Origin of the sequence: Amycolatopsis sp. DSM 110486 (assembly GCF_019468465.1) — a bacterium.
GTDB lineage: Bacteria > Actinomycetota > Actinomycetes > Mycobacteriales > Pseudonocardiaceae > Amycolatopsis.
On the sequence record NZ_CP080519.1, the window covers coordinates 7,805,338 to 7,916,605 of the forward strand.

Annotated in this window: 111 protein-coding genes (2 of these 111 running past the window's edge); 56 read left to right on the top strand and 55 right to left on the bottom strand. The window is 71.1% G+C overall.

What is annotated here, in order from left to right; genetic code table 11:
* From K1T34_RS37855 to K1T34_RS37880, 6 genes are all read right to left on the bottom strand, one after another.
* Nucleotides 1-14, bottom strand: partial view of a hypothetical protein gene (locus K1T34_RS37855; RefSeq protein WP_220239527.1) — the beginning only. The gene continues 1,717 nt to the left of window position 1, outside the view; 14 of the gene's 1,731 nt are visible here — the first part of the coding sequence; the start codon lies at nt 12-14; its stop codon lies beyond the left edge, outside the window.
* Nucleotides 15-73: 59 nt separating this feature from the next.
* The gene (locus K1T34_RS37860; RefSeq protein ID WP_220239528.1) at nt 74-1,864 is read right to left on the bottom strand and encodes a selenium-binding family protein; all 1,791 of its coding nucleotides are present in this window, start codon (nt 1,862-1,864) and stop codon (nt 74-76) included.
* Between the two features lie 360 nt (nt 1,865-2,224).
* Nucleotides 2,225-3,967 carry a thiamine pyrophosphate-dependent enzyme gene (locus tag K1T34_RS37865; RefSeq protein WP_220239529.1) on the bottom strand — a complete coding sequence of 581 codons (1,743 nt, stop codon included), beginning with the start codon at nt 3,965-3,967 and terminating at the stop codon, nt 2,225-2,227.
* A gap of 10 nt (nt 3,968-3,977) precedes the next feature.
* Entirely contained in the window at nt 3,978-4,691 is a 714-nt protein-coding gene (locus K1T34_RS37870; protein WP_220239530.1) for a flavodoxin family protein, read from the bottom strand.
* 128 nt (nt 4,692-4,819) lie between these two features.
* Entirely contained in the window at nt 4,820-5,086 is a 267-nt protein-coding gene (locus K1T34_RS37875) for a hypothetical protein (RefSeq protein ID WP_220239531.1), read from the bottom strand.
* A gap of 121 nt (nt 5,087-5,207) precedes the next feature.
* Nucleotides 5,208-6,425, bottom strand: a complete 1,218-nt coding sequence (locus K1T34_RS37880; protein ID WP_220239532.1) for a PP2C family protein-serine/threonine phosphatase — start codon at nt 6,423-6,425, stop codon at nt 5,208-5,210.
* A gap of 101 nt (nt 6,426-6,526) precedes the next feature.
* Between K1T34_RS37880 and K1T34_RS37885 the strand changes: the two genes are divergently transcribed.
* The 6 genes from K1T34_RS37885 to K1T34_RS37910 all read left to right on the top strand — a co-directional run bounded on the left by K1T34_RS37885 (nt 6,527) and on the right by K1T34_RS37910 (nt 11,158).
* Entirely contained in the window at nt 6,527-6,979 is a 453-nt protein-coding gene (locus K1T34_RS37885) for an SRPBCC domain-containing protein (protein WP_220239533.1), read from the top strand.
* Complete coding sequence (locus tag K1T34_RS37890; protein WP_255637839.1) at nt 6,976-7,326, top strand: helix-turn-helix transcriptional regulator; 351 nt, start codon at nt 6,976-6,978, stop codon at nt 7,324-7,326. Before K1T34_RS37885 ends, K1T34_RS37890 begins: the two co-directional genes overlap by 4 nt.
* On the top strand, nt 7,323-7,772 hold the full coding sequence (locus K1T34_RS37895; protein ID WP_220239534.1) for an SRPBCC domain-containing protein: 450 nt from the start codon (nt 7,323-7,325) through the stop codon (nt 7,770-7,772). The genes K1T34_RS37890 and K1T34_RS37895 overlap by 4 nt, the downstream gene beginning before the upstream one ends.
* Before the next feature lie 115 nt (nt 7,773-7,887).
* On the top strand, nt 7,888-9,390 hold the full coding sequence (locus K1T34_RS37900; protein ID WP_220239535.1) for a carboxylesterase/lipase family protein: 1,503 nt from the start codon (nt 7,888-7,890) through the stop codon (nt 9,388-9,390).
* A gap of 51 nt (nt 9,391-9,441) precedes the next feature.
* Nucleotides 9,442-10,803, top strand: a complete 1,362-nt coding sequence (locus K1T34_RS37905; RefSeq protein ID WP_220239536.1) for an MFS transporter — start codon at nt 9,442-9,444, stop codon at nt 10,801-10,803.
* A 13-nt stretch (nt 10,804-10,816) separates the two neighbouring features.
* On the top strand, nt 10,817-11,158 hold the full coding sequence (locus K1T34_RS37910) for a hypothetical protein (protein WP_220239537.1): 342 nt from the start codon (nt 10,817-10,819) through the stop codon (nt 11,156-11,158).
* Nucleotides 11,159-11,200: 42 nt separating this feature from the next.
* On the opposite strand, the gene K1T34_RS37915 is transcribed toward K1T34_RS37910, so the two are convergent.
* Nucleotides 11,201-12,043 carry an SDR family oxidoreductase gene (locus K1T34_RS37915; RefSeq protein ID WP_220239538.1) on the bottom strand — a complete coding sequence of 281 codons (843 nt, stop codon included), beginning with the start codon at nt 12,041-12,043 and terminating at the stop codon, nt 11,201-11,203.
* Between the two features lie 79 nt (nt 12,044-12,122).
* On the opposite strand from K1T34_RS37915, the gene K1T34_RS37920 reads away from it, so the two are divergent.
* The 3 genes from K1T34_RS37920 (at nt 12,123) to cynS (ending at nt 13,972) form a co-directional block, all read left to right on the top strand.
* Nucleotides 12,123-13,040: a LysR family transcriptional regulator gene (locus K1T34_RS37920; protein WP_220239539.1), complete on the top strand. Its 918-nt coding sequence runs from the start codon at nt 12,123-12,125 to the stop codon at nt 13,038-13,040.
* The gene (locus tag K1T34_RS37925; RefSeq protein ID WP_220239540.1) at nt 13,037-13,405 is read left to right on the top strand and encodes a hypothetical protein; all 369 of its coding nucleotides are present in this window, start codon (nt 13,037-13,039) and stop codon (nt 13,403-13,405) included. Before K1T34_RS37920 ends, K1T34_RS37925 begins: the two co-directional genes overlap by 4 nt.
* Before the next feature lie 120 nt (nt 13,406-13,525).
* Nucleotides 13,526-13,972 carry a cyanase gene (gene cynS, locus K1T34_RS37930; RefSeq protein WP_220239541.1) on the top strand — a complete coding sequence of 149 codons (447 nt, stop codon included), beginning with the start codon at nt 13,526-13,528 and terminating at the stop codon, nt 13,970-13,972.
* 65 nt (nt 13,973-14,037) lie between these two features.
* On the opposite strand, the gene K1T34_RS37935 is transcribed toward cynS, so the two are convergent.
* Nucleotides 14,038-14,400: a VOC family protein gene (locus tag K1T34_RS37935; RefSeq protein ID WP_255637840.1), complete on the bottom strand. Its 363-nt coding sequence runs from the start codon at nt 14,398-14,400 to the stop codon at nt 14,038-14,040.
* 64 nt (nt 14,401-14,464) lie between these two features.
* The gene (locus tag K1T34_RS37940) at nt 14,465-15,031 is read right to left on the bottom strand and encodes a dihydrofolate reductase family protein (protein ID WP_220239542.1); all 567 of its coding nucleotides are present in this window, start codon (nt 15,029-15,031) and stop codon (nt 14,465-14,467) included.
* A 130-nt stretch (nt 15,032-15,161) separates the two neighbouring features.
* Here K1T34_RS37940 and K1T34_RS37945 point away from each other — a divergent pair, with 130 nt between their 5' ends.
* On the top strand, nt 15,162-16,172 hold the full coding sequence (locus tag K1T34_RS37945; RefSeq protein ID WP_220239543.1) for a sigma-70 family RNA polymerase sigma factor: 1,011 nt from the start codon (nt 15,162-15,164) through the stop codon (nt 16,170-16,172).
* A gap of 339 nt (nt 16,173-16,511) precedes the next feature.
* On the opposite strand, the gene K1T34_RS37950 is transcribed toward K1T34_RS37945, so the two are convergent.
* The 6 genes from K1T34_RS37950 to K1T34_RS37975 all read right to left on the bottom strand — a co-directional run bounded on the left by K1T34_RS37950 (nt 16,512) and on the right by K1T34_RS37975 (nt 22,696).
* The gene (locus tag K1T34_RS37950) at nt 16,512-17,699 is read right to left on the bottom strand and encodes a hypothetical protein (RefSeq protein ID WP_220239544.1); all 1,188 of its coding nucleotides are present in this window, start codon (nt 17,697-17,699) and stop codon (nt 16,512-16,514) included.
* Nucleotides 17,700-17,881: 182 nt separating this feature from the next.
* Nucleotides 17,882-18,271: a hypothetical protein gene (locus K1T34_RS37955; protein WP_220239545.1), complete on the bottom strand. Its 390-nt coding sequence runs from the start codon at nt 18,269-18,271 to the stop codon at nt 17,882-17,884.
* Entirely contained in the window at nt 18,268-18,795 is a 528-nt protein-coding gene (locus tag K1T34_RS37960) for a SigE family RNA polymerase sigma factor (RefSeq protein ID WP_220239546.1), read from the bottom strand. Before K1T34_RS37960 ends, K1T34_RS37955 begins: the two co-directional genes overlap by 4 nt.
* Before the next feature lie 180 nt (nt 18,796-18,975).
* Nucleotides 18,976-20,829: a lectin gene (locus K1T34_RS37965; protein WP_220239547.1), complete on the bottom strand. Its 1,854-nt coding sequence runs from the start codon at nt 20,827-20,829 to the stop codon at nt 18,976-18,978.
* A gap of 220 nt (nt 20,830-21,049) precedes the next feature.
* Complete coding sequence (locus K1T34_RS37970) at nt 21,050-21,925, bottom strand: alpha/beta fold hydrolase (RefSeq protein WP_220239548.1); 876 nt, start codon at nt 21,923-21,925, stop codon at nt 21,050-21,052.
* A 306-nt stretch (nt 21,926-22,231) separates the two neighbouring features.
* Nucleotides 22,232-22,696, bottom strand: a complete 465-nt coding sequence (locus K1T34_RS37975; protein ID WP_220239549.1) for a MarR family winged helix-turn-helix transcriptional regulator — start codon at nt 22,694-22,696, stop codon at nt 22,232-22,234.
* A gap of 205 nt (nt 22,697-22,901) precedes the next feature.
* On the opposite strand from K1T34_RS37975, the gene K1T34_RS37980 reads away from it, so the two are divergent.
* The 3 genes from K1T34_RS37980 to K1T34_RS37990 all read left to right on the top strand — a co-directional run bounded on the left by K1T34_RS37980 (nt 22,902) and on the right by K1T34_RS37990 (nt 26,078).
* Nucleotides 22,902-24,284 carry an FAD-dependent oxidoreductase gene (locus K1T34_RS37980; protein WP_220239550.1) on the top strand — a complete coding sequence of 461 codons (1,383 nt, stop codon included), beginning with the start codon at nt 22,902-22,904 and terminating at the stop codon, nt 24,282-24,284.
* A gap of 147 nt (nt 24,285-24,431) precedes the next feature.
* Nucleotides 24,432-25,325, top strand: coding sequence for an SAM-dependent methyltransferase (locus K1T34_RS37985; protein ID WP_220239551.1), 894 nt, complete (start codon nt 24,432-24,434; stop codon nt 25,323-25,325).
* Nucleotides 25,326-25,355: 30 nt separating this feature from the next.
* On the top strand, nt 25,356-26,078 hold the full coding sequence (locus K1T34_RS37990) for a Crp/Fnr family transcriptional regulator (protein WP_220239552.1): 723 nt from the start codon (nt 25,356-25,358) through the stop codon (nt 26,076-26,078).
* A gap of 2 nt (nt 26,079-26,080) precedes the next feature.
* On the opposite strand, the gene K1T34_RS37995 is transcribed toward K1T34_RS37990, so the two are convergent.
* Nucleotides 26,081-26,650, bottom strand: a complete 570-nt coding sequence (locus tag K1T34_RS37995; RefSeq protein ID WP_220239553.1) for a flavin reductase family protein — start codon at nt 26,648-26,650, stop codon at nt 26,081-26,083.
* A 133-nt stretch (nt 26,651-26,783) separates the two neighbouring features.
* Between K1T34_RS37995 and K1T34_RS38000 the strand changes: the two genes are divergently transcribed.
* The 7 genes from K1T34_RS38000 to K1T34_RS38030 all read left to right on the top strand — a co-directional run bounded on the left by K1T34_RS38000 (nt 26,784) and on the right by K1T34_RS38030 (nt 32,618).
* Entirely contained in the window at nt 26,784-27,818 is a 1,035-nt protein-coding gene (locus K1T34_RS38000) for an ABC transporter substrate-binding protein (RefSeq protein ID WP_220239554.1), read from the top strand.
* Nucleotides 27,819-27,840: 22 nt separating this feature from the next.
* On the top strand, nt 27,841-28,659 hold the full coding sequence (locus K1T34_RS38005; protein ID WP_220239555.1) for an ABC transporter permease: 819 nt from the start codon (nt 27,841-27,843) through the stop codon (nt 28,657-28,659).
* Nucleotides 28,656-29,504 carry an ABC transporter permease gene (locus tag K1T34_RS38010; RefSeq protein ID WP_220239556.1) on the top strand — a complete coding sequence of 283 codons (849 nt, stop codon included), beginning with the start codon at nt 28,656-28,658 and terminating at the stop codon, nt 29,502-29,504. The genes K1T34_RS38005 and K1T34_RS38010 overlap by 4 nt, the downstream gene beginning before the upstream one ends.
* Nucleotides 29,505-29,532: 28 nt before the next feature.
* Nucleotides 29,533-30,369, top strand: a complete 837-nt coding sequence (locus K1T34_RS38015) for an ABC transporter ATP-binding protein (protein ID WP_255637842.1) — start codon at nt 29,533-29,535, stop codon at nt 30,367-30,369.
* Between the two features lie 81 nt (nt 30,370-30,450).
* Entirely contained in the window at nt 30,451-31,536 is a 1,086-nt protein-coding gene (locus tag K1T34_RS38020) for an LLM class flavin-dependent oxidoreductase (RefSeq protein WP_220239557.1), read from the top strand.
* The gene (locus K1T34_RS38025; RefSeq protein ID WP_220239558.1) at nt 31,533-32,087 is read left to right on the top strand and encodes a YceI family protein; all 555 of its coding nucleotides are present in this window, start codon (nt 31,533-31,535) and stop codon (nt 32,085-32,087) included. Before K1T34_RS38020 ends, K1T34_RS38025 begins: the two co-directional genes overlap by 4 nt.
* 21 nt (nt 32,088-32,108) lie before the next feature.
* The gene (locus tag K1T34_RS38030; protein ID WP_220239559.1) at nt 32,109-32,618 is read left to right on the top strand and encodes an ester cyclase; all 510 of its coding nucleotides are present in this window, start codon (nt 32,109-32,111) and stop codon (nt 32,616-32,618) included.
* 45 nt (nt 32,619-32,663) lie between these two features.
* On the opposite strand, the gene K1T34_RS38035 is transcribed toward K1T34_RS38030, so the two are convergent.
* Both K1T34_RS38035 and K1T34_RS38040 read right to left on the bottom strand, forming a co-directional pair.
* Entirely contained in the window at nt 32,664-33,842 is a 1,179-nt protein-coding gene (locus K1T34_RS38035; protein ID WP_220239560.1) for a S9 family peptidase, read from the bottom strand.
* A 147-nt stretch (nt 33,843-33,989) separates the two neighbouring features.
* Nucleotides 33,990-34,892: an AraC family transcriptional regulator gene (locus tag K1T34_RS38040; RefSeq protein WP_220239561.1), complete on the bottom strand. Its 903-nt coding sequence runs from the start codon at nt 34,890-34,892 to the stop codon at nt 33,990-33,992.
* Between the two features lie 679 nt (nt 34,893-35,571).
* Here K1T34_RS38040 and K1T34_RS38045 point away from each other — a divergent pair.
* The 3 genes from K1T34_RS38045 to K1T34_RS38055 are packed head-to-tail and all read left to right on the top strand — an operon-like array spanning nt 35,572 to nt 40,375.
* Entirely contained in the window at nt 35,572-38,334 is a 2,763-nt protein-coding gene (locus K1T34_RS38045) for a LuxR family transcriptional regulator (protein ID WP_220239562.1), read from the top strand.
* 39 nt (nt 38,335-38,373) lie between these two features.
* Nucleotides 38,374-38,829, top strand: a complete 456-nt coding sequence (locus K1T34_RS38050; protein ID WP_220239563.1) for an SRPBCC family protein — start codon at nt 38,374-38,376, stop codon at nt 38,827-38,829.
* 22 nt (nt 38,830-38,851) lie between these two features.
* On the top strand, nt 38,852-40,375 hold the full coding sequence (locus K1T34_RS38055; protein ID WP_220239564.1) for a hypothetical protein: 1,524 nt from the start codon (nt 38,852-38,854) through the stop codon (nt 40,373-40,375).
* On the opposite strand, the gene K1T34_RS38060 is transcribed toward K1T34_RS38055, so the two are convergent.
* Complete coding sequence (locus K1T34_RS38060; protein WP_220239565.1) at nt 40,366-40,569, bottom strand: hypothetical protein; 204 nt, start codon at nt 40,567-40,569, stop codon at nt 40,366-40,368. The two genes, K1T34_RS38055 and K1T34_RS38060, sit on opposite strands and share 10 nt — an antisense overlap.
* 484 nt (nt 40,570-41,053) lie before the next feature.
* Here K1T34_RS38060 and K1T34_RS38065 point away from each other — a divergent pair, with 484 nt between their 5' ends.
* From K1T34_RS38065 to K1T34_RS38100, 8 genes are read left to right on the top strand one after another with little or no spacing between them, the layout of a single operon-like run.
* Nucleotides 41,054-42,082, top strand: coding sequence for a hypothetical protein (locus K1T34_RS38065; RefSeq protein ID WP_255637843.1), 1,029 nt, complete (start codon nt 41,054-41,056; stop codon nt 42,080-42,082).
* A gap of 55 nt (nt 42,083-42,137) precedes the next feature.
* Nucleotides 42,138-42,764: an isochorismatase family protein gene (locus tag K1T34_RS38070; RefSeq protein ID WP_220239567.1), complete on the top strand. Its 627-nt coding sequence runs from the start codon at nt 42,138-42,140 to the stop codon at nt 42,762-42,764.
* Between the two features lie 26 nt (nt 42,765-42,790).
* The gene (locus tag K1T34_RS38075) at nt 42,791-43,723 is read left to right on the top strand and encodes a VOC family protein (RefSeq protein ID WP_220239568.1); all 933 of its coding nucleotides are present in this window, start codon (nt 42,791-42,793) and stop codon (nt 43,721-43,723) included.
* Nucleotides 43,724-43,760: 37 nt separating this feature from the next.
* On the top strand, nt 43,761-44,309 hold the full coding sequence (locus K1T34_RS38080; protein WP_220239569.1) for a YceI family protein: 549 nt from the start codon (nt 43,761-43,763) through the stop codon (nt 44,307-44,309).
* Nucleotides 44,309-45,436, top strand: coding sequence for an NAD(P)-dependent alcohol dehydrogenase (locus K1T34_RS38085; RefSeq protein WP_220239570.1), 1,128 nt, complete (start codon nt 44,309-44,311; stop codon nt 45,434-45,436). Before K1T34_RS38080 ends, K1T34_RS38085 begins: the two co-directional genes overlap by 1 nt.
* A complete protein-coding gene (locus K1T34_RS38090) occupies nt 45,433-46,332 on the top strand; it encodes an alpha/beta hydrolase fold domain-containing protein (RefSeq protein ID WP_220239571.1) in 900 nt (299 codons plus the stop codon). The genes K1T34_RS38085 and K1T34_RS38090 overlap by 4 nt, the downstream gene beginning before the upstream one ends.
* On the top strand, nt 46,329-47,237 hold the full coding sequence (locus K1T34_RS38095; RefSeq protein WP_220239572.1) for an LLM class flavin-dependent oxidoreductase: 909 nt from the start codon (nt 46,329-46,331) through the stop codon (nt 47,235-47,237). The genes K1T34_RS38090 and K1T34_RS38095 overlap by 4 nt, the downstream gene beginning before the upstream one ends.
* Nucleotides 47,238-47,265: 28 nt before the next feature.
* Nucleotides 47,266-47,877, top strand: a complete 612-nt coding sequence (locus K1T34_RS38100; protein WP_220239573.1) for a hypothetical protein — start codon at nt 47,266-47,268, stop codon at nt 47,875-47,877.
* Nucleotides 47,878-47,933: 56 nt separating this feature from the next.
* On the opposite strand, the gene K1T34_RS38105 is transcribed toward K1T34_RS38100, so the two are convergent.
* Nucleotides 47,934-49,190, bottom strand: coding sequence for an MFS transporter (locus K1T34_RS38105; protein ID WP_220239574.1), 1,257 nt, complete (start codon nt 49,188-49,190; stop codon nt 47,934-47,936).
* 188 nt (nt 49,191-49,378) lie between these two features.
* A complete protein-coding gene (locus K1T34_RS38110) occupies nt 49,379-50,284 on the bottom strand; it encodes an ABC transporter substrate-binding protein (protein ID WP_220239575.1) in 906 nt (301 codons plus the stop codon).
* 150 nt (nt 50,285-50,434) lie between these two features.
* On the opposite strand from K1T34_RS38110, the gene K1T34_RS38115 reads away from it, so the two are divergent.
* Genes K1T34_RS38115 through K1T34_RS38130 form a run of 4 tightly spaced genes read left to right on the top strand, consistent with a single transcriptional unit; the run spans nt 50,435 to nt 55,095 of the window.
* Nucleotides 50,435-51,382, top strand: a complete 948-nt coding sequence (locus K1T34_RS38115; protein ID WP_220239576.1) for an NAD(P)-dependent oxidoreductase — start codon at nt 50,435-50,437, stop codon at nt 51,380-51,382.
* Nucleotides 51,375-52,619 carry a Xaa-Pro peptidase family protein gene (locus K1T34_RS38120; protein ID WP_220239577.1) on the top strand — a complete coding sequence of 415 codons (1,245 nt, stop codon included), beginning with the start codon at nt 51,375-51,377 and terminating at the stop codon, nt 52,617-52,619. Before K1T34_RS38115 ends, K1T34_RS38120 begins: the two co-directional genes overlap by 8 nt.
* 9 nt (nt 52,620-52,628) lie before the next feature.
* On the top strand, nt 52,629-54,062 hold the full coding sequence (locus tag K1T34_RS38125) for an NAD-dependent succinate-semialdehyde dehydrogenase (protein WP_220239578.1): 1,434 nt from the start codon (nt 52,629-52,631) through the stop codon (nt 54,060-54,062).
* Between the two features lie 25 nt (nt 54,063-54,087).
* Nucleotides 54,088-55,095, top strand: a complete 1,008-nt coding sequence (locus tag K1T34_RS38130; RefSeq protein ID WP_220239579.1) for a LacI family DNA-binding transcriptional regulator — start codon at nt 54,088-54,090, stop codon at nt 55,093-55,095.
* A 60-nt stretch (nt 55,096-55,155) separates the two neighbouring features.
* Here the strand turns inward: K1T34_RS38130 and K1T34_RS38135 are convergent, their stop codons facing one another.
* On the bottom strand, nt 55,156-55,614 hold the full coding sequence (locus K1T34_RS38135; protein WP_220239580.1) for a GNAT family N-acetyltransferase: 459 nt from the start codon (nt 55,612-55,614) through the stop codon (nt 55,156-55,158).
* Between the two features lie 177 nt (nt 55,615-55,791).
* Nucleotides 55,792-57,156 carry an amidohydrolase family protein gene (locus K1T34_RS38140; RefSeq protein ID WP_220239581.1) on the bottom strand — a complete coding sequence of 455 codons (1,365 nt, stop codon included), beginning with the start codon at nt 57,154-57,156 and terminating at the stop codon, nt 55,792-55,794.
* 163 nt (nt 57,157-57,319) lie between these two features.
* Between K1T34_RS38140 and K1T34_RS38145 the strand changes: the two genes are divergently transcribed.
* The 3 genes from K1T34_RS38145 (at nt 57,320) to K1T34_RS38155 (ending at nt 62,339) form a co-directional block, all read left to right on the top strand.
* A complete protein-coding gene (locus tag K1T34_RS38145; RefSeq protein ID WP_220239582.1) occupies nt 57,320-58,843 on the top strand; it encodes an aldehyde dehydrogenase in 1,524 nt (507 codons plus the stop codon).
* A gap of 179 nt (nt 58,844-59,022) precedes the next feature.
* Nucleotides 59,023-59,922, top strand: coding sequence for an LLM class flavin-dependent oxidoreductase (locus K1T34_RS38150; protein ID WP_255637844.1), 900 nt, complete (start codon nt 59,023-59,025; stop codon nt 59,920-59,922).
* A gap of 137 nt (nt 59,923-60,059) precedes the next feature.
* On the top strand, nt 60,060-62,339 hold the full coding sequence (locus K1T34_RS38155) for a GH92 family glycosyl hydrolase (RefSeq protein WP_220239583.1): 2,280 nt from the start codon (nt 60,060-60,062) through the stop codon (nt 62,337-62,339).
* Between the two features lie 10 nt (nt 62,340-62,349).
* Here K1T34_RS38155 and K1T34_RS38160 read toward each other — a convergent pair whose 3' ends face one another.
* A complete protein-coding gene (locus K1T34_RS38160; RefSeq protein WP_220239584.1) occupies nt 62,350-63,570 on the bottom strand; it encodes a hypothetical protein in 1,221 nt (406 codons plus the stop codon).
* A 350-nt stretch (nt 63,571-63,920) separates the two neighbouring features.
* On the opposite strand from K1T34_RS38160, the gene K1T34_RS38165 reads away from it, so the two are divergent.
* The 4 genes from K1T34_RS38165 to K1T34_RS38180 all read left to right on the top strand — a co-directional run bounded on the left by K1T34_RS38165 (nt 63,921) and on the right by K1T34_RS38180 (nt 68,290).
* On the top strand, nt 63,921-64,241 hold the full coding sequence (locus K1T34_RS38165; protein ID WP_220239585.1) for a hypothetical protein: 321 nt from the start codon (nt 63,921-63,923) through the stop codon (nt 64,239-64,241).
* A 102-nt stretch (nt 64,242-64,343) separates the two neighbouring features.
* Nucleotides 64,344-65,321: a hypothetical protein gene (locus tag K1T34_RS38170; protein ID WP_220239586.1), complete on the top strand. Its 978-nt coding sequence runs from the start codon at nt 64,344-64,346 to the stop codon at nt 65,319-65,321.
* 367 nt (nt 65,322-65,688) lie between these two features.
* On the top strand, nt 65,689-66,603 hold the full coding sequence (locus K1T34_RS38175) for a universal stress protein (RefSeq protein WP_220239587.1): 915 nt from the start codon (nt 65,689-65,691) through the stop codon (nt 66,601-66,603).
* A 193-nt stretch (nt 66,604-66,796) separates the two neighbouring features.
* The gene (locus tag K1T34_RS38180; protein ID WP_255637845.1) at nt 66,797-68,290 is read left to right on the top strand and encodes a CoA transferase; all 1,494 of its coding nucleotides are present in this window, start codon (nt 66,797-66,799) and stop codon (nt 68,288-68,290) included.
* Nucleotides 68,291-68,379: 89 nt separating this feature from the next.
* Here the strand turns inward: K1T34_RS38180 and K1T34_RS38185 are convergent, their stop codons facing one another.
* Nucleotides 68,380-69,588: a GNAT family N-acetyltransferase gene (locus tag K1T34_RS38185; RefSeq protein WP_220239589.1), complete on the bottom strand. Its 1,209-nt coding sequence runs from the start codon at nt 69,586-69,588 to the stop codon at nt 68,380-68,382.
* Between the two features lie 368 nt (nt 69,589-69,956).
* Between K1T34_RS38185 and K1T34_RS38190 the strand changes: the two genes are divergently transcribed.
* Nucleotides 69,957-71,660 (top strand): phospholipid carrier-dependent glycosyltransferase, encoded by a 1,704-nt coding sequence (locus K1T34_RS38190; RefSeq protein ID WP_255637846.1) that lies wholly within the window; start codon nt 69,957-69,959, stop codon nt 71,658-71,660.
* A gap of 54 nt (nt 71,661-71,714) precedes the next feature.
* Here the strand turns inward: K1T34_RS38190 and mmsB are convergent, their stop codons facing one another.
* The 10 genes from mmsB to K1T34_RS38240 all read right to left on the bottom strand — a co-directional run bounded on the left by mmsB (nt 71,715) and on the right by K1T34_RS38240 (nt 82,863).
* Nucleotides 71,715-72,938 carry a multiple monosaccharide ABC transporter permease gene (gene mmsB, locus K1T34_RS38195; RefSeq protein ID WP_220239590.1) on the bottom strand — a complete coding sequence of 408 codons (1,224 nt, stop codon included), beginning with the start codon at nt 72,936-72,938 and terminating at the stop codon, nt 71,715-71,717.
* Nucleotides 72,935-74,455: a multiple monosaccharide ABC transporter ATP-binding protein gene (gene mmsA / locus K1T34_RS38200; protein ID WP_220239591.1), complete on the bottom strand. Its 1,521-nt coding sequence runs from the start codon at nt 74,453-74,455 to the stop codon at nt 72,935-72,937. The genes mmsB and mmsA overlap by 4 nt, the downstream gene beginning before the upstream one ends.
* Nucleotides 74,452-75,552, bottom strand: coding sequence for a multiple monosaccharide ABC transporter substrate-binding protein (gene chvE, locus K1T34_RS38205; RefSeq protein ID WP_220239592.1), 1,101 nt, complete (start codon nt 75,550-75,552; stop codon nt 74,452-74,454). Before chvE ends, mmsA begins: the two co-directional genes overlap by 4 nt.
* 14 nt (nt 75,553-75,566) lie before the next feature.
* Entirely contained in the window at nt 75,567-77,072 is a 1,506-nt protein-coding gene (gene araA / locus K1T34_RS38210) for an L-arabinose isomerase (RefSeq protein ID WP_220239593.1), read from the bottom strand.
* Nucleotides 77,073-77,102: 30 nt separating this feature from the next.
* Nucleotides 77,103-77,780 carry an L-ribulose-5-phosphate 4-epimerase gene (locus tag K1T34_RS38215; protein WP_220239594.1) on the bottom strand — a complete coding sequence of 226 codons (678 nt, stop codon included), beginning with the start codon at nt 77,778-77,780 and terminating at the stop codon, nt 77,103-77,105.
* A complete protein-coding gene (araB, locus tag K1T34_RS38220; RefSeq protein WP_370643472.1) occupies nt 77,771-79,441 on the bottom strand; it encodes a ribulokinase in 1,671 nt (556 codons plus the stop codon). Before araB ends, K1T34_RS38215 begins: the two co-directional genes overlap by 10 nt.
* A 75-nt stretch (nt 79,442-79,516) precedes the next feature.
* A complete protein-coding gene (locus tag K1T34_RS38225; protein WP_220239595.1) occupies nt 79,517-80,545 on the bottom strand; it encodes a LacI family DNA-binding transcriptional regulator in 1,029 nt (342 codons plus the stop codon).
* Nucleotides 80,546-80,638: 93 nt separating this feature from the next.
* Entirely contained in the window at nt 80,639-81,064 is a 426-nt protein-coding gene (locus tag K1T34_RS38230; protein WP_220239596.1) for an MmcQ/YjbR family DNA-binding protein, read from the bottom strand.
* Nucleotides 81,065-81,252: 188 nt separating this feature from the next.
* Entirely contained in the window at nt 81,253-81,798 is a 546-nt protein-coding gene (locus K1T34_RS38235; protein WP_220239597.1) for a hypothetical protein, read from the bottom strand.
* A 96-nt stretch (nt 81,799-81,894) separates the two neighbouring features.
* Nucleotides 81,895-82,863: a GNAT family N-acetyltransferase gene (locus K1T34_RS38240; protein WP_220239598.1), complete on the bottom strand. Its 969-nt coding sequence runs from the start codon at nt 82,861-82,863 to the stop codon at nt 81,895-81,897.
* Here K1T34_RS38240 and K1T34_RS38245 point away from each other — a divergent pair.
* Complete coding sequence (locus tag K1T34_RS38245; RefSeq protein ID WP_220239599.1) at nt 82,862-83,059, top strand: hypothetical protein; 198 nt, start codon at nt 82,862-82,864, stop codon at nt 83,057-83,059. The genes K1T34_RS38240 and K1T34_RS38245 overlap by 2 nt on opposite strands.
* Nucleotides 83,060-83,107: 48 nt before the next feature.
* On the opposite strand, the gene K1T34_RS38250 is transcribed toward K1T34_RS38245, so the two are convergent.
* Nucleotides 83,108-84,265 carry an LLM class flavin-dependent oxidoreductase gene (locus K1T34_RS38250; RefSeq protein WP_220239600.1) on the bottom strand — a complete coding sequence of 386 codons (1,158 nt, stop codon included), beginning with the start codon at nt 84,263-84,265 and terminating at the stop codon, nt 83,108-83,110.
* 182 nt (nt 84,266-84,447) lie between these two features.
* On the opposite strand from K1T34_RS38250, the gene K1T34_RS38255 reads away from it, so the two are divergent.
* Nucleotides 84,448-85,461, top strand: a complete 1,014-nt coding sequence (locus K1T34_RS38255) for a helix-turn-helix domain-containing protein (protein WP_220239601.1) — start codon at nt 84,448-84,450, stop codon at nt 85,459-85,461.
* A 3-nt stretch (nt 85,462-85,464) separates the two neighbouring features.
* Here the strand turns inward: K1T34_RS38255 and K1T34_RS38260 are convergent, their stop codons facing one another.
* Nucleotides 85,465-86,901, bottom strand: a complete 1,437-nt coding sequence (locus K1T34_RS38260) for an MFS transporter (RefSeq protein ID WP_255637849.1) — start codon at nt 86,899-86,901, stop codon at nt 85,465-85,467.
* Between the two features lie 52 nt (nt 86,902-86,953).
* Here K1T34_RS38260 and K1T34_RS38265 point away from each other — a divergent pair, with 52 nt between their 5' ends.
* Nucleotides 86,954-87,646, top strand: coding sequence for a TetR/AcrR family transcriptional regulator (locus tag K1T34_RS38265; protein WP_220239602.1), 693 nt, complete (start codon nt 86,954-86,956; stop codon nt 87,644-87,646).
* A gap of 52 nt (nt 87,647-87,698) precedes the next feature.
* Here the strand turns inward: K1T34_RS38265 and K1T34_RS38270 are convergent, their stop codons facing one another.
* The 5 genes from K1T34_RS38270 to K1T34_RS38290 all read right to left on the bottom strand — a co-directional run bounded on the left by K1T34_RS38270 (nt 87,699) and on the right by K1T34_RS38290 (nt 91,811).
* A complete protein-coding gene (locus K1T34_RS38270; protein WP_220239603.1) occupies nt 87,699-88,160 on the bottom strand; it encodes a cupin domain-containing protein in 462 nt (153 codons plus the stop codon).
* Nucleotides 88,157-89,068 (bottom strand): NADP-dependent oxidoreductase, encoded by a 912-nt coding sequence (locus K1T34_RS38275; RefSeq protein WP_220239604.1) that lies wholly within the window; start codon nt 89,066-89,068, stop codon nt 88,157-88,159. The genes K1T34_RS38270 and K1T34_RS38275 overlap by 4 nt, the downstream gene beginning before the upstream one ends.
* Nucleotides 89,069-89,092: 24 nt before the next feature.
* Nucleotides 89,093-90,307, bottom strand: a complete 1,215-nt coding sequence (locus K1T34_RS38280) for an MFS transporter (RefSeq protein ID WP_220239605.1) — start codon at nt 90,305-90,307, stop codon at nt 89,093-89,095.
* 13 nt (nt 90,308-90,320) lie between these two features.
* Nucleotides 90,321-90,959, bottom strand: a complete 639-nt coding sequence (locus K1T34_RS38285; RefSeq protein WP_220239606.1) for an HD domain-containing protein — start codon at nt 90,957-90,959, stop codon at nt 90,321-90,323.
* 117 nt (nt 90,960-91,076) lie between these two features.
* Entirely contained in the window at nt 91,077-91,811 is a 735-nt protein-coding gene (locus K1T34_RS38290; protein WP_255637850.1) for an alpha/beta fold hydrolase, read from the bottom strand.
* Nucleotides 91,812-92,039: 228 nt separating this feature from the next.
* On the opposite strand from K1T34_RS38290, the gene K1T34_RS38295 reads away from it, so the two are divergent.
* Entirely contained in the window at nt 92,040-92,993 is a 954-nt protein-coding gene (locus tag K1T34_RS38295; protein WP_220239607.1) for a GlxA family transcriptional regulator, read from the top strand.
* 218 nt (nt 92,994-93,211) lie between these two features.
* Entirely contained in the window at nt 93,212-95,359 is a 2,148-nt protein-coding gene (locus K1T34_RS38300; protein ID WP_220239608.1) for an alpha/beta fold hydrolase, read from the top strand.
* A 204-nt stretch (nt 95,360-95,563) separates the two neighbouring features.
* Here K1T34_RS38300 and K1T34_RS38305 read toward each other — a convergent pair whose 3' ends face one another.
* The 4 genes from K1T34_RS38305 to K1T34_RS38320 form a co-directional block, all read right to left on the bottom strand.
* Nucleotides 95,564-96,397 carry an alpha/beta fold hydrolase gene (locus K1T34_RS38305; protein ID WP_220239609.1) on the bottom strand — a complete coding sequence of 278 codons (834 nt, stop codon included), beginning with the start codon at nt 96,395-96,397 and terminating at the stop codon, nt 95,564-95,566.
* A 154-nt stretch (nt 96,398-96,551) separates the two neighbouring features.
* Complete coding sequence (locus K1T34_RS38310; protein WP_220239610.1) at nt 96,552-97,085, bottom strand: GNAT family N-acetyltransferase; 534 nt, start codon at nt 97,083-97,085, stop codon at nt 96,552-96,554.
* 10 nt (nt 97,086-97,095) lie between these two features.
* Complete coding sequence (locus K1T34_RS38315) at nt 97,096-98,112, bottom strand: nucleotide kinase domain-containing protein (protein ID WP_220239611.1); 1,017 nt, start codon at nt 98,110-98,112, stop codon at nt 97,096-97,098.
* Nucleotides 98,105-98,755 carry a TetR/AcrR family transcriptional regulator gene (locus tag K1T34_RS38320; RefSeq protein ID WP_220239612.1) on the bottom strand — a complete coding sequence of 217 codons (651 nt, stop codon included), beginning with the start codon at nt 98,753-98,755 and terminating at the stop codon, nt 98,105-98,107. The genes K1T34_RS38315 and K1T34_RS38320 overlap by 8 nt, the downstream gene beginning before the upstream one ends.
* A gap of 95 nt (nt 98,756-98,850) precedes the next feature.
* On the opposite strand from K1T34_RS38320, the gene K1T34_RS38325 reads away from it, so the two are divergent.
* Nucleotides 98,851-99,594, top strand: a complete 744-nt coding sequence (locus tag K1T34_RS38325) for an ABC transporter ATP-binding protein (protein WP_220239613.1) — start codon at nt 98,851-98,853, stop codon at nt 99,592-99,594.
* A gap of 1 nt (nt 99,595) precedes the next feature.
* Here the strand turns inward: K1T34_RS38325 and K1T34_RS38330 are convergent, their stop codons facing one another.
* Entirely contained in the window at nt 99,596-100,306 is a 711-nt protein-coding gene (locus K1T34_RS38330) for a class I SAM-dependent methyltransferase (protein WP_220247612.1), read from the bottom strand.
* A 41-nt stretch (nt 100,307-100,347) separates the two neighbouring features.
* Nucleotides 100,348-100,830, bottom strand: coding sequence for a MarR family winged helix-turn-helix transcriptional regulator (locus K1T34_RS38335; protein ID WP_220239614.1), 483 nt, complete (start codon nt 100,828-100,830; stop codon nt 100,348-100,350).
* Nucleotides 100,831-100,964: 134 nt separating this feature from the next.
* Here K1T34_RS38335 and K1T34_RS38340 point away from each other — a divergent pair, with 134 nt between their 5' ends.
* Nucleotides 100,965-101,822, top strand: coding sequence for an amidohydrolase family protein (locus K1T34_RS38340; RefSeq protein ID WP_304504296.1), 858 nt, complete (start codon nt 100,965-100,967; stop codon nt 101,820-101,822).
* A gap of 60 nt (nt 101,823-101,882) precedes the next feature.
* Here K1T34_RS38340 and K1T34_RS38345 read toward each other — a convergent pair whose 3' ends face one another.
* Together K1T34_RS38345 and K1T34_RS38350 are read right to left on the bottom strand one after the other, a co-directional pair.
* Nucleotides 101,883-102,134, bottom strand: a complete 252-nt coding sequence (locus tag K1T34_RS38345; protein WP_220239615.1) for a hypothetical protein — start codon at nt 102,132-102,134, stop codon at nt 101,883-101,885.
* A 175-nt stretch (nt 102,135-102,309) separates the two neighbouring features.
* Entirely contained in the window at nt 102,310-102,597 is a 288-nt protein-coding gene (locus K1T34_RS38350; RefSeq protein WP_220239616.1) for an amphi-Trp domain-containing protein, read from the bottom strand.
* Between the two features lie 211 nt (nt 102,598-102,808).
* Between K1T34_RS38350 and K1T34_RS38355 the strand changes: the two genes are divergently transcribed.
* Genes K1T34_RS38355 through ctaD form a run of 3 tightly spaced genes read left to right on the top strand, consistent with a single transcriptional unit; the run spans nt 102,809 to nt 105,323 of the window.
* Nucleotides 102,809-102,949, top strand: coding sequence for a hypothetical protein (locus K1T34_RS38355; protein WP_220239617.1), 141 nt, complete (start codon nt 102,809-102,811; stop codon nt 102,947-102,949).
* Nucleotides 102,946-103,611: a hydrogen peroxide-dependent heme synthase gene (gene hemQ / locus K1T34_RS38360; RefSeq protein ID WP_220239618.1), complete on the top strand. Its 666-nt coding sequence runs from the start codon at nt 102,946-102,948 to the stop codon at nt 103,609-103,611. The genes K1T34_RS38355 and hemQ overlap by 4 nt, the downstream gene beginning before the upstream one ends.
* Nucleotides 103,608-105,323, top strand: a complete 1,716-nt coding sequence (gene ctaD, locus K1T34_RS38365) for a cytochrome c oxidase subunit I (RefSeq protein WP_255637851.1) — start codon at nt 103,608-103,610, stop codon at nt 105,321-105,323. The genes hemQ and ctaD overlap by 4 nt, the downstream gene beginning before the upstream one ends.
* A 140-nt stretch (nt 105,324-105,463) precedes the next feature.
* Here ctaD and K1T34_RS38370 read toward each other — a convergent pair whose 3' ends face one another.
* Entirely contained in the window at nt 105,464-106,036 is a 573-nt protein-coding gene (locus K1T34_RS38370) for a TetR/AcrR family transcriptional regulator (protein WP_220239619.1), read from the bottom strand.
* 78 nt (nt 106,037-106,114) lie between these two features.
* Between K1T34_RS38370 and K1T34_RS53750 the strand changes: the two genes are divergently transcribed.
* Nucleotides 106,115-106,474, top strand: a complete 360-nt coding sequence (locus tag K1T34_RS53750) for a cytochrome P450 (RefSeq protein WP_255637853.1) — start codon at nt 106,115-106,117, stop codon at nt 106,472-106,474.
* Nucleotides 106,453-107,499 carry a cytochrome P450 gene (locus K1T34_RS38375; RefSeq protein WP_255637854.1) on the top strand — a complete coding sequence of 349 codons (1,047 nt, stop codon included), beginning with the start codon at nt 106,453-106,455 and terminating at the stop codon, nt 107,497-107,499. Before K1T34_RS53750 ends, K1T34_RS38375 begins: the two co-directional genes overlap by 22 nt.
* A 260-nt stretch (nt 107,500-107,759) precedes the next feature.
* Here the strand turns inward: K1T34_RS38375 and K1T34_RS38380 are convergent, their stop codons facing one another.
* A complete protein-coding gene (locus tag K1T34_RS38380; protein WP_220239620.1) occupies nt 107,760-108,152 on the bottom strand; it encodes a hypothetical protein in 393 nt (130 codons plus the stop codon).
* Between the two features lie 245 nt (nt 108,153-108,397).
* Between K1T34_RS38380 and K1T34_RS38385 the strand changes: the two genes are divergently transcribed.
* Nucleotides 108,398-109,468 carry a sodium:calcium antiporter gene (locus K1T34_RS38385; RefSeq protein ID WP_220239621.1) on the top strand — a complete coding sequence of 357 codons (1,071 nt, stop codon included), beginning with the start codon at nt 108,398-108,400 and terminating at the stop codon, nt 109,466-109,468.
* Between the two features lie 3 nt (nt 109,469-109,471).
* Here the strand turns inward: K1T34_RS38385 and pqqE are convergent, their stop codons facing one another.
* The 3 genes in view from pqqE to pqqC are tightly spaced (at most 5 nt apart) and all read right to left on the bottom strand, a layout consistent with a single transcriptional unit that may run on beyond the window.
* Nucleotides 109,472-110,566 (bottom strand): pyrroloquinoline quinone biosynthesis protein PqqE, encoded by a 1,095-nt coding sequence (gene pqqE, locus K1T34_RS38390; protein ID WP_220239622.1) that lies wholly within the window; start codon nt 110,564-110,566, stop codon nt 109,472-109,474.
* Nucleotides 110,559-110,852, bottom strand: a complete 294-nt coding sequence (gene pqqD / locus K1T34_RS38395; RefSeq protein WP_220239623.1) for a pyrroloquinoline quinone biosynthesis peptide chaperone PqqD — start codon at nt 110,850-110,852, stop codon at nt 110,559-110,561. Before pqqD ends, pqqE begins: the two co-directional genes overlap by 8 nt.
* Nucleotides 110,853-110,857: 5 nt before the next feature.
* Nucleotides 110,858-111,268, bottom strand: partial view of a pyrroloquinoline-quinone synthase PqqC gene (gene pqqC / locus K1T34_RS38400; protein WP_220239624.1) — the 3' portion only. It continues 294 nt past the right edge of the window; 411 of the gene's 705 nt are visible here — the last part of the coding sequence; the start codon falls outside the window, past its right edge — the gene reads right to left on this strand; it ends in the stop codon at nt 110,858-110,860.

Below are 111,268 nucleotides of genomic sequence, written 5' to 3' on the forward strand. Positions count from 1 at the left end.
TCGTGGTGATCCATCGTGGACCTTCCGGGGAGGTCCGGTGCCGGGCCGCCGAAGCGGCCCGGCACCGGAGGGGTCACTTGACGTCGGCGTCCGCGGCCACGAACAGCTCCGAGTGCGGCTTGGCGTTGCCGAAGTCGCCGTGGGGCCAGGACTTGCGGTTGAAGTTGATCCCGACCTGGCCGGTGAACTCGTCGCGGAAGTTCTGGTCCACGGAGATCTTCCCGTCCGGGCCGAGGTTCAGCAGGTTGACCTTGTGGTCACCGTCTAAACCGGACCGGGCGACGAAGTAGTTCGACACCGCGAGGTGCTGCGGCTGCGCCGTCTCGTGGTAGAACCCGTCGCTGCCGAGCGCGAGGTTGTCGTAGGCGCCCCAGTGCGGGCCGGCGCCCGGCGTGCCGGGGTTGATCGGCGCCGCGCCGACGACCGTCGGCAGGTCACCGCCGCCGCCCTGCTGCGCCTTGGCCTTGGTGTCTACACGGCCCTGGATGTCCTCGATCCGGTCGCCGGCGTTGACCAGCTTCCGGATGTCGAGCACGTAGACGCCGCCGGTGGTGCCGGGGTCGTCCGCGCCGAGCGTGCCCTTCTGCCGCCCGACGATCGCGCGGTAGAGGTACTTGTCGTCCGGGCTGGTCTGGATCCAGCCGCCGTTGGAACTGGCGCCGTTGGCGTCGTTGCCCGGGTAGATGGCCTTGTTGGCCGCCCCGTCGTCGAACACCTCGATCCAATGCGGATCCTTCGCCGTGATGTCCGGCGTGTAGAACACCGCTCCACCCTGCATGGTCTGGGCGAAGGCGCCCTTGTGGCCCGGCAGGTTCGTCACCGTGGTCTCCATGACCGCGCGGCTTTCCGAGTGCAGCGGGTCGGCCGGGTCGGCGCGCGGGCCGTCCGGCAGGTAGGAGACCGCCTTGAGCTTCGGGTGGTTGCGGTCGGAGATGTCCCACGTGCGCACGGTCGGGCGCCGCAGGTACGGCGACGGCTGCTTCACCGGGTCGAGGATGATGTTGCGCGGTTCGGCGTAGTCGCTGGTGACCAACGTGTTCAGATCCTCGCGGGCCTGCACGCCGTGCGGGTTGGCGCACGTCGGTTTCCCGAGCTGCGGGAGGTTGTCGCACAGCTTGGGGTTGTCGCCTTGCGGTGTCGCGGCCGGGTTCTGTGACAGGACCTGCGCGTTCTGGTCGAAGTGCACGACCTCGCCGGGGCTGCCGGCGAACCCGTTGCCGATCTGCGTGCTGCCGTCCTGGTAGGTGTACGGCCCGGGCACGACCGGCCCGCCCATGTAGGTGCCGTACGCCGTGCCGTCCTTGAGCACCCAGTACGCGTCGGGCACCGAACCGCCGAGCGTCTGTGTCGGCAGGCTGACGCCCTTGAGTTTCAGCTGTGGCAAGGAACTCACATCGAACGCATACGTCGCCGCGGCGAACAGTGCGCCCGCGTAGATCGTGTCGCCCTTGTGCCACACGTACTGCATGTGGTGCGGCTCGTTCTCGACGAGCGGGCCGACCGTCGCGGTGTTCACGACCTTGCCGTACGACGGCGAGCCCTGCGTCGCGTCGATCACAGCGAGGAAATCGGGACCGGGCAAGGCGTTCTTCACCTTGTTGAGCCCGCCGCCGAGGGTACCCGGCAGGTTCTTGACGTCCTTCACCGCGGTGTCGGCGATGTTCTCGTCACCGGCCCACACGAGCAGCCACTTCTTCGGCGTGCCCGACTTCGCGGTGAGATCCTTCGACACCAGGTGGTTCTGCACCCAGTACTGCTTGCCGTCGGCCGCGGTCTTGCTGTCGGTGAACACCTGCACATCCGCGTACGCACTCGTGCTCGCCCCGGTGTAGGTCACCGCCGCGATCGCCAACGCGGTGGCCATCGACCCCGTCACCACCTTCCGCCAACGCGGACTGGATCGCATGCACGTTCTCCTTGTTCGTCGTTCCCGCGCCCGTTTTCCGGGCAGGACAAAGACACCGTCGGTGCGGTGCTGGTTCTTCGAACCCGGGCGGCTTACTCGTTCCGAAACGCCACGGGTTCGGACATGCGCGAAATAGTTGCGCCATTCAGACCAACCGTCAATACGGTGATCAATCCCTGAGACGCCGCCGTATCGGGTGAATCCCCGGCACCGACGTCTGCCCAGCTGAGCAGGTCTGCATCACCCGACCGTGTGACTGGCACAAAACAGAAGAGGCCCGGCCGAGGAACGGCCGGGCCTCTTGGGCTGCGGAGGCGGTTACGCCTTTTCGTCGACGTCGTGCGCCGAGATCAGGGTCTCCTCGATCTTGGCGATGGCGAAGCCCCACGCCTGGCCGACAGTGGGCTTCGGCGGGATCACGATCTCTTCGGCATTGGTGACGACGTCGACCAGCACCGGGCCGGGGTGGGCCAGTGCGGCGCGGACACCGGCGTCGACCTGGTCGGGGTGCTCGACGCGAACGGCGTGGATGCCGCAGGCCCGGGCGACGCCGGCGAGGTCCGGGTTCTTGAGCACGGTGCCGAACTCGGGGATGCCGCCCTGTTCCTGCTCGAGCTTGACCATGCCGAGGCGGGAGTTGTCGAACACGAAGATCTTCACCGGCAGCTCGTAGGCCGCGACCGTGAGCAGTTCGCCCATGAGCATGGTGAGGCCGCCGTCACCGCAGAACGCGATGGTCTGGCGGGCCGGGTCGAGCTGGGCGGCACCGAGGGCGTGGGGCAGCGCGTTGGCCATGGAGCCCAGGTTGTACGACCCGAGCAGCTGCCGGTTTCCGTGCAGGGTCACGAAGCGGGCGAGCCACACCGTCGACATGCCGGTGTCGGAGGTGAACACCGCGTCGGCGTCGGCGTGGCGGTCGATAGCTGCCGCGAGCACCTCAGGGCGGATGGCGCGCTCGCGGTTGTCGAACTGCTTGCGTACGCGGCCGGTGACGGTGGAGTCGTAGCCGGGGTCGGCGAGGTGGCGCTGGCGGTCGCGCCAGCTCGTGTAGCGCTCGCGGGACGCCGTGAGGTGCGCGCGCGAGGGCTTCGCCTCGAGCAGCGGCAGCAGCGCGGCCAGCGTGGTGCGGGCGTCGCCGACGAGCGCGTGGTCCACGTGCACGCGGCGGCCGATGCGTTCACCCTCGTGGTCGATCTGCACCACGGTCTTGCCCTTCGGGTACCAGTCTCGGTACGGGAAGTCGGTGCCCACCATCAGCAGCACGTCGCCGTGGCTCAGCGCGTGCTGCGCCGCGGGGTTGCCGATCAGGCCGGTTTGCCCGACCTGGTAGTCGTTGTCCCGTTCGAGGGTTTCCTTGCCCTTGAGGGTCAGGACCATCGGCGCGGCAAGGGTTTCCGCCGTCGCCAGCACCTCGTCGCGGGCCGGGCGTGCGCCGGAGCCGACCAGCATGGTCACGGTGTCCGCGCCGTTGAGCACGGCCGCCACCTCGCCGAGCGCCCCGGCCTCCGGGGTCACCGGCGGGTGCTGGCTCACGAACCGCGGCTCCTGCGTGCCGTGCGGCAGCTCGCGTCCCGCGATGTCGCCCGGCAGGGTCAGCACGGCCACCCCGTTGCGTGCGTACGCCGCGTTCACCGCCAGCTCCAGCAGGTACGGGAACTGGGCCGGGTCGGTGATCGTGCGGGAGAACACCGACACGTCGCGGAACACGGCGTCGTTGTCCACTTCCTGGTGGTAGTCGCTGCCCATCTCGGCGCTGGGCACCTGGCCGCAGATCGCGAGCAGGGGGGTGTGGGACTTCTTCGCGTCGTAGAGGCCGTTGAGCAGGTGCAGCGAGCCCGGTCCGACGGTGCCCATGCACACGCCGATCCGGCCGGTGAGCTGCGACTGCGCGCCCGCGGCGAACGCGCCCGCCTCCTCGTGCCGGACTCCTATCCACCGGATGCGGGGCTCCTGGCGCAGCGCGTCGGTGATCGGGTTCAGCGCGTCGCCGACCACGCCCCACATCGCGGACACGCCGTGGTCGGCCAGGCTTTGCACGAGCATCTTCCCGACAGTGGTCATCGGTGTCCTCTCAGCGGTATTCGGGGTTGGGATGGGTGAAATCGAACCGCTCGCCCTCGTCCCAGGCCGCTCGCTGGTTGCCGTACGCGGGGATTCCGCCCGCGTCCTTCAGCATTTTCGCCAGGTGCATGAGGTTCCACGTCATGAACGTGGTGTTGCGGTTCGTGAAGTCGTTCTCCGGCCCGCCCGACCCCGGGTCCAGGTAGGACGGACCCGGGCCGATCGGCCCGAGCCAGCCGGCGTCGGCCTGCGGCGGGATCGTGTAACCGAGGTGCTGGAGGCTGTAGAGCACGTTCATCGCGCAGTGCTTCACCCCGTCCTCGTTGCCGGTGAGCAGGCAGCCACCGACGCGTCCGTAGTAAGCGTACTGGCCGGCGTCGTTGAGCAGGTGTGAACACGCATAGAGCCGTTCGATGACCTTCTTCATTTCGGACGAGTTGTCCCCGAGCCAGATCGGTCCACACAGGACCAGGATGTCGGCGGCCAGCACCTTCTCGTACAGCGCCGGCCATTCGTCGCTCGCCCAGCCGCGCTCGGTCATGTCGGGGTACACCCCGACGGCGATGTCGTGGTCGATCGTCCGGATCACCTCGACCTCGACGCCCTCGCGCCGCATGAGCTCCGCGCTCACCCGCAGGAGTCCTTCGGTGTTGCTCGGCTCCGGCGAGCGCTTCAGCGTGCTGTTGAAGAACACGGCGCGCAGGCCGTCGAATCGGGGACTCACAGACACTCCAGGGTTCGGTGGGCGGTGGACCTCACCCTAGGGAGCAGCACGCGGAGTCACCATTATCGGGACGTTACGGCGGTTCTTACGGAAGTGTTGTGGCCGGTTTCGCCGGCCGGTGCCGAGACTTACGGCCGGCGCTGTTCGATCGTGAAGCCGAGCTTCCCCAGCACCGCCACCGCGCCCGCTTTGCCGCCTTCGAAGTCGCCGGGGGCGAGGCGCTCGCCGGTGGCGAACTCGTACGCCGTACCGAGCAGGGCCTTGTGCGGGTACCGCTTGCCGTCCCACACCAGCTCGTAGGTGCGCGACGGGCCGAACCCGTGCGCCGCGAAGAACGCCTCCGCCCCGAGCCGGTCGTACTCCTGCGCGGCGCGCACCACGTCCGCCTCGCTCACGCGGCTCCACGACACCATCTCTGCCGGACCTCCCGGGCTGGGCGACACGTCGCAGCCCAGCGTGGGGCCGGCGCGGGGTGCTTCGCATCGGGGAATTCCCCGGTGGGCGCCCACCGGGCGATTAGGGACGCACCGGCCGTTTCGTCACCACCAGCAGCGCGACGTCGTCCTGGGCCGGGTTCGTGCCGACGAGCGCGGCCATCACTCGGGCGCACACGGCTTCCGGGTCGCCCGTGGTCATGGCGGTGGTCAGTTTGCGGAAGCCGTCGTCGAGGTCGGCGTCGCGGCGTTCGACGAGGCCGTCGGTGTAGAAGCCGAGCGTGCACTCCGGCGGCAGCGCGACCACGGTGTCGCGCCGGTCCGCGGGTGGCAGGCCCAGGCCCACGGGCAGGTCCGGCGGGACGTCCAGCAGGCGCGCGGGGGAGCCGGGCGTGGCCAGCACGGGCGGCGGGTGCCCGGCGAGGGACAGCACGAGGGTTTCGCGGTCCGGCGGCACGACGGCGTACGCGACGGTCGCCATGATGCCTTCCTCGAAGTGGTTCATCTTGCGGCTCAGCTTGCCCAGCGCCTCCGCGGGACTCGCGGCGTCGAGCGCGTACGCGCGCAGGGCACTGCGCAGCCGGCCCATCACCACGGCGGCGCCGAGGCCGTGGCCGGCGACGTCGCCCATGACGATGCCGAGGCGGTCGCCGGGGAGCGGGAACACGTCGTACCAGTCGCCCCCGACGGCGAAGTCCGCGCCGGGCACGTAGCGGGACGCGAAGTCCAGGCCCGGCACCGAGGCGATGCGCGCCGGCAGGAGACTTCGCTGCAGCGCCGTCGCGGCCGCGCGGTCTTCGCCCGCGGCCTCGGCCACCATCGTCAACGCGAGGCGGGCCGCGGCGATCCGCAGGAGCTCGATGTCGTCCGAGTCGAACGCACGCTCCACTGTGGACCCGATGTGCAGCACGCCCACGAGCTCGTCGCGGGCGAGCATCGGCACGCCGAGGAGCACTTTGAGACCGCGTTCCCACAGCAGCGCGTTGATCACGGTCGACTCGTCGACATGGTCGATCAGCACCGGTGCGCGCTGCGCCGCGACCCGCCCGGCGAACCCGGCTCCGACCGGCACCCGCACGCCTTGGAAGACCTCTTCCTCGATGCCCGCCGACGCGATCGCGGTGAGCCGTCCGGCGGCCTCGTCGTAGCGCAGCACGGTCGCGGTGTCGACGTCGAACAGCTCACGCACGCGCTCCAGCAGCGTGCGCAGCAGCGGCTCCAGTTCGAGCCGGCCGAGGGCGGTGTCGGTGATCGACTCCAGCCGGTGCAGCCGGTCGCGGGCGCCGGGTTCGACGGGCATTGGACCAGGCTACTGGGCCGCGGCACCTGCAACCGATGGTTGCGCGGCGAAGCGGCGTCCCCTAACCTGCAACCATCGGTTGCGAAAGGGGAAGGACGGCCATGGAGTACGGCACCATCGAGCGCGAGATCCGGGTGGCGGCGCCGCCCGAAGTCGTCTACGAGGTGATCACGCAGCCCGAGCACATCGCGGCGTGGTGGGGGTTCGACGCGGTGTTCGAGGGGACCGCGGGAACTCTGAACCGGCCGCGCCGGGACGGGAGCGGGACGGTCGTCGTGCCGGTGTCCGTCGTCGAGGCGCAGCCGCCGCGGCGGTTCGTGTTCCGCTGGGTGCAGCCGGAGGGGGAAACGGCGACGCCGGAGAACTCGTTCCTCGTCACGTTCGAGCTGGTGCCCGCGGACGGCGGCACGCTGCTGAAACTCACCGAGGCCGGCTTCCGCGAGATCGGGTGGGAGGCGGCGCGGCTCGAGGCGTACTACCTCGACCACACCGCGGGCTGGGACGAACACCTGCCCAACCTGGCGGCATACGCGGCCGGCCTGGTGCACTCGTGATCGACGACGACCTGTGGGCCGCCCTCGGCGACCCCACCCGGCGGCACCTGCTGGACCTGCTGCTGGCCGACGGGTTCGGCACGGCGACGGGACTGAGCGAGCACCTGCCGGTGACGCGTCAGGCGGTCGCCAAGCACCTCGCCGTGCTGGAGCGCGCGGAGCTGGTCGTGGCCCGCAAGGACGGGCGTGAGGTCCGGTACGTCGTCAACGAAGCGCAGTTCGCCCGCGCCGTCGCGCAGCTGACCTCCGTCGGCGCGGCGTGGGACGCCCGGCTGCGGCGGATCAAGACGATCGCCGAGTCGATCCAGGCTCTGCGTTCGGCCGAAGGAAAGGAACCCCCGTCATGACCCCGGACTACCAGAAGACCGTCTCGGTCAACGCGGCTCCCGACACCGTGTTCGACGCGCTCACGACTGTCGCCGGCCTCGGCGCGTGGTGGACCCGCGTCACGGGATCAGGCGACGCCGGCGGCGAGCTCCGGTTCTTCTTCTCCCATCCGGACCCGTGCGTGATGCGGGTCGACGAAGCCACGCGGCCGAGCGTGGTGCGCTGGACCGTGACCTCGTGCGACTTCCTCCCCGACTGGGTCGGCACGCGGCCGGCCTTCACCATCGTCCCGGTCGACGGCGCGACGGAGCTTCGCTTCCGCCACCACGGCCTGACCGCGGAGCTCGATTGCCTCGACATGTGCACCCGCGGCTGGAACCACTTCACCGAAAGCCTGCGCGCCTACGCGGAATCCGGCGTCGGCATGCCGAGCGGCAGCCCGGCCGACCTGGCCCGGCGCCGATGAGACGGCGCGCTCGCGGGTAACGGAACTTGACGAGGTCCCGCACGTCCGGTCCCCGTACGCTCGTCCACTTCGACGAGACCGCCGAGTGCCGGACCAGCCGCGGGAGGAAGCCGTGATGAACGCCCCCGAGATCCGCACGGAGGCCGGATCGGTGCGGGGCCGCGTCGAGGACGGGCCGGCCGTCTTCCGCGGCATCCCGTTCGCGCAGCCGCCGGTGGGGGAGCTGCGGTTCGCCGCGCCGCGGCCGGTGCGGGCGTGGGACGGCGTGCGCGAGGCACTCGCGTTCGGACCGCCGCCACCGCAGTCGCTGCTGCTCGGCCCGCCGTCGAACGCGGTGCCCGGCGAGGACTGGCTGACGCTCAACGTGTGGTCGCCGCGCCCCGAGGCGGGCGCTGCGTTGCCGGTGCTGGTCTGGATCCACGGCGGTGCGTTCCAGTTCGGGCACGCGGCCGATCCGGCGTACGACGGCGCGAACCTGGCTCGCGAAGCGGGCGTTGTCCTGGTGACGTTCAACTACCGCGTCGGCGTCGAAGGGTTCGGGCACCTGCGGGGCGCGCCGGACAACCGCGGCCTGCTCGATCAGATCGCCGCGCTGGAGTGGGTGCGGGCGAACATAGCCGCGTTCGGGGGTGATCCGGCGCGGCTCACGGTGTCCGGCCAGTCGGCGGGCGGTGGCTCGGTCGCGGCGTTGCTCGCGATGCCCGGCGCGGCCGGGTTGTTCCGGCGGGCCATCGTCCAAAGTGGATCCGGGACGTTCTTCACCCCGCCGCTGGCCGCCGACGTCATGACCGAGATCGCCGCCCGCACGGGGCGCGAGCCGACGGTCGATGATCTGCGCGGTGTGTCGCCGGCCGGGCTCGTCGCCGCTGCCGACTCGGTGAGCGGCGAGCTACGGACCTACGCCGGACGCTGGGGCGCCGCCGCGCACGCCGCGGTCCCGTTCTCGCCGGTCGTCGACGGCGAGGTGCTGCCCCGCACCCCATTCGAGGCGCTGGCCGCCGGCGCGGGGCGCGGGATCGAGCTGATCGCCGGCCACACCCGGGACGAGACCCGCCTGTCCCTCGTGCTCGAAGGCCGCCTCGGCACCGTCACCGACGAGGAGGCCGAGGCCGCGCTGCGGGCCCTCGCGCCGGACCCGGACCGCTACCGCCGGACCTACCCGGACGCGAGCGCCGAGCGCCTGTACGAGCTCGTCACCTCCGACTGGTTGTTCCGCATGCCGAGCCACCGCCTGGCCGAGGCGCAGGTGGCCGGCGGCGGCCGAGCCCACGCGTACGAGCTGGTCTGGCCGGCCCCCGGCCTGGACGGCGTGCTCGGCGCCTGCCACAGCCTCGACGTGCCGCTGGTGCTCGGAAACCGCCACGGGAGCCTGTCCGCCCTGCTCCTCGGTGCCGAACCGCCCGCCGAAACCGAAGTGGTCGCCCGGCACTTAGTCACTGCGTGGGCCGCCTTCGCCCACACCGGTGACCCGGGCTGGCCGGCCTACGACACCCGGCGCCGCGCGGTCGCGGTCTTCGACACCGACCTCACGACCACGTCGTACCCGGAGGAAGCGTCCCGCGCGCTGTGGGCCGGGCACGCCTTCGCGCCGCTGCCGCTGCCGGGACTTGACCGGTGATCCACTCGCCTGCGACTCTCGCGCTCTCGGGGGAGACACGGGAACGGTGGCATGACCGGCAGATGGGGCGGCCTCACGGCTCTGCTCGCGGGGTTCTTCGTGATCCTGCTCGACACGACCATCGTCGCGGTGGCGAGCCCGGCGATCCAGGCCGAGTTGAAGCCCGGCGTGGCCGGGTTGTTCTGGGTGACGGCCGGCTACTTGCTCGCGTTTTCGGTGCCGCTGCTGGTGTTCGGGCGGCTCGGTGACCGCTTCGACCCCAAGCGCGTGTACCTCTTCGGGATGGCGGGCTTCGGGGTCGCGTCGGCCTGGTGCTCACTGTCGCCTTCGGTCGGCTGGCTGATCGCGTTCCGGATCCTGCAAGGACTGGCCGCGGCGGCGATGGCGCCCCAGCCGCTCACGTTGATCCGGCGGCTCTTCGCCGAGGACGAACGCGGGCGCGCCCTCGGCGTGTGGGGTTCGGTCGCGGCGGCGGGTACGTTGCTCGGGCCCGGCGCGGGCGGGCTGCTGACCGCGACGCTCGACTGGCGCTGGATCTTCTGGGTCAACGTGCCGCTCTGCGGTGTCGCGCTGCTGCTCGGCCTGCGCCTGATCCCCGGCAGCCCGGGGCGCGCCACGCGGTTGGACGCCCTGGGCGCGGTGGCGAGCACGGCGGGGCTGAGCCTGCTCGTGTGGGCGCTGCTGTCGTGGACTTCGCTTTCCCTGCTCGCGCTGGCCTTGTCCGCCGTGCTGCTGGTCTTCTTCTCCCGCCGCGAACGTGGCCAAGGCGAGGAAGCCCTTGCGCCGCTGGAGCTTTACCGCTCGCCCGGGTATTCCGCAGCCAGCCTGGCGATGGCGGCGCTCGGCGCGACGGTGCTCGCGATGGCCCTGCCGACCATGCTCTACGTGCAGGACGTGCGCGGGTTCGGCCCCGTCGAGGGCGCCGCGGTCCTCGCGCCGGACGCCGTCGTGGCCATGGTCCTGTCTCCGTGGACGGGCCGCTGGGTCGATCGCATCGGTCCGCGCCGGCCGGCGGTGGCCGGGATGGTGCTGCTGACAGCGAGCCTGCTCATCGTGGGCCTGGTGGTCGCGCTGCACCTGAACCCGTGGTGGGTCGCGGCCGGAGCCGCGGTGCTGGGCGCCGCCAACGCCCTGGCCTGGGCGCCGCTGTCGGTCACCGCGATGGCGTCGGTCGCCCCGTCTGCGGCGGGCGCGGCTTCGGGGCTGTTCAACACGGTGCGGCAGGTGGGCGCGGTCGCGGGCGTCGCGGCGACGGGTGCGATCCTCGCCGGGCTGGCCGCCCGGCCCACGCTGGCGTTCGGCGTCGTGTTCGGCTTGATCACGCTCACCGCCGCCGCGGGCACCGTCGCGGCCCTGCGGCTGCCGAAGACCCTGTCCGTGGCCGAGGTGGCTACCGGAGAGCGGCTTTCGTGAGCGTGGTCGCGGTGTGGACGACGCTGCGCACGGCGTCGTCCGCGGCGAGGCCGTGGAGGTCGGTCAGGCCGGACAGCGCCTCGGCGCTGATCACGACGGCGAGGTCGCGTTTGAGCTGGGCCAGGGCCGCGGGGGAGAGGTCCTTCAGCTCTGCCGGCGGGGCGAGCGCGTGGTCGATGAGGCCGAAGCGCAGACCCGGGCGGGCGGTGGCGTCGGCCGGCGCGTGACGGTCGCCGCGATCATGGCGCGCACGGCGCCCTCGTGGGTCAGGACGTGGCGCAGGAGGTGCTCGGTCGCGGTGGCGATCCGGACGACGGGGTCGCCGGTGTCCGGGTTCAGCGTCCGCCTGCGGTAGCAAGTCCGCTCTCATGATGAGAGCGGACTTGCAGGAGCCGGCTCAGCGGCGCACGGGCACGGCGTCGGCCGTGGCCGCGTCGGCGCGCTGGGATTCGACGTCGGCCAGCCGCTGCCGCAGCGCGGTGGTCATGAGCTGCCAGGCGTCCGAACCCAGCACGAGGCGGCGCGGCGGATTCGCCGAAACCGCCGCGCGCACGACGGCGGCGATCGTGTTCTCCTGGCTGTTCGTCATCTCCGACACGGGGATCGGCTCCTGGTCGGCCGGCCCGCCGCGGTACGGGGCGCTGACCGGCACGCGGTCGGCGGCGTCGAAGAAGCCCGTGCGGACCATGCCCGGCTCGATCAGCGTGGTGTCGATGCCGAACGGTGCGACCTCCTCGGCCAGCGCCTCGAAGAAGCCTTCGATACCCCATTTCGTGGTGTGGTAGAGCGAAAACGCGGGGAACGCGAGGTGCCCGCCCATGCTCGACAGCTGCAGCAGCCGGCCGCCGCCCTGGGCGCGCAGGTGCGGCACGACCGCGCGGGCGAGCTGGATCGAGCCGGTGAGGTTGGTGGCGATCATGCGGTCGATCTGCGCGTCGGTGAGGTCCTCGGCGGCGGCGAACACGCCGTAGCCCGCGTTGGACACGACTACGTCGATGCGCCCGAGCGCGGCGAACGCTTCGTCGACGACGGCGCGCAGTCGCGCAGTGTCCGTGACGTCCAGCGCGCGTACCCACAGGCGTTCGCCGTGGCGGGCGGCGAGGTCGTCAAGCTGCTCCGGGCGGCGCAGGGTGGCCGCGACGCGGTCGCCGCGCGCCAGCACCTGCTCCACGAGCTCGCGGCCCATCCCGCGCGACGCTCCGGTCACGAACCAGGTCTTGCTGTTCGGTGTGGTGTCCATACTGGAGAGAACCCGTTGTGCGGAGCGAAAAATCCATACGGCAGATGAGAGTTCCGGATCGCCGCGATACGGTTCGTGCATGAGTGAGCTGACCGTGGCGGGATTGCGGGTCGTCCGGGAGATCGCGTTGAGCGGATCGTTCACCGCGGCCGCGCGGCTGTTGGGGTACTCGCAGCCGGCGATCTCGCGCCAGGTGGCCGCGATGGAGGCGGCGGCCGGGCAGGCGCTGTTCGTCCGCGAAGGGCGCGGCGTGCGGGTCAGCGCGGCCGGCGCCGTCGTGGTCGAGCACGCGGGGCGGATCCTGGCCGGGATGCGGGCGCTGGAACAGGACCTCGCGGGGCTGGACGACCGGCTCGCCGGCCGCGTCCGGCTGGGCGCGTACCCGTCGGCGACGGCCGTGCTCGTGCCCCGCGCCGTCGCGCGGCTGCGCACCGAGCACCCGGGCCTGGAGGTTGCGCTGACCGAAGCGGCGACGCCCACGCTGCTGCGACACCTGCGCGCCCGGCGGCTGGACGTGGCCGTGCTCGGCGTCGGCGCCGGGCTGCCGGACTACGATCTGGCCGGGCTCGACCAGGAGGTCGTGTCGGCCGGCGGCCTGTGTGTCGCGGTCCCTTCTGGCCATCGGCTGGCCGGCGTCGACGTGGTCCCCGTGGCCGAGCTCGCGGGCGAGGCCTGGATCGCCGGCCCGGGCAGCGGCGACGACCCGCAGTTCCGCGCCTGGCCGACGCTCACCGAGCCCGTGATCGGCCACGCCGTGCGCGGCTGGCCGGCGCGGCTCGGCCTGGTCGCCGCCGGGCTGGGCGTGTGCCTGATGCCCGAGGTTGCCGCTCTGTCCATCCCGGCCGGTGTGGTCACCGTCGGCGTCGACGACCCGAACTGGCCGGGCCGCCGGACGATCGCCGTGTTCCCGCCGACGCGCAGCGCGGAAGCCGGGGCCGTCGTCGCCGCCTTACGTCAGGTAGGCGACAACCTTGGCGCCGCCGGTGCGGATTCGTGAGAGAGGAGACGTTCACCCCGGACCTGTACGTCCGGTACTTCCGCGACCTGCGCGAGTTCGCCCCGCGGGCGGGACGGCCGGTGCCCGCCGACGAGACCGTCGAGATCATGGCGCGGTACCACACGGAACCCGCGACCACCCGCACCTCGCCACCGCGCTCGCCGGGCGGGGCGCGCGGGTTCTCGCCCCGGTCCTGCCCGGGTTCGACGGGACACCGCCGGCCGCAGCGCCCGATCAGTACGCCGGCGACCCGGCCATGCACGACCCCGAACTGCGCGCCCGGCTCGAATCCGTGCGCCTGCCGGTGGCCGCAGCTGGAGCAACCGGACCGCGTCGCCGACCTGGCGCTGGGCGACTCGGCCTGAGGAACGGTGAAATTCGGTTACGGGCTTGATACACCGGTCCTATGGGCTCATAGGAAAAGACAGTGAACACGAAACAAGAACTGATGGCTCCTGCGCGATCGGGCCCTTACGCTCGATCGCATGACCACCAAGAAGCAGGCCGCTGACACGGTGCTCGAGGCCAAGGTCCGGCTGGGGCTCACCTGGGCCGAAATCGCCGATACCCTCGACGCCCCCTTGGCGTGGACGACGTCGGCGCTGCTCGGGCAGCACCCGGTTCCCGCGGACAAAGCCGCGAAGGCCGTCGCGATCCTGGAGCTGGGCGACGACGTCGCGCAGGCGCTGCAGCTCCAGCCCACGCGCGGCGCGCTCGAGGAGGCCGTGCCGACCGACCCGACCATCTACCGCTTCTACGAGGTCCTGCAGGTGTACGGCCCCACCATCAAGGAACTGATCCACGAGCAGTTCGGCGACGGCATCATGAGCGCCATCAACTTCAAGATCGACGTCGGCCGCCGCGAGGACCCGGGTGGCGAGCGCGTGGTCGTGACGCTCGACGGGAAGTTCCTCAAGTACCAGTGGGGCTGAGCGTCGCGCGGGCATGACCGGACCGCCTTGCCCCGGCGAGGGCAAGGCGATCCGGCGCCGTGAAGCTACGAAGCCGACCACACGGCGAGCACGTTGCCTTCCGGGTCCCGGAAGTGGAACCGCCGCCCGCCCGGGAAGTCGTAGGCCGGTTCGACGATCGTGCCGCCCGCGGCGACGACGGATGTTTCGCTCGCACCGAGGTCGTCCGAGTACAGGATGCAGAGCGGCCCGCCCGGGGCGACCGCGTCGTCGACGCGGAAGCCGCCGACCTCCGGGTACGCCTCGGCCGGATCGGCCCGGATGCCGGCGTACCCGGGCCCGTAGGCGTTGAAGCCCCAGCCGAACGCGTCGCGGTAGAACGCCGTCGCGCGGTCGAGGTCGGTCACGGCGAATTCCGTGTAGTCCAGGCGGTGGTGCGTCGAAGCCATGACGATCCTCCCGGTCGGCTCAAGTGGCTTCGCCCATTCTGTTCGCCGCCGCCGACAAAAAGCGTCAGGCCGGCCGGTAGGTGAGGAGAACGAGGCTTTCGCCGACGGTCCTCGTGGCCACGAGCCGCATCGGTTTCACCCCGCTCGTCTCGCCGAAAAGCCGTTCGCCCGCGCCGACCACGACCGGGTAGGTCATCAGGCGCAGCTCGTCGACGAGGTCCTGCTCGGCCAGCCTGTGCGCCAGCCGGCCGCTGCCGTAGACGACGAGGTCACCGTCCACCTCCTGTTTGAGATTCGGGACTTCCTCGGCCTTCAGGACCGTGGAGTTGGTCCACTCCGGACCGTCGAGCGCGGAGGAGGAGACGACGTACTTCGGCAGCTCGCGCAACCGGTCCGCCCAGGCGCCGTCGCGGGACCCCCAGCCCCGCGCGACGAACCACGCGTAGGTGCGCCGCCCCATCAGCAGGGCCGCGGCGCTCACCGCCTCTTCGAACTCGACTTCCGCCCACGCTGCCCGGTCCGCGTCCCCGATGCACGTGAACCAGCTGCCCCGTCCGAGGCCGTCCTCGCCGGTCGGATCCTGGATGACTCCGTCGAGCGAGACGTTTTCACTGATGACGATCTTTCCCATGGCCGTTCTCCCTTGTTCTCGGCTGTCGGGGATACCGACGCCGCGGGATCCGCAAAAGTGGCGCACCGCCCCCTTCGCGCCCCGGCCGGCGTCGAGACAGGATGAGAACGCAGACCGGAGAGAGGTGGCCATGGAACGGGCGAGGATCGACCTGATCAGCCGGGCGCGGGGCGGCGACGGCGAGGCTTTCCGGGCGCTGACCGAACCGCACCGCCGCGAGCTGCAGGTGCACTGTTACCGGATGCTCGGCTCGTTCCAGGACGCCGAGGACGCACTGCAGGACACGCTTCTGTCCGCCTGGCGGGGCCTGAGCGGGTTCGACGGCCGCGCCTCGATCCGCACCTGGCTCTACCGGATCGCCACCAACCGGTGCCTCAGCGCCCTGCGCGCGGCCAAGCGCCGCCCGGCCAAGGAATGGGACATCCCCGGCGTCGAACCGCCGGAACCCACGCGCCTCGGCGAGGTCGTGTGGCTCGAGCCATACCCCGACGCCCTCCTCGAAGGCGCGATCGCCGTGCCGCTCGGCCCGGAAGCCCGTTACGAACAGACCGAGTCGATCTCCCTGGCCTTCGTGACCGCCCTGCAGGCATTGCCGCCGCGTCAGCTGGCCGTCCTGATCCTGCGCGACGTCCTCGGGTTCCCCGCCGCCGAGGTGGCGGGCATGCTGGACACGACCGTCGACTCGGTCAAGAGCGCCCTGAAACGAGCGCGCGCCGGCCTGCCGCGCCGGCGGCCGACCGTCACCGAACCCGCTCCCACCGCCGGCTCGCCCGCCGAGGACACGCTCGTGGCGAGGTTCGTCAGCGCGTACGAGGCCGCCGACATCGACGCGCTGGTGACACTGCTGACCGACGACGCGTTCATGTCGATGCCGCCGCTGCCTTTCGAGTACGAAGGCCGCGACGTCGTGGCCCACTTCTGCGCGAGCCTGTTCGGCGCGGGCCGCCGCTTCGACCTCGTGCCGACGCGCGCCAACGGCCAGCCCGCGTTCGGCGCGTACCTGCGCACCCCGGGCGGCGTCCGCCACGGCACCGGCCTCTACGTCCTCACCTTGACGGGCGACCGGATCTGTGCGATGAGCCGCTTCGAGAACAGCGTGTTCCCGGCGTTCGGGCTCCCGCGCTCGCTCCCGGGCCGGTAGGCGGGGCGGCCCTGAGCGGACGGTCACCGTCACCGGCACAGTCATCTGTCTGGCGCTGTGCCGGTCCCGGCCCGGCGACGATGGTCCCCGTCAACCAGGGCGGGCCCGGAAAGCCGGGCCGCCGAACGAACGGAGACCACCCATGCCGACGATCACCACCGACGACGGTGTCGAGATCTTCTAGCCGTTCGGTCCGCGCGGCGCAGTGGGCGGCTGGAGTCGGTGCCGGGGTGAACCGAGGTTAGGCCGCGTGAGCCATGCCCAGCCAATGCCTAAATCGCCGCCTGCCATGCCCCTTCGCGCATAGCGGGCGAATTCGTCTACTGTGGACTCCGCCGCTCAGATCGCGTAGTGCCAGCCGGTGAGGGCGTAGGCGCTGAACCAGCAGCCGACGAGGACCACGCCGGCGGTCGCCGCGACGGCGGTGCTCCTGCGGCGGCCGGACAGCCCCTGGGCGAGTGGCAGCAGCAGGACGAAGCCGGGCAACAGGAACCGCGCCTTCGCGAACGGGATGCCCGCGGTGCCGGCCACGAGCACCACCATGCCCGCGCCGAAGAGGATCAGCGGCCACCAGCTCGGCCGCTCGCGCAGCCTGAGCAGGAGCAGCGCGGCCGCGATGATCGCGAGGAACACCACGAAGACGTTCCCGACCTCCATCACCGACCGGCCTTGGACGAGCTGCTGGCCGACGAAGCCGAACGTCTCCGCGCCGGCGTCGAAGCGGGTGTTCCAGCCGTGCCACTCGAGGTCGAACCAGCCGAACAGGCTGCCCGTCTGGTTCGCGACCCACAGCCAGTAGCCGATCAGCCCCACCGGCGCCGCGGCCGCCGCGATCAGCGGCGCCGGCCGCGGTGCCCGGGCGAAGGCCACCACACCGGCGAAGACGACCACCGCCACCAGCACCACCGCCGTCGGCCGCGTCAGCCCGGCGGCGACACAGCAGAGCGCCGCGAGCGCCCACCGCCTCTCGACGAGCCCGACGAGCGCCCACGCCACGAACGTCGTGAACAGGGCTTCGGTGTAGACCATCGAGAGCGTGATCGACAGCGGCGCGCCAGCCCACAGCGCCACGAGCAGCAGCCCGGTCCGCTCCTTCCCCGCCCCGGCGGTTTTGCCGAGGCGGTAGACGCCCAGCGCCGCCACGATCCCCGCGATGAGGCTGATCAGCAGTCCGGCAGCGGTGCTGCCGAGCCCCGTGCCGGTCGCCAGCGCGTGCATGAGGAACGGGTACAACGGGAAGAACGCCAGCGGCGTGTGCGGGGCGAAGTTCCCGGCGGCGTCGACGAGCCCGTGGGTGATCCCGCCGTAGCCGTCGTCCGCGATCGCCAGGTACCACTGCCCGTCCCACGCGGTGAGCCGGTCGAGCAACGGCTGCCCGGTACTCGACGCGAACAACGCCAGCACCACCACTCCGACCACCCGCACCGCGAGATACACCCCGGCGGCGCGCAGATAACCGAGACGCGCCGAGGCCACGGCGCGAGTCGAGGCCGGGGCCGGCGTGGGGGTGGACAACAACGTGGTCATGGCGGGTTTCCGTTCACGGGCAGCGCGCGGTCGGCGCTGTTGGGCCGGCTCGGCGGTCATGGGGGAGCAAGCGGGAATGGCGGGCGAGTGGGAGGTCTTGGTGGAGGCCGACGTGCTCAGGCTGGAGGTGGCTGGTTTCGGCGGGCCGAGGCGTTCGGCGTGAGGTTCGGCCGGCGAGGCGGTCACGGGGTGCTGGTCGGCGACAGGCCGTCGTCGGTCGGCGAGAAGCCGGGGCTTGCGGGTGCGTGGGAGGTCGTCGAGACGGGCGCCGTGCCCGGTGGGGGCGGGGTGTGGGTGGTGCCCGTGACGGTGGGGGTCGTCGTGGAGGTGGCCGTGGGCAGGGGCGGCGCGGCGGGGCCCAGGTGCTCGGCGGGCTGCGCGCGCAGGAACAGGGGGACGAGTACGAGGGTCGCGGTGGCCAGGGCGCTGCCGGAGATGGCCAGGCCGCGGCGGACGGCGCGGTGGCGGCGGCCCCGGCGCAGCACCGTGGAGAGGGTGGCGTCGAAGTCGCCTGCGCCGGAACCGTCGGGGCCGGCCAGGTGGATGAGGGCGCGTGCCTGGTCTTCGTTCATCGCTCGCTCTCCTCGGGGAACGGGTCGCGGAAGCCCAGAGGGTCGAGCGCGCGTTTGAGCGCGGCGAGGCCGCGGGCGGACTGGCTTTTCACGGTGCCCTCGCTGCACCCGAGGGCGGTGGCCGTCTCGCCGACGCTGAGGTCGTTCCAGAAGCGCAGCACGAGCACGGCCCGTTGCCGCGGCGGCACCTGCGCCAGCGCCGTGCGCACGGCGAGTCGGCCGGCGTGGTCGGTTTCGGGCAGGGCGGTGGTGTCGGGCGGGGCGGCGGAGGTCAGTTCCAGCTGCCGCCACTTGCGCCGGTTCTCCCGCACGAACGTGCGCACGAGCACGGTGCGCGCGTAGGCGTCCAGGCCGCCCTGGCGCACCAGCCGGGGCCAGATCACGTAGAGCTTGACGAGAGTGGTCTGCACCAAGTCGTCGGCGCGGTGCCATTCGCCGCTGAGTACGTACGCGGTGGTCCGCAGCGCCGAGGCACGACTGTGCACGAAGGCGGTGTAATCCGCCTCCCAGTCCCGGTGACCCACTCGCTGCTCCTCGCTCGGACCGCCGTTCAGCAGCCCTCACTCCACAAAGGCCATGGGCGGGCCCTGCGGTTGCACGCGAATCGGGTGACGCACGTCACTGCCGCGAACACAGTAGAACGTCCGTGACCGGATCAGCCCGGTCACGGGCGTGGCGGACGAAAAGTCGTCCGGTGTCGACGGTTACGCCGGGACCGACCAGCGCTGGTTGGGGCCGCCGGAGCAGGTCCAGATCTGCAGCTTGGTGCCGTTGGCCGTCGAGCCGTCCTTCACGTCCAGGCACTTGCCGCTGCCCGCGTTGACCAGCGAGCCGTTCGCGCCGGTCGACCACTTCTGGTTGGCGGCGCCGAAGCAGTCCCAGAGCTGGACCGCGGCGCCGTCGGCGGTGCCGTTGCCGGTGACGTCGAGGCACTTGCCCAGGCCGCGGACGGTGCCGTCACTCGAGAGCGTCCAGTGCTGGTTCGGGCCCGACGTGCAGTCCCACAGCTGCGGCTGGTTGCCGTTGGCGGTCGAGCCGCCGGTGACGTCGAGGCACTTGCCGCCGAGGCCGGAGATCGGGCCGGTGCGGCCGGCAGGCGGGGGAGTGGTGGTGCCGCCGCCGCTGCCGGGCCAGGTGAACGTGGCCATCGAGCCACCGGGCAGCTGGTAGCCGAACGACTGGCCGCCGAAGGAGACCTGGAAGTTCTGCGTGCCACCGGTGTTGAGCGCGACGAGCACGATCGTGCCGTCCGGGTTGCGGAACGCGACGTTCTCGACACCGCCCTCGCCGTAACCCGTCGAGTCGATCCGCACGGCGCCGGGCTGCACGAACTTGCTCAGGTGGCCGAGCACGTAGTACTCGGCGTTGTAGGTCACGTTGCCACCGCCGACGGTCACGACACCGTTGCAGTTGCCGCAGCTGCCGATCACCGGGCCGTGGTTGTTGTCCAGCGCCATGTTCCACAGCGCGACGGTGCGCGCGTAGTTGCGCGTGGCGCCGATCGTGAGGTTCATGCCCTGCCACCGCAACGTGTCGGCGAAGCTGTTCGCGACGTTGTCGGAGTCGTGGCCGGAGCATTCGGTGAAGAAGATGTCCTTGTGCTGGTCGCCGTACACCTTGGACTGGGCCGACGGGTCACCGCCGTAGCAGTGCCACGCCGAGCCGGCCACGTTGTCGCCGGCCTGGTTGTTCACCTGCTCGGCGAAGTCCGTGACGTCCCAGTTGTGGTCGTAGCCCAGGATCTTCGCCGGCAGGCCCGCCGCGCGCAGCTTCGGCGCGAGGGTGTTGATGATGTTCGCCTGCTGGGCGGGCTCCATGTACATGCTGGGGTAGCCGGGTGCGGAGAACCGCGGCTCGTTCTGCACGCTCAGGTAGTCGATCGGCACCCCCGCCGCCCCGTAGGCCTGCGCGAACTTCACCAGGTAGTCGGCGAAAACCCCGTTCTGGTCGCTGCGCAGCGAGCCGCCGATGAGGCTGTTGTTGTCCTTCATCCACGCCGGCCCGCTCCACGGGGTGGCCATGACCGACAGCTTCGGGTTCAGGCTCTTGGCCTGCTTGACCAGCGGCAGGATGGAGGAGTTGTCGTGCGCCACGGAAAACCGCGAGAGACTCGGGTCCGCCGCGCCGTCGTCGTAGGTGTAGAAGCTGCGCGAAAAGTCCGACGCGCCGATGGGCTGGCGCAGGAAACTCAACCCGATTCCGCCGGACGTGGTGAACAGTGAGTTCATGATCTCGTCACGCCGCGGCGAGTTGGTGATGTTCCACGCAGCCGAGTCGGTGAACGACGCGCCGAAGCCCACCATCGACTGGTAGGTGGTGGTGGGGTTCACCGTGATCACCGGTCCGCTGCCGCCGGAGCCGAACGACACGTTTCCCTGCTGCTTCAACAGGTTCGTGCGGTCGGTGGTGGTGAGCCACACGCTCGCGGTGGTGGCCGCGTGCGCGACCGGCGCGGGCGCGGCGAGGTAGGCTCCGGCGCTCGCGGTGGCGACGACGGCCGCGGCCGTGATCCGCCAGCGCGCGCGAGCCGATCTCGGCCGGGTTGCTGTGCCTGACATTCCGCTCCTCGGTGGGATCAGGAGCACGCTCGCGGGGAGCGGCTCGTCTCCTGCCACAGTGGCGGCTGTCCGGCAGATTTCAGTGGCGCCTCGAGGCGAGGCGGGCGCCGGTCGGAGTTTCCCGGCCGGCAGCCCGGCAATGGTAAATTTCCATTACGAACGGTGTCAAGGCGCCGATCGACCGTTCCTCACGCGGCGGTGAGGAACGTCATCGGCCCGATCACGGAATTCCGCGGAAAGCGCCCGGAGAATCGGTGATGACGTCCGCGACCTGGTCGGGAGCGGACAGGAACGCCGAATGCGCCGTGGTGAGCCCGAAAACCCTGGTGGGATTGCCGGGGAACGCCGCGTCGGCCTGGCTGACGAACAGCGTCTGCAGCTCGACGGGAATGGTGCGGTCCTGCGTGCACAGGATGTACGTGCGGGGAACCGAACCCCAGCCCGACCCGGTGAGAGTGGTGCTTTCCACCACCATCGCCACGGGCGCGTCGCAGCTGAGCAGCGCGATCGCGGCCGCCGCTTTCCGTTCCTCGACGTCACCGTAGAACGCCTCGCGGATGGCCTTTTGGACCTCGGGGTCCGGATTGCCGGGGTCGATCCGCAACGCGCCCGTGCTCTCGGGATCGCCGACCAGCAGCGGCATGAACCGGTTGCTCCGCCCTTCCGGCAGCGACGGGTACACCAGGCACGGCGTGTCCGAGGCCGGCATGTACGCCGCGAGGTAGTACAGGTGCGCGAAGAGCCGGGGTTCGCGCTCCGCCGCCCTGGTCAGCACCGCGCCGCCCATGCTGTGGGCGACCACGGGAAGCCGCCCGCCACCGATCGCCTCGATCCGGCCGATCAGCAGGTCGGCCGCGGCGTCGAGGCCGATCCCGGCGACCGGCGACGGTTCGGTGGCGAATGCGTCGGCATCGAAGGGCCGGCGCGTGGCCGAGCCCGGTGCCACGGCGTGCAGTCCGTGCGCGGCCAGGTCCAGCGCCACGGCCGCGCGTCCCCGCGCGGCGAGCTCGGCGATCACTTCCGTCCAGGCCCACGAGCCGTGGTAGAAGCCGTTCACCAGAACGATCGGGGCGTCCGCCGCCGTGTTTTCCTCCACAACCGCACGATTGTGCACGGGACCGGCCGCCGAAACCACGCGTGATCGAGTCAGTTTCTGTCGCCGTCGGATCAGGTGTCGACGCTGGTGCCGGGCGGTACGAACGCCGGTGAAGCTGTTGTACAGTCATGCCTATTGACGACCATCCCGTGTGCGGCTGAACCAGAGCTCACTCTGGCTCGACCGAGTGGCCGCACACGCGCACGAAGACGCACACGCGGTTCACCGCCGAGCCGGCTCGGCCAGCCGATACCCGAAACCACAGTCTTCGACCACCTCGGGCTCGCCCACGGCGCCGTGAGCGGATCAGTCCGCGGAGACGGTGCGCCGCTGGTGCTCCGCGACGTCCATGAACACGCGCTTGAACGCCGCGTAGGACTCGCGGCCCACGCGGCGGGCGTGGCGGTCCTGCATGCTCGCCATGATGCGGTCGGCCGTGCGCATCTGGTCGAGGCCGCGTTCGGTCGGGCAGACGAGCTTGGCCCGGCGGTCGCCGGGGTCGGGCCGGCGGAACACGTAGCCCAGCGCCTCCAGTTCGTCCACGAGCAGGCCGATCGCCTGTTTGGCCTGGCCGGAGAGCCGCGCGAGCTCGGTCGCGCGCAGACCACCCGGATCGAGGTAGGCCAGTACCACCCCGTGCCGGGGGTGCAGATCGTCGAAACCCTGGGCGACGAGCTTCGCGAAGAGTTCGCGTTGAACGGCGAACAGGAGCCTCGCTGACAGCACCCCGAGGTCCGGATTCGTCGAGTTCCGCTCCGCCCGGGTAACCACTCACCGCCTCCTTCGGCCGCGCGGCCGCCGAACGCCGCCGCGGGATGGCCGATCATAAACGTTCGACCTGGACCGGCTCCGGGCGGCGCGCCGCTGGACGGTCGCCCGAGGACGGCGCCGAGCCGGGCCAGGTTGATCCGATCTCGGCGAAAATTGATCTTTTCATGCGTAGTCGAGCCTCTTCGGGAGGCGAATGCTGGACCGTATGGACGACATGCACTTCGATCTGGTGGTCATCGGCTTCGGCAAGGGCGGCAAGACGCTGGCCGCGGCGCTGGGGAAGCTCGGCAAGCGCGTCGCGATGATCGAGCAGTCCGCGGCGATGTACGGCGGCACCTGCATCAACATCGGCTGCGTGCCCACCAAGTCGCTCGTCCACCACGCCGAGCACCCCGGAGCGGGCACCCCGCCCGAGCGCCACCGCAGGGCGGTCGAGGCCACGCGCGCGCTCACCACGGCCATGCGGGGCAAGAACTTCGCCATGCTCGACACGATCGACACCGTCACCGTGATCACCGGCAAGGCGACGTTCCTCGACCCCAAGACCGTGCGGGTCGCCGCGGGGGAGGACGTCCTGCGCGTCACGGCCGAGACGATCGTGATCAACACCGGCGCCGTGCCGACGGTCCCGGCCATCCCGGGCCTGCGCGAGAGCACCCGGCTGCTGACCAGCACCGACCTGATCGACCTCGACCACCTGCCCCAGCGCCTCGCGATCCTCGGCGGCGGGTACGTCGGCGTGGAGTTCGCCTCGACGTACGCCCAGTTCGGCAGCGCGGTCACGGTGCTCGACGCCGCGCCGCGGATCATGCCCCGCGAGGACGAGGACATCGCCGCGGCGGCCACCGGCATCCTGCGCGGGGCCGGGGTCGAGTTCGTCTACGACGCCCAGGTGACCGGCGTCCGCGACATCGACAACGGCGTGGAGATCACCTACGAGATCGACGGCGAGCCGCACACGCTCGCGGCCGACGACGTGCTGGCCGCGACCGGGCGCACACCCGCCACCGAGGGCCTGGGCCTCGCCCGCGCGAGCGTGCGCACCACCGCCACCGGAGCCGTCGAGGTCGACGAGCACCTGCGCACCAGCCAGCCGCACATCTTCGCGATCGGCGACGTCAACGGCGGCCCGCAGTTCACCTACATCTCGCTCGACGACTACCGCATCGTGGCCGACCAGATTCTCGGCGGCGGCAACCGGTCCACAAAGGACCGGAAGTTCATCCCGTACACGGTGTTCATGAGCCCGGCGCTCTCGCGCGTGGGCCTCACCGAACGCGAAGCCGTGGAGCGCGGGCTGCCGGTGAAGGTCGTGGAGAAGGCCGTGGCCGACATCGCCGCCATGCCTCGGTCGAAGATCGTCGGCGAGACGCGCGGCGTGATGAAGTTCGTCCTCGACCGCGAAACCGACCTGATCGTGGGCGCGACGCTGCTGGGCGTCGATTCGCAGGAGCTGATCAACCTCGTCACGCTCGCGATGCGCCACGACGTGACCGCGACCGAGCTGCGCGACTCCGTCTACACGCACCCCTCGTCGTCGGAGGCGTTCAACGAGGTGCTCGGCATGCCGCCGGTCCGGACGCACTGAGCCGGGTGGTCGGCAGGCGTCCTCTTCGGACAGCGGCGCCGGGGTGATCCGGTTCGGCTCGGATTTGATCCGTTCGCGCATGGCGGGGTCCTGCCCGCTGCGTGATGATCAAGACGCGCACCGGCACCACTGGCGAAGGGCGAGACCGTGACCGCACCCAGGCTTCCCGAAGGGGTCGGGCTGACCGCCCTGATCGCGTCCTACGCTCGGGCACAGGAGTCCCGCCGCCCGGATCGGCTGTTCGCCGACCCGCTGGCGGAGCAGTTCGTCGCGCGCGTGCTCGACGTCGACGTCTCGACAGCCGCTCTGCCGCCGCTGGGCCCGGCCCGGGAAGAGTACCCGTCGGAGTTCTGGAAGGGCCTGTCCGGCCTGTTCGCGGGCCGGACGGGCTTCTACGACCGCTACCTCACCGAGCGCCTGGCCGCGGGCTGCCGGCAGGTCGTGCTGCTCGGCGCCGGGCTCGACAGCCGGGCGTACCGGCTCGCCTTCCCCGCCGACACGGTGGTCTACGAGCTCGACTCGGCGCAGGTGCTGGCGTTCAAGGAACGCCTGGTGGCCGAGGTCGGCGCCGAGCCGGCCGTGAAGCGGGTGGCCGTGGCGGCCGACCTGCGCGAGGACTGGCGGCGCGAGCTGCTCGCCGCCGGGTTCGACGCGGGCGTGCCCACGGCCTGGATGGCCGAGGGCCTGCTCATGTACTTCGAGCCGGACCAGGCCGACGCGTTCCTCGGCGAGATCGGCAGCATGTCCGCGGCGGGCAGCACGCTCGCGGGCGAGTACCTCAACCGGCGGACCCGGATGAGCGACATCCCCACCCCCGCGGAAGGCGACCGCGCCATGGCGGAGGTCTTCGTGTCCGTCGACCGCGGCGGGCCTGCGGCGTGGCCCCCGGCCGCGTGGCTCGCCACGCGCGGCTGGACCGGCGACGGTCCCGATCTCGTCGAGGAGTTCGTCTCGTCCGGACGAGGTGTGCCGGTGCTGTTCGACCCGCGCAAGGAAGACCCGCTGCGGCTGCACCTGTTCGCGGCGACGCGGAACGCGTGAATCACCGGTGCGGGTGCTTACACTGCCGGGATGAACCCGGCCGGCGCCCTTCCGCCCGCGCAGCGTTTCCGTTCCGCGGCGGGCGGCGCGGTCGTGAGCCCGTTCTTCGCGGGGATGCCGGCTGATCTGGTGGCCGGCCTGCTCGAAAGCGGGACGGCGCGCCACTACCCGCGCGGTGAGGTCATCTTCCACACCGGCGAACACGCGGGCTTCGGCTACCTCGTCGTGGCCGGGAAGGTCGCGATGGGACGGACGACCCCCACCGGCCGCGAACGGCTGATGACGCTGTTCCTGCCCGGCGACCCGTTCGGCATCACCAGCGTCTTCGAGGGCAACGCCCGCGTGTCCGACGCCGTGGCGATCAGTGACGCCGACGTGATCGCCCTGCCGGCGGCCTGGTTGCGCGAGTGGGTGCTCAGCGACCCGCGGATCGGGGCCGCCGTGGTGCGGTTCCTCTCGGCGCAGGTGCGGCGGATCAACGAGACCGTGGGCTCGCTGCTCAACCCCGACATCAGCGGGCGCGTCGCGGCCGGAATCGTGGAGCTGGCCGACCGGATCGGAGTGCGCGGCCCCGACGGCATCCGCGTGCGGCACGACCTCACGCAGGAGCAGTGGGCGCACTACGTGGGCGCTTCGCGCGAGAGCGTCAACAAGGCGCTGAAGGACATGGCGCGCCTCGGTGTGGTGACGCTGGAGTCGCGTGAGCTCGTGGTGCACGACGAGGAACGGTTGCGGCGCAAGGCCGGCCGCTGACGTCATTCGCCCGATTCCCCGAAGCCCGAGTAGCTGCGGCGGAAATACACCAACGGCGACGCGTCCGTGTGTTCCCCGTCCATGATGAGCCCGACGACGATGGCGTGGTCCCCGCCGTCCACCACCTGGTAGAGCTCGCACTCCAGGAACGCCACCACCGAGTCCTCCAGCACGGGCGAGCCGTGCCGGCCGCGGCGCCAGCCCGTGGCGGCGAACTTGTCCGCCACGCGGCTCGCGAAGTGCGCGGAGATCTCGGAACCGTTGCTGTCCAGCACGTTCACTCCGAAGCGGCCGCGGTCGCGGATCGCCTGCAGCGTCCGCGAAGCCTTGCCGAGGCACACCAGCAGCAACGGCGGTTCGCACGACAGGCTGCACACCGTGCCCGACGTCATGCCGATCGGTGAGCCGTCTTCGGCGGTCGTGGTGATGACGCTGACCGACGTCGGGAGCGAGGCGGCCAGGCCGCGGAACCGGTCGGCGTCCACGCCGTAGCCGGCGAGGTGGACGGGGGCGGACATCGACCGGGCCGAACCCAGCGCCACGCCCGGCGAGGGCGGAGTCGAGGAAGTCATGGTTCCATGGCGCCGCCGGAACCCCGCCCGCGGCAACCGGATGTGGAAACTTGCACAGCGGCGTTGTCCCCGTCACACCCGCGGTCTTCCATGCCTTTCACAGCAGCGCGGTACTGCGGAAGGCGGAATCGGCATGGCGGACAACTGCGGCAACTCTGGCAAGTCACGCAACTCTGGCAAGTCACGGAAACGGATCGCGGCGACGCTCGCCGGCGTCGCGGCGCTGGCGGTCACCTCGGCGTGCTCGACCACGGACACCACGGCCGCACCCGGCTCGGGTTCGGGCTCCGGCCCGGCCACGGGCGGTGCGGCGGTGGTGGTCGACGCTCCCGCGACCACATCGTCGGCGGCGGTCTACCTCGGCGCCCGCAACGGCGGGTTCGCCAAGGCCGGCGTCACGGTGCAGGCGCACAACCACACGAGCTCCGACTCGCCGCTGGTGGGCCTGCTCGGCAACGGGTACCCGATCGTCTGGGACAACGCGGCCGACTACCTGCTCGCCGTGCAGAAGAAGCTCGCCGTCACGGTCGTGGGGCTCAGCGACCTCGGCGGGCCGGGACAGCTCGATGTGCTCGCCAAGGCCGGCTCGCCGATCCGCTCGGTGCGGGACCTGCCCGGCCACAGCGTCGCCATCCCCGGCACCACCTCGAGCTGCGCCCTCACCATCCCCGCGCAGCTGCGGGCCGCGGGGCTGGACCCGAAGTCGGTGAAGCTGGTGCCGGTCGCGCTGACGGACGAGGGCAGCGCGCTGCAGCGCGGGATCGTCGACGCCGCCTGCGCGCCGGAGCCGTTCCTCTCGACGATCCGCAAGACGGTGAGCACCCGCAGCGTCTCCGACCAGTTCACCGGGCCGCTCACCGACACCCTCGTCGGCGTCTACGTGACCACCACGAGCTACGCCCAGCAGCACCCGGACGTGATCGCTTCGTTCCGCAAGGCGCTGGCGGCCGAGAACGCCGCCCTCAACGCCGATCCCGACGCGTTGCGCAAGGCCGTGCCGACGTTCACGCGCGTCGACGCGTCGCTGGCCAGCGGCATGAAGCTGCCCGGGTTCGCCACGAACGTGACTGACACGGCGCCGCTGCGGAAGCTGGCGGAGCTCATGCAGCAGGCCGGGATGCTCACGAGCACGGCGCTGCCGGCCGACGTGATGGCCGCGGACCGCTGACGCCGGAAAGGACACCAGCCCCATGTCGCTCGACGTCTTGCCCCGGCGCGCCGCGCCGCGCTTGGGCCACCGCCCCGCACTGTCCACCTTCGTGCTCGGGCTCGCCGGCCTGGTCCTGCTGGCCGCGGCCGAGGAGGTGGTCTCCCGCTCGGGACTGGTGAGCACGCAGTACCTGCCTCCCGCGAGCGTGATCCTCGCGAGGCTGGGGGAGCTGCTCACCAACGCGCCCTTCCTGACCGATCTCGGCGCCACCGCGGGTTCGGCGTTGCTCGGGCTGGTGATCGCGGTCCCGGTCGGCCTGGTCGTGGGCCTGGTCCTCGGGCTCGTCCCGGCCGCGCACACCGCGACCCGCATCGTCGTGGACCTCCTGCGGCCGGTGCCCGCGGTGGCGATCGTGCCGCTGCTGGTGCTGGTGACCGGGACGGGCCGCGAGTCCGTGGTGATCACGATCGTGAGCGCGACGGTGTGGCCGGTGCTGCTCAACACGATCCACGGCGTCCGCGACGTCGATGGTGTCGCGTTGCAGACGGCCCGCCTCTACGGCGCGCGGCTCCCGCGCCGGCTGGCCGAGATCGTGCTGCCCTCGGCCGCACCGGTGATCGCGGCCGGCGTCCGGGTGTCGATCGGGCTCGCGCTCGTGATCGCCGTGGCGGCGGAGCTGCTCATCGGCACCGACACCGGGGTGGGGGCCTACCTGCTCGCCGCGACCCAGGGCGGCAGCCACACCGACTACGCGTTCGCCGCCGTGTGCGCGGCGGGGCTGCTGGGGCTGGTCGTGAACTGGGCCGCCCGGGCGCTGGAACGACGGTTTCTGCCGTGGAGCGAAGGAGAACCGCGATGAGTGCCGTGATCTCACCGGCGCCGGTTTCCGTGCGTCCGCTGCGGACCGCCGCGGCGGTCGCGGGCCGGTTCGTGCTGCGGTTCGGCCTGCCGGCCGTGCTGTGCTGGGTCTGGCAACGCGCCACCGAGGCCGCGGCCAACCCGTATTTCCCGACACCGTTGCAGATCCTCGACCGCGTGCGGACGCTGTGGTTCGCCGGTCCGGCGAGCGACCTGTGGACGTCGGCTCCCCTGTGGACGGACGTGGCGCCGAGCCTCGTGCGGATGCTGATCGGCTGGCTGGGCGGCTCGCTGCTCGGCGCGGCGATCGGGGTGTCGGCGGGCGCGTTCCCCACCGTGCGGCGCATGGTGGACCCGGCGGCGCAGTTCCTCCGCGCGCTGCCGACCCCGGCAATCCTGCCGGTTTTCCTGATCGTGTTCGGCGCCAACGACGTGATGCGCGTGCTGGTGATCGCGTTCGGCTGCACGTGGCCCGTGCTGCTCAACGCGATGCAGGCGACCGGCGCGATCGACCCCGTCGCGCGGGACACGGCCCGCACGCTGCGCCTGGGGCCGCTGCGTCGGCTCCTGCTGGTCGATCTCTGTTACGCCACCCCGGCGATCCTGGCGGGCATGCGCGTGGGGCTCGCCCTGGCGCTGGTGCTGATGGTGCTGTCGGAGTGGGTCGTCGCGACCAGCGGGCTCGGCTTCTTCCTCGTCGACTCCCAACGCCACTTCGAGTTCGCGGGCATGTGGGCGGCGATGGTCGCGCTCGGCGTGCTCGGCTACGTCTTCAACACCGTGTTCACCGCGTTCGAACGCCGCGCTCTGCGCTGGCACCGCCACAGCCGTGCCCGGCACGACTGATCCCCGAAGAACTCGACAGGAGTTGGTGATGACCTCCATGCAGAACCCGGTCCACACGGCGGCCCGCCCGGTCGCGGGCGGTCCGGACGCGCCCGCCGAGCCCGCGGTGCGGGTCACGGACCTCGGGCACAGCTACCCCGGGCAGCCGCAACCGGTGCTGCACGACGTGTCGTTCACCGCGGCCGACGGCGAGCTGCTGACGATCGTCGGCCCGTCCGGCACGGGGAAGTCGACGCTGCTGCGCTGCCTCGCCGGGCTGCTGCGGCCCGGCCAGGGCGAGGTGTGCGTGCTCGGCAAGCCCGTGGACGGCGTGCCGGCCGGGCTGTCGATGGTCTTCCAGGACTACAGCCGCTCGCTGTTCCCGTGGATGCGGGTGGGCCGCAACGTCGAGTTCCCGTTGCGCGCCACCGGCGTGCCCGCGGCCGAACGGCGGGAACGCACCGCCGAGTCGCTGGCGGCGGTCGGGCTGGGTGACGCGCGGCGCAAGTACCCGTGGCAGCTCTCGGGCGGGATGCAGCAGCGCGTGGCCATCGCCCGCGCGCTGGCCTGCCGGCCGCGGATCCTGCTCATGGACGAGCCGTTCGCGAGCGTCGACGCCCAGACCCGCGCCGACCTCGAGGACCTCACGCTGTCGGTGCGCGACCGGTTCGGCATGACGATCCTCGTGGTGACGCACGACATCGACGAGAGCGTGTACCTGTCCGACCGCGTGATCGTGCTGAGCCGGCCGCCGGCCACGGTCGCCGAGCAGGTGACGGTGGACCTGCCCGCGCCGCGCGACCAGATCACCACGCGAGCGGACCCGAAGTTCGTGCACCTGCGCGCCGACGTCGCCGCGCACATCCGGGGCGACACCGCGGCCTGACACACCGATCTGACACAGCGGCCTGACTGCACCTTTAAAACCTCCGAAAACCTCTGAAACCTCCGGAACCCAAGGGGAGACATGAAGTTCTCGATCTACCTCAACGCCCAGTCGCCCGACGGCGCGCACGACCTCGAGGTCGTCGAGGCTGTGACGGAGCAGGCGCGCATCGCGGACCGCAGCGGTTTCGCGGGCGTCTGCCTCACCGAGCACCACTTCACCGGCTACAACACCTACGGCAACCCGTTCACGTTCGGGGCCTACCTCGCGCCGCAGCTCGAGAACCTGCACACGATCATCTCGGTCGCGGTCCCGGCCCTGTGGAACCCGCTCAACTTCGCCGAGGCGTGCACGACGCTCGACCTGCTCACGCGCGGGCGCTGCACCATCGGCGTCGGCACAGGCGGTTCGCCGCGCGAGTACCAGGGGCTCGGCCGCGACACGGCGAACCGCGCGGGGCTGATGGACGAGGTGCTCGACGTCGCGTTCCAGGCGCTGGACAAGCGGGACGACGACGGCGTGGAGATCGACTTCACCACCACGCACTCGAGCGGGCTGCTCACCCGGCGCATCATGCCCGGCAGCTTCCGCCCGTCGATCCGCTTCGCCCGCGCCGCGCTGTCCGACCAGGGCATCCTCGACGCGGTCGGCCGCGGGTGGGCGCTGCAGACCGCGCGTGACGAGCTCGATGAGACCGCCCGCAAGTGGGCGCTCTACCACGACGCGCTCGACCGGTCCGGTCACGACGAACAGACCATTCAGGACGCTCGCGACTGGTCGCTCGTGCAGAAAATGGTCTACGTCGGCGAAACCGACGAGTCCGCGCTGCGCGAGGTCACGCCGGCGCTGGACTACCTCGACGCGTCGACCGCCAAGGCGTTCCAGGGTGCGGCCGGTGCGGCGAAGTTCCAGAACAGCGTGGTCGGCGTTGCGGCCAATGACCGGGACGCGTTCCTGCGCAAGGCGATGATCGTCGGCAGCGTCGACACCGTCGCTCGCGAGATCGAGGCCCACGCCGAGCGCGGCATCGGGCACCTCGCGCTCGTATTCCTGTACGGGCAGCTGGATCCCGCACTCGGCAACCGTTCGTTGCAGCGGTTCATCGACCACGTGATGCCGCGGTTCGCGAACACCTCGGGAGCCGTGCCGGTGGGGGTGGCGTCGTGACCACTGTGGACGAAACGGTCCGCCGGTCACGGGAAGCCCTGGCCGGCACCTGGACGGTGGACGCGGCGCACAGTCTCGTCGCGTTCTCCGTGGTGCACATGACGATCGCGCGGGTGACCGGCCGGTTCGACGTGCTCGACGGCGAGGTCGAGGGCACCCTGTCGGGCGCGTCGGTGCACGTCCGCGTCGCGACCGGGAGCGTGTCTTCGGGCCATCCGAAGCGAGATGAACTGATCCGCTCGGCGGATTTCCTCGACACCGAACGCTTTCCGGAGCTGGAGTTCACCGCGTCGTGCGACAGGTTTTCCGCCCGCGACTGGACGTTGCCCGGCAGCTTGACGATCCGCGGGGTCACCCGGCCGATCGAGCTCGCCGTGCGCACCGGTGGTGTCGTCGACCACCGCGGCGCCACGCGCGCCGGGTTCTCCGCCCGGACGTCGCTCGACCGGCGCGAGTTCGGGCTGCGGTTCGACGGCCTGCTCGCCGGTGGTGGCGTGATGGTGTCGAACCTCGTGGACATTGTGATCGAAGCCGAACTGGTCAGGGCCTGACCGACCTCGAAAGGACACCGCATGAACACCCGCAGCCTCGTGACGAGCCTCGCCGGCGGCGACTACCAGGATGTCGAGTACACGGAAGAGGAACGCCGCAACATCGATCTCGTCCTGAAGTTCCGTTCGGTTTCGCTCGAAGAACGCGCGCAGTTCCTCAAGCCCGGTGCGACGGTCAACCGCGTCGGCATGGCGTCCTTGGCGGAGCTGTCCGGCCTCGGCATGGGCGGCTATCGCAAGGATTCCCTGCCGGACCGGCACGACGTCATCGAGGACATCGTCGCCAAGGCGGACCGCGTGTGGGCGGTGTGGTCGCTGACGGCCACCCACACTGGTGAGCTCTACGGCTTTCCCGCGACGGGGAACAAGATCGATATCACGGAGATGGCGATCTGGCGGTTCGAGGACGGGCTCGTCGCCGAGCACTGGTACTTCGCCGACGACTTCGCGTTGCTGCGGCAGCTGGGCGCGCTCCCGGAGTTCACCGACTACGCCGAGCTGACCCGCGGCCGCTGGCGCACCGCGGAATGAGCGACGGGCGTCGTGCCGGCGATCGGCGGCACGACGCCCGGCCCGTCACTGGTTCTTGGTGAACGTCTCGTCGATCCAGGCGGTGACGGTCGGCCACACGGGGTGGGCCGGCTGCACCACGTCGAAGTGGGTCGCGCCCTCGACCTCGACGTAGCGGGCGCTGCCGCCTTCCGCGTTGGTCTTCTCCGCGTAGCGGTGGCTCCAGTCCGCGGGCACGGCCTCGTCCGCGGTGCCGTGCACGGCCAGCACGGGCACGCCGGGGTTGGCCAGCTCGAGCGGGGAGGTCCAGCCGTAGCGCTCGGGGTTCTCGGCGTAGCGCGCGCCGACCAGGAGCGTGACGACGCCGTCCCCGACCTCCGCGGCGACGATCGGCCACGCCTCGGGGCGGGCGGCCTCGGGCGCGTCCTTCGGCGGCTCGGCGTCGGGGTCGGCGAGCACCGTGCCGAACCCGGTGGCGTCGCCCTTCTTGAGGTCGAGCGCGCCGGCGAGGGAGACGATGCCCAGCGGCGTGACCTTCGGGTTCGCACCCGGGGCTTCGGCGGGCAGGGCGCCGCGGTGGGCGGCCCAGGTGGTGAGGTGCCCGCCGGCCGAGTGCCCGACGAAAACGACCCGGCTCGTGTCGAGCGCGGGGTCCATCCCGTCGACCGCGTCCACGGCCGCGGCGATGTCGAGGAACGTGCCGGGCCAGCCGCCGCCCGGCTCGCCGATGCGGCGGTACTCGATGTTCCACACCGCGTACCCGCGGCCGAGGAAGTCGTCGACGACGTCGGTGATCTGGCGGCGGTCCCACATGGCGGTCCAGTACCCGCCGTGGACGACGACCACGACCGGGAACGGTCCCTCGCCCTCGGGCAGGTAGAGCTCACCGACCTGTGAAGGCTCGGGCCCGTACGCCACGGTGCGCACGCGGCGCTCGACGACCGGGGTCTCCTGGGCGTCGTCGTAGCGCACGCCGCGTTCGGCGCTCACCAGCGTGTCGATCGTCGCGAAGAACGCGCCGATCGCGGGCAGGTTCGCGCCCTTGGCCTTCGACTCGTCCCACGCGGCGTCGTCGGACCACTCGACGAAGTCCAGCCACGTGTTCTCGGCCACCCGCACCAGCCGCGCGGAGAGGAACCCGCGCCGGTCGGCCCGGAACGCCTCGACCATCGCCGGGCGCGCGGCCAGCATCGCCCGGGTGTTCTCCTCGGCCACCGTGAAGGTGGTCATCTCGACGACGGACATCGTCTGCTCCTGGTTCTGGTTCTTCTCCGGTGGGCCGGCTCCGCGATCCCGGGACGCGCACCGTTGCGGCGCCAGGGCGGTGCGTCCGCACCGGGATGATTTTCCGACTGGTCATTAATCTTTACCGTCAATAGATGCGACGACAGGCTACAGCCGCGTGCACTGGCTCGTCACCGCGTGCTTGCGGAAACGGGCAGGCGGAGTGCCCACAGTGGCACGGAAGGCCTGTGCGAACGCCGATTCCGAGCGGTACCCGACCTCGCTCGCCACCCGCGCCACCGAGAGATCCGAGCGCGTCAGCAGGTCGGCGGCCACCATCATCCGGATCGAGGTCAGCAGCGTCGCGACCGTGATGCCGGTGCGGGCGGTGAAGCGGCGCAGGAACGTGGCGCGCGACATCCGCGCCTCCGTCGCCATGCGGTCGATGGTCCACGACTCGCCCGGGCGTTCCACGACCAGAGCGATCACCCGGCCCAGCACGTCGTCGCCCATGGCGGTCCACAGTGCGGGCGTGTCGAGCCGCTGGTCGGGGCGGCTGCGCAGCGACATGGCGAGCAGCGCGTCGCACAGCGAGCACACGATGGCGCCCGTGCCGGGCCCGTCGGAGTCCGCTTCCCCGCGCAGGACGTCGGCCAGCGCGAGCGCCGGGCGGTCCATCGTGACGTGTACCAGGGACGGCAGCAGGCGGAACAGCAGCGCGCCCGCGGCCGAGTCGAAGCGGTAGTGGCCGCAGAACAGGTCGAGCTCGTGCTCGGCGCCGAGGGACTTGCGTGTGGTGAACGTCGCTCCCGGCTCCTCCTCGAACCGGCGCCGGCGGCCCGAGGCCGCGGTCACCGTGTGGGCGTCCCCGTGGGGGAGCAGGAGGTAGTCACCCGGACCCAGGTCGACTGTGGACGTGCCGGTGGTGACCGTGCAGCGTCCTTGCAGGACAAGGTGGAACTGCACCTCGCCCGGCGGGGCGGCCTCGTGGTCCAAAGTGAACTGTCCGGCCATCAGGCACCGCACGTCGAGGCGGCCCTCGAGGTGTGCCAGCCGGATGAGTCTGCTCACCCCGTCCATGAACCGATCCCGACAGAAAATGAGCCGATCATCCGTAGTCCCCTCTCGCGATCCAGTCCATCATGTGTCAGCGGAGAATGAGTATCAACCGAAAGGCGTTCATGTCGAACACGTCTTCCGCCGAGGGTGTCGCGGCGGGCCTCTCCGTAACCGTCGTTACCCGCAGCTTATTCCTCGGTGAATCGCTGCCGACGATCGGCTGCCTTCGGAGTGGGATGGATTGGTAGCCGAGCATGCCGGGAGGCGACTGCGCGCGTGGTTTGACCGAGGTCGAATTTTCTTGGTATCACTGGATCTTCGGCGAACCTGGTCTCACCGGGGATCGGGTAGTTCATTAAGATGACTTTTGTCGAATCGCGGTTCCGGACGCCGATCGCGAAGACGGGTACGAACTGTCCGGATCAACCGTTGTCCCTGCCGCTTCACCGCCGATCCGGATTGTCGTGAATATTTCATCGGCCCGGGTGGCCATTACGGCGGCCCTGAAGAAGGAACGAGTGCGGACCCACGGCATCGGACACGCGCACGGCGGCTCGGGCGGCCGAGCGGCCCGCGGGCTCGTCCGCTTCGGCAGGCGAGGCGCGGCTCGCGGCGGCGCAGGCAGCTCCGAGAGCGCCGACAGCACCGGTGGCTTCGGCACCCGGCGACTCCGGGAGTGGAGGGCCGACCCGTGCCGCTGATCGGCCGTGACGACGAGATCGCCTCGATCCGCTCCTTCTTCGAAGGCGCCGGTGTGCGCGGTGGCGCCCTGCTCGTGGTGGGGGAGGCCGGGGTCGGCAAGAGCGCCGTGCTCGACGAATTCGCCGCCGGCGAGGCCGGGCGCGGCACGCGGGTGCTGCGGGCGGCGGGCGTGCAGTTCGAGGCGGAGGTCGGCTACTCCGCGCTCAACCAGCTGCTCTTCCCGCTCGGCGAGGAGATGGCCGCCCTCACCGACACCCACCGCACGGCGCTGCGGTGCGCGCTCGGCTTCGAGGTCGGGCCGGCGCCCGACCGGCTCGTGGTGTCGAACGCGGCGCTGCTGTGGCTGCGGGCCGTCGCGGCCGAGACCCCGCTGCTGATCGTGATCGACGACCTCCACTGGGTGGACCGGGCCAGCGCCGAGGTGCTCGGTTTCGTCGCCCGCCGCCTGGTCGGCAGCCCGATCGTCTTCCTCGCCGCGTGCCGCTCGGCCGACCGCGGGTTCTTCCAGGACAGCGGGCTGGCCGAGGCCGTGCTGCCGCCGCTGCCCGCGCAGGCGGCCCGCACGCTCGTGGACCGGCACTTCCCGGAGCTGTCGCCGGCCGTGCGGCACCGGCTGCTCGCCGAAGCCACGGGCAACCCGCTCGCGCTGCTGGAGCTGCCGTCCGCGCTCGACGGCGACCAGCGGACGGACTTCACGACGTTGCCCGAGGTCCTGCCGCTGTCGGACCGGCTGCAGGTGCTGTTCACTTCGCGGGTGCGCGGCCTGCCCGAGCGCTGCCGGCTGATGATGCTGCTCGGGGCGCTCGGCGGCAGCGTCGAGGTCGCCCGGCTGCGCACGGCGGGCGGCGAGACGTGCGACCTCGACGACCTGGCCCCGGCCGAAGACGCCCGGCTCGTGCAGGTGAGCGACACCCGGCTGGGCTTCCGGCACCCGCTGATCGGCGCCGCGGTGGTCGAGGCGTCGGCGGAACGCGAACGGCGCTGGGCCCACCGCGCGCTGGCCGGGGTCGTCGCGACGCCCGAACGCCGCGTGTGGCACCTGGCCGAGTCGTCCGTCGGCGTCGACGCCGACATCGCCGCGCAGCTGGACGAAACCGCTCAGGCCCTGCTGCGGCAAGGCGACGCACTGGGCGCGGTCGCGGCGCTGACCCGCGCCGCGGAGCTCAGTCCCGACCCGGCCGACCGCGGCCGCCGGCTCGCCGAGGCCGCGTACGTCGGAGCCGACGCCGGCGGCGAGCTGGCCACGGCCAGCCGGCTGCTGGGCGACGCCCGCCGGTCCGGTTCCCTTCCGACGCATTCGCTGCCCGGCGCGGCCGCGGCGGCGCACCTGCTGATCAACTCCGACGGCGACGTCACCACCGCCCACCGGCTGCTCGCCGGCGCCGTCGAGGCCGGTGATCACGGGTTCGACGCCGACGACGCCGTGCTGGTCGAGGCGTTGCTCAACCTGCTCCTGATCAGCTGGTACGTCGGCACGCAGCAGGCGTGGGAGATCTTCCACCGCCTGGTCGGGCGGCTGAAGCCGGAGCCACCGCCGCTGTTGCGCGTGAACGCGACCGTGTTCTCCGACCCGGCCCGCGCGACCGACGAGGACGTCGCCGAGCTCGACGCCGTGATCGACACCGTGGGCGGTGACGAGGACCCGACCCGGCTCATCCGGATCGGCACCGCCGCCGTCTTCGCCGACCGGCTGCCCCGGCTGCGGGAGGCGGAACGGCACCTCGCGCAGTCGCGCCACGCGGGCAAGGGGCCGGCCCGCCGCCACCTGGGCGCGCTCATGCACCTGGGGATCGACGGCTTCCAGTCGGGCCGCTGGGACGAGGCGTGGCAGTTCGCCGACGAGGGCCTCGCGGTCTGCACCGAGCACGGCTTGCGCTTTTTCCATTGGTACTTCCACTGGGTACAGGCCCTCGTCGCCGCCGGCCGCGGCGAGGTCGAGGCCGCGCGGCAGCTGACCGGCGAAATGACACGATGGGCCATCGCGCACCAGGCCGCCGGCATCACGTACTTCGCGTGGCAGGCCCGCGCGCTGTCCGACATCGGCGCCGGCGAGTACGACGACGCCTACCACCACGCGACGCAGGTCAGCCCGCCGGGAGAGCTCGCGCGGTACCGGCCGACCGCGCTCTGGGCGGCACCGGACCTCGTCGAGGCAGCGCTGTTCACCGGGCGCCGCGCCGAGGCGAGCGCGCACGCGGCCGCACTGCGCGAGGCCCGACTGGGCAAGCTGTCGCCCCGCCTGCGTCTGGTCACAGCGGCGGCGACCGCGCTGACGGCGGACGACGACACCGCCCGGGAACGGTTCGAGGCGGCGTTGTCCGGTCCCGCGCTGGACCGCTGGCCGTTCGACCTGGCCCGCGTGCGCCTCGCGTACGGGGAACGGCTGCGCCGCCTGCGGAGCACGAGCGCGGCGCGGGAACAGCTGACCATCGCGCACGACACGCTGGCCGCGCTCGGCGCCGTCCCGTGGCGGGACCGCGCCGCCAACGAACTGCGCGCGACCGGGCTCACGCGGCAGTCGGCGCCGGACGCCAAGTCGCCGCTGACGCCGCAGGAGCGCGAGATCGCGGAGCTGGCCGGCGCCGGCCTGACCAACAAGCAGATCGGGCAGAAGCTGTTCATCTCCCACCGGACCGTGGGCGACCACCTGTACAAGATCTTCCCCAAGCTGGGCATCACGTCCCGCGCCGCGCTGCGCGACGCCCTCACCGCGTACGACGACCGGGACCGGTCGGACAAGCCAGTCATGTGACGGGTGCTGTGTCCACCCGCGAAGTCCACTCTCGGGGGTATGAGCGCAGGAGTGCACCCGGACGTCCACTGGCCGCCCGGCTGGGGGCCGGACCGTTGCGACAGCTTCGTCAGCCACGAACGTCACGTGGCGGCACCGGCCGACGCGGTGTTCACCCGGCTCGTCGCGGTGGCAGAGTGGCCGGCGTGGCAACGTGGGGTGGACCGGGTCGAGGTGTCCGAGGAGCTGATCGTCGGCGGCCGGTTCGTCGTCGTGGCGGCGCCGCACACCCTCGACGGGATCGTGGGCGAGCTGGTCGTGCCGAGCCGGTTCGGCTGGGCCGCGGTGAGCGACGGACTGAGCTTCTACCAATCGTGGCTCCTGCTCGACGCCCCGAACGGCGGGACCCGCACGATCTTCCACGAGGCCGCGCGCGGTCCGTCGGCGTTGCTGCGTACGTCCGACCGGGCCGAGCTCACGCGCTCGTGGCTCGACGCCCTTCCGCCGTCCGTTTGATCCTTCGCGGGACCGCGCGGTGGTGACCGTCCGGCGGGTGTTCGGCGCCGGCCCGTTCCCCGAGATCGGCCGCCCGGTCACGGTCGCGGACAGCGAGCAGCACGGTCTCGTCGCCGTGGCCGGCCGGCAGGGGTGGCGGGACTGGGAGCGGCGCACCCGGCTGTCCCCGCACGTGGTCGGCCTCTACGACCCTCGGGATCTGACCTGCCGCCTGCTCTTGCGCAGCCGTTTTCCGGTGCACGCCGTGGACTTCCACCCGCGGCTGCCGGTGCTGGCCATCGGGACCGGGCGGTACGACGGTGGCTTCTTCTACAAGGGACAGCTGCTGCTGTGGCACTTCGGCTCCGGCCGCGTGGTGTCCGCACTCGCCGACACCCGGGAGATCCGTTCCGTACGCTGGCGCCGGTGGCGCGAAGGCCGGGTGCTGGATCTCGCCGTCGCTCCCGCCGACGAGGAGGAGCTCGGCCGCGAGTCCCACACCGTCGGCTACGACGCGATGCTCGAACGCGACGACTGGCTCGCGGTGCGCGACGGCGAGATCTCGTGGCGGGAGCTCGACGGGCCTTGCCGCGAAAGCGACGATCCGCGCGACGAAACCCGTGCGCGAGAGCACCTCGAGGCCCTGAGCGCCGGGTGGCGTGAACACGGTGCGGTGTGGAGTGTCGAGGCCCTTGCCGACGGCGCGGTCATGGCCTCGTCGGAAGGCGGGGCGGTGGCGGTGTGGTCCTCTGTGGACGGTTCGCGGCTGCCCGATCGCCCGGAGTCCCGTTCTCTGCTTGGTTCCTTCACCCCGGACGGACGAGAGCGGCCGGAAGGCTGGGCCGTGTTGCCGGTCCGGCGCGCCTTGTCGTCGTACGTCACCGGAGTGCCCGGCGACGACAAGGTGCGCTGGGTCGCGGTCGCGGACCCGGACCGTGACGAGCCGACCGTGCGGCCGCTGTTTCCCGTGGCTCCGTCGGAAGAAGCCGCGGACTTGACGGAAATCGGGGCCGCGGTCGAGCTCGACGGTCGTGCGTTGATCTACGCGACCGCGTGGTCGCGCACCGGGCCGGAGCTCGACGTCGAGGGTCCCGTGGCCGACGCGCGGCACAGCGCCACCCTCGTGACGCGGCGCCGGCTGCCGGATGGCGAGGTCGGGTGGCAGTTCGTGGTCGGGGGCCAGGTCCTGGCGCTCGAAGCCGCTGCCGCGATCGTCTACCTGAGCCTGAGCTCCGGCCTGCTCGTGGCGCTCGACGTCACGACCGGCGATGTCCTCTGGACACATCCCCTGGTCGTGGCCGGGCTCCCGTCGACGGGCTTGGCGCTGGCGCTCGCCGGCACCGGACGGCTGCTGGTCGGGACCGCCGAGGGGCGGGTCGCCGACTGCGCGGTGCCGGCTCGCGGGGACCTCACGGCCTATCCCGGCGCACCGGCCGAAGGGCCCGTTTTCCGCTTGGTGCCACCGAAGCCGGCGCCACAGCACCGGCTGGGGCTCCGGGCCGGCTCGATGCTCGGCGGGGCGACCGGATTCCTCGGCGGAGGCACCGGCCGGCTCGGTCACCGGTAGGTGGTCAGCCGGAACGCCGCGCCGCGCCCTGGGACGGCGTCCGGCACGCGCGGCACACGGTCGTAGGCGCCGCCGAGCGCGTGCAGTTCGAGGCCGGCCGGGGAACCGTGCGCGACCACCATCGCCGTGACGACGGCGCTCGCCTCGCTGCGGCACAGGGCCCGGAACAGCTCCGGCTCGCGCTCGACGTTCACCGTCCGCCGTACCCCCGTCGAGGCGCACGACCTCGACCAGGCGCGCCCGGTCCGCCGCGTACCCCGTGGCGCCGGCCGAGCACTGGGCCCGGCCTCGCGCCGGCCACCGGGGTGCGGCCGTACTCCGCAGCGGTGCGAGCACGTCGCGCTGGCGCACGCCTGCGCCGACCCGCGCGACGAGGCGGATCGGGCCGATCGTCACCTCGGTCAGCCGGTGGAGGCGCTCCGTCGGCGCAGCGGTCATGGCAGCGGCGCGCCGGACGCGTCTGTCGCCCGACCGGGGGTCATCACATCGGGCCCAGTCGATCAACGGCGACGGGTGACCGTCTCCGGACCCGTCATCTGACGGGCACTGAGTGAAGCCGATCCGAGCACGATGACTCTCAGCACGAACGCCGGATCCGCCGGGCGACGACACCGGCTCCGGCACATTGCGGGCCGTCGAGGGGGCGGCCCGGAATCCCATCCTTCCCTGGAGCACCCGTTGACGAGCACCGTCCCCGCCACGCCGTCGGCCGACCCCGCCGGCAGCCAGCCGGTCAGAACCGCGCCGGCCCGCTACCCGTTCACGACGTTCGCGATCAGCTTCGGTCTGGTCGGGCTAGCCGGGGTGTGGACGAGGGCGGCGCCGGCACTCGGGTTGCCCCGCGCGGTACCGCAGGCGTTCTGGGCCGTCGCGGCGATCTCGTGGGTCTGGCTGATGATCGCCCACGTCGTGCGCGGTGCGAAGAGCGAGCAGCAGCTGATCGACCACCTGCGCCACCCCGCGCAGGGGCCGATCGCCTCGCTGGCCCCGGTCGTCGAGATGCTGCTGGCCTCCGATCTGTTCACGTGGTCTCCCGTGGCCGGGCGGGTCCTGTACCTCTTCGCGCTGGTCACGTCGGCGGTCTTCGCCGCCTGGATCCTCGCGTCGTGGTTCGAAGGACGCCTCGGCCTGGAAGCCGTCCACGCCGGTTACCTGCTACCGACGGTCGCGCCGGGCCTGATCGGCGCCGACGTCGCCCACGTGCTGGGCTACCACGGGCTGGCGTGGGGCCTGTTCGCCGTCGGCGTGTTCTTCTCGGTGGTGATGACGCCGATCATCGTGCAGCGCCTGAGCTTCCACAGCCCGCTTCCCGAGGCGCTGCGGCCGACCACCGCGATCCTGCTCGCACCACCGCCCGTCGCGGGGCTCGCGTGGTTCACGATGCACGGGTTCGAGGTGGACCCGATCGGCCAGGCGATCGCCGGCGTCGGCGTGCTCGTGCTGCTGGTGCAGGTGATGTTGCTGCCGCGCTACCGGAAGCTGCCCTTCTCGCTGGGCTTCTGGTCGTTCACGTTCCCCCTGGCCGCGAGCGTGTCGCTGACCGAGAAGTGGCTTCTGCTCCTGGCACCGGTGGGCTGGCGGAGCTACACCGGCGTCCTCGCCGGCGCGTTCACCGTCTTCATCGCCGTGATCGCCGGTTTCTCGCTGAGGCCCGTCGCCCGGAAGCTCGGCATCCCGGGCCGCCGAAAGGTGATCGCGGTCAACTAGTCAAAAAAATTGACCATCCTGTACATTTACCGAGTAGCCTCAGGAGGAGTTCCCCATGGTTGAGAGCAAGTTCATCGAGCGGCTGACCCGGGACAACGCGATGGTTGTGCTGGTCGACCACCAGGTCGGGTTGTACAGCGGCGTGCGCGACATCGCGGTGGAGGAGCTGAAGCACAACGTCGTGGGCCTGGCGAAGGCGGCGCAGGTGCTCGGCCTGCCGCTCGTCGTCTCGACCACCGAGGCCGACGGCATGTGGGGTCCGCTGATCCCCGAGCTGGCCGCGGTCCTGCCCGACGACGTGGTGGTGCTCGACCGGTCGACCGTGAACGCGTGGGACGACGAGCGCGTGCAGGGCGCGATCCGCGCGACCGGCCGCAAGAAGGTGATCTTCGCCGGGGTGTCCACCGAGGTGTGCCTCGCGTTCCCGGCCATCAGTGTCACCGCCGAGGGCTTCGACGCCTACGCGGCCATCGACGCGTCGGGCACGTTCTCGCGGACGAAGCGCGAAGCGGGCCTGTTGCGGATGCAGCAGGCGGGCGTGATCCCCATCGACTACGCCACCGCCATGGTCGAGGTCCTCGCCGACAACAGCGACCCGCAGGCCGGCTACGTATACGCGGCGCTGGAGATGCCGTTCGCCGTGCTGGTCGGGCAGATCGCCGCCGGTTACGCCAAGAACTGACCACCTACGGGGGAGGAGAAGACGTCATGAAGAGCAGGATCGTGAAGCGCGCCGGGATCCTCGGCGTGGTCGCCGCAGCCGTCACCGGGGTCGTGGTGGCGGTGTCGAGCGGCAGCGCGGAAGGCTCGCAGGATCGGTTCGGCCCGCCTGCCAAGGCGTTCGGCGTGGAATACGACGCGTCGCACGTGTACGTGCAGCACGGCAAGCTGCCCGCTTTCATCAAGAGCTGGGAAGCGACCTTCGGCGGCACCGACAACGGCCAGAACGTCTTCGGGATAACCCCGACGCCGAGCAAGGCGCTGGCCTCGATCATCCATTCGCCGGTCGGGTTGCTGGCGGCGTACGACTACCAGACGCCGGTGCCGTTCCCGTTCGGCTCGGAGCAGACCGGCTTCGGCGTGAAGGACCCCGACGAAGCGGTGAAGGTGGCCCACCGCGCCGGCGCGACGGTGCCCGTCTCCGCGTGGACGGGTCCGGTCGGGCGCGAGGCCGTGGTCCGGTTCCCGGGCGGCTTCAGCTCCCAGATCTGGAAGCAGTTCGACATGTCGGGCTTCACCCCGCTGATCACGCAGCCGGAGTTCCGCGTGTACCTGTCCGAGGACACGGTCAACGCGTTCCTCGCCTCCTACCTGCGCTTCACCGGTGGCACGGTGATCTCCGCCGTCCGCAACGCCGACGGCGGCGAGATCGGCGCCCCGGGCACCACCTACCACCGCGTCCGGATCAAGACCCCGTTCGGCAACACCGTGGTGCTGGCCGGCAACGGCGACTGGAACTACCCCTACGGCCGCGACACCACGGGCTACACGGTTTCCGACGTCGACGCCACGGTCGCGAAGGCCACGGCCGGTGGGGCGACCGTCCTTTCCGGACCGTACCGGAGCAAGGACCGCACCAGCGTCCTGTTGCAATTCCCCGGCGGCTACGTCGCCGAGGTCCACGACGGCGTCTTCCACTGACTTCCCCGTTCCCACACCGAGAAAAGGAACCACCACGATGAGCATTGAGATCAAGGCCGGCCGCTACGAGATCGACCCGGTGCACTCCTCCATCGAGTTCTCCACCCGCTTCGTCGCGGCCCGCGTGCGCGGCACGTTCGGCGCCTTCTCCGGCACCGTCGAGGTCGCCGATGACCTGGCCAAGTCGTCGGTGACGGCGGCCATCGACACCGCGTCGCTGCACACCGGCACCGAGGCGCGTGACGAGCACTTGCGCGCCGCGGACTACTTCGACGTCGCCGACCACCCGGAGGCGACCTTCGCCTCCACGAGCCTGGAGGCCGACGGCGACCGGTTCACCCTAGGCGGCGACCTCACGATCCGCGGCACGACGCTGCCGGTCGCGCTCGACCTGTACTTCACCGGCGACGGCGTGGACCACTACGGCAACTTCCGCGTCGGATTCCGTGCCACCACACGGGTTTCGCGCTCCGCGTTCGGTGTCGCCGGCAACGTATCCCGGCCCGGCGGCCCGCTGCTCATGGGCGACGCGACCGAGCTGACGTTGCAGATCCAGGCGACCGCCCCGGCCGGCGAGGAGTCCTGATGCCCACGACCACCTCCGCGATGACCGTCGCCTCGGCGGGGGAGCGGTTCACGCGGCGTTCGCTGGAGCTGGCCGACCCGGCGCCGGACGAGGTGCTGGTGCGGATCGAGGCGGTGGGCATGTGCCACGCCGACATCGCCGTGCGGGCGGGGGAGTTCCCCTTCCCGCTGCCGGGGGTGGCCGGGCACGAGGGGGCCGGGATCGTCGAGCAGGTCGGTTCGGGCGTGACCTCAGTGAGGCCGGGGGACCGGGTCATGCTGACGTTCGACTCCTGCGGTCACTGCGTGGGCTGCGTCTCCGGGCTGCCCTCGCAGTGCGTGGAATTCCTGCCGCGCAACTTCACCAACGGCTCCCGGCCCGACGGCAGCCCGAGCCTGCACGATGGCGACGAGATCGTGCACGGCAACTTCTTCGGCCAGTCCTCGTTCGCCACCTACGCCCTCGCCCGGGTGCGCAACACTGTTCTCGTGCCCGAGGTGGCGGCCGACGTGCCTTCGTCGGTGCTCGCACCGCTGGGCTGCGGCATCCAGACCGGCGCGGGCGCGGTGCTCAACGTGCTGCAGCCGGGCGCCGCTTCCGCGGTGGCCGTGTTCGGGGCCGGCGTGGTCGGGCTCTCGGCGGTGATGGCCGCCGCGCTGCTGCCGATCGAGCAGCTGATCGTGGTCGACGTGCTGGACTCGCGGCTCGAGCTGGCTCGCGAGCTCGGCGCGACCGCCGTGGTCAACTCCCGCACCGCCGACCCGATCGAGGCGATCCGGGACCTCACCGGCGGTGGTGCCGGCCACGTCGTCGAGAGCAGCGGCGTGCCGGCGGTGCTGGTGCAGGCCATCACGAGCCTGCGCGGTGGCGGCATGGCCGCGGTGGTCGGCGTGCCGCCGTTCGGCGTCACCGCGCCGATCGACGTGGCCGACGTGGTCAACAACAGCAAGCGAGTGATCGGCGTGGTCGAAGGGCAGAGCAACCCGCCGACCTTCCTGCCGGTGCTGGCCACGCTCACCGCCACCGGTCGGCTGCCCGTCGAGCGGCTCGTGACCACCTTCCCGCTGAGCGAGGTCGAACGCGCGGCGGAGGCCATGAAGGACGGCACCGCGACGAAGCCGGTGCTGCTGCCGCAGGAGAACGGATGATCTCGCTGAGCGCGGAGCTCGCGGAGGCGCACCACCTGCTGGCGACGATGGGCGAGCGCATGCCCGTCGACGACCGGCCGGAACACCTGCGGCACCGGGACGCGTACCGGCGTTGGAGCGAGCAGTTCCCCGTCCCCGACGACGCGCTCGTCACCGCGGCCCCGGGCTTCCCGGGGCTCGCGGTGACCACGCCGGCCTCCGTCGCCGGCCGGGCGCTGCTGTACTTCCACGGCGGTGGCTACACCGACGGTTCGGCGTACAACCACCGGGAAGTGGGTGCCCGGCTGGCCACCGCCACGCGGGGCACCGTCTACCTGCCGGACTACCCGCTGGCGCCCGAGCACCCCTTTCCCGCGGCGCTCGACGCGGCGGCAGCGGCCTACCAGGCGCTGCTCGGCACGGTGCCGGCGACCCGCATCGCCGTCGGCGGTGACTCCGCCGGCGGCGGGCTGTCGCTGGCGTTGCTGTTGAAGCTCAAGGATCTCGCCGTGGCGCTGCCCGCGGCGGCGGTGCCCGTGTCGCCGTGGACGGATCTGACGGTCTCGGCGCCCTCGTTCGCGGAACGCGCCGACCGCGACCCGTTCGTCAGCCGGGAAGTGCTGCGCGGCTTCGCGGCCGGCTACCTCGGCGACCACGACCCGCGCGACCCGTTCGCGTCGCCGCTGTTCGGCGACCTCACGGGGCTGCCGCCGATCCACCTCGAGGTCGGCACCGAAGAGGTCATGATCGACGACTCGCGCCGCTTCCACGAGCGCGCGCTGGCGGCGGGCGTGGCCTCGGAGCTGGTCGAGACCGAGGGCGCCCCGCACATCTGGCAGCACTTCGTTTCGTTCCTCCCCGAAGCGGCGGCGTCGGTCGACCGCATCGGCACGTTCGTCCGGGAGCACGTGGCATGAGCAAGGACCTGCAGTTCGGTGTCTCGCTGACGCCGATCGACGACGTGGTGGGCAACCGCCAGTTCGCCCGGGCGGCGGAGGCGGGCGGGCTGGACCTGATCGGGATCCAGGACCACCCGTACGTGCCGAGCTACCTCGACACGTTCGTCCTCGCCGGCGACTTGCTGGCGCACACGGACAAGATCAGCGTCTTCCCGGACGTGGCGAACCTGCCGCTGCGTCCGCCGGCGTTGCTGGCGAAGACGGCGGCGGCGCTGGACCTGGTGTCCCGCGGCCGGTTCGAGTTGGCGCTCGGGGCCGGTGGCTACTGGGACGCGATCACCCGGCTCGGGGTGCCTCGGCGGACTCCCGCCGAGGCCAACGTCGCGCTGGAGGAAGCGATCACGGTGTTGCGCGCGCTGTGGGCCGACGGCGGCAAGCCGATCCGGTTCGACGGCGAGTACTACTCGGTCGCCGGCGCCCACCCGGGACCGGCTCCGGCACACCCGATCGAGATCTGGACCGGTTCGCAGGGCCCGAAGGCGCTCGCGCTGACGGGCCGGATCGCCGACGGGTGGGCGGCGCCGATCGCCTCCTACCTGCCGTACGAGAAGTGGGCCGAGGCCAACCGCATCATCGACGACGCGGCCGAGACCACGGGCCGGGATCCCTCGGCGGTCCGCCGGATCGCGCAGGTGGTCGGCACGATCACCGCGAACCCCGGCCGGCTGCGCGTCGACGAGGGTACCGACCCCGTGCGGGGCACGGCGCGGCAATGGGCCGAGCTGCTGGCCCGCCTCGGCGAAGAACAGCCGTTCACGACGTTCGTGTTCTGGCCGGAGGAGCAGGCGATCGACCAGGTCGCCGCCTTCGCCCAGGAAGTGGCACCCGAGGTCCGGTTGCTGCTGGGCGCACAACCCGCTTGAGGATTCTCTTTCCCTGAAAGGACAACCGATGGACCACGAAGCGATCATCACCCAGGCGTGGGACGCGCCGGGCAGCACCACGGCGAAGCTGACACCGGTGCGGGTGAACGAGGTGCTGCGCGAGCGCTACGAGGTGACCCCGCCGTTCCAGTACACCGGCACCGACCTGTGGGACATGGAAAAGCGCAAGGCCGCGGCGCCGGACGTGTACATCCCGACGGTCGTGAAGCCCGGCAGCGCCGAGAAGTTCCCGAGTGTCCACAACGGGCAGTTCGAGGACTTCACCCGCGTGTCGGAGCAGCGGCGATGGGCCGACCCCGACAACTACGACCTGATCATCGAGCACGTCCGCCTCGACCACGAGAGCCGGCGGGCATTCTTCGTCGGCGCGGAGCGCTTCGAGGCGCCCGACGGCCGGGTGTTCACCGCCGGCACCGGGCAGCCGATCTTCCACGTCGAGCACTCCGTCGGCGGCTCGGAGGAGGACCCGCTCAACGCGTGGCGCATCGTCTTCCTGACCGAGCAGGAGCAGCCGGAGCTGGCGGCGGCCTTCACCAGCTACGAGAACGACCCGTACCTGCGGGTGTTCATCGAGGTGCACCTCGAGAAGCAGCTCGGGCGCAAGCTCGTCCGCCGCTGAGTCCTTTTCGGACACCGGTCACGCGACTTGGGGTCGCGTGACCGGCGTCCGCGCTTTCAGCGGTCGCGGCGCGGGTCGATGAGCTTGCGGGAGTCGATGAACGACAACGGGATCAGCGTCGCCAGCGGCAGGATGGTCAGCTGCCACAACGCGGCGCCGTGCCAGCCGAGCGAGCCGACGAGCGAGGCGAAGAGGAGCCCGGAGAACGCGGCCGCCACGTAGTAGAACGAGACGAACATCCCGGCGGCGCGGCCGACGTAGTTCGGGCGCACCGCGCGTTGCATGGTGGCGTTGAGCGTGGTGAACAGCGAACCCGCCACGAACACGGCCAGCATGAACGACGTCGTGTACTGCCAGGCGTGGCTCGCGGAGCCGTTGAAGACCAGCCACGCGCTCACGGCCACGCCTGCGTAGGTGACGAGCAGGATCGTGCGCGGGTTGAAGCGGTCGGCGAGCCAGCCGGTGAGGATCGACGTCGCGGCGCCGGCGCCGATCACGCTCGTCGCGAGCGCGGCCTCGGACGCGGTGTAGTGCAGCTGCTGACGCAGGTATGTCGGGTACAGGCCGAGGTAGCCGTAGAACACGAGACCGCCGGCGATGCAGGCCAGGCACAGCATCGCGGTGTTGCGGTTGAACGGCGAGCTCGGCACGTGGTCGGTCGGGATCTCGGCTCCGCGCACGACACCGGCGTCGAGGTCGGTCACGCCACGCCGGACCAGCAGTCCGATGAGGACGGTCAGGACCAGGCCCGCGATGCCGTAGAACAGGAACGGCGTGTGCCAGCCGCCGAGGTTCTGCGCGATCGCGGTGCCGACCAGCGGTCCGAGGAACACGCCGGTGCCGAACACCGCGCCCAGCACGCCGAAGGCGAACGACCGGCGCAGCACGAAGAACGAGCCGACCACCGCGTACAGCGCCGTTGCCTGCATGCCTTCGCCGGCCCCGGAGATCAGCCGGTAGACAGCCATGTCGGCGAAGCCGGACGCGAGTGGCGTGGCGAGGGTGCCGGCGGAGTAGAAGAAGACGCTGATCACGAGCACCGTCTTACGGGGCAGCTTCTCGACGAGGTACCCGGCCGGCAGGCCGGCCAGGGCGATGCCGAGGGTGAAGCCGGTCGCGAGGAGCCCGCCCTGCGACAGGCTGAAGCCGTGCCCGGCGCTGATCTCCGGGAGCAGCGGGTAGAACACCTGCCGGTCCATGGCATTGATCAGGTAGGAGAGGACGAGCAGCGTCCAGCCGGTGATCGACACGGCGAGCGGAACCCGGCGTGCCGTCGGGACCTGGGGCGCGATGGTTCTCTGAGAGCTGTTCATGGGGAGCCTTCCCGGGCGCCGGAGACGAGCGTCACAGCTGCGATCGATTGCAGCAATGTAGGCGGCGGAGGGCTTGAGGTCAATGTTGATCGATGGCCGGCTGCGGAAGAGGTGCAGCTAGAACGTCTCTATCGATGGGTGTTCAGTGGCGCCAGCGCCATGGCAAACGATCGCAGTCATTCTCCGTATTAGGGAATCAGTGAGGAGTCGACGAGGCCGCTCCGCAGCGCCTCCTCCGCGGTGACCGGCGTCCCGGCACGGGAGTGCCGGTTGCGCAGGTGGACGATGGTGTCGAGCTCCGCGCGGGTCAGGCGGGCGTCGGGGACCAGGCCCACCGCGGAATCGGTCAGGATCGCCAGGTGGCGCTCGGCACTCGTGCCGGTGAGGCCGAGGCGGTCGGTCACCGCGGCCAGTGCGACTTCCCGGTGCCGGCCCGCCGCGAGCTCCCGTGCCACGGCCGAGGTGACCGTGAGCAGGGCGGCGAGGGCGTCGCGGTGCGCGGCGATCCCGTCGGCGGTGGCGCACAGGACGGTCCCGGCGTACGGGCCGATCTCGGTGACCGACGCGACGCGCCGGGCACCCTGGGCTTCGGCGACGAGGTCGTTGCCGGCGTTGAGCACGGTGGTGTCCACGGCGCCCTCGACCAGGGCCCGCGCGCGTTTCGGGGTGGAGCCGAGGCTGACGACCTCGTAGTCGGTGTCGCGGACCAGGCCGGCGCGCGCGAGGAGCTCGAACGCGATGAACGCGAAGCCTGAACCGGGCACGTCGACGCCGAGCCGGCTGCCGCGCTCGGGTGCGGCGACGCCGGGCGCGGTGAACAGGCCCAGCCCGAGGCCGCGGTCGACCGCGCCGAGGACGCGCACGTCGCCGGTCCGGCCCAGCGGGTTGCCGGGGGCACACCGGTAGGCCAGCACGTTGTCCGGGTTGGTGAACGCGGCGTCGAGGCGGCCTTCGAAGAGGTCCTCGAACTGGTGGGCCGACGTCTTCGCCGGCACCTCCGTGACCTCGAGCCCGGCCTCGGCGAGCGCGCCGGTGGCGGCGGCGACCGACAGGAGGACCGAGGGGCTGAACGTGCCCAGCTTGATCGAACGCACGCCGGTGCCGCCTTTCAGAGTCTCACAGCCGTTTCGGGCGCGGCCGACTGCGGACGTTCGCAGCTCGGCTTTCTTTTCGCTACTTGACGGATCCTAGCTGGCATCGCATGATGGTTGCAAACGATTGCAAACGTTTCGGAGGTACTGACCATGGTGACCCTCACCGACCGACCCACGATCGGCTGGATCGGTGCCGGCCGCATGGGTGCGGCGCTCGTGCGCCGGCTGCTCGCGGCCGGCTACGACGTCGCCGTCTACAACCGCACGCGGGCCAAGGCCGAAGAGCTGGTCGCCGCCGGCGCGACCGTCGCGGAGCGGCCGGTGGACCTCGCCGGGCGGGCCGTGGTGTTCACCATGGTCTCGGCCTCGGCCGACCTGCAACACGTGACGTCGGGTGAGGGCGGCCTGTTCACGGACCCGGCGAAGGCGCCGAAGGTCGTGATCGACTCCTCCACGGTCTCCGCCGAGGCCTCGGCCGCCGTGCGCGTGGAGGCGGCCAAGCGCGGCACCGAGCTGCTGGCGGCCCCCGTGAGCGGCAACCCGAAGGTCGTGAGCTCGGGCAAGCTGACGCTCGCCGTCTCGGGGCCGCGCGCGGTGTTCGACGAGGTGCGCCCGATGCTCGACACCCTTGGCCGCGGCGTGACCTACGTCGGCGAGGACGAGGTGGCGCGGCTGGTGAAGATCTGCCACAACGTCTTCCTCGGCGTGGTGATCCAGTCGCTGGCCGAGATCACGGTGCTGGCGGAGAAGGGCGGCGTGACGCGCGAGGCGTTCATGACCTTCCTCAACGACTCCGTGATGGGCTCGGTCTTCTCCCGCTACAAGACGCCGGCGCTGGTGAACCTGGACTTCACGCCGACGTTCACGATGCCGTTGCTGCGCAAGGACTTCGACCTCGGCCTCGCCGCGGCCCGCGAGCTGGACGCGCCGATGCCGGTGGCTTCGGCGACCGCGCAGATCGTGGCCGGCGCGATCGGCGCCGGGCTGGTGGAGCAGGACTTCGCCGTGCTGATCGAGGAGCAGGCGCGCCGGTCCGGCATCACGCTGGTGTCCGAGAACGCCGAGGTCTCCGACGGTCTGGAGCCCACCGATGTCTGACGGTCGGCCGATTCCGGCGCCGGGCCACAACGCCGTCGACTTCGAGGAGCGCGTGGATTTCGCGCGGCTGCGCGACTACCGCCTCGCCCGGGCACGGGCCTCGCTCGACGCGGGCGAGTGCGGCGCGTTCCTTCTCTTCGATTTCTACAACATCCGCTACACCACGCAGACGTGGATCGGCGGCGCGCTCGGTGACAAGATGACCCGCTACGCGCTGCTGACCCGTGACGGCGAGCCGATGCTGTGGGACTTCGGTTCCGCAGCGAAGCACCACCAGCTGTACTCGCCGTGGCTCGAGCCGGAGAACTGCCGCGCCGGCATGCTCGGCCTGCGCGGCGCGATCTCGCCCGAGGCGGGCCTGATGCGTGACGCCGTCACGCAGATCAAGGACCTGCTCACGCAGGCCGGCGTCGCGGATTCGCCGGTGGGCGTGGACATCGTGGAGCCGCCGTTCCTGTTCGAGATGCAGCGCCAAGGCCTCACGGTCGTCGACGCGCAGCAGGCGATGCTCGACGCGCGGGAGATCAAGTCGTCCGACGAGATCACGTTGCTCTCGCAGGCCGCGGCGATGGTCGATGGCGTGTACCAGGACATCGTCGAGGCGCTCAAGCCCGGCGTGCGCGAGAACGAGATCGTCGCGCTGGCCAACAAACGGCTCTACGAAATGGGTTCCGACCAGGTCGAGGCGATCAACGCGGTGTCGGGGGAGCGGTGCAACCCGCACCCGCACAACTTCTCCGACCGGCTCATCCGGCCTGGCGACCAGGCGTTCTTCGACATCATCCAGTCCTACAACGGCTATCGGACGTGTTACTACCGCACGTTCAGCGTCGGCAGTGCCACCGATGTGCAGCGGGGCGCGTACCGGCAGGCGCGCGAGTGGATGGACGCGGCGATCGAAGCGGTGAAGCCGGGGATCGGGACCGACGACGTCGCCCGGGTCTGGCCCGCCGCGACCGAGTTCGGCTTCGCGAGCGAGATGGCCGCGTTCGGCCTGCAGTTCGGCCATGGCCTCGGGCTGGGCCTGCACGAACGGCCGATCATCTCCCGGCTCAACAGCCTCGGCAACCCGGTCGAGATCCGCCCCGGGATGGTGTTCGCGCTCGAGACCTACTGCCCGGCCACCGACGGGTTCTCCGCCGCGCGCATCGAAGAGGAAGTCGTGGTCACCGAGACCGGCGTCGAGGTGCTGACGAAGTTCCCGGCGCAGGACCTGTTCGTCGCCAACCCGTACTGAGGAGTCACCGTGAAGGTCCCCGAAGAGTTGTTCATCGGCGGTGAGTGGCGGCCCTCGTCCGACGGGTCCCGCATCACCGTGATCGACCCGGCCACGGCCGAGCCCATCACCACGGTCGCGAACGGCGGCGTCGAGGACGGCTTGGCCGCCGTCGACGCCGCCGCCGCGGCGCTGCCCGCGTGGGGCGCGACCACGCCCCGGGCCCGGGCCGACGTGCTGCACCGGGCGTTCACTCTGATGCACGCCCGCGCCGAGGAGCTCGCCGAGCTGATCGTGCGCGAGAACGGCAAGGCGCTGCCCGACGCGCGCGGCGAGGTGAACTACGCCGCCGAGTTCTTCCGGTGGTACGCCGAGGAAACCGTGCGCGTGGCGGGCACCGTGCAGACCGCACCGGGCGGCGCCAACCGCATCCTGGTGCTGCGGCAGCCGATCGGCGTGAGCGTGCTGGTGACGCCGTGGAACTTCCCGGCCGCGATGGCCACGCGCAAGATCGCGCCCGCGCTCGGCGCCGGCTGCACCGTGATCCTCAAGCCGGCGTCGGAAACCCCGCTCACCGCGCTCGCGATCGCCGCGATCCTCGAAGAGGCCGGCGCACCGGCAGGCACGGTGAACGTGGTGCCGTCCACGCGGTCCGGCAAGGTCGTCGGGGCGATGGTCCACGACCCGCGCGTGCGGAAGCTGTCGTTCACCGGGTCGACGGAGGTCGGCCGCGCGCTGCTGCACGTGGCTGCGGACACCGTGGTCAGCACGTCGATGGAGCTGGGTGGCAACGCGCCGTTCCTGGTCTTCGACGACGCCGACCTCGACGCGGCGGTGGACGGCGCCATGGTCGCCAAGATGCGCAACGGTGGCCAGGCCTGCACGGCCGCCAACCGGTTCTTCGTGCAGCGCGGCGTGGCCGCCGAGTTCGGCCGGCGGCTGGCCGAACGGATGGGCGCGCTGCGCGTCGGCCCCGGCACCGACGCCGGGATCGAGCTCGGCCCGCTCGTGAACGAGGCCGCCGTGGACAAGGTGACCGAGCTGGTCGACGGCACGGTCGACGCCGGCGCCCGCGTGCTGGTCGGCGGGAAACGGCCGGAGGGTACGGGGTTCTACTATCCGGCGACCGTCCTGGCCGACGTCCCGGCGGGCGCGCCCGTGCTCGCGGAGGAGATCTTCGGCCCGGTGGCGCCGATCGTCACGTTCGACAGCGAGGACGAGGTCGTCCGGCTGGCCAACGACACCGAGCACGGCCTGGTGTCCTACGTGTACACCGGCGACCTCGCCCGCGGCCTGCGGCTTTCGGAGGCGCTGGAGTCGGGCATGGTCGGGCTCAACCGTGGTCTGGTCTCCGAGCCGGCCGCCCCGTTCGGCGGCGTGAAGCAGAGCGGGCTCGGCCGCGAGGGCGGGCACGAAGGGCTGCTGGAATACACCGAGTCCAAGTACGTCGCCGTCTCTTGGTGACGTCCGGTCACTCTATGCTGGCACGATGAACAGGCCGCCGACGATCAAGGACGTCGCCGAGCGGGCGGGGGTGCACGCCGCGACCGCGAGCCGGGCGCTCAACCCCGCCACGCGCGGGATGGTCAACGCGCGGACGGCGAACCGGGTCGCCGAGGCCGCCCGGGCCCTGGGCTACGCGCCCAACTCCGCCGCGCGCAGCCTGCGCACCCGCACGTCGTCGGTCGCCGGGGTCATCATCCCGGACCTGCGCAACCCGGTGTTCCCGCCGATCGTCCGCGGTATCGAGGACGGTCTGCGGGACGCCGGGTACATGGCGCTCGTCGGCAACACCGACGGCGACCCGGACCGCGAACGCGAATTGGTCACCGCCATGCGCGGCCGCCAGATCGACGGGTTCATCCTGGCCACCAGCCGCCGCTCCGACGAGCTGGAGTCCTCGGTGCCCACGGTGCTGGTCAACCGCCGCACCGACAACGGCGGCATCCCTTCGGTCACGGCCGACAACGCCGCGGGCATCCACCTGCTCGTGCGTCACCTCGCCGGCCTCGGCCACACGCGCATCGGCCACGTCGCCGGCCCGCGCGACCTGTCCACGGGCTGGGAGCGTTACCGCGGCTACCTCGACGCGACCACGTCCGCCGGCCTCGCCGCCGCCGCCGAGGCGGTCGAGTTCGCCGACGCGTTCACCGAAACCGCGGGCCACGCCGCGACCCTGCGCCTGCTCGCCGCGCACCCCTCGCTGACGGCAGTGCTGGCCGGCAACGACCTCATCGCCCTCGGCTGCTACTCCGCCCTCGACGAGCTCGGCCGCACCGTCCCCGGCGACGTGTCGGTGACGGGCTTCAACGACATGCCGTTCGTCGACCGCCAGCGCCCGTCGCTGACCACCGTGCGCATCCCGCACTACGACATCGGCCGCGAAGCCGCCCGCTTGCTGCTGGAACACATCGCTTCTCCGACGGCACCGGCCAAACGCGTGGTGCTGCCGGTCGAATTGGTCCGCCGTGACTCGACGGCCGCGGCGAAGAGCTGACGCCCGCTTCGGCTGCGGCGCAACGAAAGCCCGGTAGCGCCGGGAGTTCGGCACCGAAGGTCAGACTTCGAGTTCGATCCGGCCGACCACCTCGCCCTCGTGCACCTGGCCGGTCGGCCGGAAGCCCAGCCGACGGTAGAAGGGCTCGGGGCTGTGCTCGCCGGGCCGCCAGAGCACCGTTGCCGCCTCGGCCCCGCGCCGCCGGGCCTCTTCCAGCAGTGCCTCGACGGCGAAGCGTCCGTAACCCTTGCCTTGCTGTCCGGCGGCGACGTTCAACCGCCAGATCCCGCAACGGAAGTACGCGATCGGGCAGCCGGGGTCGAAGGCGCCCATCACGAAGCCGACGAGTTCGTCCCCGGCGTAGACCACCCTCGGCCACGCGACGTCGGGCTGGACGTAGGCCTCCGCGAGAGAGTGGGCGACGGGTGCGACGTAGTCGCGTTGGTGCGGTGCCACGGCCAGCCGGCAGGCGGCGGCGACGTTGTCGGCCGTGATTTCGGCCAGGCACGGTGTCTCCATGCGAGGAACCTAGTCCGGGGGTACGACATTTTCGGGTGTCCCGGCGGCAGCGAGGTCGTTCTCGACCGTCGACTCTCTCAGCCGTCGGCGATCTTGCCGCGGGGTGTGGTCTGACCGCAGCCGAAATCGCGGCCTCGCAACGGAAAACTGTGGCGAGGCCGGGATTTCGGCTGCGGCTCAGTCTTCCGGCAGCAACCCCGCCCGCCGCCCCAACGCACGGGCCCGGTCACCGGCCCGGCGCATCAGATCCGTGACGTGCAGCTCGTCGACCCGGGTGAACCGGCCGTTGTCCAGCAACTGCTCGCCGTTCACGAAGACGTGCTTCGCGTCCGTCCCGCGCGCCGCGTGGACGAAGGTCGCCAGCGGGCGGTGCACCGGGCCCGCGTGCAGGGTGTCGAGGTCGAAGACCGCGATGTCCGCCGCGTAGCCCGGCCGCAAAGAGCCGAGGTAGTTGCCGGCGCGGACGGCGTGCGCGCTGTCCTCGGTGGCCATCGTCACGAGCTTGCCGAGGTCGATCGAGCCGGGGTGTTCGTGGAGCTGGTTCTGCAGCAGGCGCGTCCACTTGATCTGCTCGACCATGTCGTTGGTGAGGTCGACCATGGGGCCGTCGGTGCCGAGGGCGACGCGGATGTCGTTGTCCAGCATGCGTTTCACCGGCGTGATGCCGGCGCCGCGGGCGGCTTCGGAGCTCGCGGTGTGCGCGACGGTGCTGTGCGAGGCCGCGATGAGGTCGAGGTCGTTGCCGCGCGGGTGGATGGTGTGCGCGAGGATCCAGCGGTCGTCGAGAACGCCGAGGCGGTGCAGGAACTGCACGTCGGTGCGGCCGGTTTCCAGCACCCACTTGAGGTAACCCTCGTCGCGCGACATGGTGCCGCCGGCGATGTGCGAGGTGACGAACGTGTCCTTCTCCACGGCGAGCTCGTGGCCGCCGAGCACCATCTCCTCGGAGCTCGTGCCGAGCGCGACCCAGTGGGCCGTCGCCTCGAGCACGAAGCCGACGCGGATCCGGCCCTCGGCGGCGCCGTCCCACTTCTCGAAGGATTCGCGCGCGCCGGCGTAGTCGTTGCGCGCGTCGTGCGGGCGGATGACCTTCGCGAAGAACTGGCGGACCCCGGCGTCGGCCACCGGGCCCAGGATCGCCTCCTCGTCGGCGATCCTCGTCTCGTTCACCAGGTGGTTGACGGAGCTGGTGGTCCCGCCGCGGAGCATGTCGAGCGCGGCGAGCTCGCCGGCGACGCGCAGGTCGTCCACGTCGAGGTTGTCCTTGAGCGGCACGAGGCAGCCGGTGATCCACTGCTCCAGCAGCACGTCGCAGCCGAGCCCCTTGCCGTAGAGGTACCAGTCGTGCTGGTGGGCGTTGACCAGCCCCGGCAGCACGATCGAGCCCGTCGTGTCCACGACGCGGTCCACGCCGTCACGGCTCACCGACCTCACCGGGCCGAGCTCGGCGATGGTCGTCCCGTCGATCAGGAGGTCTCCTCCGCCGAGAAGTTCCGGACGACCCGGCGCGACCACCGCGCCTCCGCTGAGCAAAGTCCTCATCCGACTGCCTCCTGTCGAACTGTGCCTCGTCGCAAGACCTGCAAGAGCGGCGCACTTGGCCGCAAACGATTGCATTATCGTAAGAGCTGAGTAATCTGTGGTCAATGGCGGCTTCGGCTGCGATCAACCGCAATCGTTCACAGTCCACCGAAGGGATCTCACGATGTCCGACGCCCTGGAACCCGTCCTTCCGGCCGACGGCCGTGGTCCGCTGCCGCGCGCCCGCTGGGGCTCGTTCATCGGCGGCAGCTGGGTGACGCCCGAAGACGCGCCGGCCTTCGCCGTTCTCGAGCCGGCCACCGGTGGCCGGCTGGCCGACGTGGTGGAAGCGAGCGACGACGTCGTCGACCAGGCCGTCCGCGACGCGCGCCGGGCGTACGAGGGGGAGTGGGGCCGCCTCACGCCGCGCGAGCGCAGCGGGCTGCTGCGCAAGGTCGCGGCCCTGATCCGGGAGCACGCCGAGGAGCTCGGCGAACTGGAGGCCCGCGAGGTCGGCAAGCCCCGCCGCGACGCGCTGCGGTTCGACGTGTCGTTCAGCTCGGCCGGGTTCGACTACTTCGGCGGCCTCGCCGACACGCTGCACGGCGACGTGCTCGACCAGGGCCCGATCGAGGCGCGCGTGCACTACGAGCCCTACGGCGTCGTGGCCGCGATCCTGCCGTTCAACTGGCCGCCGCTGCACTTCACGAAGAAGACGGCGCCGGCACTGGCCGCGGGCAACACCGTGGTCATCAAGCCGGGGGAGCAGGCGCCGCTGGCCGTGCTGCGGCTGGTGGAGATCGTCAACCAGGTCCTGCCGCCGGGTGTCGTGAACGCCGTGTCGGGCATGTCCGCGGGCCCCGCGCTGGCCGGGCACGGAGGCGTCGAGCGGATCACCTTCACGGGCGCGACCAAGACCGGCCAGGCCGTGCTGCGCACCGCTGCCGAGAACCTCACCTTCGCCACGATGGAGCTCGGCGGCAAGAACGCCCTGATCGTGCTCGACGACGCCGACCTGCAGGTGGCCGTCGACGTCGCGATCGAGGGCATGTTCTACAACCAGGGCGAGGCCTGCACGTCCACCGCGCGGATCCTCGTGCACCGGTCGCTGCACGACGAGTTCGTGGAGCGCTTCGTGGCGGCTACCGCGAAGCTGCAGGTCGGCGACGGGCTCGACGCGGCCACCGACATCGGCGCGATGGTGGACGCGCGCCAGCAGCAGAAGGTGCTCGCCTACGTCGACACCGCCGTGGCCGAGGGTGCGAAGATCGCGTACCAGGGTGAAACTCCGGTCGACGCGCGCCTGGCCGGCGGCTTCTGGGTCCCGCCGACCGTGCTCACGGGCGTGCAGCCGGACCACACGGTGGCGCAGGAGGAGATCTTCGGCCCAGTCGCGTCGATTTTGGTCTACGACACTGACGAAGAGGCCGTGCGCATCGCCAACGGCACCGCGTACGGGCTCACGGCCGCGCTCATCACGCGCGATCACTTCCGTGCCTCGAACCTCGCGCGCGACCTGCAGGCCGGCATGGTCTTCGTGAACAACTACGTCCGCCGCTCCTTCCTCGGCTCGCCGTTCGGCGGCGTGAAGGGAAGCGGTTTCGGCCGGGAGAACGCGGCCGAGACACTGCACGAGTTCGTGCGGGCCAAGAACGTCCGGTTCCCGTCGGGCCGCGGGCCGATCCCCGTGTGGCCGCCGGTCGACTGACGCCGATCGGCTCCGAGCGTAACCGCCGGACGTGATCGACAGGGAGGTTCGGTGCCCTCATCCGCGCCGGATCTCCCTGATCCGATTCCGGCGGAAATCGACTCTCCGCCGGATGGCGGCGTGGGCCGGATCTCGGCAGGATCATTGACGGTAATGTCTATTGACTTCGGGGGAGCGCCTTGCGCGACGACCTGCTGTTCGGCGTTGCGCTGACGCCCACCACCGACTTGGCGGCGGACCGCGCCTTCGCGGTGGCCGCGGACGACGGCGGCCTCGACCTCCTCGGGATCCAGGACGCGCCGTTCGCGCCGGACCGGCTGGATACGTTCGTGCTGGCCGGCGATCTGCTGGCGCATACGGACAAGATCAGCGTCTTCCCGGACGTCGCGAGTCTGCCGCTACGGCCGCCGGTGCTACTGGCGAAGACCGCGGCCGCGCTGGACATCGTGTCCGGCGGCCGGTTCGAGCTGGCACTCGGCGCGGGTGGCTACTGGGACGCGATCACGCAGCTCGGGGTGCCGCGCCGAAGCCCACGGGAATCCAACGTCGCGCTGGAAGAAGCCGTCACGATCCTTCGCGCGCTGTGGGCGGACGGCGGCCCGGCGGTGCGGGTCCAGGGCGAGTTCTACTCCGTCTCGGGCGCGCACCCGGGTCCGGCGCCCCTGCACCCGATCGAGATCTGGGTCGGCTCGCAGGGCCCGAAATCCCTTGCGCTGACCGGGCGGATCGCCGACGGGTGGGCCGCTCCGATCGCCGCCTACCTGCCGTACGAGAAGTGGGCCGAGGCCAACCGCGTCATCGACGACGCGGCCGTCGCCGCGGGCCGGAACCCGCGGGCCGTGCGCCGGATCGCCCAGATCGTCGGCATGGTCACCCGAACACCCGGGCGGCCGCGGCTGGAGCAGGGTGCCGATCCCATGCGGGGCAGCGCCGCGGAATGGGCGGAGTTGCTGGGGAAACTCGGCAGCGAGCTGCCGTACACCGGTTTCGTCTTCATGCCCGAAGACAATTCCCGTGCTCAGGTCGCCGCATTCGCCCGCGACGTGGTGCCGCGAGCCCGGCGGCTGCTCGCGCGGTGACGTCCACAGTGGAATTCCCGGGCCGGACAAACGAGGGGACAGAAAAGGCCACACATCCGATGTTTGCTTGACCCGGCCCGCTCGTTCGCCCAGTGTTGTCGGCGACAACTGCACGAGCGTCCGGAAGGCGATGAAGCATGACCGACGCGGTTTTTCTGTCCAGGCGCGGGTTTCTGGTCGGCACGGGCGGAGTGGCGGCCGCGGCGGCCCTGCCCCGTACTGCGGTGGCAGCCGCCGCCCGGCCGCAACCGGTGGACTCCGTCGATCCGATCATCGGATCTGTCACCACGGCCGCCGACACGGCGTGCGGCAAGACGTTCCCGGGCGCGGTCGCGCCGTTCGGCCTGGTGCAGCTGAGCCCGGACACGGTCTCCGGCGGCGACAACGGCAGCGGCTACTCGGCCGAGATGACCACGATCGAGGGCTTCAGCTTCCTGCACATGTCGGGCGTCGGCTGCTACGGCGACCTCGGCAACCTCCAGGTGCTCCCGCAGGCCGGCCCGCTCGTGACCGGGCGCGACGAGGCGAAGAGCCCGTACCGCAAGGAAACCGAAACCGCGCGCGCCGGCTACTACGCCGTGGAACTCGACCGCTACCGTGTGCGCGCCGAGCTCACCGCCACCGAGCGAGCGGGCTTGCTGCGCTTCACCTTCCACGACGCCGGTACCGGCCGCGTCAAGGTCGACCTCACCCGTCGCATCGGCCCGGACGGCTCGCACTCGATCGCGCAGCACGTGCGCCAGGTCGACGCGACGACCGTCGAAGGCTGGATCCGCTGCGACCACACCGGCGGTGGCTGGGGCTGCGGCGCGCAGAGCCCGGCCTACACCGCGTACTTCACGATGGAGTTCCAGCAGCCGATCGCCGTGTTCGGCACGTGGGACGGCACCGACGTCCGCACCGACCTCGGGCAGCGCGACGGCACCCAGCTCGGCTTCTTCGCCGAGTTCCCCGTCCGCGCCGGGCAGCAGGTGCCGGTGCGCGCGGGCGTGTCGTTCGTCGACCTCGACGGCTCCCGCCGCAACCTGCGCCACGACCTGCCGAGCTGGAGCTTCGACGCCGTGGCCGCCGGGGCCCGCGGCACGTGGGCGGACGCACTGGGCAAGGTCGCCGTCGAAGGCGGCACGGCCGAGCAGCGCGAGATCTTCGAAACCGCGCTGTATCACTCGATGATCGACCCGCGGCTGTTCGGCGACGTCGACGGCCGCCACCGCGTGGGCGACACCGCGCCGGTGCGCGACGGTGTCACGCACCGCACGCTGTTCAGCGGCTGGGACGTGTTCCGCGCGCAGTTCCCGTTGCTGACCATCATCGACCCGGACGTGGTGCAGGAGACGATCACGTCGCTGGTGTCGCTCACCGATGCCGGCCTCGTGCGCGGGCTGGCCCGCTGGGAGCTGCTGGGCAAGGACACCGACACGATGATCGGTGACGCCGCGATCAACGTCATCGCCGAGGCGTACCTCAAGGGGCTGCGCGGGTTCGACGCCGAGAAGGCCTACCGCTTCTGCCGCGAAGTCGCGCTGGGCCCGGCGGAACGCTCCAACCGCACCGACTTCGCGAACTGGACCTCGCTCGGCTACTGCGTCACCTACAGCCTCTCCTCGACGCTGGAAAACGCGTATACCGACTACGCCCTCGCACGGTTCGCCGAAGCGTTGGGCAAGAAGGAAGACGCGAAGCGCCTGTACGCGACTTCGCACAATTACCGGAACCTCTTCAACACCGACGCGGGCTGGTTCCGCGGCCGCAACGCCGACGGCACCTGGATGGGTGACGGCGACGGCTGCATCGAGAGCAATCCGGAGCAGCAGGGCTGGTTCGTGCCGCACGACGTCGGCGGCCTGGTGAAGCTCGCGGGCGGACGGGCGGCGTTCGTCGAGCGCCTCAACGGCATCTTCGAGAAGACGCCGCCGGAGGTGATGATGAAGTGGAACGAGTTCTACAACCACAGCAACGAGCCCGTGCAGCAGATGCCCTTCATGTTCACCTACGCGGGTGCGCCGTGGCTCACCCAGCAGTGGTCCCGGTACGTCTGCGAACACGCCTACCGGACCGGCCCGACCGGCCTCGCGGGCAACGACGACGCCGGCCAGATGTCGGCCTGGTACGTTCTCGCCGCGGCGGGTTTCTACCCCGTGTCGCCCGCGAGCGGCGTGTACATCCTCGGCAGCCCCGTCTTCGACCGCACGCGCTTCACGACAGGCCACGGCCGGACGTTCACCGTGCGCGCGATCGGCAACTCGCCGCCGAACGTCTACATCACGTCGGCGACACTGAACGGAAAGCCGTTGCACCGCGCCTGGATCACCCACGACGAGGTGATTCGGGGCGGCGAACTGGTACTCCGCATGAGCGCGACGCCGAACCAGTCCTGGGGTGCGGCCGCGTTGCCGCCTTCACTCACGCCGGCGTGAGGGGGCCCTGCTAGCGGTCCTCGCCCGTTTCTTGTTGTGCTTCAAGCTTTTCCACGACGCGATCCGTGGCTTCCTCGCCGTGGGCGTGCACCAGCGACAGGTAGAACAACACCGGCGCCGCGGGAGCCCACGAGTCGCGGCGGTCGGGTCGGAGCAGGTACTCGATCGTCGGCTGCGGCTCGAACTCCACGTACTCGAATCCCCGGTGCTCCCAGGCGTCCTGGACGCCGCGGCCGAGGTTGTTCTCGAACTGCTGGCGGGTCATCGTGCGCAGGTTCGCCAGGAACAGGCAACACCACTGGGAGTTCGACGTGACGACGGCGAACGCGAGGAGCTTGAGGTCGTAGTGATCGGGCCTGAGCCGCAGCTCTTCCTTCAACCCGCGCTCGGCGGCGCGAAAGAGGTTGGGCGGCCCGTGTCGCCCGTCGAGTTTCCTTTGCAGCCCTTCGTTGGCCGAGGAGTTCCACTCGCCTTTGCCCACCCCAACCCGGCCGCTGCGCCGTGCGACGACGAGCCACCCGTCGGCCGTGACGACGGCGACGTTGAGGCCGAAGCTGGAGCGCATGAAGTCCGGGGTGTCCTGGGGGTCGCGGCCGTCGAGGTAGAGGCTGCGGAGGGTGTCGCCGCCGGGGAGGGGTTCGTCGAGTTGCTGGGTGGCAAGGAAAGTGACGTAGTCGGAGTAGGTGAAGTGGATCGTGACCTCGGAGAGTTCTTCGGGGCCGCGGCGGTTCACCACGAAATCGTGGACCGCGTAGCGAAGCAAGGCCTCGTGGTACTCGAGCCCCTTTTTGCGGCGGTCTTCCTGCTCCTCGCGGAGCTTTTCCCTTCGATAGGCGACTATGGCCGGAAGAGAAACCGCCCGGGGCGTGACGAGAACGTGCACATCACTTTCCGCGATCTCCCGCTCCCCGTTGCCTTCCAGTAGTTGAACACTTGTGCTGAGCGGCCCGATCGAGAACCCAGGAAACACCGTCTTCTCCCGCGATCGCCGCCGGGCGTGGTGATAACTCTCGCGCCACGGCGCCACCTGCCGTTCGAGCGCCTCCGCCGACGGATGCGCCTTCCTGAGCAACGCCCGGATGACGTCGAAGAGCAACGCCTCGTTGTACCGCTTGGGCTCGTCCCGGAAAATCTCCCGCGCGGTCCCGTACGCGCATCTGACCGCTTCGGCTGGCACCCCGCGCGCCGCCATTTCCCTCTCCACCAGCGCCGGCAACGCGCGCAGCCGCACACTCGACCACTCCCGCAAAGCCTGCAACCGGACCGCGAACTCAGACAGCGACCCGGGCCTCCCCGGCGCAGGCGGCTCCCCGAACGGCGCAGTCGTCACAGCCGGCCCCCTCCTCACCCCGGGCGCGGCGCCCGCCGTTGTGCCATGATGCCCGACACCCCGGCCAAGCCGAGATCGTGGCGCTGAGCAGCACTGATCGGACTTGGTCGGAAACTTTGCGACCCCGATGCGGTCAAGGCCATCCTGATCAGGCAAGCCGGAAGGGCCCACCGCATCGGAACCACCGACGGGTTTCAGCCCCTTCTGTCGACCATTCTTCGCCCACCACGCGAATCCGATCGGGGTGAACCATGAACACCCTCACGCCCACCCAAATCCTCGTCGCCGTCACGATCCTGCTCGCACTCGCCTGGGCCTGGTGGTCCGGCGCCCGCCGCGCCAGGGCCGCCGCCGAGGCCGCCCGAACCCGCACCCGCCTGATCTCCCTGACCGGCCGCGTCCTGCTCAACGCCGGCCTCCTCGTCACGGTCCAGTGGGCCGTCATCGCCAACGCCACCAGCACTTGGCTCCTGCTCGCCGTCCTCGGCCTGCCCGCCCTCTTCGCCGCCTACGCCCTCACCCGCGCCACCACGATCACCACCCTCGCCCCACCCACCCGCGACAGCCACTGACCGCGAGCCGCTCGGGTGAACCGCACGGCAAGTCCCCGCCCGCAGTAACGATGTCCGCGGATCGTCGATGAGGAGGCGACGACGTTTTCTGGGGGCAAGCACGTGGAAGAGGAAGACCTGCTCGACTCCCACCCGGATCTGGTGGATCCGGAGTGGCGCAAGCGGGCGGAGGCCGGCGCGCGGGTGGGGGCGAGGAAGGACCGCCGGAAGGTGCGCAAGCAGCGGCGCGCACCGCTGCGGCGGCCGAGGGGGCGGTGGTGGGGCGCGACGCTCGTCCTCCTCGTCCTCGGGGTGACGGTGTCGGCGATCGTGCTCGTGGGGAGCCGGCCCGGAGCCGAGCCGGCTGCGCCCAATCCGACGGCGGTGCCGATTCTCGCGCGCGTCGATCTGGCGCGGCCGTACGACCGGACGCCCGCCGAGAAGTGGGCCAAGGGCTTCGACGGGATCGCCACCACCGCGACCGGGGCGGTTAAGGCCGAAGTGGCCGCGGACGCCTACGCGCAGGTCAAGCGCGCGATCTTCGCCGCGCGGCTCGAACCCGCCGTCGTGACGGGGCATGACCCCAGGGCCTTCCTGGCGCAGCTGGCGCCGGACGCGCGGCCGTGGATCGCGTCGAAGGTGGCGGAGCACGACAAGGGCCTGCTGCCGTACGTGACCGAGATCGCCGACGGATACCGCCTGCTCGACGCGGGCCCGCGTATCTTCGGCACCCTGACCGCGCACCCCGGGGTGAAGCCGGGGGAGCTGGCCGTGGACGCGAAGTACGTGGTCGCCTACGCGTTCGACGACCCCCACCCCGGCGAGCTGACGGGGCCGGGGCAGATCGTCAGCTTCGTGCGCGTGGACGAGAACTACGTGCTCCGCAGCGGCACGAGCTTCAGCAAAACCAGCCAGGGTCTCTGGATCGACGGCGAGCACAGCGCGTTCTCCTCCGTCGGCTGCGCCGCCGCGAAGACGGGCTTCCTCGCACCCGGCTACGCCAACCCGCCCGTCGGCCCGGCGCCCGCGGGCGACCAGGACGCGCCCGGCTACTACGACCCGAAGTACCCGGTGCCGACCCTCGACGGCTGCCAGGACTGACCCGGACGAGTCACCGCGTGCCGTCGAACCGGCGGAACAGGACCACCGGCCGGTCGGCGATCCGGGCCGCTGCGGAAGATCGAGTGCTGCCAACGCATCTCGCTGCGGTCGCGGGAATCGTCAGCATGCGGATGTAAATCGGACCGGCCGAGGTGTGCTGTCAAGTAGTCAGATGAAGGGACGTCCTGGGGGAGTGGCCGGCCGGGGCCGCAATGTCGTCCGTATGCAGAGAAACTCGACGGCGGCTCAAAGGGGCAGGCACCGCTGGACGAAAGTCACCCGGACGGGGGTCTGTTGGCCGTCTCGCGCGCAGGTCCGCTGCGATTACAGTCCGAGGTGCCGGCAGACCGACGAAGGCGGGGAACCCATGGCAAGCGCGTCCACCGATCTGGTCGTCGGGGTCGACGGGAGCGAGTCGTCGCTGATGGCGGCGCGCTGGGCCGCGCGGATGGCCCGCGAGCGCCGCGTGGGCCTGCGGCTCGTGCACGCCGTGGACGAGATCCCCGTGACGTACCCGCACGCCGCGCCGACCTACGAGGACGCGCAGCGGGTCGTCGGCGAGCGCGGCGAGCGGGTGCTCAGCCGGGCGCGGGCGGCCGTCGCGGAGGTGGCGCCGGAGCTGGCCGCCGAGGCCGTGCTGCGGCCGGAACAGCCGGCGTCGGCCCTGCGCGCCGAGTCCGCGTCGGCGGGGATGCTGATCCTCGGGTCGACGGGGCTGCACCGGCTCGGCCGGTTCGTGCTGGGCTCGGTGTCGGTCTCGCTTGCTTCGCACGCGGAGTGTCCGGTCGCGTTCGTGCGTCCCCACGTCGCCGAGGACGCGCCGCCGGTGGACGGCCCGGTCGTGGTCGGTGTGGACGCCACGCCGATCGGGGAGGACGCGATCGGCGTCGCCTTCGAGGAGGCGTCGTGGCGCCGGACTCCGCTCGTCGCCGTGCACTGCTGGAAGGAAGGGTTCCTCGCGTCGGTGTTCGAGGAGTCCGGCTCGTCCGCCGACGCCGACGCGATCGAGGCCCAGGAGCGGGAACTGCTCGCGCAGCGGCTCGCCGGGTGGCAGGCGAAGTACCCCGACGTGCAGGTCGAGCGCCTGGTCGTGAAGGAGAAGCCGGCCGACGGCCTGCTCGACTGGGCCGATCGCGCGCAACTGCTGGTCGTCGGCAGCCGTGGGCGCGGCGGGCTCGCCGGCCTGGCGCTCGGATCGACCAGCCAGAGCCTGATCTCGTACGCGCTGTGCCCCGTCCTGGTCGTGCGCGGAAACCGTCCGGCGGCGTCGCAGGACGAATAACGGATTCCCCGAAGTCGGCCCGGCGGGCCCGCTGCCGTCGCTACGATCGACGCGCTTCGCTGCCCGCCGCACCGCGGCGCCCTGGCACAGGCGAGCTCGTGGCCCGTGTCGCGGACGTCGAGGTTCCGACCCTGGAGTGTCCACTGTGGAAACAACCGATCCGGGGTCGATGCGCGACGCCATGCTCCGGGCGGTGCGCAATCGTGCGTCCGACGACGCGTTCGACCCGCACGCCGAGCTGCGCGAAGTGCTGGCACCACTTGGTTTCACGCCCGAGGACAGCGGCGGCGCCATCACCTTCCTCAAACGCGACCCGCTCCTGCCCAGCTCGATCCGCATCGGCGGGGCGGCGGCTGTCGCGCTGACCCAGCAATCGGTGCTCGCCGCGAAGCTGTGGCGCATGCGCGCAGGGCTGGGTCAGGACATCACCGTCGATCTGGGCCAGGCCATTCGCCGGCTCGCCCCGGCGTCGGAGCTGCGGTGGGAGACGCTCAACGGCTACCCCGCCGACATGGCCGACCGGCTCGTCGGTTCCTACCTCGGCTTCTACCCCACGCGCGACGGCCGCCACGTCATCCCCGCGAACATCTACCCCGGCCTGAAGTCGAAGATGCTCGCAGTCCTGGACTGCGCGGACAGCCCCGAAGCGCTCGGCCGCGCGATCGCCCGGCACACCGCCGACGAGCTGGAGGAGCTGGGGGAGCGGCACGGCATCGTGTTCGCGAAGGTCCGCAGCGTCGAGGAGTTCGTGGCCGAGCCGGTGTTCGAGCACCTCGCCTCGCGGCCGCTGATCGAGATCGAGAAGGTCGCGGACACCCCGCCCGAACCGTTGCCCGACTGGGGCACGCAACCGCTGTCCGGCATCCGCGCGCTGGGCATGGGCCACGTCATCGCGGGCGCGGGCATCGGCCGCTCGCTGGCCGCGCTGGGCGCCGACGTGCTCAACGTCTGGCGCGTCCTGGAGTTCGAGATGGACTCGCTGGTCGCCACGGCCAACGTGGGCGTCCGCTCGACCCGCCTCAACGTCCGCGGCACCGACGGCCAGGCCACGCTGCACGCCCTCCTGCGCGACGCCGACGTCTTCTACGCCAACCGCCGCCCCGGCCTGCTCACCGAGCTCGGTGTCGACGCCCACCAGGCCATCGGCCTGCGGCCCGGCCTCGTCCACGTCACCGCCAGCTGCCACGGCGACACCGGCCCGTGGGCGAACCGCGTGGGCTTCGACCAGGTCGCCGGCACCGTCACGGGCATGGTCGCCGCCGAAGGCACGCTGGACCAGCCGAAACTCCCGCCGACGTCGATCATCAACGACTACCTCGTCGCCTGGCTGGGCGCCACGGGCGCGTTGGCCGCGCTCATCCGCCGCGCCACCGAGGGCGGCAGCTACCGCGTCCACGTCTCCCTCACGCGCGCCGCCATGTGGGCGAGCACCCTCGGCTTCTTCGACTGGGGCTACGTCCACCGCGCCGTCGGCAGCGGGGGAGAGCACGAGCTGCTGGACCCGCAGCTGTTCACGTCGCTCACGCCGCTCGGGCTGTACCAAGGGGTCACGGAGAACGTCACGCTCTCGCGGACCCCGCACCACTACCTGAACGTGCTCTCGCCCCGCGGCGCCGACCAGCCGGCGTGGCTGCCCAAGCCACGGCAGGTGGACGTCGCGGCGCTTGCGAAGGCGCTCAACCGCTGAACCCGGACTTTCCGTACGCCTCGGCGAGGATCCGAACCGCAAACCTTGGAACCAGCGCCGCCGCCGAACGGCCCGGTGCGCCCGCGCCGTCAGAACCAGTGCAGGCAGTGCGGCTCTCGCTCCGCGCGGAACAGCGCGTCGGCGACACCGGCGGCTTCGGGGTGGTGCGCGTGGACGTGGCCGGCGCGCACGAGGGTGCTCGGGGTGGTGCCGCCGAGGTAGAGGGAGCCGAGGTCGCGCACGTCGAGGGACAGGTCGGGCGCGCGGTCCGTGGGGACGCACTCGGCCTTGCCGTCGCGGACGGTCAGGAGGTGGCGGCCGCGCTCGTCGAGGAAGGGGTCGGTGACGTCGAGGACCAGCTCGCCGTCGGTGAACCAGCCGCGGGCGGTCAGTGCGCGCGGGACGTCCAGCAGCCGCACCCACAGCCAGTCGTCGTCGCTCGCCGTGCCGGCGCGGAAGTCCGCGAGCTGCCAGCGCAGCGGGTGCCACGGCGGGACGTGCTTGAACACCACGCGCGTGACCAGGTCGTGGCCGAGCACGAACCGGGCCAGGGCGGTGAAGACGGCGTCGTCGGTGGCGATGGTTTCGTCGACGGTCAGCGTGCCGGGCTCGACGAGCGAATAGCTGGCGTACCCGTCCGGGGTCCCGTCGGCATCCCGGTGCACGGCGAGGTACCGCGGCGCCGCGGTGATCGGGGGCTGGCCCGCGCGCAACGCCCACCACCGGTGCGGCCGCGACAACGCGCCGGGCTGCGCGCGGCGGTAGCGGTCGTAGACGTCTTCCAGCAGCTCGACGCACTCGTCGCGCTTCAGCACCTCGACCGAGCCGGTGTCGGCCGGCGCGTGAGCCCGCGGCGCGGCGAGCGCGGCCTGGTGCCGCGGCACCGTCAGCTGCCCGGTGTAGGTCGCCGGCCCGTAGCCGAAGCGGCCGTAGATCGTGGCCTCCGACGCCAGCAGCACGGACAGGAACTCCCCGCGCGACCGCAGTTCGGCCAGCTGGTGCCGCATCATCGCGCTCAGCACCCCCTGGCGACGATGCGAAGGGAGCACCCCGACGGACGTGATCCCGGCCGCCGGCACCACGACCTCGCCCGGCAGCGTGAGCTCGAACGAGTAGGCCGCCGCGGTCCCGACGGGCCGCCCGTCCGCCACGGCCAGCACCCCGCGGTCCATCTCGAGCGCCGACCACCACAGCCCGCCGCCGCCCTCGGCCGGCGTCTCGGGGAACCGCGCGAACGCGGTGTGGACGGTGTCGACGAAGACGTCGAAGTCTTGCTCGGTGGTGGCGCGGATTTCCACTGCGGCGGTCTCCCCGGGGTGTCGTGGCTGTCGCGCCACAGTGCAGCGGCGCCGCGGGGCCGGGTCAACCGAATTACCGCCCGGCCTGCGGTCAGCCGAGCCCCCGCCTCTCGCGGTGCGCGAGCAACTCCGGCGCGAGGACCACCACGGCGCCGGTTCGACGCTGACGAGGTGCTCGGCGTCCGCAGCGCGCGGCTCACCGAGACTCGGGTCGCGCCGATCGCTTCGGCCGGCCCGTGCAGACCGCCGGGCAGGACGACCCGGACACGCTCACCTGGAGGGCCGCCGGTGGTCACGAGCCGATCGCCGCGGCGGGCGGGACGTAGCATGGGCGCGGACGTGTTCTCTCGCGTGGAAGGAACTTCGGGTTGTCGCCGCCTACGAGCCAGCTGTCGAGCGCGAGCGGGGCGACCCCGGCGGACCCGGCGCCGACCCCGGCCCCGCCGGGCCGGTTCGAGTGGCTGCGGCGGCATCGGCGGTGGGCGTTTGCGCTCGTCGGGTTCGCGTTGCTCGCGCAGATGGCGTTCGCGATGGTCACCACGGCCGTCGGGCAGACGCCGACGATCGACGAGCCGGTGTACGTCGGCACGGCCGTCGTCTACCTCGACCAGCACAGCCTGCGGTACAACCCGGAGCACCCGCCGCTGGGCAAGCTGATCATCGCGTCCGGCCTGGCCTTCGCCGACGTGCACCTCGACCCCGCCTTCGCCGGCGACGAAACGCAGCTCGGCCGGCACGTGCTGTACGAGTCGGGCAGCGATCCGGGCCACCTGATGTTCTTGGCGCGGCTGCCGATGATCGTGCTGACGCTGCTGTTCGGGCTGGTCGTCTTCGCGTTCGCGCGTGATCTCGCCGGCCCGGTCGGCGGCCTCATGGCGCTCGCGCTCTACGCCTTCTCGCCCGACGTCATCGCATACGGCTCGCTCGCCACACTCGACGTGCCGATGGCCGGGTTCCTGCTGACGTCGGCCTGGCTGGTGTGGCGGGCCCGGCGCCGGCCCCTGCGGTATCTCCCGCCGGCGGGACTCGCCCTCGGCGCGGCGATCGCGACGAAGATGAGCGCGCTGCCCGCGGTTCCGGTGGTCCTGTTCCTGGCCGCGTTGTCGGTGTGGCACTTCCGTCGTGCGCGTGGCCTCGGTCCGAAACGGACCGCCCTCGAGCTCGTCGCGGCGGTCATCGGCGTGGGGCTGATCGCCGTCGCCGTCCTCTGGGCCGCCTACCTCGCCGTCGATCCACGCTTGCGCTGGCAGGCACCGCCGGGCCTGCCGACTCTCCACGGCCTGCGCGCGCTCGCCGACTGGCTGCCGGTGCCCGCGCCGTACCGCGACGGCATGCACCTCCAGTTCGGCTTCGAAGACCAGGTGTGGAGCGGCTTCCTGTTCGGCCGCCTCTACTTCGGCGCCCTCTGGTACTACCTCCCGGCCGCGATCCTCGTGAAGACCCCGCTCGGCACGCTGGCGCTGTGGCTGGCCGGCATCGTCGTGCTGCTCGCGATTCCCCGGCTGCGCCCCGCGGCGCCGTACCTCCTCGTCCCGTCCGCGGTGCTGCTGGCCGCCGCCATGACCGGCAGCCGCGACTTCGGCGTCCGGTACACGGTTTTCCTCCCGATGTTCCTCGCCGTCGCGGCCGCCGGTCTTGTCCTCCTGCGCCGCCGCCAGGCCCACCTCGCCGCGGCGGTCCTGGTCGTCTTCACGGCCGTCAGCTCGCTGCTGACGTTCCCGTACTACCTGCCCTACTCCAACGAAGCCTTCGGCGGCCCGGCGCAGACCCACCTGCGCCTGCACGACTCGAACGTCGACTGGGGCCAGGACCTCGGCCGCCTCGCCGACCGGTTGAAAACGCGCTATCCGGACGAACGCCCCTGGCTCGTCTACAAGGGCAGCGGCGTGCCGGCCTTCTACGGCATCGACGCCGCCGACCCCCTCCGCGTGCCCCCGGACCAGGTCCACGGCCTGCTCGCGGTCTCCGACTCCTCCATTGCCAAGGCGGACGCCCACCTGAAGGCCCTGCTGGCGACGAGCACCCCGATCGACGAGGTCGGCCACTCGATCACGATCTTCCGCCGGCCTTAGGCCCTGGTCACGGCCCCGGGCCCAGGGCCGGCTGAATCCCCGGCGGCCGCGCCTCTAAGCCGTACCGCGTCGTTTCGTCCAGATGTCGTACGCGACTGCCGCGAGCAGGACCACGCCCTTGACCAGCATCACGCGCTCGCTCGGAGCACCGATCAGGGACATGCCGTTGTTGATCACGGCCATGATCAACCCGCCGGTGATCGCGCCGACGACCTTCCCCACGCCGCCCTGCACGGCGGCGCCGCCGATGAACGCCGCGGCGATCGCGTCGAGTTCGAAGTTCACGCCGGCGGTCGGGCCGGCCTGGTTGAGCCGGCCGGCGAAGATGATCCCGGCGAGCGCGGCCAGCACGCCCATGTTCACGAAGATCCAGAACGCCACCGACTTGACCTTGACGCCCGACAGCGTCGCGGCCTGGAGGTTGCCGCCGACCGCGTAGATGTGGCGGCCGAACACCGAACGACCGGCGACGAGCGAATAGCCGACCACGAGCACGGCCAGCAGGATCAGCACCCACGGCAGGTTCTTGAACCGCGCGAGCTGCACGACCACGGCGAGCACCAGGATCGCCGCGCCGGCGACCTTCGCGACGAACACCGGGTACGGGTCCACGTCCTGCCCGTACCCGAGCCGCGCGGAGCGCTTGCGCTGCTGGGTGATCGCGATGGCGGCGACGGTGAGCACGCCGACGATCAGGCTGACCAGGTCGGCGCCGCCGAGCGGGCCGAGGCCGATGTTGCCGAGGTAGCCGTCGGTGAAGCCGTTGGACAGCGTGCGGATCGCGTCGGGGAACGGGCCGATGCCCTGGTTGCCCAGTACGGTCAGCGTCAGCGCGCGGAACGCCAGCATTCCCGCCAGCGTCACGATGAAGGCCGGGATGCCGAAGTAGGCGACCCAATACCCCTGCCACGCGCCGATCACCGCGCCCGTCACCAGGGTGATGAGCACCGCGAGTGGCCACGGCACATGCAGGTTCACCATGAGCACCGCGGAGACGGCGCCGGTCATCGCGACCACCGAGCCTGCCGAGAGGTCGATGTGGCCGGAGATGATCACCAGGATCATGCCGATCGCGAGGATGAGCACGTAGGAGTTCTGCACGATGATGTTCGAGATGTTCTGCGGCTCGAGCAACGCGCCGCCGGTGAGCACCTCGAACAGCACCACGATGAGGGCGAAGGCCACGTAGATCCCGCTCTGGCGCGGGTTGATCGAGATCCGCCTGCCCGGGGTGGCGGCCGGGGGCGCGGCGGGCCGGGCCGTGTCCGTTGTGGTCATGGGCGTTCCTTCGTCATGTACTGCATCAGCAGCTCCTGGGTGGCGTCCTCGCGGGCGACCTCGCCGGTCACCCGGCCCGCGGACAGCGCGTAGATCCGGTCGCACAGGCCGAGTAGCTCCGGCAGCTCGGAGCTGATGACCAGCACCGCCTTCCCTTGCGCGGCAAGGGAGTTGATGATCGAGTAGATCTCGAACTTCGCGCCGACGTCGATGCCGCGGGTCGGTTCGTCGAGGATCAGCACGTCCGGATCGGTGAAGATCCACTTGGCCAGCACGACTTTCTGCTGGTTGCCGCCCGAGAGTTTCCCGGTCACGCTGCGCACGGTCGGTGCCTTGATCCGCAGGTCCCGGCGGAACCGCGCGGCCGTGTCGTGCTCGGCGTGCTCGTTGACCCAGCCGCGGCGCGCCAGCTTCCCGAGGCCCGCGGCCGAGACGTTGCGCTGCACGTCCTCGATCAGGTTCAGCCCGTAGCGCTTGCGGTCCTCGGTGGCGTACGCGATGCCGTGGCGCACGGCGTCACGGACCGAGCGCACCTCGATCGGCACGCCGTCCTTCACCAGCCGCCCGGAGATACCGGTGCCGTAGGAACGCCCGAACACGCTCATCGCCAGCTCGGTGCGGCCCGCACCCATCAGCCCGGCCAGGCCGACCACCTCCCCGCGCCGCAACGTCAGGTTGGCGCCCTCGACCACGACCCGGCCCAGCTGCGTGGGGCTGTGCACGGTCCAGTCCTCGATCCGCAGCACCTCCTCGCCGATGTCGGGCTCCCGCGGCGGAAAGCGGTGCTCCAGATCGCGCCCGACCATGCCGGTGATCAGCCGCTCCTCGGTGAGCCCGGCCGCGTCGAGGGTCTCGATCGTGCGGCCGTCGCGCAGGATCGTGACGGTGTCGGCGATCGCGATCACCTCGCCCAGCTTGTGGGAGATGATCACCGACGTCACGCCCTCGTCGCGCAGCCCGCGCAACAGGTCGAGCAGGTGCGCCGAGTCGTCGTCATTGAGCGCGGCGGTCGGCTCGTCGAGGATGAGCAGCTTCACCTGCTTCGACAGCGCCTTGGCGATCTCGACGAGCTGCTGCTTGCCGACGCCGAGGTCGCGCACCGGCGTGACCGGGTTCTCCGCGAGGCCGACGCGCCGCAGCAGCTCGCCGGCCTCGTGGTTGGTGCGGTTCCAGTCGATGAACCCGCGCCGGGCCCGCTCGTTGCCGAGGAAGATGTTCTCCGCGATCGAGAGCTGCCCGCACAACGCCAGCTCCTGGTGGATGATCACGATTCCCCGGCGTTCGCTGTCGCGCACCGAGCCGAACTCGCACGCCTCGCCGTCGAACCGGATCTCCCCGGCGTAGCTGCCGTGCGGGTGCACCCCGGAGAGCACCTTCATCAGGGTCGACTTCCCGGCGCCGTTCTCCCCGCAGATCGCGTGGATCTCCCCGCGGCGCACGGAAAGGGTGACGTCGGCGAGCGCGGTGACCCCGGGGAAGGTCTTCGTGATCCCGCGCATGCCGAGCAGTTCCGTCATTTCAGCTGCCCCGCCGTGTAGTAGCCGGAGTCGAGGAGTTCCTTCTGGTAGTTGGTCTTGTCCACGACCACGGGCTGCAGCAGGTAGGAGGGCACAACCTTCTTGCCGTTGTTGTAATCCGTGGTGTTGTTGACCTCCGCCTTGCCGCCCTTGAGGACGGAGTCGGCCATCTTCACGGTGACGTCGGCGAGCTTGCGGGTGTCCTTGAACACCGTCGAGTACTGCTCGCCGGCGATGATGGACTTGACCGACGCGACCTCGGCGTCCTGGCCGGTGACCACCGGGTAGGGCTGACCCGCGGTGCCGTAGCCGTTGCTCTTGAGCGCCGAGAGGATGCCGATGGACAGGCCGTCGTACGGCGAGAGCACGCCGTCGACCTTCGCGCCGCCGCCGTAGGTCTTGGTGAGCAGGTCCTCCATGCGCCGCTGCGCGGTGGCCGGGTCCCAGCGCAGGATCGCGGTCGGCGCGAACGTCGTCTGGCCGCTCTTCACCACGAGCTTGCCGCTGTCCATGAGGGGCTTGAGCACGGACATGGCGCCGTTGAAGAAGAACGTCGCGTTGTTGTCGTCCGGCGAGCCGCCGAACAGCTCGATGTTGAACGGACCCGGACCGGTGCCGAGGCCCTTGACCAGCGAATCCGCCTGCTCCACACCGACCTTGTAGTTGTCGAAAGTGGCGTAGTAGTCGACGTTCGGGCTGTTGAGCAGGAGCCGGTCGTAGGCGATCACCGGGATCTTGTGGTCGGCCGCCTCCTGCAGCTGGGTGGTGATCGCGGTGCCGTCGATGGAGGCGATCACCAGCAGCTTGGCGCCCTTGGTGATCTGGTTCTCGATCTGGTTGACCTGGGTCGGGATGTCGTTCTCGGCGTACTGCAGGTCGACCTTGTAGCCGAGCTTCTCCAGCGCTGCCTTGATGTTGTCGCCGTCGTGGATCCAGCGTTCCGACGACTTCGTCGGCATGGTGACGCCGATCAGCGCGCCGGCCGACGAGCCGGCGGCCGGCTGCTGGTCGGCCGTCTTGACGCTCGAACCGCAGGCGGCCAGCGTCAGTGCCAGTGCGGCGACGGTGACCCCTCGGATCCCTCGGATGAACTTCATTGTTCGTGCTCCTTTCAGAAGCCCTGGGCGAGCCGGTGGTAGGCCTGGTTCCAGCGGATCCGGTCGGCGAACCCGGAGGTGGTGGTGCCGGCGTCGATGGTGAGGAGCTCGACGCCGAGCAGGTCTGCGAAGTCGCGGAGGGTCTCGACGGGCACCGCCTGGGTCAGCACGGTGTGGTGCGGCGCGCCGGCGGTGATCCACGACTCGGCGGAGGTGGCGAGCGACGGCGCGGGCTGCCAGACCGCGCGCGCGACCGGCAGGCTGGGCAGCGGCTCGTCGGGTGGGACGACCTCGATCTCGTTGGCCACCAAACGGAACCGGTCGCCGAGGTCGGCCAGGCCGAGCACCACGCCGGGGCCGGGGGCGGCGTCGAACACGAGCCGTACCGGGTCCTCGCGGCCGCCGATGCCGAGCGGGTGGATCTCGCACGACGGGCGGGCGGCGGCGATGCTCGGGCAGACCTCGAGCATGTGCGCGCCGAGGATCTTCGGCTCGCCCGGCCCGAAGTGGTAGGTGTAGTCCTCCATGAACGACGTGCCGCGGCCGGTGCCCGTCCCCATCGCCTTCACCGCGGCGAGCAGGGCCGAGGTCTTCCAGTCGCCTTCGCCGCCGAAGCCGTAGCCGTCGGCCATCAGCCGCTGCACGGCCAGCCCCGGCAGCTGACGCAGGCCGCCGAGATCCTCGAAGTTCGTGGTGAACGCGCCGAAACCGCCCTCGGTGAGGAACCGCCGTAGCCCCAGCTCGACTTTCGCCGCGTACCGCAGGGACTCGTGGCGGGCGCCGTCTTCGGCGAGCTCCGGCGCCACGTCGTAGGCCGACGCGTATTCGGCGACCAGTTCGCCGGTGTCCTTTTCGGACGCGCTGTCGACGAGCTCGACGAGGTCGTTCACGCCGTAGGTGTTGACCGAGACGCCGAAGCGCAGCTCGGCCTCGACCTTGTCCCCTTCGGTCACGGCGACGTCGCGCATGTTGTCGCCGAAGCGCGCCAGCCGCAGCTCGCGCAGGTGGTCCGCGCCGATCGCGGCCCGCGCCCACGCGTCGATCCGGTCGGCGACCACGGGGTCGCCCGCGTGCCCGGCGACGGTCTTGCGTGGCACGGAAAGGCGGGTCAGCACGTGGCCGAACTCGCGGTCGCCGTGCGCGGCCTGGTTGAGATTCATGAAGTCCATGTCGATGCTGCGCCACGGCAGGGCTTCGTTGAGCTGGGTGTGCAGGTGCAGCAACGGTTTGCGCAACGCGTCGAGCCCGCCGATCCACATCTTCGCCGGCGAGAAGGTGTGCATCCACGCGATCACCCCGACGCAGGAGTTGTCGGCATTGGCCTCGAGCAGCAGCCGGCGGATCGCGGAGGCCTCGGTCAGCACCGGTTTCCCGACGAGCTCGGCCGAAAGCCGTCCCGTCGAGGCGAGCAGCCGCTGGATCTCCAGCGACTGGCCGGCGACCTGCGCCAGCGTGTCCTCGCCGTAGAGCGCCTGGCTCCCGGTGAGGAACCAGACCTGGGGTTTGTTCTGCGAAGCCATTTGTCTCCTCGTCGTGTGCGCCGGCCGGGCTCAGCGCTGGCCGTAGACGTTCTGGTAGCGCGCGTAGAGCCGGTCGACGTCCTCGGCCGGCAACGGTTTGGGCGCGCCCAGCTCGAATGCCTTGTGGACGGTCCGGGCCACGTCCTCCACGAGCACCGCCGCCTTCACCGCGTCGCGGGCGGTGCGCCCGACGGTGAACGGGCCGTGGTTGCGCATGAGAACGGCAGGGGAGCGGCTGGCCCGCAACGTCTCGACGATGCCGCGGCCGATGGAGTCGTCGCCGATCAGCGCGAACGGCCCGACCGGGATCTCCCCGCCGAACTCGTCGGCGATCATCGTGAGCACGCACGGGATGGGCTCGCCGCGCGCGGCCCACGCGGTGGCGTAGGTGGAGTGCGTGTGCACGACCCCGCCGACGTCGGGCAGATGCCGGTAGACGTAGGCGTGGGCGGCCGTGTCGGACGACGGCGCGAGGTCGCCGTGGCGCAGCCGCCCGTGCAGGTCGGTGACGACCATGGTGTCGGCGGACAGGTCGTCGTAGGAGATCCCGGACGGCTTGATCACCATCAGCTCGCGCCCGGGCACCCGCGCCGAGACATTGCCCGCGGTCCAGGCGACCAGCTCGTTGCGCGTGAGCTCGCCGTGCAGGTCCGCGACGGTGCGGCGCAGCTCGGCGACGGTGCCGAGCAGCTCGTCGGTCAGCGACATGTCAGGACTGTCCTTTCGCCGGCGGTGGCGGTGGCGTGGCGGCGGGCCGCGAGGCGGTGCAGCACGTCGCTGCCGCCGCGGCCGAAGTGGTCGTGCAGCTCGCGGTAGTCGGCGTAGAGCTCGTCGTAGGCACGGGAGTGGGCGGGCACCGGCCGGTACACGTCCCGGTGGACCGAGCCCATCGCGCGCGAAGCCGCGGTGATGTCCGGGTGGGCGCCGGCCGCCACGGCGGCGTGGATGGCCGAGCCGAGCGCCGGCCCCTGCGCGGACCCGATCACCGACAGGGGCAGGTTCACCACGTCGGCGTAGAGCTGCATCAGGAAGGCGTTGCGGACGAGCCCGCCGGCCACGACCAGCTCGGTGACCGGCACGCCCGCGTCCCGGAAGGCTTCGATGATCGTGCGGGTGCCGAACGCGGTGGCCTCCAGCAGCGCCCGGTAGGTGTCTTCGGCACGGGTGGCCAGCGTCTGGCCGACGACGACGCCGGACAGCTCGTGGTCCACCAGCACCGAGCGGTTGCCGCTGTGCCAGTCGAGCGCGACCAGCCCGTGCGCGCCGATTTCCTGCGCCGACGCGAGCACGGTGAGGTGTTCGTGGAGCGAGACGCCCGCTCGTCGCGCGTCCTCGTGGTAGCCGGGCGGCACGCCGTGCTCGACGAACCAGCCGAAGATGTCGCCGACCCCGCTTTGCCCGGCTTCGTAGCCCCACAGCCCGGGCACGATCCCGCCGTCGACGACCCCGCACATGCCCGGGACCTCTCGCAGCTCTTCGGCGTTGAGGACGTGACACGTCGAGGTGCCCATGATCGCGACCATCCGGCCGGGTTCGACGGCCTGCGCGGCGGGCGCGGTCACGTGCGCGTCGACGTTGCCGACCGCGACGGCGATGCCTTCCGGCAGTCCGGTCCACAACGCCGCTTCGGCGGTGAGCGAGGCGGCCCGGTCGCCGAGGCGCCCGAGCGGCCGGTCGAGCTTGTCCGGCACGAAGTCCGCGAACCCGGGGTTCAGCTCGCGCAGGAAATCGGCGCCGGGGTACTCGCCGTCCTGCAGGATGCCCTTGTACCCGGCGGTGCAGGCGTTGCGGACGTAGTGGCCGGTCAGCCGCCAGACGATCCAGTCGGCCAGCTCGACCCAGTGCGCCGTCGCCGCGTAGACGGCGGGCGCCTCCTCCAGAACCTGCAGCGCCTTTGCGAACTCCCATTCCGATGAGATCCGCCCGCCGTAGCGGGGCAGCCACTTCTCGTCGCGGGCTCGCGCGAGCTCGGTGATCCGGTCGGCCTGCGGCTGGGCGGCGTGGTGGCGCCACAGCTTCACGTACGCGTGCGGCTCGCGCTCGAACTCCGGCAGCTCGCACAGCGGCGTTCCGTCCACAGTGGTCGGAACCACCGTGCACGCGGTGAAGTCGGTGCCGAGGCCCACGACGTCGGCGGGATCGGCGCCGGCGTCGCGGAGCGCGGCGGGTACGGCGGTGCGCAGCACCCCGAGGTAGTCCGAGGGGACCTGCAGCGCCCAGTCCGGCGGCAACGGCTGGCCGGTCACGGGCAGCGTCCGGTCGACGACGCCGTGCGGGTACTCGTACACGGCGGTGCCCAGCTCGGCGCCGTCGGAGACCCGCACCACGACGGCGCGGCCCGAGAGCGTGCCGAAGTCGACGCCGATCACGAGACGCTCGTGAATGTTAGCGTTAACATTCGGGGAGTGCGGGGACACGGGTTTCTCCTTCGGTGGGGACCGCGCTCAGCGTGGTCCGGTGCTCTCCCGGACGATCAGCTCGGGCTCGACCAGGTACCGCACGTGCTGGTCGCCGCCGCCCATCCGTTCGGTCAGCAGCCCGAACGTGCGCCGGCCGACTTCGATGAAGTCCTGGCGCACCGTGGTCAGCGGCGGCGTGAAGTACGCGGCCTCGGGGACGTCGTCGAAGCCGGCGACGTGCACGTCCGCCGGCACGCCGATGCCGGTCTCGGTGAACGCGCGCAGCAGCCCGAGCGCCATCTGGTCGTTGGCGGCGAACACCGCGTCCAGCCCGCCGTTCCCGGCGGGCACCTTCTTGGCCAGCGTCCGCCCGGCGGCGTAGCCGGAGGCCGGGCTCCAGTCGCCGCGGATGACGGGGGGCACCTCTGCGCCGTGGCGCTCCAGCGTCTCGCGCCAGCCGCGCTCGCGCTCGAGCGCCTCCAGCCAGTCCTCCGGCCCTGCGATGTGCCACACCGTGCGATGCCCGAGCGCGAGCAGGTGCTCGGTCGCGCGGCGGGCGCCGTCGTACTGGTCCACGGAGATCACCGGAACCGGCGCGCCGTCGCCGCCGCCGACGGCGACCACCGGGACCGCCGAAGGCACTCCCGCAAGCGCCTGCCCGGCCGTGACGTGCGGGGCGATCACGACGATCCCCTCCACGGCTTGGCGCCGCAGGCTCTCCACCGCGTCCGCGATGGACGACCGGCCCGGACGGCTCACGCTCGAGATCGTGATGGCGTAACCGGCTTCCCGGGCGGCGTTCTCGATGCCGTACAGGGTGCTCGCGGGTCCGTACAGATTGGACTCCAGCGCGACGACGCCGAGCGTGCCGGAGCGGCCCGTGACGAGCGCGCGGGCCGCGGAGTTGGGCCGGTAACCCAGCTCCTCCACCGCGGCCATCACCCGGGCGCGGGTCTCGGGGCGGACCGGGCCGGTGCCGTTGATGACCCGCGAGACAGTCATGTGGGAGACGCCTGCGAGGCCGGCCACGTCCGTGAGGCTCGCCTGCCGATCGCCGGCCGCTCCTGCTGACACTACGTCACCGCCTTCCTCGTCCGGGTGGTCCGCGTCACTCTTTCCGGCGCATAGTGTTAGCGATAACAGTCACCCGGTCAAGACTCGGCTCGGTCACGACCTGGTCTCTTGATCGGCGAGCCACGCCGCACCCCGGCGGGCCGAAGCGCGCGACAGCCACGCCTCCTGGACCACTTCCGCCAGCTCGGCCCGGCTGATCTCGCCGAGCCGACAGGCGCGCACGAGCACCGACAGGTGGCCGCGGAAGTGCGGCGTGGTGAAAAACGGTGAGTCCTCGTCCTGGACGAGTGCTGCCTTGTCGCCTTCGGACGGCACCCAGAACACGATCACGTCCGGGTAGCGCTCGCCCGTCTCCGGGTCGATGGCGTCCGGGCGCGGGTTTCGGAAGAAGACGAACGACTTGCCCCCGACCTGGTACACCGGCTTGTGCTCGGTTCCGGGCCAGACGGTGACGTGCGGCATCCCGAGAGCGAGCTCGTGGACGTCCTCGACACACGCGGGGCGGCTGTCGTCCGGCATCGGGTCAGTGTAGAAGCCCGACCCGTTGATCGCCGGGAGTCCACATCGGACCCGGAACCGGTGCCGCGCGGGAGCCCGCACGGCACCGGCCGTGGTTCAGCGCCGCCGACGGCTCACGCGCCGTGCGGTTCGGCGGCCGGTGCGGCGGGCGACCCTGCGCGATCCGAACATGGTGGTGCCTCCTTGACTCAGGTGTGGCTGGGGGTGGCGGTCTCGAAGGCGTGCAGCTGCTGCGCTTCCTCCGCCGTGACCAGGCCGATGGCGACGAGGTCGAGCGGGCTGATGAAGCCGTCGGAGATGCGGAACCCGCCCGCTTCCGCGATGGCGTCGCGGAGGGGGATGGCCCAGCGGTGTTCGAGCAGCACGAGAGCGGCGGCGGAACCGTCTGGGATCTCCTCCAGGACGTCCCAGGCGTCTTCGTCGGAGAACACCTCGACGCCTTCGGCGGCCTTCTCGGCACCCGCGAGGGCACCGGCCTCCATGCCTTCCTCGCCGTCGATCCCGAGCCCGATCAGCGCGCCGACCTTGCTGCCGAGCTCGATGGCTTCTTCGTCACTGAGGTTGCTGAGGTGGGCGACCTCGATCTCGCCGTTTGAATCCTTGTGCACGGCCAGCGCGTCGACCACGTTGACGGTGCCGCTCTCCCTCAGGCGCTCGAGCTCGGTGATGATCGCGCCGTGGAAGTCCGGGTCCGGAAATCCCAGCACGACGAGTTGGATGGGTCCGATCGTCATGAATCTGCCTCCGTTCTGCGTCGCGTCCCTCATGGCGAGCATCTGGGCGCGGGTCGTGAACGGCCTCATCTGCGAGAGGTGAGCTTGCGCCGCGCGTCAGACTTCGAGCGCCCAGCGGACGTACGGCCGCTTCGACGTGAAGCCGGCCCTCGCGAAGATCCCGGACGGGCCCGCGGGGCTCGCCGAGTCCGCGTTCACGCTGGCCCGGTGGAAGCCGTGCTCGGCGGCCGCCCGCAGCGCGTGCCCGATCAGCGCGCCGGCGACGCCGCGGTTGCGGTAGGCGGGAATCGTCCCGATGTTCATGAAGTGCACGTCGCGGACACCGGTGACCGCCGCGTCGCCTTCCCAGTGGTTGGCCACGAGCATTCCCACCGCGGTGCCGTCCGCCGCGTCGCGCAGCAGGAAACTGGCCTCGGGCCGCAGGGTGTGGTTCGCGATCTTGTTCTTCCAGTTGTCCGCGGGCACCGGCGCCGGAATCCAGTTGTCCGCGTACGCCTCGTTGCGGGTCACGCGGAAGTCCTCGTCGTTGTCCGCCGACCACTGCTCGATCCGCAGCCCGTCGGGGATCTCCGCTTCGGGGAGCGCGGCGCCGAGCGGGTGCTCCATGTGCTGGAAGTGCCGGACGGGCGCGAAGCCTTGCGGGCCCAGGAGTTCGGCCAGGCCTGCGATGTGCCCGGCCTTGTGGACGTCGATCGCGAGCCGTAGCGCCGGGTGGTGCAGCGCGTGCAGCGTTTTCGCCGCCGCCACGCCGGCCTCGACGAGCGCGGTGCCGATACCCCGGCGCCGGTGGTCCGGATGCACGCCGCCGTCGAGGAACACGCGGTGGACGTCTTCCGCGAACCGCTTGTAGCGGATCTTCATGTACCCGACCATCACGTCACCGTCGAAGGCCGCGAGGCTCGCGCGCTCCAGATCCGCGTAGGGATCGACCAGCTCCTGCAGGGTGTCCTGCGCGGTGTAGTTCTCGCCGATCCGGTCGACGGTCTCCATGGCGTTGAGCAGATCGGCTGCTGCCTGGGCGTCGTCGCGGGTGAGCGGCTGCCAGGTGAGAGACGTGGTGTCCATGCGCCCGAAGGTATTCATGCGCGGGCGGGCTGTCGCTTCGTTTTCCGGCAAAAGTGGTCGCCGACGGTTCGAAATCCCGTCGCTCGACCGCGAGCCGGGCCCCGACGTCCGCGACATCTCGATGGTCGGAACCCAGCCGGAGGCCGGAAAGCTCGCCGAGCTCCGCGCCGCCCACTCGCGCGCGATGCCCGCCTGACCAACGGAAACGTCCACGGCGGCACCGAAGCCGCCACGCCCGCGCCGATCAGGCGGACTTCTCCGCTTCGTGCCGGGCCTTCGCCTCCTCCAGGGCCTGGCCCTGCCGGCTGTGCAGCTCGGCCCGCAGCTTCTTCGCCTGCGCCTCGGTGGCGGCGAGGCGGTCGAGCCGCTGCTGGAAGTGCGGGGCGACGGCTTCGGCGAACAGCTCGTAGTGCCGCGCCGTGGCGGCCGGGGTCGCCCACTCGTGCGCCATCATCAGGTACGAGCCGAAGCCGCCCTTCGACTGAGCCTCGAGGTTGCCGATCTGGCGGATCGCGTCCTGCGGGGTGCCTATCACGCCGATGCCGCTGGCGTTGATCCAGTCGACGCGCTCGGTGAAGGTCGCGCCGCCGGGTTCGAAGTGGGGGACGGCGGCGACGTGCTGCAGGTAGTCGCACCAGTCGTCGAGGCCGTGCTCGACTTCGGCGTAGGCCTGTTCCTTCGTCTCGGCCAGGTGCATCGGTCCGACAAGGCGCCAGCCGTCGCGGTTCATCGTGGTGCCGAACTGCGCGGCGCGTTCCTCGGCGACGTCCCAGTGCTGGGCCAGCAGGTCGAGGTCGCCGGTCAGGGTCGCGCCGATCGACAGGAGGCTGAGCCCGTGCTTGCCGGCAATGCGCGGCCCCGACGGCGACGCGATCGCGGCGACGCCGACCTCCAGCCCGCCCTGGGTGAAGGGCCGCAGCTGGCACAGCGCGTCACGCAGCTGATAGCGGTCGGTTTTGGCCGTCACGGGTTCGGCGCCGTTGAGCAGCTGCATCAGCACGTCGGCGTCCTCTTCCAGCGCGCCGCGCTGGCTGAGGGGGTCGAGGCCGATCATGGACGCGTCGGTCGGCAGCGAGCCCGGGCCGAGGCCGAGCATGAACCGGCCGCGCGTGAGGTGGTCGAGCAGGATCGCGCGGTCGGCCACCCACAACGGGTTGTGGTACGGCAGCGAGAGCACGCCGGTGCCGAGCTTGATCGTCTTCGTCTGAGCCGCGACGTGGGCGATGAAGATCTCCGGGCTCGCGATGAGCTCGACGCCGCAGGAGTGGTGCTCGCCGATCCACGCTTCGTCGTAGCCCAGCCGGTCGAGCAGCTTGATCGTCTCGACGTCGCGAGCCAGGGCCGCGACCGGGCTCTTGATCGGTGAGGCGTGGAACGGGGCCATGAAGACGCCGAAACGCATGAGTCCTCCTTGACTTCGCCGGCCGGGTGATCGACGGTAACGCCGGGGTGCCGCGCCACACCGGGCTCGAGGCGGAAGCGTTCAAAAGATGAACACCCCGCCCGATCGGGGGCTGGCAGCGCGCTTCGCCGATCCTGCACACTCGAGGTTTCCCGGCGACGACGCCAGGAGAGGAGCCGCCCGTGCCCACCTCGGACGTCTGGCAGCAGTTCCTCGAGGCCGATCGCCGCGGGGCGGCGCGGCCGGAGATCGAGGAGTCGTGGGTGCGGTCGCGGCAGTCCGGCGTCGATCCCGAGCGGCTCGACCTCGCGCCCGCCGAGTTCGACCCCGAAACCTTGCTCGTCGCGGTCGGCGGCCGCGTCATTCCCGGCACGGCCGATCTGCTCGTGGGCGACGCCGCGTCGGTCGCGTTGGTCGACCCGCGCGGCACGCTCACCTGGCGCTGGGAGTCCGACCCCGCGTTGCGCCGTGACCTGCAGCAGGTGGAGGTCGAGCCCGGGCACCGCTACGTCGAGGACGGCGTCGGCACCTGCGGGGTCGGGCTCTCGATGGCGGTGCGCTCCGCGTCGATGGTGGTCGGTGCCGAGCACTACAAACAGGCCTGGCACCCCTACACCTGCGCGACCGCGCCGATCGTAGACCCGACCACGCGGCTGCTGCTCGGCTCGGTCAACGTGTGCTGCCGCGCCGAGCACACCAACCGGTTTGTGATGGCCGCCGTCGTGGCCTTCGCCGAGCGCCTGCGTTCGGCGTTGCGAGACGCGGCCACGCCCCGGCAGCGCCGGCTGGTCGACGCGCACATGACGTTCCGCTCCCTGCCCGGCACCACCGTGATCACGCTCGACGGCGAGATCATGATCAGCGACGGCGGCCCCACCGCGACCCTGCCCGACCGCGCGACGCTGTGGTCGATGCTGCGCGAAGCCGGCCCCTCGGCCACGCACCTGCCCCTCGCCGACGGCCGCGTCGCCATCGTCCGCCCCGTCACGCCGGGCCGGTTCGAGGACGGCTGTGTCCTGATCTTCAGCGCGGTTTCGTTGTCGGAGCACGAAAACCCGCTCCAGAACGCGGAAGCCGAGATCATCCGCGAGGTCCTGATCGCCTGCCGCGGCAACAAGACCGCGGCTGCGCACCGGCTCGGCATGTCGCGCGGCACCCTGTACAAGCGCATCCGCCGCTACGGCCTGGGCGACTGAGCTTCACCGCTGGGCATGCTTCGGCAGGAACCGGACCAGCAGCAGCACCAGCACGTAGACGCCGGCGCAGAGGCCGAACACCAGCTTGGCAGCGCAAATGTACGTTGCCGCCGAGGGCGGCCCGACGCGGGCGAAGAACACGGTGCCGAGCGCGGCGACGCCGATGGCGTTGGCGAACTGCTGAGCGGCGTTGAGCACGCCGGCGCCGGTGCCGACCTCTTCGGTGGTGGCGTCGCCGAGGATGAAGTCGAACAGCGGCACGAACAGCAGCCCGGAACCGAGCCCGGTCACGAGCAGGGCCGGGGCCAGCTGCCACACGGTGATGGCGGCGCCCCAGTGGGCGATCGACCACCAGAGACCGAGCAGGCCGGCGACCGCGACGGCCAGTCCCAGGTCGAGGTTGAAGCGGCCGAGCTTGCCGGCGAGGACCGCACCGGACAACAACGTGGCGACCGCGGTGCCGACCGCCCACGGGATCAGGGCGAAGCCGGTCTGCAGCGGTGACCAGTTCATGCCGGACTGCAGCAGCAGGTTGAGCACCAGGACGAACGCGCTGAGCGCGGCGTAGAACCCGCCGACGATCAGCAGACCCACCACGAAGCTGCGCTTGCGGAACAGCGACGGCGCGATGACCGGGTGCGCGCTGCGGTGTTCGGACGCGACGAACAGCCCGAAGGCCACCAGCCCGGCGGCGATCATCACGTACGTCCACGCGGGCCAGCCGAGGTCGCGGCCCTGGATGAGCGGCACGATCAGCAGCGCCGAACCGGCGGTGAGCAGGCTGACGCCACGCAGGTCGAGGCGCGCGGTGCGGTCTTCGCCGCTGTGACGGGGGAGGACCCAACCGGCGAGCGCGCCGGCGAGGACGCCGAACGGGACGTTGATGAGGAAGATCGAGCGCCATTCGCTGCCGAAGAGGTCCAGGTGCAGCAGCCAGCCGGCCAGGACCGGGCCGGCGACCGTGGCCAGGCCCATGATCGGGCCGAACGGCATGAGCGCCCTGCGCAGGTGCTCGGGCGGGAAGACGATCTTCACCAGCGCGAGACCCTGCGGGATCATCACGGAGCCGAACAAGCCCTGGAACACGCGGGCGGCGATGAGGAACCCGGCGCTGGGCGCGAGGCCGCAGGCCAGCGACGAGACGGTGAAGCCGGCCATGCCCAGCAGGAACAGCCGCCGGCGGCCGAGCAGGTCACCGAGGCGGCCCGAGGTGATGAGGCCGAGCGCGAACGCCGCGGTGTAGGCCGAGAGCACCCATTGCAGCGTCATCGGCCCACCGCCGAGGTCCGCGCGGATCGACGGCCCGGCCAGGTTGGCGACGCTCGTGTCGACGAGGTCCATGAGCTCGGCGACGACCACGACGACCAGCACCAGCCAGGCCTGGCGGAGGGGGAGCTGCGCCGTTCGTGGCGCGGTCGACGAACTAAGTTCAGCAGTCACGAACTAAGTTCTAAATGACGAACTAAGTTCGTGTCAAGGTAGGGTGGCGCACATGCCCGCCGCCTCCCGCCGTGCTCAGCGCTCCGAGCCCTCCGCTTCCCGCAAGCCGCCCATCACCGCCGAGCGCATCACGGACGCCGCGTTGCAGGTCGTCGCCACCGAGGGCTACGACGCGCTGACCATCCGCCGCGTCACCGCAGTGCTGGAAACCGGCCCGTCGTCGCTCTACGCCCACATCACCACGAAGACCGACCTCGACGACCTGCTCATCGGCCGGCTCTGTTCGGAAATCTCCTTGCCCGAGCCGGACCCCGCCACGTGGCGGCAGCAGATCCACGACGTCTACGCCCAGATGCGCGACCAGTACCTCAAGTACCCCGGCGTCTCCCGCGCGGCGCTCGCCCTGGTCCCCACGCACCTGGAAACCCTGCGTGTCAGCGAGGGCATCCTGGGTCTCTTGCTGGCCGGCGGTGTCCCCGCGCAGACCGCGGCGTGGGCACTGGATTCACTCACGTTGTATGTCACCGCGTACGCCTGGGAGCGGTCGCTGGTCCACCAGCGCCGGAAGAACAAGGACGACGACTGGGTGCTCAGCCGGGAGGACCTCGTCGAGCGGCTCGGTGCTCTACCGGCCGAACGGTTTCCCCGCACCCGGCGCCACGCGGCCGAACTGACGTCCGGGTCCGGTCACGACCGGTTCGACTTCACCCTGTCCTTGATGCTCGACAACCTCACCGCTTCTTGATCGCTGGTCGCGAAGCGGTGAGGTTGTCGAGTCAGACCGGGTTCCCCGCGGCTCAGCCGTGCGGGTCGTCCACCTTCAGCTGTTCCCCCGTCGTCGCCACGAACACCACCAGCAGCTTCGCCGGTTCGGTGGCGCTGACGTTGTCCGTGGCGACGTGGTGCGCGCCCGGTTGTTCGGTCCAGTTTTCACCCTGGTGGTAGGTGTGGGCGGGCTGGCCTTCGAGCTGACTGCGGATCGTGCCTTCGAGTACGTAGGCGTAGACGAAAGCGTCGCCGTGGCGGTGGGGCGCCGCGCCGGCGGACGGCGGGAACGAGACGATCGACGAGGTGAACGTCTTGCCCGGGATGTTCGGCAGGGCCTGGGCGAGAAGCGGCGTCAGCGTCTCGGCAGGATGACCGGAAGCAGAGACCGGAGCCGAAACCGGAGCGGCAGGCTGGGACTCGGCAGCGGGCGAGCAGCCGGCGACCGCCACCGCGGTGAGCAGCAGGCCGCCGGCGACACGCGGGTTGATCACTTGGCCACCTGGATGATCGTCTTGCCCGGAGTCCGCTGGCGCCGCGCGAACGCCTCCGCCGTCTCCGCGAGCGGGCGCACGCCGCCGACGATCGGCTTCAGCCGTCCGTCGCGGACTCGCTGAGCCAGGTCCGCCAGGCGCGCACGATCCGGTTCCACCACGAAGAAAACGGCGCGTCCGTCGGCCGGCTGCACCTCGGGCGGCGCGGCGATGGTCACGACGGTGCCGCCGGGGCGCACCAGCTTCGTCGAGCGTTCGAGCACCTCGCCGCCGATCACGTCGAGGATCACGTCGGCCGGGCCGGCGGACTCGAAGGAGTCGGTGTCCACAAAGGAGTGCGCGCCGAGGCCGAGCACGAAGTCGCGGTCGGCGGGCCGGCCGGTGCCGATCACCTGGGCCCCCACCTCGTGGGCGAGCTGCACCGCGATGGACCCGACACCGCCGGCGGCGCCGTGGATCAGCACGGTCTGACCGGTGGACAGCGAAGCGTGGTCGAACAGGGCCTGCCACGCCGTCAGCCCCGAGATCGGCAGCGCGGCGGCCACGGTGTGGTCGATGTCCGCGGGAAGCGGCGCGAGGTTGCGGGCCTCGACGGCGGTGTACTCGGCCAGGGAACCGTCGCGCAGCCAGTCGGTGAGGCCGAACACGCGCTGCCCGACGCTCAGGCCGGTGGTGCCGTAACCCAGCTCGGTGACGACGCCGGACAGCTCGTGCCCGGGCACGCTGGGCGTGCGGTCGCGGCCGGCGCGGTCGGTCCAGGTGCCGGGCCACTCGAGCTCGCCCGGGGTGAAGCCGGCGGCGTGGACGCGCACGATGACGTCGTTCTCGGCGGCGTGCGGGTGGGGCACCTCGGCGAGCTTGAGGCCGCCGACGCCCGCGCTTCGGTCCTGGGCGGTGATGGCTTGCATGTCGGGTCCTTTCAGGACAGTCACTCAGTGGTGTTGGGATGCAACGAGTTCAGCGACGCGCCGGGCCGAAGAGGACTGCACGGCCGCGCTCACGGACAGCACCCCGACGAACGCGAGGTACACGTAGCCCGTCGTCTCCAGCCCCCAGGACGGCTCCACCAGCCCGGCCGCCAGCGACGGGAGGCTCAGCGCCGCGTAGCTGACGACGTAGGCGGCCGAGAACACTTCCGACCGTGTCTTCGTGGTGGTGGCCGCGCTGATGCCGCGCAGCGTCCCGGTAAACGTCAGGCCGACGCCCAGCCCGGCGATCACCGACCCGCCGAGGAAGCCGGCCGCGGAGCCGAAACCCAGGGCGCCTGCCAGCACCGCCGCGCCCACGACCAGCAGGACCGCGCCCATCAGGGTCGCGATTCGCGCGGTGTGCCGAGCCGCCCACAGGCCGCCCGCGCTGTTGGCGAGGAACAGCACCGCGATGGCGAGGCCGCCCGCGGCGCCGAACCGCACGTGCAGGACCTCGGTCACCAGCGACGGGGCGAGCGCGAGGAACAGCCCGGTCAATGACCACCCCGCGACGATGGCGGGCACCGCGCCGAAGAACGCCCCGCGCGTCTCGCGCGGCACGCGGACGCGCGGGCGCAGCGACGTCAGCACGCCAGGCCGTGGGCCGGCGGTCTCGGGGATGGCGAAGACCAGCGCGGCGACGGCCATGAACGCCACGGTGAGCACCGGGAAGACCACCGCGTCGGGGTACGGGCCGGCCTGCACGAGCAGGCCCGTCACACCGCCGCCGGCGGCGAGCCCGAAGCTCGTCCCCACGGCGGTCATCATCGGCCCGCGGTGCGGGCGATCCGCGGGGGAGAGCTCGACCAGCCCGGCGGCCAGCGCGCCCGTCGCCATCCCGGTGGCGAGGCCCTGCACGATCCGGGCGGTCACGAGTGCGCCGACCCCGCCGGCCGCCCAGAAGATCGCCGTGCCGGCCGCGGCCACCAGGAGCGACGCCACCAGGACCGGCCGGCGCCCGACGTGGTCGCTCAGCGAACCGACCGTCAGCAGCGCGCCGACCAGCCCGGCGACGTACACGGCGAAAACGACCGTCAGGATCGTCACCGAAAAGCCCCACCGCTGCAGGTACACCGGGTAGATCGGGGAGGGCGCGCTCGTCGACGCCATCAGGAGCACGTTGGCGAAGACGAGCAGGGCGAAGGAGGCGCCCCGGCTCAGGCTGTGTCGGTCGTCCATTTCGGTGGCCGGGTCAGCTCGACCATGGCGAGCCGGTGATGCGCTCGACGGTGGTCGTGCGGGAGAAATCGGGGATGAAGTGCTCCAGGATGTCGGAGTTCACCGTTCCGTTGGTGGTTTCCGGGCGGTGCTTCAGCGCGTCGACGAAGGTGCGCAGGAAATCGTTCTTGAAATCGCCGCGCGGGTGGAAGGCGAGGATTTCCTCGACCTGGGCCAGGTCCAGACCGTCGAAACCGAAACCGAGCACGTCCGTCAGCACGCCGAGGTGGGTCGTGGCGATTTCCGGGCCCATGCGCCCCGGAATTCCCGGCGTGGTGTGCAGGGCGATGGCCGTCCACACGGTGTCCGCGGCCGTGGGCGAGAAACCCCGGTCCAGCAAGAACTTGCGCCCGTGGTCGGCGCCGTCGACCTCGAACCGCTGCTCCACGTCGGAAAACGGCGTGATGAGCCCGGTGTCGTGGAACATCGCGGCCAGGTAGAGCAGTTCCGGATCCGGTTTCACCCCGAGCCGCTGCGCGTGGAACTGGCTGAAGAAGTAAACCCGGCGGGAGTGGTGGTAGATGAGGGGGTTGGTCGTTTCCTGGATGAGACGCGACGCCTCGACGACCGCCGCCGTCTCGGGGACCTCCACACCCGCGATGATCTCTGACATGACTGCTGCGCTTCCGTTCTTTTCTCGACGGATTGTGTCCGTCTCCATGGTGCCGATCGCGGCACCCGTCGTGCCGCCTTTGTCCGGCCAGGAACCACTCAGATCGGGACGCGCGGTTCAGCCGTCGACGGTGTGTGAGTGCAGGAGTGCCGACACGAACGCGTCGGGGCGGGTCAGGAACGCCTCGTGGTCACCCGGAACGGTGATCGGCTCGACCCCGAGCCGGGCGGGGAACCGCGGGCACCAAGCGTAGTCGCCCGGGGGCATGGCCAGGTCGCATTCGCCGGCCAGGTAGCTGACTGGCAGGCCGAGCATCGACAGCGCGGGGGCGTGCAAGGGCTGTTCGAAATAGCGCATCGGGTGGGGCACGAGCAGCTCGTAGATCAGCTTCTGCGCCGGTTCGGGCGTGTCCTGGGCGAAGGCGCTCTGCCACACCGGGTAGGGGAGGACCACGGAATGGTCGCCCGACTCCTGCGCGAGCTGCCGGAAGAGCGCGGCGTGCCCCGGCGGGACGTCCTCCACGAGCGGCACGCCGTTCTCCGGCACGAACGCGCTGTGGAAGACCAGGCGGCGCACCCGGTGCGGAACCCGGTGGGCCGCACCGAAAACGGGGTAACCACCCCAGCTGTGGGCGACCAGCGTGACGTCGGTCAGGTCGTGGCCGTCGAGGAAATCGACGAGGAAGTCCACTGTGTCCTCGAGGGTGAAACGACGGGGATCGTCGCCGTCCGCGAGGCCCGGCAGCGTCAGTGCGACCACGTTGTGCCCCGCGGCACGCAACCGCTGGGCGACCGGCCGCCACGACCACGCGCCGTGCCACGCGCCCGGAACCAGCACGTACGTCTCCACCATGGTTCGACTCACCTTCCTGCGGCTTCGTTGCCAGAGGGCCTGCAGCCCGTGCCGGACCTGTTCTCGGTCGGGCCTGTGAAGAAGGGAACGTAGCGAGTGGTTCCATTACGGTCAAGAGTTGTAACTAAACTCGGCCGGTGCACTTTTGTGGTGACGGTGTGCTACCAATGCCCTGTGCGCCCGTCTTCCGCCTCCACGAACGCCCGGCCGGGTTCCCCTGCGCGCGTCGTGGCGATCCTTGTCTTCGACGGGGTGACCCTGCTGGACGTCGCGGGCCCGGCGGAGGTGTTCAAGGAGGCCACGCGGCTCGGTGCCGACTACCGGATCGTGCTCGTCTCGCCGACGGGCGAGGACGTGGTGTCGAACCTCGGGTTCAAGGTCGCGGTCGAGGGCCCCGTGTGTTCCGAGCCCGCGCCGGACACCTACCTGGTGGCCGGGTCCGACCTCTACCCGCGCACGCCCGTGCCGTGCGACCTGGCGGAAGCCGCCCGCGTGCCGGCCGCCGGCGCCCGCCGCGTCGCCTCGATCTGCACGGGCGCGTTCATCCTCGCCGCCGCCGGCCTGCTCGACGGCAAGCGCGCGACCACGCACTGGAAGGTCACCCACGAGCTCGCAGCCCGCTGCCCGACGTGCCGCGTCGAGCCCGACGCCATCTACGTCCGCGACGGCACCACCTACACCTCCGCCGGCGTCACCGCCGGCATCGACCTGGCCCTCGCCCTCGTCGAGGAGGACCACGGCCCCGACCTGACGCGCGACGTCGCCCGTTCCCTGGTCGTGTACCTGCAGCGCTCGGGCGGGCAGTCGCAGTTCTCCGCCCCCCTGCAGGGCCCACCGCCGCGCTCCCCGGCCCTGCGCACGATCACCGACCTGGTCACGGCCAACCCCGGCGCCAGGCACTCGCTCGGCGACCTCGCGAAGCACCTCAACGTCAGCACCCGCCAGCTCACGCGCCTCTTCCACGACGAACTGTCCACCACCCCGGCCCGCTACGTGGAGAACATCCGCTTCGACCTGGCCCGGGCCCTGCTGGACCAAGGCCACACCGCGACCCAGGCGGCGACCCTCGCCGGTTTCCCCAGCTATGAAGCCCTGCGCCGGGTGTTCGCGCGGAAACTGTCGATCAGCCCGGCGGCGTACCAGCGCCGGTTCAGCACGGCTCGGCGCGCGAACGCCGGGTAGTTTTCGGCGGCCGTCCGGCCGGTCATCACCGCCACGCACTGCGACCTCGCGGCCATCGTTCTCCGGCCCGACCTGGGCCCAACGCGGCGAAACACGATCCGGCTCACCTGGGACGGGCGATGTCTCGCGGGCCGGCAGCGGGCACCGTGGCGTCGTCCTCCTACGTCGGCTCGAGGGACGCGCCGACGCGGCAGGGCCGACGACGAGGAGGGCGGAGCATGGCGGACACCGCCACACCTACGCCGGCCGGCGGCGCCGCGGACGGGCCGGACCAGCCGCGCCAGCCGGAGCGGCCGGGCCAACGAGGCCAGGCTGGCCAGCCGGACCTCGCAGCGCGGCTCCGCTCACCCGCCTACCTGCGCCTGTTGGTGCTCGCCGCGATCATCGGGGTGCCCATCTCCGCCGCGGCCTACTTCTTCCTCCAGCTGGTCGGCGCGCTTCAAGAGTGGGTTTACACCGATCTGCCGCGCGCGCTCGGGTTCGCCGGGCCGCCGTTGTGGTGGCCGGTGCCGCCGTTGGTTCTGTGTGGTCTGCTGGTCGCGGTCGCGGTGCGGTATCTGCCCGGTGGGGGCGGCCATTCGCCCGTCTTCGGGTTCACGCCGGGCCAGCAGCCCACGCCGAGCCAGCTGCCGGGCGTGCTGCTCGCCGCGCTGGCGACGCTCGGGCTGGGGGCCGTCCTCGGGCCCGAGGCGCCGCTGATCGCGCTCGGTGCCGGGCTCGGGGTGTGCGCGGTCCGGCTCGCGCGTCCGCACGCGCCGAAGCAGGTCGGTGCGGTGGTGGCGGCGACCGGGAGCTTCGCCGCCATCAGCGCGCTGCTCGGGTCGCCGATCCTGGGCGCGTTCCTGCTGATGGAGGCGTCGGGGCTGGCCGGCGCGACCATGGGGCTGGTGCTGCTGCCGGGGCTGCTGGCCGCCGGGATCGGCACGTTGCTCTTCATCGGCCTCGACTCGCTGACCGGCCTGGGCCCGGCGTCGCTGGCGTTGCCCGAGCTGCCGCCGTTCACCCACCCCGACGTCGCGCAGTTCGGCTGGGCGCTCGGCATCGGCGCGGCCGCGGCGGTGCTGGGCACGGGTATCCGCCGACTGTCGCTGCTGCTGCACTCGCGCGTCGAAAACCACGTCCTGCTGCTGACTCCCGTGGCGGGTCTCGTGATCGCCGGCCTCGCGATCGCCTACACCGCCGCGGGCGGAAGCCTGTCGGACGTCCTGTTCTCCGGCGAGACGGCGCTGCCGACGCTCCTGGAGAACAGCGCGGCGTACGCGGTCCCGACGTTGCTGCTCCTGCTGGCCTGCAAGGGACTCGCGTACGGCGTGACGCTGTCGGCGTTCCGCGGCGGGCCCATCTTCCCGTCGATGTTCCTCGGCGCGGCCGGCGGCATCGCGCTGTCGCACCTGCCTGGCCTGCCGCTCGTCGCCGGGGTGGCGATGGGGATCGGCGCGATGTGCGTGGTCATGCTGCGGCTGCCTTTGACGTCCGTCCTGCTCGCCACGCTCCTGCTCTCGTCCGACGGGCTGGCCGTGATGCCGCTGGTGATCGTCGCGGTGGTCGTGGCCCACGTGCTGGCCGCGTGGCTAGGCCCGCGCGAGGGTTCACTCGCGAAGGGTGATGAGGCGACGGCGCCCGCCACGCCAGTCTCCAAGGGCTCTGAAACAGCTGCCCGGGGAGGAACCAGCATGGCTCAGCGACCGAACATCGTCCTCGTCCACGGCGCGTGGGCCGACGGTTCCTGCTGGAGCGCGGTGATCGAGCGCTTGCAGGCCGACGGCTACCGGGTCACCGCACCGCAGTTCCCGGAGACCTCGCTGGCCGGCGACGTCGCGCGGCTGCGCCAGGTGCTGGCCCGCCAGGACGGTCCGACTGTCGTCGCCGGGCATTCGTACGGCGGTCAGATCGTCACCGCTCTGGGGACGGACGCGCCGAACGTCGTCGGCTTGGTCTACGTCGCGGCGTTCGGCCTGGACGAGGGCGAGACGATCGGCAAGCTGCTGGCGCAGGGGCCGGTGACCCCGGCGCTGGCGCACCTCGACGTCGACAAGCAGGGCTTCGCGTGGCTGCCCGAGGACGACTTCGTGAACCACTTCGCCGCCGACGTCGACCCGGTCAAGGCCCGGGTCATGTTCGCCGTGCAGCAGCCGCTGGCCTTGTCGGCCCTCGACGAGGTGATGGGCGTCCCGGCGTGGAAGTCGCACCCGGCGTGGTTCCTGGTGGCCGACGGCGACCAGGCGATCCCGCCCGAGGCCCAGCGCCTGTTCGCCGCGCGCATGAAGGCCACGACCGTCGAGGTCGCGTCGAACCACGTCGCGATGGTGTCCCACCCCGACGACGTGCTGCGGCTCATCGCGAGCGCGGTCCAGGCTGTGCGGTGAGTCCAACCGAGCCGCGTGCCCCGGCCGTGCTGGCCGCGGCCGCGGTGCCGGTGATGCGGTACGGGCTGAAGCGTGGCGCGCGGGCCACCGGATGACCCAGCTGTCCGTGCTCGGCGAGGCCCTCCTGAAGGACGGGGTGCTCCTCGGCGCGTCCCTCCTGACCGCCGCCGACTCGCTGAGCGCCGCGGCCGAGCGCTCGTAGGTTCAGGCCCGGTGCACGGCCTCGAGGATGACGCGGGTGACGGTGTCGGGGTGCGTGATGAAGGACAGGTGCCCCGAGTTGATCACCGTCGTGCGCGCCTTCATCCGGGCGGCGACGAAACGCTGGAGCTCGGGCGAGGTCGTGCGGTCGGCGGTGGTGATCACGTAGCTGCTCGGCTTGGTTTCCCAGGCGGCGGCGGTGGTTTTGGTCGAGAAGAGATCCTGCGCGACGCGGCCCTGCGCGGCGTAGAGGGCCCGCGCCCTGGCAGTGGGGACTCCGTTGGCGAAGTCGTTGAGGAACGCGTCTTCGGTCAGGTGGCCGAATCCGTTCTGGTACACGAGACCCGCGCCGGCCGGCGCGGCCGGGAACCGTGCGGTGAGCGCTGGGTAGTCCTCGCCGGCCATCGGTGCCCGCGCGGACAGGTAGACGAGCGAGTCGACAGCGGGGTGGTCACCGGCCTGGCTGATCACCGAACCGCCGTAGGAGTGGCCCACCAGGACGGTCCGCCCGCTCTGCACGTCGAGCTCGCGCCGCGTTGCGGCAACATCGTCGGCCAGCGAGGTCAACGGGTTCTGCACCGACGTGACCGTGATGCCGGCGGCTTGCAGGCGCGGGATCACGTCGGCCCAGCACGACCCGTCGGCGTAGGCGCCGTGGACGAGCACCACGGACCGCCGCGGCGCGGGCCGCGTGGCGGCGCTCGCCGAACCCGGTGCGGCGAGCGCGAGCCCGGTGGCGCTCAGCGCGGCGATGCCCGCGAAGGACCGGCGGGTCAGCCGCGCCGGGGATCCCGTGGTGTCCGGATTCTCGCGATGGTGCAGGTCTGTGCGCTTCATGGCTGAGAGCTCCCCTTGTCAGCAGTCGATGCCGTCTGTCCACAGTGGCCGAGCGCGGCGTCCGGCCATGATCACGTTACGCCGCCGCGCGGACCCGAGTCGGCGGCTTTCGGGGTAAGAACGGTCACTTGATCGGCCGGGGCGACCAGCGGACTCAACCGGACTCGGCGGCCGAATTCCACACCCCGAACCACTGTTCGGCGCCGAACTCCTCGAACTTCTCCACCTCGGTGAACCCCAGCTTCGCCGCGAGCCGCATCGAGCGCTCGTTGGCGGTCTGGGTGCAGAGCACCACCGGCTCGCCGGGCAGCGCCCCGGCGAACCAGCCGAGTACCGCCGCACCCGCCTCGGCGGCGTACCCGAACCCCCAGGCCCGCGGCAGGAACAGGTAGCCGATCTCGGTTGCCTCGGCGCCTGGCCGGAGCCGGCCCGGACGCGTCGCGTCGCGCCGGTCGAGCGTGATCATGCCGATCATCGCCGCGTCGAGCTCGACGACGAAGAAACCGAAGCGCCGCCCGGGCACTTCGGGCGCGGTGCGCTCCAGTTCGTCCCGCGAGCGCGGGCCACCGAGGAAGGTCGAGACCTCGGGCGAGGCGAACAACTCGATGATCGTCGCGCGGTCGGGCGCCTCGGACTGACGGAGCACGAGCCGCTCGGTTCTGATCGGGGCGGGCGGCCAGGCGGTCATGGCGGGCAATCTATCTCGGGACGACCGTGGCGGAAGCTTGCGCCCGTACGGCCGCAGTGATGCCCCACTTCGGGGGAAACCACGGCGCCGGCATCGGTTCACAGCTTCGGCGGTACTGCTGCTTGATCCGGGTTCGCCCGGAGATGCCGGCGATGTCCGGGTGCGCGACGCGGGCATATTTGTCGACTTCGCAGAACAGGTTCTGGCAGTCGATGAGGTGCAGGCGGCGTCCACCCAGGGAGGGGAAGCGCAGTCCGAGCCGGGTGAAATGGGCTTCCTGCGTGTCGGTCATGTACGCGATCACCGCGTCTTCGATACCGCGGGCGCCGGGGCCGAAGCATTTCCTGATGCCGTCGCGCGCGCCCGGGCCGGCGACGACGAAGTCGTTCTCGGAGAAGTCCAGCACGCACGTGTAATTGAGGTCGATGGCGAACTGGAAGGCCAGAAAATCCCCCAGGCCCGGATAGGCGCGCAGCAACGCGAACACTCGCGCCAGGCCGTGGGCGTCCTGGAGCTTCTCGGCCAGGCCGTCGCGGATCATGGTCTCGGCGAGCAGCAGGTGGTCGTGGTGCTTGCGGGTCCCGCCCAGCCGGGGCGGCGGGATGATGTAGGCGGGGGAGTAGAGCGTGCGCCCGGCGTGCCAGGCCGCGTCGAGGACCGCGCGCGCCGCCGCCGGCCGCCACGACGCCCACGTGACCGGTCCGAGCTCGGCCTCCAGAAGCCGCCAGGTGTCGATCTTGTTGAAGAATTTGAACAGCACCATCCGGAAGACCACGTCGCGCGCCTCTTGCGGGCCCTGATAGCCCACGTCGTGGATGGCGAACTGGCTCACCCGGTCCGCCGCGCGGTAGCAGTTCGTGAACCGGTGGGCGGCGAGGATCGGATCACTCGCCGCGCGCTCGCTGTTCCGCAACCGCGCGAAGTAGACCTCCTGGCGGGCGGCGGCAAACCGCCAATACGTGTCGAAAACCGGGCCGGGTCGCAGTCGCCGGCCCGAGACGGTGATGTCCGCAATGGACTCACTCACCGCGGCCGGGCTCCGGATTTCCCGGCGACGTCAGGTAAGCCAATGCGATCTCGGCCGTCTCCGTCGCCCACGTGCGCCAGGTCAAGTCGTCCGGCCAGAAGCGGCCGGAGGCGGCGCGGTGGACGCACGAGCCGATGATCGTCCGCGCGGCCATCCGGAGGGCGAGTGCGCGGTCCGGGCGGCGGATCTCGGCAAGGCAGGGTTCGGCGGCGTCGACGAACGTCCGCTGGATCGCGGCCAGCGCCTCGAGGCCGCGGTCGCGGCCCTCGGTGCGCTGAGCGTCGAGGAGCTCGGGAAAGACGCGGCCGTGGCGGGTGAACGTCTGCGCCAGGGCCTCGGTGAAGGCGGTGACGGTCCCGCGAAGCTCGGGCGCCGGCGAGCGGAGCGCGTCGCCGACGGTGGTCTCCAGGCGGCCGAGCAGCTCGTCCTTCACCGCGTAGAGCAGCTGGTCCTTGCCCGAGAACCGGCGGTAGATCGCCCCCACCGACAGCCCCGCCCGGTCGGCGACCGCGCCGACGGTGAACTCCTCGATGCCCCCGTCGGCGAGCACGTGCTCGGCCGCGGCCAGCACCTTCTGCAGGGACTCCCGGCTGCGAGCTTGCTGGGGCGGGCGGAAGCCCTGCTCGACGGATCGCTGACTCACCGGCCGCACGTTACCTCGCACCCCGGGGCGCGCGGTCGGCGCCCGAATGCGAATGATAACTTCCATTCTCATTCGAGACGAGGAGGAGCGGCGGCATGGTGAGCATCGAGGTGACGGGTGCCTCCGTCGACTTCCCGATCTTCGACGCCAAGACGCGCTCGCTGAAGAAGCAGGTGCTCGGCAAGGTCGGCGGCAAGATCGGTACCGGCGCGAAGGTCCCGGTCATCGAGGCGCTGCGGGACATCACGCTGTCCCTGCGCGACGGCGATCGCGTCGGCCTGGTCGGGCACAACGGCGCCGGCAAGTCCACGCTGCTGCGGTTGCTGTCGGGCATCTACGAGCCGACCCGCGGCAGCGCGCGCGTCGTCGGCCGGATCGCGCCGGTGTTCGACCTCGGCGTGGGCCTGGACCCCGAGGTCTCCGGCCGCGAGAACATCCTGATCCGCGGGCTGTTCCTCGGCATGAGCCGCAGGCAGATGGAGCGCCGGCTAGACGACATCGCGGAGTTCACCGAGCTCGGCGACTACCTCCACCTGCCGCTGCGCACCTACTCCGCCGGCATGCGCGTCCGGCTCGCGCTCGGCGTGGTGACCGCCATCGACCCCGAGATCCTCATCCTCGACGAGGGCCTCGGCGCGATCGACGCGGCGTTCCTGGCCAAAGCCCGCGGCCGCTTGGTCGACCTCGCCCGCCGATCCGGCGCGCTGGTGTTCGCCTCCCACGCCGACGACCTGCTGCGCGAACTGTGCACCACGGCCCTCTGGCTGGACGAGGGCCGCGTCCGCGCGCACGGCTCGCTGGACGAGGTCCTTGCCGAGTACAAGGCACCCGGCTCGTGAGTCAGCCGGCCTCGAGGACGAAGAACAGGAAGCACAAGAACGCGTGCTTGTCCCCGAACTCCTCGGGGAACCGCTCGCGCGCGCCCGGCGCCGGGTACGGCTCACTGATCACGGTCGTCCGGAAGCCGGCCGCGGTGAAGGCGTCGGTCATCGCGTGCAGGGGCCGGTGCCAGTACGTGAGCGTGGCCTTCTGGCCGGCGAAGTCGTACTCCTCCGACCACCGGGTGATCGCGAAGTAGCTCGACTCGGGGCGGACCAGCTTGAGAATGATCGGGTGGTTGACGGCCAGGATCAGGCGGCCGCCGGGTTTCAGCACGCGCCGCAGCTCGGCCAGGGGAGCGGACCAGTCCTCCAGATAGTGCAGCACCAAGGCCACGATCACGTCGTCGAACTCCGCGTCCGGATACGGCAGCGGCTTGCTCAGGTCGGCGACCCGCAGGTCCGCGTCGGCGCCGAGCCGGTGCCGGGCGAGCTCGATCATCTTGACGCTGGCGTCGAAGCCGGTCACGTCGGCGCCGCGATCGCGCAGCGCGGCGAGCACGGGACCGGACCCGCAGCCCGCGTCGAGGATCCGCCGGCCGGCCACGTCCCCGGCCAGGTCCAGGATCGCCGGCCGCGCGTAGTAGGCGTTGATGAGGCTGGTCTCGTTCTCGGCCGTGTAGGCCTCGGCGAAACTGTCGTAGTCGTTGGTGACCTCGGGAGTGGCAGGCATGCGCCCCATCCAATCCACCTTGTGGTCTTCACCCAACCGGCTCAGCGCGGCGGACCGGTCATACTCCCGCCGATGACGTCGGCCAGCCCCTGCAGCTGCGCGGTCAGTTCGCGCCGCTCGCGCGCCGAATACCGCGACAGCGCCTCGAACTGCCGGGCGCGCAGCTCGGTGCGCAGGGTCAGGAGGCGGTGCGAACCTTCGGCGGTGAGGCGGATGAGGACCTTCCGCTCGTCGTCCGGGGAGCGGTGCCGGGTGATCAGGCCCTTGGCCTCGAGCTGCTGGAGCATGCGGGTCGCGGTCGGGACGCTGACTTCGGCGCCCGCGGCGAGCCGGCTGACGGGCAGCCCGGCGGCGTTGGCGTCCTCGGCCAGGGGATCGAGCAGGGCGAGCTGGGCCAGCGACAGGCCGCCGGCGGCGCGGTTGCCGATGGCCGTGCGGGAGCGGCGCGTGGCGTAGAACAGCCGGTCGGCGGCCTGGGCCAGGGCCTCCACGTCGTCGATCACACGCTTGTCCTTCGGCGTCATGGTTATTAGCTTACTAAACAAATATACTTAGCAAGCTAACAGAGGTGAGGCCATGACCGCCCGCATCGACGTCCATCAGCACGTCGTCCCGCCGCTCTGGGCCGAGGTGCTCGCCGGGCGCGGTCTCGACTCCGGTGGCTGGGCCGATCCCCGGCTGGAGCGCCGGCGACGCCGTCGCGATGATGGATCGCCAGGGCATCGCCACGGGCGTCCTGTCCGTCACGGCGCCCGGCACGCACTTCGGTGACGACGCCGAGGCACGCACCCTGGCGCGGGCGGTGAACGAGTACTGCGCTGAGCTCGTCAAGGATCGCCCGGACCGCTTCGGGCACTTCGCCAGCATCCCGTTGCCAGACGTCGGCGGGGCCGTCGCGGAAGCCGTGCACGCCTTGGACACCCTGCGCGCCGGCGGCGTCGCGCTGATGTCCAATGTGGATGGTCGCTACCTCGGCGACCCCGATTTCGCGCCGCTGTGGGCGGAATTGGACCGGCGGCGAGCCGTCGTGTTCGTCCACCCGGCGCAGCCGCCGATGCCGCTGCCGGCCGGCACGCCGGCGCCGTTGGCGGACTATGTCTTCGACACCACGCGAGCCGCGCTCAACCTGGTGCTCACGGGCATGCTCGGCCGATTCCCGAACGTCCGCGTGATCCTCTCGCACGGCGGCGGGTTCCTGCCGTACGCCGCCTACCGGTTCTCCGGGCTGACGTCGACCGTCGTGGACACCACACGCGACGCCGACGACGTGATCCGTGAACTCAAGCGGTTCTACTTCGACACGGCCCTCTCGGCCAGTCCCAGCGCGCTGCCGGCGCTGCTGGAGTTCGCCGAACCGGGGCACGTCCTTTATGGCAGCGACTGGCCGTTCGCTCCTGAACGGGCCGGCTCCTACTACAACCGGTACCTGGAGCAGTACCCGCGTTTCGCCGAAGGCGAGGCCGCCGCGATCGACCGCGGCAACGCGGAGGTGCTCTTCCCGCGCCTGGCGGGCTGATCCGGCGAGACGACGGAGGCGGGTCCGCCGGTCAGCTGAAGGGCAACGGTGACCGTCAGGTCATCGCGCCGCGGTAAGGGTGGTCACCTCGAGCCACTTCCGGCGGTCGAGCAGGAGGTCGATGTCGGCCCAGACGGTCCGCTCGACCTCGGGGCGGCTCGAGGGCGGAGTGCGCTCGATTTCCTGGTACAGCAAGGTGATGTGCTGGTCCACCGCGGACAGATCCGGGCACAGGTACGACGTGCCGGTATGCCCGGTCACCGTGGTGAGGTCCTCGGGCTCGGAGCGCCCGGACCGCTCGTTCGATTTCATGAAGCCAAGCGTCGCAGCGGCGCCGCCCGCGCACATTGCCGCCAGCGGCCGTTGCGGGCCCGGTGCTGCCGGGAATACGTCGATACCAGCCAGCCGGTAGCGTCCGTACCGGCTGGCCGGTATCGACCCGGTACGGCTGCCCGGCACCGATACCGGTGTCGGCCGGCCGCGGGAGTCATTTCGCGGCCGCGGCGGATCGCCGGCCGGTCCGCCTGGTGGCCACCGCACGGGCGGGTTTCCCGGTCGCCCACTTCAGCTCCACTTCCAGCTCCACCTCGCTGCCGTCGATTTCGATCTCGACCTCGATCTCCACCTCGTCGGGCACGTGGACCTTCACGGTGCTGGCCCCGAGCGCGAGCTCCACCTTGCCGCCTTCCGCCAGTGCGGCGGCGAGCGCGGCGAGCCGCTGGGCGGCGTCCTCGCGCGACAGCTTCTCCTTGCGCTTGACCTCGACGTCGGACATGGCTGACTCCTTCGCTCGCTGCCGTTGCCGCGAACAGCACCAGCCGCCCGGCGCCGGCGCATCACCTGCCACGCATGAAGGCGTACCGGGGTCGCCCGCTCACGCTCGGTGGCGAAAAAGGGTCGTGAGGTATGTCTCGCCCCGTTGATTAGTGTGCTAATTATCAGCGTACTATCCATCCGGGCGGTCAGGCGTGCGTAAAGGAGTGGTGATGGACGAGTTCATGCCAGAGCCGAGCCGCGAGGTGGCCGGGCCGCCCGGCGTCGGGCCGCGGCCGTTCGCCTTGGCGCTGGTGGTGGTGTGCGCGCTGGTCTTCGTGCTGACGGTCGCGTTCACCGTCCTGCCGCGATGAACGCCCGCGAACCCCAGCAGGCCTACACGATGTGGTCGGTCTTCGCGGCCGGGCCGGCGGCGTCGGGGTGTGACCAGGCGGCCGTCTCGCAGGAGGTGGAGCAGGCGCTGGCCGGCGATGCCACGGTCCGCGGCGTCTACCTGCTGTCCGGGATGCGCGCGGACGCCGACTGGATGATCTGGTGGCACGCGGCTTCCCCTGAGGCGCTGCAGGAGGCCTACCTCGCGTTGCGCAGGACCACGTGGGGCGCCGCGTCCCGGCCGGTCTGGAGCTCGGCCGGGACCCACCGCGACGCGGAGTTCAACCCCGGCCACCTGCCGGCCTACTTGGAGGCGAAGGCGCCGGCGCGGTTCGCTTGCGTGTACCCGTTCGTGCGCTCGTACGAGTGGTACCTGCTGCCCGCGGCGGAACGGCGCCGGATGCTCGCCGACCACGGGGCCGCGGCCCACGACTACCCCGACGTCCTGTCGAACACCCTCGCCGCCTTCGGCCTCGGCGACTACGAGTGGATTCTCGCGCTGGAAGCGGATCGCCTGGACCGGATCGTCGATCTGATGCGCGAGTTCCGCGCGACCGAGGCCCGCATGCACGTCCGCCTCGACACGCCGTTCTTCACGGGACAACGCGTGTCGGTCCACGATCTGGTCAGGAGCCTGTCATGAGCACTGATTCGCCCGCCCGCGTGGCCCCCGTTCCCGTGGCGGTCCGCGCGCACCCGCGCCGCGACGCGCCCCGGGGTTCGCTGGTCGTCCGGTTGCTGCGCACGACGGACCACAAGCAGCTCGGCGTCATGTACCTCGTGACCTCGATGGGGTTTTTCCTCATCGGCGGCGCGATGGCGATGCTGATGCGCACGGAGCTGGCCCGCCCGGGGCTGCAGTTCCTGTCGCAGGAGCAGTACAACCAGCTCTTCACGATGCACGGCACGGTGATGCTGCTGCTCTACGCCACGCCGGTCGTGTTCGGGTTCGCCAACTTCGTGCTGCCGCTGCAGATCGGCTCGCCCGACGTCGCGTTCCCGCGGCTGAACGCCTTCTCCTACTGGCTTTTCCTCTTCGGGAGCCTGATCGTCCTTTCCGGATTCCTGACCCCCGGTGGCGCGGCCGACTTCGGCTGGTTCGCCTACACGCCGCTGTCGGACGCGATCCACTCGCCGGGGGTCGGTGCCGACCTGTGGATCTCCGGGCTGGTGGTGGGTGGCCTTGGCACCATCCTCGGCGCCGTCAACATGGTCACCACGGTGGTCTGCCTGCGCGCGCCGGGCATGACGATGTTCCGGATGCCGATCTTCACCTGGAACATCCTCATCACGAGCATCCTGATCCTGGTCGCGTTCCCGATCCTCACCTCCGCGTTGCTCGGGCTGCTGGCGGACCGGCACCTGGGTGCGCACGTGTTCGACCCGGCCAACGGCGGGGTGATCCTGTGGCAGCACCTGTTCTGGTTCTTCGGCCATCCCGAGGTGTACATCGTCGCGCTGCCGTTCTTCGGGATCGTGTCGGAGATCTTCCCGGTGTTCAGCCGGAAACCGATCTTCGGCTACCGTGGCCTGATCTTCGCGACCATCGCCATCTCGGCGCTCTCGGCCGCGGTGTGGGCGCACCACATGTATGCGACGGGCGCGGTGCTGCTGCCGTTCTTCTCCTTCATGACGTTCCTCATCGCCGTGCCCACGGGAGTGAAGTTCTTCAACTGGATCGGCACGATGTGGAAGGGCCAGCTGTCCTTCGAGACGCCGATGATCTTCTCGATGGGCTTCATCGTCACGTTCCTCTTCGGCGGCCTCACCGGCGTGATGCTGGCCGCGCCGCCGATCGACTTCCACGTGTCGGACAGCTATTTCGTGGTGGCGCACTTCCACTACGTCCTCTACGGCACGATCGTGTTCGCGACCTTCGCCGGCATCTACTTCTGGTTCCCGAAGATCACGGGCCGGATGATGGACGAGAAGCTCGGCAAGTGGCACTTCTGGACGACGTTCATCGGCTTCCACGGCACGTTCCTGGTCCAGCACTGGCTCGGCGCCGAAGGCATGCCCCGCCGCTACGCCGACTACCTGTCCACGGACGGCTTCACCGTGCTCAACACCGTGTCGACGATCAGCGCGTACCTCCTCGGCGCCTCGATGCTGCCGTTCCTGTGGAACGTGTTCAAGAGCTACCGCTACGGCGAGATCGTCACGGTCGACGACCCGTGGGGCTACGGCAACTCCCTCGAATGGGCCACGTCCTGCCCGCCGCCGCGGCACAACTTCACCGAGCTGCCCCGGATCCGGTCCGAGCGCCCGGCGTTCGAGCTGCACTACCCGCACATGATCGAGCGGATCCGCGCTGAAGGCCACATCACCCTGACCGGTCAGCAGAAGGAGGTCTGACCGTTCCGCGGGTTTCTGCCGAGGAGTCCTTCGCTGAGATCAAAGCGAAAGCGCTGGCCGACGTCGCGCGCGTGGTGCGGGGCGAACGGCCGGTCTACCCGGTGAACGAGATCATGACCACTGTGGACTGACCGCGAGCGTCACACGGTGACGTCGACCGCCGCGAAGAGTGTCCGGACGCAGATGTCGCGCAGCTCCTCGTGGGTGACCTTCGGCTGGTCGAGCCAGTCGAGGATCAGCGTGGAGACGAAGGCCAGCCAGCCGCGCACGGCCAGCCGCGTGGTCTCGGTGACCGGCCTCAGGAGGGCGAGCGCGGCCAGGATGCGTTCGGTGTTCGCGGCCATCCCGGCTTCGCGGATCTCCCTGATTTCGCGGTCGGCGTCGCCGGCGGAGCGGTGCACGATGCGGTAGCCGTCGGGGTGCGTGCGGGCGAACTCGAGGTAGACGTCCAGCCCGGCGCTCAGCTGCTCGCTGACCGGCAGCGCCGGGTCGGGCTCGCTCATCGCCAGGAGCTGGTCGCGCTGCCGGCGGACGATCTCGGCGAAGAAGTCCTTCTTCGTGGGGAAGTAGTGGTACAGCAGGCCGCGCGAGACCTGCGCGATCTCGGCGACCTCCTCGATCCACACGTTCTCGTACGGCCGGTTCGCGAACAGCCCGGCGCCGATGCCCAGGAGCTGCTCGCGCCGCTGCTGCGTGCTCAGCCGTGTCCGCATCACGCGAGCTTACTTGACACGGGTTCAGTAGCGGGGGATCGTGGCGTTATTGGATCTGGGTTCAATAGGGGAGCGAACGTGGACACCACCGGGATTCCGCACCGGCCGGGCCGACTGCCGGTGATCGGCGACTTGCTCGGGTCGAACCCGCGCACGCCGCTGCAGGACACCCTGCGCGTCGGGCAGCAGGTCGGGCCCATATTCACGCGCAAGATCTTCGGCTTCGAGATCGTCTTCGCCGGCGGCGTCGACGTGGTCACACAGCTCAACGACGAGACGAAGTTCGGCAAGCACGTCGGCCTCGGCATCGAGAACCTGCGCGCGGTGGCGGGCGACGGGCTGTTCACCGCCCACACGCACGAACCGAACTGGCGGCTGGCCACGACATCCTGCAGCCGGCGTTCTCCGCCGAGGCCATGCGCCGCTACCACCCGGTGATGCTGGAGGTCGCGCACGAGCTCACGCACGCGTGGGACCGCGCGAGCGGCCCGGTCGACGTCGCCGCCGACATGACCCGTCTGACCTTGGAGACGATCGGGCGCGCCGGCTTCGGTTACCGGTTCGGCTCGTTCGAGCGCGCCGAGCCGCACCCGTTCGTCACGGCGATGATCCGCGCGCTGAGGTTCGCACAGCTGCAGAACGTGAAGCTCCCGTTCGTGCGACGCGCGTTCGCCGGGTCGCCCGCGCAGAACCAGGCCGACATCGCGACGATGAACAACCTCGTCGACGAGGTCATCGAGGCCCGGCGCCGCGAAGGTGGCGAGAGCCGCGACCTGCTCGGCCTCATGCTCACCGAAGGCCACCCGATGACGGGCGAGCGCCTCGACCCGGTGAACATCCGCAACCAGGCCATCACGTTCGTCGTCGCGGGCCACGAGACGACCTCCGGCGCGCTGTCGTTCGCGCTGTACTACTTCACGCGCAACCCCGACGTGCTGGCGAAGGCGCGCGCCGAGGTCGACGCGGTGTGGGGCGATCGAGAGCCGGGGTTCAGCGACGTCGCGAAGCTGCGTTACGTGCGCCGCGTGCTCGACGAGGCCATGCGGCTGTGGCCGACCGCTCCCGGCTACTCACGCGAGGCCCGCGAAGACGTGCTGCTCGGCGGGAAGTACCGGATGCGCAAGGGCGACTGGGTGATCGTGCCCCTGCCGCTGGTCCACCGCGACCCGGCGGTGTGGGGACCGGACCCGGAGAAGTTCGACCCGGACCGCTTCGAGCCGGCCGCGGTGAAGAAACGCCCGGCGCAGGCCTACAAACCCTTCGGCACGGGGGAACGCGCGTGCATCGGCCGGCAGTTCGCGCTGCACGAGGCGGTGCTCGCGTTGGGAATGGTGTTGCAGCGCTACGACTTCGAGGCTGATCCGGCGTACGAGCTGAAGATCGCCGAGTCGTTGACGCTCAAGCCGAGCGGCTTCACGGTTCGCCCACGGGCCCGAGCGCGTGCGGCGGTTCAGACGAGCTAGCCGACCATATCGGGGAAGTTCTCCGTGTAGCCGAGCAGCAGCAGGCGGCGCTCGGGCAGCAGTCCGGCCAGCTCGTCCCACGCGGCCACGCCGGGCGCGCCGTAGAGGTGCGTCAGATCGGCGACGACCGCCCGTGCCTCCTCGGTCGACGGGGCGGAGGCCCGTAGCCGTTCGGGATCCCCGCGATGACCAGGTCGTCGCGGCCCACCGGCCCCGCTGCACGAGCACGACGTCGTCCAGGAACCCGTCCGGCTTCCGGTTCACCGCGACCGAGCGCCGCGACGTCGACCTTGCCGCCCACGCGCTGCCCCGGCAGTTGCTCCCACTCCACCCTCGACCCGGGATCCTCGAGGGCGGCGGCGACGTGCGCCACCCGCGCGTCGTCCACCTTCCGCCGCACGGCAGGGGTCCTCGTCGTCGGTGCCGTCGTCGAACCAGAGCCGATCGTCTTCCGTCGCGTGCACGCTCGTGTGCAAGCACTGGTCGACATCGTCGAGCGTGCACAGCATCCGCGCGGTCGGGTCTTCGCGGCGCAACTGCCCGAGCGCGGCGAGCACCTCGGCGAGCCCGCCGACCTCGTCCAGCCGGGCCACGGTGTTCGTGTCCACCCGCCCCCGAACCTCCTGGGCCGCGTCGTAGCGCGTCACTCGCATGGGCCGCATCCTGCCACCCGCGAACGCTTGTCCTGGCGGCACCGCCGACAATGCGCGCTGCCACAGGGGAAACCGGCGAATTCCACCGCCGAACGGGCAAATTGTTCGCCACAATTTCACGTGGGTGAGTCAGCGTAGCCGAATCGACGGCGACCTGCGACGATCGGATGCCTGGGGCAGTGGCCGGCTGTCGGTCGACCCGAGCACTGACCTTTTCGGCCCCTTCGGAAAGGACTGCCGGTACTATGTCGATACTCATTTTCGTCGCCGGTGCGGCGTTGCTGATCTACAGCGCGGAGAAGCTGATCACCTACGTCGTCGGTGCGGCGGCCGGCCTGCGCGTCTCCGTGTTCTTGCTCGCGATCGTCTTCACCGGAATCGAATTCGACGACGTCGCGCTCGGAGTGGCGCTGAACGTCGAAGATCTCGGTGACGTCGCTCTCGGGACCGTATTCGGCACGGCGATCTCGATGATCGGAATAGTGCTGGCCCTCGCCGCGATCGTTTCGCCGACGAAGGTGAACATTCCGCGCCCGTACCTCGCGTTGTTCGCCGCCGCGCCGCTCGTGCTGATTCCCTTCATCGTCTTCGCGCCTCTCACCCCGATCTACGGCGTGGTGCTCGTGCTGCTGTTCGTGCTCTTCATCGGGTACGTGGCCACCCGGGAGCTCAAGCGGAGCACGCCGGTCTTCCGCAATGCGGAGATCCTCGAGAAGCTGGAGGTCGGGGCGGGCTCCACTGGAAGCACAACCGCAAGCACCTCGACGCAAGACCCCGTCGACGTGCCCACCGACAAGCCCCCGTTCGTCGTGACGATGCCCTTCAACAAAGAGCGCCCGATCCCCGGCTGGGTCGCGATCGCACTGGCCGTGCTCGCGCTGGTGGGCCTCGTCGCCGGCGCCGCCATCACCAGCTACGGCACCAAGGGCATCCTGGAGGACTACCACATCCAGGGTGCCCTCTTCGGTGCGACGATCGCCACGCTCGTGCTCACCCTCGAGGACATTTTCCTGACCGTCGAACCGACCCGCAAAGGCGCGCCCGAGCTCGGTGTCGGGAACGTCATCGGCAGCGTGGTCTTCGGCGTGACCGCGAAGCTCGGCATTGTCCTGCTCGCCGGCGGCAGCATCGACGTCGACGAGAACGTGCTCTCCTGGCACCTCCCGGTCCTCGTCGGCATGACCGCGCTCGCGGCGTACTTCCTCTACACTCGCCGGCTCAAGCGCTGGCACGGGTTCGTGCTGCTCGCGCTCTACATCGCCTACTGGGCCGTCAGCTTCGCCGTGTTCGGCGGAGCACCGATCGAAACGGATTGAGCGTCACACGCTGGAATGCCCGGCGCGGTGCGGACGGGGGATCAACGGAAGATCGGTCCGCGAATCGGCGTTCGCGGTCTCGACCACCCGGGCCACGAGATGGTGGTCGGGCGAGAGGTGGCAGACCGGGTCGGTGCGTGCCGCGTCGCCCGTGAGCTGGAATGCCTGGCAGCGGCACCCGCCGAAGTCGAGCTCCCGCCGATCGCAGCTGCGGCAGGGATCCGGCATCCAGTCCGTCCCCCGGAACGCGGTCATCACCGGGGCCTCGGCCCAGATCCGCTCCAACGGGTCCTCCCGCACGTTCGCCCGCGGCAACGGCAGGGACTGGGCGGCCGGGCACGGCAGGACGTCGCCGTTCGGTGTCACGGTCAGCTGCCGGGACGCCCATCCGCCCATGCACGGCTTCGGGTAGCGGCTGTAGTAGTCGGGCAGGACGTAGATGACGTCCATGCGGTCCCGCAGCCGCTCGCGGGCGGCCCGCACGACGAGCTCGGCCGCGTCGAGCTGGTCCCGGGTCGGCAGCAGTGCGGCCCGGTTGCGCAACGCCCAGCCGTAGTACTGGGTGTTGGCCAGCTCCACCCGATCGGCGCCCACCTGCTCGGCCAGCCCGAGCACGTCGGCGACGCGGTCGATGTTCTGCCGGTGCAGCACCACGTTCACGGTGAGCGGCCACCCCAGCTCCTTGACCACGCCCATTGCCTCGATCTTGCGCCCGAAGGACGGGGTCCCGGCGATGCGGTCGGACACCGCGGGTTCATCGGCCTGGACGCTGATCTGCACGTGGTCCAGACCGGCTGCCCGCAGCTGCTCCGCTCTCGGCCGCGAGAGCCCGAGGGCGCTGGTCACGAGGTTGGTGTAGAGGCCGAGCTCGTGGGCTTCCGCCACGATCTCCACCAGGTCGCGTCGCAGCAGCGGTTCCCCGCCGGACAGGTGGCACTGCAGAACCCCGAGGTCCCGTGCTTCGAGCAGCACCCGCCGCCACTCGTCGGTGGTCAGCTCGTCGGTGTAGTCGGCCAGGTTCAGTGGGTTGGAGCAGTACGAGCAGGCCAGCGGGCAGCGGTAGGTCAGCTCGGCCAGCAGTCCGAAGGGGTTATCCATCGGCCGGCTCCACACAGCGCCGGGCGACGAGCCGGGTCAGGAACCGCTGCACCTCGTCCTCGGGGACGTTCTCGTACCGCTCACCCAGCTCGGCCACGATCTCGGCCACGGTGCGCTGCCCGTCGCACAGCTCGAGGATGGCCGCGCCGCTGCGGTTCAGCACCACCACGGTCTCGGGCAGCTGCAGGACGTGCTGCCGGCGGGCGGGGTTGAACGCCAACCGGACGTGGCGCGCCAGTCGTGGTCGGTCCGATGTGGACACTTCGCTGCGGGTCGTCGAGTCCATGGGGCTCACTCCGGGTAGGTTCGATCGATCGCGTCCATCAGGCTCCACAGGACATCGCACTTGAACGACAGCGCGTCGACGGCGCGGGCCTGGGACTCGGCGGACCGGCAGTGTGCGGTGACCACTTCGAGGGCGTGCTCGCAGTCGCGCGGAGCCTGCTCGAGGCGGGCGCGGAAGTAGGCGAGGCCCTCGGGGTCGATCCACGGGTACCACCGCTCGAACGCGGCCAGCCGCTCCGCCATCAGGTCGGGGGCGAACAGCTCGGTCAGCGACGACGCGACCGCCTCCACCCACGGGCGGGTCCGGGTGAAGTTCACGTAGGCGTCGACCGCGAACCGCACCCCCGGGACCAGGTGCCGGTGGTCCAGGACTTCCTCGCGGGTGAGGCCGGCGGCCTCGCCGAGGCGCAGCCACGC

Coding starts and splice junctions, on each gene's coding strand:
- K1T34_RS37905 (WP_220239536.1), top strand. CDS start 9,442: ATGACCGGCAGATGGGGCGGCCTCACGGCTCTGCTCGCGGGGTTCTTC.
- K1T34_RS38020 (WP_220239557.1), top strand. CDS start 30,451: ATGAAGTTCTCGATCTACCTCAACGCCCAGTCGCCCGACGGCGCGCAC.
- K1T34_RS38135 (WP_220239580.1), bottom strand. CDS start 55,614: ATGGAGACACCGTGCCTGGCCGAAATCACGGCCGACAACGTCGCCGCC.
- K1T34_RS38075 (WP_220239568.1), top strand. CDS start 42,791: ATGAAGAGCAGGATCGTGAAGCGCGCCGGGATCCTCGGCGTGGTCGCC.
- K1T34_RS37895 (WP_220239534.1), top strand. CDS start 7,323: ATGACCCCGGACTACCAGAAGACCGTCTCGGTCAACGCGGCTCCCGAC.
- mmsB (WP_220239590.1), bottom strand. CDS start 72,938: ATGACCACAACGGACACGGCCCGGCCCGCCGCGCCCCCGGCCGCCACC.
- K1T34_RS38305 (WP_220239609.1), bottom strand. CDS start 96,397: ATGAAGCGCACAGACCTGCACCATCGCGAGAATCCGGACACCACGGGA.
- K1T34_RS37945 (WP_220239543.1), top strand. CDS start 15,162: ATGGAACGGGCGAGGATCGACCTGATCAGCCGGGCGCGGGGCGGCGAC.
- K1T34_RS38310 (WP_220239610.1), bottom strand. CDS start 97,085: ATGACCGCCTGGCCGCCCGCCCCGATCAGAACCGAGCGGCTCGTGCTC.
- chvE (WP_220239592.1), bottom strand. CDS start 75,552: ATGAAGTTCATCCGAGGGATCCGAGGGGTCACCGTCGCCGCACTGGCA.
- K1T34_RS38090 (WP_220239571.1), top strand. CDS start 45,433: ATGATCTCGCTGAGCGCGGAGCTCGCGGAGGCGCACCACCTGCTGGCG.
- K1T34_RS38375 (WP_255637854.1), top strand. CDS start 106,453: ATGCGCCGCTACCACCCGGTGATGCTGGAGGTCGCGCACGAGCTCACG.
- K1T34_RS38070 (WP_220239567.1), top strand. CDS start 42,138: ATGGTTGAGAGCAAGTTCATCGAGCGGCTGACCCGGGACAACGCGATG.
- pqqD (WP_220239623.1), bottom strand. CDS start 110,852: ATGGACTCGACGACCCGCAGCGAAGTGTCCACATCGGACCGACCACGA.
- K1T34_RS38265 (WP_220239602.1), top strand. CDS start 86,954: ATGCCCGCCGCCTCCCGCCGTGCTCAGCGCTCCGAGCCCTCCGCTTCC.
- K1T34_RS38290 (WP_255637850.1), bottom strand. CDS start 91,811: ATGGTGGAGACGTACGTGCTGGTTCCGGGCGCGTGGCACGGCGCGTGG.
- K1T34_RS38155 (WP_220239583.1), top strand. CDS start 60,060: ATGACCGACGCGGTTTTTCTGTCCAGGCGCGGGTTTCTGGTCGGCACG.
- K1T34_RS37995 (WP_220239553.1), bottom strand. CDS start 26,650: ATGACTTCCTCGACTCCGCCCTCGCCGGGCGTGGCGCTGGGTTCGGCC.
- mmsA (WP_220239591.1), bottom strand. CDS start 74,455: ATGACGGAACTGCTCGGCATGCGCGGGATCACGAAGACCTTCCCCGGG.
- araA (WP_220239593.1), bottom strand. CDS start 77,072: ATGGCTTCGCAGAACAAACCCCAGGTCTGGTTCCTCACCGGGAGCCAG.
- K1T34_RS38010 (WP_220239556.1), top strand. CDS start 28,656: ATGAGTGCCGTGATCTCACCGGCGCCGGTTTCCGTGCGTCCGCTGCGG.
- K1T34_RS38035 (WP_220239560.1), bottom strand. CDS start 33,842: ATGTCCGTCGTCGAGATGACCACCTTCACGGTGGCCGAGGAGAACACC.
- K1T34_RS37950 (WP_220239544.1), bottom strand. CDS start 17,699: ATGACCACGTTGTTGTCCACCCCCACGCCGGCCCCGGCCTCGACTCGC.
- K1T34_RS37940 (WP_220239542.1), bottom strand. CDS start 15,031: ATGGGAAAGATCGTCATCAGTGAAAACGTCTCGCTCGACGGAGTCATC.
- K1T34_RS38345 (WP_220239615.1), bottom strand. CDS start 102,134: ATGAAATCGAACGAGCGGTCCGGGCGCTCCGAGCCCGAGGACCTCACC.
- K1T34_RS38325 (WP_220239613.1), top strand. CDS start 98,851: ATGGTGAGCATCGAGGTGACGGGTGCCTCCGTCGACTTCCCGATCTTC.
- K1T34_RS37860 (WP_220239528.1), bottom strand. CDS start 1,864: ATGGCCACCGCGTTGGCGATCGCGGCGGTGACCTACACCGGGGCGAGC.
- K1T34_RS38275 (WP_220239604.1), bottom strand. CDS start 89,068: ATGCAAGCCATCACCGCCCAGGACCGAAGCGCGGGCGTCGGCGGCCTC.
- K1T34_RS38245 (WP_220239599.1), top strand. CDS start 82,862: ATGCGCCCGAAGGTATTCATGCGCGGGCGGGCTGTCGCTTCGTTTTCC.
- K1T34_RS38385 (WP_220239621.1), top strand. CDS start 108,398: ATGTCGATACTCATTTTCGTCGCCGGTGCGGCGTTGCTGATCTACAGC.
- K1T34_RS38130 (WP_220239579.1), top strand. CDS start 54,088: ATGAACAGGCCGCCGACGATCAAGGACGTCGCCGAGCGGGCGGGGGTG.
- K1T34_RS38050 (WP_220239563.1), top strand. CDS start 38,374: ATGAGCGCAGGAGTGCACCCGGACGTCCACTGGCCGCCCGGCTGGGGG.
- K1T34_RS38085 (WP_220239570.1), top strand. CDS start 44,309: ATGCCCACGACCACCTCCGCGATGACCGTCGCCTCGGCGGGGGAGCGG.
- K1T34_RS38240 (WP_220239598.1), bottom strand. CDS start 82,863: ATGGACACCACGTCTCTCACCTGGCAGCCGCTCACCCGCGACGACGCC.
- K1T34_RS38380 (WP_220239620.1), bottom strand. CDS start 108,152: ATGCGAGTGACGCGCTACGACGCGGCCCAGGAGGTTCGGGGGCGGGTG.
- K1T34_RS38080 (WP_220239569.1), top strand. CDS start 43,761: ATGAGCATTGAGATCAAGGCCGGCCGCTACGAGATCGACCCGGTGCAC.
- K1T34_RS38355 (WP_220239617.1), top strand. CDS start 102,809: ATGGACGAGTTCATGCCAGAGCCGAGCCGCGAGGTGGCCGGGCCGCCC.
- K1T34_RS37885 (WP_220239533.1), top strand. CDS start 6,527: ATGGAGTACGGCACCATCGAGCGCGAGATCCGGGTGGCGGCGCCGCCC.
- K1T34_RS38175 (WP_220239587.1), top strand. CDS start 65,689: ATGGCAAGCGCGTCCACCGATCTGGTCGTCGGGGTCGACGGGAGCGAG.
- K1T34_RS38120 (WP_220239577.1), top strand. CDS start 51,375: ATGTCTGACGGTCGGCCGATTCCGGCGCCGGGCCACAACGCCGTCGAC.
- K1T34_RS37900 (WP_220239535.1), top strand. CDS start 7,888: ATGAACGCCCCCGAGATCCGCACGGAGGCCGGATCGGTGCGGGGCCGC.
- K1T34_RS38165 (WP_220239585.1), top strand. CDS start 63,921: ATGAACACCCTCACGCCCACCCAAATCCTCGTCGCCGTCACGATCCTG.
- K1T34_RS38115 (WP_220239576.1), top strand. CDS start 50,435: ATGGTGACCCTCACCGACCGACCCACGATCGGCTGGATCGGTGCCGGC.
- K1T34_RS38145 (WP_220239582.1), top strand. CDS start 57,320: ATGTCCGACGCCCTGGAACCCGTCCTTCCGGCCGACGGCCGTGGTCCG.
- ctaD (WP_255637851.1), top strand. CDS start 103,608: ATGAGCACTGATTCGCCCGCCCGCGTGGCCCCCGTTCCCGTGGCGGTC.
- K1T34_RS38005 (WP_220239555.1), top strand. CDS start 27,841: ATGTCGCTCGACGTCTTGCCCCGGCGCGCCGCGCCGCGCTTGGGCCAC.
- K1T34_RS38250 (WP_220239600.1), bottom strand. CDS start 84,265: ATGCGTTTCGGCGTCTTCATGGCCCCGTTCCACGCCTCACCGATCAAG.
- K1T34_RS38105 (WP_220239574.1), bottom strand. CDS start 49,190: ATGAACAGCTCTCAGAGAACCATCGCGCCCCAGGTCCCGACGGCACGC.
- cynS (WP_220239541.1), top strand. CDS start 13,526: ATGACCACCAAGAAGCAGGCCGCTGACACGGTGCTCGAGGCCAAGGTC.
- K1T34_RS38230 (WP_220239596.1), bottom strand. CDS start 81,064: ATGCCGGACGACAGCCGCCCCGCGTGTGTCGAGGACGTCCACGAGCTC.
- K1T34_RS37865 (WP_220239529.1), bottom strand. CDS start 3,967: ATGACCACTGTCGGGAAGATGCTCGTGCAAAGCCTGGCCGACCACGGC.
- K1T34_RS37980 (WP_220239550.1), top strand. CDS start 22,902: ATGGACGACATGCACTTCGATCTGGTGGTCATCGGCTTCGGCAAGGGC.
- K1T34_RS37935 (WP_255637840.1), bottom strand. CDS start 14,400: ATGGCTTCGACGCACCACCGCCTGGACTACACGGAATTCGCCGTGACC.
- K1T34_RS38095 (WP_220239572.1), top strand. CDS start 46,329: ATGAGCAAGGACCTGCAGTTCGGTGTCTCGCTGACGCCGATCGACGAC.
- K1T34_RS38280 (WP_220239605.1), bottom strand. CDS start 90,307: ATGGACGACCGACACAGCCTGAGCCGGGGCGCCTCCTTCGCCCTGCTC.
- K1T34_RS38215 (WP_220239594.1), bottom strand. CDS start 77,780: ATGTCGCTGACCGACGAGCTGCTCGGCACCGTCGCCGAGCTGCGCCGC.
- K1T34_RS38100 (WP_220239573.1), top strand. CDS start 47,266: ATGGACCACGAAGCGATCATCACCCAGGCGTGGGACGCGCCGGGCAGC.
- K1T34_RS38030 (WP_220239559.1), top strand. CDS start 32,109: ATGAACACCCGCAGCCTCGTGACGAGCCTCGCCGGCGGCGACTACCAG.
- K1T34_RS38330 (WP_220247612.1), bottom strand. CDS start 100,306: ATGCCTGCCACTCCCGAGGTCACCAACGACTACGACAGTTTCGCCGAG.
- K1T34_RS38235 (WP_220239597.1), bottom strand. CDS start 81,798: ATGACGATCGGACCCATCCAACTCGTCGTGCTGGGATTTCCGGACCCG.
- K1T34_RS38300 (WP_220239608.1), top strand. CDS start 93,212: ATGGCGGACACCGCCACACCTACGCCGGCCGGCGGCGCCGCGGACGGG.
- K1T34_RS38000 (WP_220239554.1), top strand. CDS start 26,784: ATGGCGGACAACTGCGGCAACTCTGGCAAGTCACGCAACTCTGGCAAG.
- K1T34_RS38350 (WP_220239616.1), bottom strand. CDS start 102,597: ATGTCCGACGTCGAGGTCAAGCGCAAGGAGAAGCTGTCGCGCGAGGAC.
- K1T34_RS37955 (WP_220239545.1), bottom strand. CDS start 18,271: ATGAACGAAGACCAGGCACGCGCCCTCATCCACCTGGCCGGCCCCGAC.
- K1T34_RS37990 (WP_220239552.1), top strand. CDS start 25,356: ATGAACCCGGCCGGCGCCCTTCCGCCCGCGCAGCGTTTCCGTTCCGCG.
- K1T34_RS38370 (WP_220239619.1), bottom strand. CDS start 106,036: ATGCGGACACGGCTGAGCACGCAGCAGCGGCGCGAGCAGCTCCTGGGC.
- hemQ (WP_220239618.1), top strand. CDS start 102,946: ATGAACGCCCGCGAACCCCAGCAGGCCTACACGATGTGGTCGGTCTTC.
- K1T34_RS38285 (WP_220239606.1), bottom strand. CDS start 90,959: ATGTCAGAGATCATCGCGGGTGTGGAGGTCCCCGAGACGGCGGCGGTC.
- pqqE (WP_220239622.1), bottom strand. CDS start 110,566: ATGGATAACCCCTTCGGACTGCTGGCCGAGCTGACCTACCGCTGCCCG.
- K1T34_RS38140 (WP_220239581.1), bottom strand. CDS start 57,156: ATGAGGACTTTGCTCAGCGGAGGCGCGGTGGTCGCGCCGGGTCGTCCG.
- K1T34_RS37880 (WP_220239532.1), bottom strand. CDS start 6,425: ATGCCCGTCGAACCCGGCGCCCGCGACCGGCTGCACCGGCTGGAGTCG.
- K1T34_RS37915 (WP_220239538.1), bottom strand. CDS start 12,043: ATGGACACCACACCGAACAGCAAGACCTGGTTCGTGACCGGAGCGTCG.
- K1T34_RS38015 (WP_255637842.1), top strand. CDS start 29,533: ATGACCTCCATGCAGAACCCGGTCCACACGGCGGCCCGCCCGGTCGCG.
- K1T34_RS38335 (WP_220239614.1), bottom strand. CDS start 100,830: ATGACGCCGAAGGACAAGCGTGTGATCGACGACGTGGAGGCCCTGGCC.
- K1T34_RS37965 (WP_220239547.1), bottom strand. CDS start 20,829: ATGTCAGGCACAGCAACCCGGCCGAGATCGGCTCGCGCGCGCTGGCGG.
- K1T34_RS37920 (WP_220239539.1), top strand. CDS start 12,123: ATGAGTGAGCTGACCGTGGCGGGATTGCGGGTCGTCCGGGAGATCGCG.